This window comes from Viridibacillus sp. FSL H8-0110 (assembly GCF_038003565.1).
GTDB lineage: Bacteria > Bacillota > Bacilli > Bacillales_A > Planococcaceae > Viridibacillus > Viridibacillus arenosi.
Window position 1 is genome coordinate 3,229,603 of the sequence record NZ_JBBOPJ010000001.1, and the last position, 115,343, is coordinate 3,344,945.

The following is a 115,343-nucleotide window of genomic DNA, read 5'->3' on the forward strand; positions in this document are numbered from 1 at the left end:
TACTTTCGATAATTGTTTTTCTAATTCCAAAACAAAAGATAAAAATAACAAACCCCAATATAATCCATCTTAACTGCAGCAACTCATTAATAAGTCTTCTCAAAATGACCATTCTGTCGAATTCCTTTTCTTAAGATATACATAACTCACTATCACAGTTATTAATAAAATCGTAAATGGTACAAATACAGTCCATAATTTTTGTTGCATTATAGAGTACGGGAAAATTGTATATAATGGTGCAAACTTTGAAATACCTAACACCGCAGAGACAAAGCTCATACCTTGATACCATACAAATGGTATCGATAAAGCAACAAATGAATTATTTAAGATCAGGCATAAGATTAAAGGTAAAGTAGCATATAAAACTCCATTGATACCTACCCAGAGGGAGTATATGAATCCATACACAAAAGGCCCGAAAACTAATAATTGATCGAAAGTTACCGTACCATGCAAATTCCCACTAACCCCAACTTTAGAGATAAATGTAACTTGAGGGTTTATATATTGAGCGAACAGGAACGGTAAAAACGCATATAAAAATGAAACCCCAAATGAAAGAAGTGCATTTACCATGATTTTAGCGTTCAAATATGTATTAAAATCTATTCTTATCTTGGTATATGTTAAATAATTATTATTTCTTTCATGAATTATTGTATCCGCAAAAACGAATAATACTAAAATCGGGAAAATCATTGCACCAATACCGTTGAGCAAACGCCCGTAGAGATCGATATTGTCAGTGAAGGAATAGCCATCATGGATTATTAAGTATTGTATCCATACAGGTAAAGTAATAATAAGAAACCAAGTTAGAACCCTATTAAACGTAAATATTTGCTTAAATTCAACCCCTATTTGTTGTTTTAACATCTCTCTCTCCCCTATTTTTCGACTTAAAATAAGTAACACTTCAAATAATGGTAACTTTATAAAATACACCTGTAAACACTAAGTTTCCCTAATTAATAGTATCAACTCCACAAAAAAGATAGATTAATTAGAATTTTTTGTGTAACCTTATTGAACTAACCTGCCCCATTAGTTCAATAAAAAAAAAAGCTGTCTATGCAGCTCTATAATCTTTTGCTAAAGCACCCGTTAGTTGAAAAAGAGCTTAAGGTCTCTACTCTTGATTAAAATGCATTAACTTATCTAAAGGCATATCTGATTCTTTGAAGCCGTATTTCGTTATCATCATTCGTTCTATCGCTTTTTCAGGGTTCTCTTGATAAATCTTAATAATTACTTCACAATGTGACAATGCTAAGTGTTCTGTAAGCATCCGAGCAAATTCCCCGAGTATTTCTCTATGTTCATCTTTAACAGGTTTATCAGAGAAATATGTAGTAGAGACATAGTTTACACGCTGGTCATCTTCTTCATAAATTAAATCTGGAATTTCAAAATCATCTAATGTGGCAGGTCGAAATTCATCTAAAATGGCGAAAGCATAATGTTGGCCCCCAATTTGAACATCCCACACTTCAAAGTCCCTTAATCTAATTTTACGTTCAAAATAATCAATCAAACTTAAGTCTCCTTTCAATTTATTGAACTGCTGATAATCATTCAAGATTATATTTTCTTATTAAACTATTCTGCTCCGTTAGTTCAATAAGAAAAAGGCTCTACTCCTTATTGAAGTAAAGCACCCGTTAGTTGAATTAGAACAGCGACGCTTTTTAAACAATCGCGCCCGATTTCGGTATTATAATATTGTTATCCCTTTGCCCTTTTCGGCCAAATAAAATTGCTTATGGCAATCAAAAAATCGATACCTAACACAAGTGTCCATATTTTCAAAAATCCAGCCAACACTTCTGTTCGAGCTGAATCGTTAATTAAATAGATTAAGGTGAATAAAACCCCGGCACCTATTAGAAAAGCAAGCACATGTTGTCCCCAGCTTTTAAAATAGTGTTTCGCATAATCGATGCCAAATCTCTTAAATGGTTTCGCTCCTTGTTTCATCACATAATATTGAAAACGTATATCAGCCCATTCAATCATACTCCTACCGAATGCGATTGAGATTCCAATATATACAGCAGAAATTGCATGCACTTGGGTAGCAGTCGCACCACGATACAAGTCAATACCCGTGGCAACTAATAAAATTAAATCAATAACAGGTGTTAAAGCTAGGAAAAATAATCCTAATTTATTTCTTTTTAGAATATATCGTGTGAATAGACCTAAAGCGATAATAACCCAAAACCCTATTTCACAAGCAACGATCAGCCACGCAATTACATTCACCTCAAAACCCCCTTGTATAACGCACACAATTATCTGTTTACCTATAACAATTCAACAATACTCTTCAACTAACCTGCCCCGTTAGCTCAGTAAAAAAAGAAATGTCTGAACAGCTCAACGATCTTCTACTATAGCACCCATTAGTTGAAGAAGAAAAAAGAGACGCATATTCAACAATCGCGCCCGATTGTTGAATATCAAGATAGTGATTTCTCCTTTTTACAAGATACTTTTATGATCTCGGAAGAGGAGAAAAACCCCTTTTCATTTGTTTAAATGTCTCATTCATCCTTCCAACTACGTAAAAGTTCTTCGAAAAAGAGTTTCGGCGCAGAGGACTGGTCATCTTGTAGATAACTTTTTGCCACAGCCATAATATTTAACTTCGGAACAATAAATATATATTGTCCGTATAAGCCATTCGCATAGTAATATTCAATTTTGGTGTTACTATTAGTAATTTCACAAGTCCATAGCTGATAACCATATCCAGCTGTTCTGTCTTCTTCTGCTTCAAATTGTTTATATGGTTTTTTTGCCTCGTGGATCCAGTTAGATGAAACCACTTGATTTGATTTACATTGCCCTTCGTTTAGTAATAAAAATCCAAACTTCACCATGTCCTCTAAATTTAATGAAATACTAAAGCCACCCTCGTGAATTCCTTGCGGGTCCTTTACCCATATGTATTTTTTTATCCCTAATGGATGGAATAGAAATTCTTCAGCAAATGAGGCGGTAGAACCTCCAGAAACTTTTTGGATGATCGCGCTTAGTAAATGAGAGTTTCCACTATTATATTCAAAGGTTGAACCTGGTCTATCTATAACTGGTTGTTCTAGTATGAATTTAACCCAGTTTTTTGAACTTTGGAATTTTCCTACTTGTAACCCCGAAGTCATAGTCAGCAAATGAAATAATGTGATTTCCTCCTTCATTGGGTCATTGAACTCTAATATTTCCGGAAAGTAGTTATAAATAGGTTCATGAATGTTTTTTATTAGCCCTTTATCGACCATAATTCCAATTAATATAGACACAATACTCTTTGTAATGGAATAAACCTTTGTCGGATTTTCTACGACTTTTTTATTCTTTAAATATTCAAAGATCCGTGTATTTCCTTTATAAATGACAAAACCTTCAATTTTAATCTTCTTCACTTTCTTCTCTAACTCATTAAAAGATATTTCACTCATACATATAATCCCTCCTCCACTAAATTGCGTCATTAGTTTATGTACATCAGTTTATAATTTAACCTAAATTTTAACATAAATTCATTAATTTTATCAAAGGTGTTATTCAATTAAATAGCCCGATTGTTGAACACAAGTTAAATAACGCTCTTCAACTAACCTGCCCCGTTAGTTCAATAAGAAAAGAAATGCTTCTTCAACAATCGGGCCCGATCGTTGAAAATGATTAAACAGTTCTGTTCCCCGATCCCATAAACCATCTTTTAATATTCTCCCTTACTTATACCTACTTAATATTTCTTCTGGAATATGACAATAATCATTTGGACATCTAGCTAACCTATCTTGATGTTCTTCTGCACTTCTCATATAGTTTATAAGAGGTAATACTTCAACAACTATAAGGTCATAATCATTTCTCTCACTAAGAAACGCCTTCGCCCCTTTTAAGTGTTCAGGCTTTTCACTATATACTCCTGTTCTGTATTTCTCGCCAACATCCTGTCCTTGTTTATTCAAACTGTATGGATCAATGATTTCAAATAAATACCCCATTAATTCCCTGATTGTTACAACTGTCGGATCAAATCCTGTTTTTACACATTCGGCGTATCCATCATACTCACCCTCAAGTGTATGACTTGTTCCATTAGCTCTTCCTGCTTCTGTAAACTTAACTCCAGGTAAAGTTTTTATAAAAGCTTGTACTCCCCATAAACATCCACCTGCAAAATATACTACTTCCATATTGACTCTCCTCTTTGTTTAAAAAATCAAAAAAATTCATTCCTAGTAAATAGAAGGAAAAAACTGTAGTTACTAAGTCTACTACACATTAAATTAATGACAAATTTTATTATTCCACATTATGGCCCGATTGTTGAATACAAGTTAAATAACACTGTTCAACTAATCTGCCCTGTTAGTTGAATAAAAAAAGAGCTGTCTGAACAGCTCAAAGTCCTTCTTCTACTTAATCACCTGTCAGTTGAATATTAGACTTCAAAATATTTAGTTTTTCTTTAAATTAATATTATTTATTATTAAGATAAAAGAAAAGATTATTAAAAGTAAAAATCCAACCAAAGACAATATATCTGCAATTAGAACTAACAAATGTCCAATTACATGTCCTCCATAACCTCCAGGGAACATTCCAAGTTTAGCGTAACCAAGTATAGGACTATTTAATAAAGCAAGTACAGCACTTCCTAAAATACAATAAAGTAATTTCACATTTCTACCCATTGAACCTATCTCCTTTTAATTACCGGTACAATTTATTTTTAAACAAATTCTTTCTTCTACTAAACTACCCCTTAGTTTAAGCACATTTCTTCACAATCTTTATAGTGATTTTAACATAAATATCCAACAAAAAAATCACCTCTAAGAAAAACATAGAGGTGATCAATATCATTTTTGTATAAATCAAAATTAAAACCTTTGAGTATACTTAATCTCACTATGAGTAGGTTTCCCATTCTGTCAGCTAATCTCCTGTTTTCCGAACCCTGTTGGAGATGATCAACTGGTTTTAATTGTCCATCACTTACAAAGTATAATGCATCTTCATATAGATTAACTTCAGCAATCATATCATCTCGAAATTGTTTTTCTCCCAATCGCTACACCTCTAAATTTATTTTTATTTTTATTGAATCTTTCTGAAACTTGTCCCGTATCTTTTTGGATCCAATTACTATTGGTACTGCAATTGGTACTACTTTAATTACTAGTTTCGCCACTAAGGGAGGTAGCGAACCTATTAAAACACTAATCGATATTTGGTATCTTGCTTTTGGAAGATTACAATTATTTTCAGACCAAAAACGTGCAAAGCATGAAGCATTTTTAGAATCTTATATAAATGAATTAGTACAAGAAATATCCGCTATTCTTGAAGAAAATTTAATTGAACCGCCTTTAAGTATTGTGGGCCCTGCTTTAGAAGCTTCACAGTATTATTTCGAGGAAGATAGTCTAAGAAGTATGTTTGCTAAATTAGTTTCCTCTTCAATAGATAGCAGTAAATCAAATTACGCTCATCATTCATTCGTGGAAATAATAAAGAATTTATCATCATTGGATGCGCAAAATATGTCGCTTTTCAAAACAGAAGAATTTCGTCCACTACCTCAAGATTATTCACCGAAGAATCCTGAAGCTACAGCTATTATAAAACCAGGAATAATTCAAATCACCCATTTTGGGATTAATTTCCTTACAACTTGTTTAAAATTTATTTAGAATATCGATGGGTTTTTTTATAATATTTATTGAATTAAAAACTTATCGTCACTTTTTTCTAATTCTAAGCGCATTTTATCTAACAATAATTTTGCGATAACTATGGCTGTAATAGTTGAAATGATTACACTAACTATTACAGTAATCCAATTAATTTCATCCATCATGGCACCAGCTCCTTACCCTGGATATTTAACCGTCCAGCTACTTCAATGGCATAAAATCTGTTGCCTTATCTCTACAAAGCCCTGTATGGCTCATTATTGTGTTTAAATGTGATTCAAATTGTTGGTCGAGTGCTGCCGTATAACCAAAACGTTTAATGATGCCAATAACTATTGCAATATGATTTACTGCTTTTTCAATCTCGCTCATCTTCCAATACCTCCAATCCAATTAGACGCTGTGTCCATTCAGCTATTTTCAACGATAATTTTGCAAATTGTTCATTAGATAACTGTCCGTTTTCAAACTTGCGTTCCATACTTGTGAAATATTCATCTTGTTGGGCAATAATAAATTCGTGCTCTTCATATGTCATATGCTACACTCCTAATAGATTGAATCGTTAAGTTAATTCACATCTATTTTCTCCAATTGACGTTTAGTAATTCCTTTTGTAGCGAGAAGTATTAACACTTAAATGACCACATTTACTTAACTGCGTTTCTCACTCATTCTCCAATCCCTCCAATGTGTTTATAAGATCCATACGCAACTGACATGAAGACGGAACAAAGGTGTATACTTCTCTTTACTGAAGTGCCGGCTGTTGGATAGGACGTTTTTATTATATTATCCTTAGTAACTACAGTAGTCATACTTGAGATACCATGTTTCTTAGGGTTAGGTTAAATAAAGGAGCGAATTACGATGCAAATCAAATTTAAAATTGAAGATGAGGTTTCAATATTAAAAGGTAATAATTATGCAGTTTATTTAGATAGTTACTTAGAAGTTTTCCACTATGATGAAAAAAAGGAAACCTTACTCTTTTCAACAACTATGCATAGTACAATTTTGATTGAATTTAGTAGTGTACTAATAAGACTATATCAGACAGAAAAAAAACAAACTCTCGATCCATTTGGTAATGCATCTGTTTATAGTTTCACAAAGAGTGGAAGAAATTTATATATTATCAATTTTGATGAATTATCGAATGACATTGAATGGGAGTATAAATATGACCTAATTGAATTCATTCAATCTTATACAAAAGAGCTAAAACACTATCTTGATAGTATGGTAGCGGTTGAAAGTGACGTACAAAAGAACTCAAGCTATAAACTATTAGAAGAAAAGTATATATTATTAAAAAACTTTGTTAATTGATATATAGAAAAATCTAAGTAATTCATCATTTGGCAGATACTAGTATTTTTGTATCTGCCATTTGTTTTGCTAAATTTTTAAATTATCATTAGACAAAAATCAACTATCAAATGTGTCACGAATTATACTTTTTCTACATATTCCTTCTTTGCTGTGATGTACATACCGCTCTTTGATACGCATTACCAGTCTTAACAATATCGACAATTGTATACTTCTCATTTACTTTTAAAGAATGTACCTTTTTTGATTTACCGAATACTACTCCGTCATATGCGGTACATGGTTTTTTAATGCTGTACAAACCTTTTCCTTTCTTATAGTATTCTTCAGTGTTGTTTGGCTTACTTACAGGCTTGGAAGCTTTTGCGGTTGTTATTTCTTTCTTTTTGTATCCTAACTCATAAAGTTGATAAAAATTTCGCAAAGAGAAGGTTAATTCAATATGTAGAGCGAAGGAAGTTCGTTGCGCGAGTAGTATGACTTAGTATTAAATACAAAGGAAATATTATTTATTTTTAAACTCACAAAAATTCACATTGAAATAAATAAACTGCTCCAAGTTCAGGTTCAGAAAAGTCAAAAGATGATGGGTCTAAAAAAATCAATGCAACTAGCCAAAAACTAGATGCTCTAGGGTTAAAAGCAGGATTAGGCGAAATCAAAATCTATAAAAATAAAATTCAAGTTGGTATTAACGTAGAAAATACCAGTAATTCTAAAATATCTTTCTACCCAGACCAAGGATCTGCTGTTGTAGGAGATATACAATTAGATGCAAATATGTTTTTAACAGACGGTGATGTCTCTGGTGATATTCAAAGTGGAGTTAAAAAAGAGGCAGTTCTTGAATTCCTGGTACCAGAAGGAAAAGAACTTGATGTAAAAAACATTAAAGAAATCAAACTTAACTTTGGTGATATATATGACGAAAAATCATAAAAAGATGTTTCATTTAAAGTGCCAGTTAAATAATATAAGACTACCCCACTTCCATTTAGTGGGGTTTTACTTAAAAACAAAAAGAACATATGTTCCAAAAAAACGAAGGGAATACATAAATAATAATGTCATTTTCGCTAGATTGAAGATTAGGCCACGGATCTATTCAAATTACATCAGACATTTATTCTCATGTTACAAGAAAGATGGAAAATAAATCGATTGAAAAATTCGATGAATACATGCAAAGAAAATCAGCTAAATAACAGATTGTAAAAATTCCGTGGGCAAACAAATAAACAATGCCCACACAGATAGTTTAAGTGGGCAAATAAAAAACCGTTGAAGCCTAGAGCCTCAACGGTTTTAACTATTAATACATTTTCAAGTATTGGTCACGTTCCCATTGGTGAACTTGTGTGCGGAACATATCAAACTCAATTTCTTTTGCTTCACGGAAGTTTTCATAAATATGAGTTCCTAGTGCTTCTTGAATTACTTTATCTTTCGCTAATGCTTGTAGTGCGTCATCAAGGTTGACTGGTAAGTTACCGATACCAGCTTCCTCACGTTCTTCTGCACTCATCACATAGATGTTACGATCTACTGCTGGTGGTGGTGTTAATTGTTGTTCTATACCATTTAACCCTGATTCTAAAATAACAGCCATAGCTAAGTACGGATTAGCAGCTGGGTCAACTGAGCGAACTTCAATACGAGTTGATAAGCCACGAGAAGCTGGAATACGTACTAGTGGTGAGCGATTTTGTCCTGACCAAGCAATGTAGCATGGTGCTTCGTATCCTGGTACTAAACGTTTGTAAGAATTTACTGTAGGGTTTGTTACTGCTGTAAAACCTTCAACATGTTTTAAAACACCAGCCATAAATTGCATAGCTGTTTCAGACAATTGCATTTCAGCTTGTTCATCAAAGAACATGTTTTGTTTTCCGTTAAATAGAGAAACGTTACAGTGCATACCTGAACCACTTAAACCGAAGATTGGTTTTGGCATGAATGTCGCATGTAAGCCGTGCTTACGAGCAATTGTTTTAACAACCAATTTGAATGTTTGGATGTTATCACATGCAGTAATTGCATCAGCGTATTTGAAGTCAATTTCATGTTGTCCTGGAGCAACTTCGTGGTGAGAAGCTTCGATTTCAAATCCCATTTCTTCAAGTTCTAACACGATATCTCGACGGCAATTTTCACCAAGGTCTGTTGGCGCTAAGTCGAAGTAACCACCGTGGTCATTTAATTCTAATGTAGGTTCGCCTTTTTCATCTAATTTGAATAAGAAGAATTCTGGCTCAGGTCCTAAGTTGAAGCTTGTGAAACCCATTTTTTCCATGCGTCCTAGGATACGACGTAGATTGTTACGTGGGTCACCTGCGAATGGAGTACCATTAGAATTATATACGTCACAGATGAAGCGACATACTGTGCCTTTACCAGTAGTCCATGGGAATACCATGAAAGTACTTAGGTCAGGATATAAGTACATATCTGATTCTTCAATACGAACGAAACCTTCAATAGAAGAACCATCGAACATCATTTTGTTATCTAATGCTTTATCTAATTGACTTACAGGAATTTCAACATTTTTAATCGTCCCTAAAATGTCAGTAAATTGTAAACGGATAAACTTTACTTCTTTTTCAGCTACTAATTTCTTAATATCTTCTTTTGTAAATTTCCCCACTCGATTCACTCTCCATGTAATAAATTTTATATTTTACTCAGTTTCTTATTGAAAGAAACGTGATAAATCCCCTTGACGGATAGATGTTTTTTGAAGACGTTGTGCTTGCTGCATCTCTTCTCTTAGAATGCGGCGTAAATCTGCATCCGTAATGTCTTTTTTACCTAAATTCGCGATTGCTGGTTCATTTTTTAAAGCAAATACTTTTTTGATACCTGCCATATTAATACCCTGCTCCAACAAGTCTTTAATTTCTAGCAATGAATCGACATCATTTAAGGAGAACATCCGACGATTGCCTTCTGTTCTTGCAGGTTCGATTAAATTATGTTCTTCATAATATCGAATCTGACGAGCCGTTAAGTCTGTCAGTTGCATGACTATACTAATTGGAAGTAATGGCATTGATCTTCGTATTTCACGACTCATATCATTCACCTTCCCCTTTACAATTCAAATAATACATCATGTTAGATTTTCTGTCAATAACATGTTATATAAGTTAACACGAACTATTATATAAAGAAAAAAGCTTAGAGCCGTCTGGTTTTCAAAGCTTTTTCATTGTTTTAGTTATGTGTTTTTTCACACTATTTTCAGTAAATTATTTTTTTAATTTTTGTACAGCACTTAAAGCTGCATACTTAACATGTTCATAAGTTAAACCACCTTGAATATACGCAGTGTATGGTGGACGAATTGGTCCATCCGCTGATAGTTCAATGCTTGCACCTTGTACAAATGTTCCAGCTGCCATAATGACATCATCTTCATAACCAGGCATATAGGCTGGTTGAGGTGCAAAATGAGCGTTTATTGGGGAACTCGCTTGAATAGCTTGGCAAAACGCAATCATTTGATCTGCCGTTTTGAATGATACAGATTGGATTAAATCAGTTCTTGATGCCGAATAATGTGGCGAAGTCGTCATGCCAATTGATTCAAGCATTGCAGATGTGAATATCGCACCTTTTAAAGCTTGCGCAACAACATGTGGCGCTAAGAAGAAACCTTGATAAAAGTCTGCTAAAGCATTTAAAGTCGGTCCAGCTTCAGCACCTATTCCTGGGGAAGTCATACGGAATGCACATTGTTCAACTAAATCTGCACGTCCAGCAATGTAGCCACCTATTTTAGCTAAGCCACCACCCGGATTTTTAATCAATGAGCCAGCCATTAAATCTGCTCCAACATCTGTTGGTTCAATTTCTTGAACAAATTCACCGTAACAGTTATCCACGAATATAATAGCTGATGGTTGAATTTCACGAATTGTGTTAATCATGTCAGCGATTTGTTCTACTGTGAAGGAAGGTCGTGATGCGTAGCCTTTTGAACGTTGAATTGCGATTACTTTTGTTTTTTCAGATACTGCTTTTGTTACTGCATCCCAGTTAACATCTTTATCATTCTCTAAGTCAATATGTTGATAGCTAATATTAAAGTCTTTTAATGAACCTGTATCTTTGTCACCACCATCAACAATTGATTGTAACGTGTCGTATGGTTGCCCTGTAATATACATAAGTTCGTCTCCAGGACGCAATACACCAAAGAGGCTTAGAGTAATGGCATGTGTGCCAGATATAATTTGCGGACGAACGATACAAGCTTCTGCACCAAACACTTCTGCATAAACGCGTTCTAAATTGTCGCGTCCCTCATCATCATAGCCATAGCCATTTGATGGGTGTAGATGAAAATCACTTACTTGATGATTACGAAAAGCTGCTAAAACTTTTTGTTGATTGAAGAAAGCCACTTCATCGACGTGATCATGGTACGGTTTAACTTGTGCTTCAATTTCTTTTGCTTTTATTAATAATTCATTACTAATTGTTGTAGAATACGTCATTTTTTCGGCTCCCTTTTTATTTTTCCATTACTATCTTACCAATAACAACTTAAGAGTCAATCACTCAATCAGTAAAACTTGTAATTATCACTGTATTTGGTACAATTCAAGGACGTTATGAGAAAGTTGAGGATCTATTATGGCGTGGGATGTATTAAGTATTGTCGGTACAATTGCCTTTGCTGTATCTGGAGCAATTGTGGCAATGGAAGAAGAATATGATTTGTTTGGTGTTTATTTACTCGGGATTGTGACTGCATTTGGTGGTGGAGCCATTCGAAACTCACTAATAGGTGTTCCTGTCTCTGCTCTTTGGGAACAAGATATGATGTTTCAAATTGCACTTATATCTATTACTATCGTTTTTATTTTCCCGCAAAAGTTATTGGAACATTGGCATAAATGGGGCAATTTCTTTGATGCTATCGGCCTATCAGCATTTGCGATTCAAGGAGCACTTTTTGCTGTAAAGTTAGATTTGCCCGTTAGCGCTGCTATTGTAGCTGCGGTATTAACTGGTTCTGGCGGCGGTATTATCCGGGATGTACTAGCCGGTCGTAAGCCTCTTGTTTTACGCGAGGAAGTATATGCCGTTTGGGCAGCAGTTGCCGGTATAGTTGTTGGCCTAGGCATCTTTAAACAAGATTTATGGTTATACATATTATTCGTTAGTATGACCGCTCTTCGTGTATTATCATACATGAAACATTGGCGATTACCCTTTAAATCATTAGGGGGACAAAATTCAGTCAAATAAAAAAGACGAATCAATTTACGATTCGTCTTTTTTAATACCTTAAAATTCCAACTCACCTTCCCAAGCGAGCATGCCACCTTCCATATTCGTAACATCATATCCTAAACCAGACAGATAAGAGCACGCGCTACCACTACGCCCACCTGCATGACAGATGAAAATATAAGGTTTTGTTTTATCTAATTCATCAATTCTTTCAGGTAGTGAACCAAGTGGTATATGGATAGCCCCTGGGATTATACCATTTGCTACTTCCTCATCTTCACGAACGTCTACTAAGAATAAATCTTCATTTGCGTCAACTTTTTCTAAAAGTTCAGTTGTTGTAATAGTTTTCATCATTATAATCCTCCATTATCAATTAAACATATCAAATATCTCTATAAGTATAGCTAGAAATAAAAAATTCGGCTAGTCTTTATACTAGCCGAATTCATTTTACTCTTCGTTATCTTGTGAGATATTAATGGATTTTGAAGGGGCGAATGTCGAAATGGCATGTTTATAAATCAAATGCTGTTTCCCATCAGATTCCAGTAGTACCGTGAAATTATCATAAGATTTAATAAGACCTTTTAGTTGAAAACCATTTAGCAAAAAAACGGTAACGAAAACCCCATTTTTACGCATTTGATTTAGAAACGCATCTTGTAAGTTAATAGATTTCATGCAAAGCCACTCCCTCTTCTGTTTTAAATAAATCTCCTCAATACCATGTATTCGATTTCATTTACGAAAAACCCTTTATTATTCCAACATTTCTCTGATTATTTTTTCTGTGTCGTCCAAACTATTGAACCATTTAACGTCCATTTTATTACGGAAATAAGTTAATTGACGTTTTGCATATCGTCTTGAATTTTGTTTTAACTGCTCTATCGCATTCTCTAGTGATTGTTTATCATCAAAATATGCGTAAAGCTCCTTATATCCAATAGCTTGTACCGATTGTACACCCCGAATATCCTTTTGCCAAAGTGCTTCTACTTCAGCTAGCAGTCCTTGTTCCATCATTATATCAACACGCTTATTTATTCTTTCATACAACAGCTCACGGTCCATATTTAATCCAATGATAATATGGTTATAAAGTGGTTTATCACCTTGGTTTTGCTCATCAGAAGATTTGGCTACACCACCATGCTGAATCATCTCAAGTGCTCTGATTACTCGACGAGTATTATTTGGATGAATCGTTTCAGCAGTTTTAGGGTCAAGCGCTACTAATTTTGCATGCATTTCCTCAGGTCCAATTTCACTAAGTTCTTTATAATAGGCTTCTCTCGCAGCTTCATCAACTTTTTCATCTGTAAAGCGGTAGTCAAAAAGTACAGCTTGAATATATAGACCAGTGCCGCCAACTATGATGGGGAACTTTCCTTTCGCACGAATAAAGTCTATACGTTCACGCACGAGTTGCTGATATTCAGCAACTGAAAAAGATTCTGAAGGCTCTTTAATACTTAGAAGATGATGTGGTATACCTTCCATTTCAGTTTCTGTTATCTTAGCTGTTCCAATATTCAATTCTTTATAAATCTGCATGGAGTCACCATTTATAATCTCTCCATTTAACCTTTTTGCTAGCTCTATACTTAAAGCAGTTTTGCCTGAAGCTGTAGGGCCAACAATGGCGATTACCTCTAAATCTTGTTGTCTCATTCTTTTTCTAACCACCATATGATTTTGTTATAAACCTCTTGTCGATTTACTTCATTTAAAATTTCATGTCGTTTTCCTTCAAATAGCTGTACGGTAACATTTGTTAAACCACAACTTTGATAGCTTTTTGCCACCTTCCAAATACCTTTACTAAAACTACCAACAGGATCATCCGCTCCACTTATTAAGAGGATAGGTAAATCTTTTCGAATTCTATTTATTTCCTCTTCCTTCGATAAAGTTAAAATACCACCAGTTAAATCAACATAAAACTGATTAGTCGCTAAAAATCCGCAATCTTCATCTGCAATATATTTAGCGACTTCAGTTGAATCAGATGATAACCAATCAAAATCAGTTTGGGTATTTGAAAATGCACGATTGAAATTTCCGAACGACAATTTATCTAATAATGGACTTTCCTTCGTTTTCCCATTTAATTTAGCAAGACTTTTAGCAAGTACATGGCCAGCTTGATGTGTCACACTTGCAGCACCTGTTCCGCAGAAAATTGCTTTGGATAGAGTATCACTGTAAAGCTCTGTATAACGTCGTGCTATAAACGAACCCATGCTATGACCAAATAAAATAACAGGAGGTAAATGTTGATCAACCCGAACGAAGTCAAGCACTTCATGTACATCTAACACAACTCGCTCAAAGCCTTGCTGTTCAGCAAAAAAACCTTTAGGTGACTCGTTTACAGACGCTGTTTGCCCATGACCACGATGATCGTGCATAGAAACAACATAACCATTGCCTATGAGGAATTTTGCAAAATCTTCATATCTTGCACTATGCTCTGCCATACCATGAAGAATGTGAATATGTCCTTTCGTCTCTTCACTAGGGAAATAGACAGTCACCGAAATAAGGTGACCATCTGAGACTTTAACTAAATGTGTATTTTTATTCATAAATTCCCTCTTTAGCAAAATGCGACGCTTCGAATAGAACTTGGTCTAATTCCAAGCGATATTGCTCTTCCTGTGCTGTTGAATAGGACAAGTATTTTTTCATTAATTTTATTACTGCTTCCTTATGATTATAGACACTATCTATATCAAATAATAATCGACTTGAACGGCGAACAAAAAAATCTGTTGGTGTTTGTGCCAATTCGTATTGAATAGCATATAGTAGCTGCGCATGTATAGCAATCGGTAAATCCTCAATTGAATTATTGACTTTCAGCGTATGAATAATGTTGAATATGGCTTGTATATTCGTACCGTATTTAGATACGAGCATATTCGCCTCTTCTTTAGTTAAACCTAATTTCGTTCCTTCATATGTTTTATTTTTTACATAAGGACCAAAATTTATAGGATTTATACCTTTAGATCCTGAAAGGGACAAATGCTCTGTAACACAAGGTCCAGACTTTTTAAATTGTTTTTTTTCTACTATCTTGTCGACTATATTTTCAGCCATTTTACGATAACCTGTTAATTTCCCACCTGCAATTGTCAACAATCCACTCGGAGATTCCCAAATCTCGTCTTTACGAGAAATTTCTGAAGGATCTTTACCCTCTTTGAAAATAAGTGGACGAACTCCAGCCCAGCTCGATTCTACGTCTTTTTGAGTAATTTGGACATCCGGGAAAATATAGTGAATTGTATCTATTAAATAAGTAATATCTTCATCAGTTGCAACTGGATTTATGGGATTTTCCTCGTAAAATGTATCAGTGGTACCGACATACGTTTTTCCATCTCGAGGTATTGCAAAGACCATACGGCCATCAGGTGTATCAAAGTAAACAGATTGTTGAAGTGGGAAACGGGATTGATCAATCACAATATGTACACCTTTAGTGAGACGTAATTGTTTATTATTACTAATTTGATCTTTTTTACGTACTTCATCTACCCACGGTCCTGTAGCATTTACTACTGAATTCGATTGAATTGTCCAAGTGCGAGATGAAATTTGATCGCGAACGACTACTCCTGTAATTTTCTCGTTTTCATAATTAAATTCTTCTGCTTTTACATAATTTAAGCAAACCGCACCAAGTTCAACAGCTTTCTTAATAACCTCAATCGTTAGACGTGCATCATCAGTGCGGTATTCTACATAATATCCCCCACCCAATAATCCTTCTTTTTTGAGTAAAGGTTCTTTTAGTAAAGTCTCTTTAGCATTTAGCATTTTACGTCGTTCTGATTTGTTAACTTGAGCTAATTTATCATACACTTTTAAGCCTAATGAAGTTGAATAAGGTCCAAATGATCCTCCTTTGTAAAATGGAAGTAGCATCCATTGCGGAGTTGTAATATGTACCCCATTCTCATAAACGATGGCACGTTCCTTTCCAACTTCAGCAACAACACCTACTTGTAGTTGTTTTAAATAACGCAAACCACCATGTACTAGCTTAGTTGAGCGACTAGAAGTACCAGCAGCAAAATCCTGCATATCAATTAGGGCAACAGATAATCCTCTAGAAACAGCATCTAGCGCAATTCCTGCACCTGTAATGCCACCACCAATTACCAACACATCAAAAGAATAAGCATCCAGTGTTTCAATAAAACTTTCACGTTGTGCAGATGAAAACATATTATCTTCCTCCTTTATTTCGTAAAAATCACATAACTCGCTTAAACATTTTTTCAATTTCATACGTTTTAAAATGGACGATTACAGGTCTTCCATGTGGGCATGTAAACGGATTGACCATTTTTTTTAAGTCTTGTATTAAGACTTCCATTTGTTGAGTATTTAAGTAGTGATTTGCTTTAATCGAACGTTTACAGCTCATCATTATAGCTGCGTCTTCACGTAATTTTCGTATATCCGTTTTACGTTCACGTAGCACCTGTTCAATTAATTCTTCAATGATTTCCTCTTCAAAATCTTTTGGGAACCAAGCGGGATGTTCTCTAACTACAAATGAGTTTGTGCCAAATTCCTCAAGAATAACACCTACATCTATTAAATAGGCCATATTTTCTCTTAACACTAATGCTTCATCAGCAGAATAATGGAATGTTAGCGGAAATAGTAGTGTTTGTCGTTCATTTGGATCGACCTCTCCTACTTTATCTTTGAAAAACTCATATTTAATTCGTTCTTGTGCAGCATGCTGGTCAATTAAATAAAAACCATCCTCACTTTGTGCGACAATATACGTCCCATGAATTTGACCTACAACTTCAAGTTCAGGAAATGGTTCTTTCGTTTCTTGCTCGTCAACTTCTTCTAGTGGCATTTTATAATCTTCATCGTTTTTAGCTTGCTCTGCAGACAATTCTGATTCCGACAAATCGTGTGTACTATTTACTTGTTCCCATGTTGCTTCCTTTACAAAACCTGAATTGGGTGATGAATTTAAATCATCTTGTGGAAATGGTTCTGAATAAAGAGTTGAACCTTCTTCTTGCTTAGTTTTTTCATTAAATTGAGGCATACTCGTGTTATTATAATTCATCGATTTCCAAAAATTAATTTGCTCCCCGGTTTGCGGAACTTTTTTCTTCTTTTCTGCAATTTCAGGTGCTTGCATTGACTGACGAATTACCTTATGCAAAGTTTTTTCAATTAAGTCCATTAATTCTGCTTCTTTGCTTAAACGAATTTGTTGCTTTGACGGATGTACATTAACATCTGTTAAAAATGGATCGCCTTCAATGTTAATAACTGAAATCGGAAAACGACCAATCGGTAAGAATGTATGATATGCATCAATCATTGCTTTTTGTACAGTAAAATGACGCACCCATCGACCATTAACGAAAATAGACATGTAATTTTTAGATGCTCTTGTAATTTCAGGTATTGTTGCAAACCCTGAAATTTTATAATCTAGTGATTCGCCTTCAAATTGCACCATTTTTTTCGCATTGGCAATACCATAAATTGCCGCTAATACTTGGCGTAAATCACCACGTCCATTCGTTTGTAATAATATATGGTCATGGTGACGTAATTTGAATGCGATATCTGGGTAACAAAGAGCCAATCGATTCATCAAATCAATTGTGTGACCTAATTCAGTTTGAATCGTCTTCATGTATTTCAATCGTGCTGGTGTATTATAAAAAAGTTGGGATACCTTCATATCCGTCCCTTTACGTAATGGCGCTGGTTTTTTGTCAATAACATGACCACCTTCCAGTTGCACTTCAATACCCACTTGCCCGTTTGATGTGACCAGGGTAATTTTTGATACTGAAGCGATACTGGCTAATGCCTCTCCGCGAAAACCTAGTGTACGAATACGGAATAAATCATGTTCATTTTCAATCTTACTTGTAGCATGTCGTTGAAAAGATTTCAGTGCATCAGCTTCGTCCATCCCACTACCATTATCAATTACTTGAATGGAAGTTAGTCCGGCTTCTTCTAAAATTACTTCAATCGAGGTGCTTCCTGCATCAATGGCATTTTCGACTAGTTCTTTCACAACAGATGAAGGTCGCTCGACTACTTCACCTGCTGCGATTTTATTGGACAGAAATTCATCCATTATATGAATATGACCCATCTGTTGCACCTCCTACTTTTTTATTAAAGATTGTTGCAATGCGTAAACAAGTTGCAATGCATCCATCGGCGTTGTGCCAGATACATTTACTGATCGAATTTGCTCAAGTACTTCTTGTTCTAATTTAGAAACAGCTAATTGAATTACTTCTTTCGGCTCTTCTTCTGCAAATAGAGAAAGTTGTGCTGATTCGTCCTTCATAATGTCTACTTGTTCATCTTTAACATTAGGTGTTGATTCTGCTTTTGTAACCGTTGCAGCTGAGACTGCATTAGTTGCCTCAAATTCTTCCAATAAAATGCGCGCTCTAGAAATAATTTCAGCCGGTAATTCTGCTAACTCTGCTACATGAATACCGTAACTTTTATCTGCCGGGCCTTTTTTAACTTTGTGTAAAAAGACCACCTTCCCATCTTGTTCCATTGCTGATACATGGACATTTTGCAAGCGATTTAAGTCATTTTCTAAATCCGTTAATTCATGATAATGAGTAGAGAATAATGTATTAGCGCCTATTTTATTGTGGATAAACTCCATCATAGATTGTGCTAATGCCATACCATCATAAGTTGATGTACCACGACCAATTTCATCAAAGAGCAATAAGCTCTTCTCGGTAGCATTTGTAATGGCATGTTGTGATTCCAACATCTCTACCATAAATGTACTTTGTCCTGCTGCTAAATCATCTGCTGCACCAATACGTGTGAAAATTTGATCCGTTATTGGTAATTCCGCTTCATCTGCTGGTACATAGCAGCCCATTTGTGCAAGAATTGTAATAAGCGCCACTTGTCTCATATACGTACTTTTACCAGACATATTCGGTCCTGTAATTAGCATCATATTTCGATCATCAGTCAATATACAATCATTTGGCACATATAATTGCTGATTCATCATTTTCTCGACAACCGGATGACGACCATTAACAATTTTAAGTGAACGACCTTCATGGAAGACCGGTTTTGTGAAACGATACTTTTCCGTAACAGTTGCAAAACCTACGTAGACATCTAATTCACTGATAGCAGAAGCAAGTCCTTGTAATCTCGGGATATATTGCTTTAATTCTTCACGAATTTGAGTAAATAAAGTATATTCGAGCGCCAAACTTTCTTCTTCAGCATTTAGTATGATAGCTTCTTTTTCCTTTAGTTCATCTGTAATGTAACGCTCTGCATTAGCTAGCGTCTGTTTACGTTCATATCTTTCTAAATCAGCTAAATGGATATACGATTTCGTGATTTCGATGTAATATCCAAACACTCGGTTATAACCAATTTTCAAATTCTTAATTCCTGTTTTTTCACGCTCTTGTTGTTCAAGTGCTGCAATCCAGTCTTTACCGTTGCGAGAGGCATAACGAAGCTCGTCTAATTTCGCATTATAGCCACCGCGGATAACATCGCCCTCTTTAATAGAGATTGGTGGGTGATCTGTAATCGCATGACTTAAATAACTTTCTACATCACTACATAAATCAAGTGCTTTCCCTAAATTTTGTAGATTTGCTTTTGAAGAGTTTAGTAGTTGCTCTTGAATGACAGGCACTTGACGTAATGATTCTCTTAATTGGGCTAAATCACGTCCCCCAACACTTCCAAATGCAACACGCCCTGCTAGGCGTTCTAAGTCATACACTTGTTTGAATAATTCCTGTAATTCTGCTCGAACAAAATATTCTTCCAACAAATCTGTAACGATGCTCAAGCGATTTTCAATATGTTGACGGTTTGCTAACGGTTGATGTAACCACTGTTTTAATTTTCGACCACCCATTGCAGTAACAGTTTCGTCTAGTAACCATAATAGTGTTCCTTTTTGGTCCCCACCACGTAGTGATTGAATGAGTTCTAAATTACGTTTTGAGTTTGTATCTATATTTAGATAATTTTTGTTTTCATTGTATTGGAATGGTTGAATATGAGAAAGTGAGCGCATTTGAGTACGTTCAATATAGTGCAGAAGCTTTCGTCCAGCACCATGCAAATTACTTGGTGCCTCTTCTAAATACTGTGTACTTTTAACTTCATCCATTACCTCTTCTTCAATTGATAAGACAATGGATAATGCTTCTGCCTGTTCAGTCAGCTCTGCAAATAATTGCTCTGAAACAACCATTTCTCGAATACCAAATGATTGGAGTTGTTGTAATAAGACCAGACCATCGCCTTCGACATAAGTAACAGTTGCCTCACCAGTTGATAAATCTAAATAACAAAAAGCATATTCTATAGGGTTTATTTGCTCAGCAGCTGCGATGAAGTGATTTGTTTTTCCATCCAACGCTTTGCCTTCCATAATTGTCCCAGGTGTAATCAACCGAACAACTTCACGTTTTACGACACCTTTTGCTTGTTTGACATCTTCTGTTTGTTCACAAACTGCTACTTTAAAACCTTTTTGAACTAGTGTTTCGATATAATTTTTAGCGGAATGATGAGGGACACCACACATGGGAATGCGTTCTTTCATCCCGGCATCTCGGCTCGTTAATGTAATTTCTAGAATTTGAGAAGCTTTTATAGCATCATCAAAGAACATTTCATAAAAATCACCTAATCTAAAAAATAAAAAAGCATCTTGATAATCTGCTTTCACTTGTAGATATTGTTGAATCATTGGTGTATACGTTGTCATTTTAAAACCTCTCTTGTGTAGCTAAATCTTATTTCTATTATAACAAAATAAGTATTGAAATGCGTTTCATACCTTTTAGAGACTTTACTCAAAAAAAAATAAGCCGGCGTCGCCTCCGGCTTTAAAATGTTTAATGAAATGATGAAGATTCAAATGATGGACCTGATGATGAAGAGCTTGATGAAGAGCTCGATGATGAACTTGATGATGAACTTGACGATGAGCTTGACGATGAGCTTGATGATGAGCTTGATGATGAGCTTTCATCTTCGAAATCCCACTCTTCTTCAAAATCTAATGGATGTACTGAGATACAAATTGTTGTCTCACCTACAACTTCTGCAAGCAATTCCCGCTCAATTGTGACTTGGAATTGCTCACCGCAAGGCGTAATAATAGCTTCTGTACAGTTCGGGTGTTGAATCACCTTGACATGAACCTCTTCTTTACCAGTTGTTTCGTTATCTCTATAATGTAGTTTGATACGGTCTCTATACAGTACCGTCTCAGAATATACTGCTGTTTTTGAATGATTATGATAAGCGTACCAAACATTGACATCAAATTTGCCTGATACTTCTACAAAATTACCATGTTTTTTCGCTGTATGCGTATGGTTGATTACCCAGCACCCTAATATACTTGATGGTTGATTCGGTGGTCTTAAATTTTCACATACTTCTGTTCTTTTTTTACCCTTCGCGACGACCGCCTTTGTGACAATTTGACGCAACTGTTTCAGTGCGATTCCTCCTTTGCTTCTCTTAATTTCATCTTATGCGCCATGTGCCTATTGGGTGATTAGATTAATTTTTAAAAATAAAAAAACTACTGAATAGCCGTTCTTTCTTTGGCTACACAGTAGTCTGTTATTTTTCCGGTACTTTGAATGCTAAACATATAGGGTGACCGTAATATAATCGCGGAATTAATGTTATATCCGCATCTAATACCTTCTGTTTATAAATTCCAGGGTAAAAATCAATTAGATTTTATCCTTTTTCATCAGTAGCGACTACATTAAACGCTCATTAGTAACCGGTAAGGCATTGAAATAGGATACATAGTACGCATTATCAAACTTAGTCCAACTGCTTCGTATGACCCATCGTACTAATTATCTTTAATTTCTTTGGCCATCCGCGTTTATTTTCACTGTACTTAATGTAGAAAATTCGCCACAAAGCCTAATTCACTTACTTAAACTTCCCATCATCCTGTTCTAGACAAGAACCATTCCATACCAAGTAAGTTAAATGAGGAAAGATAATTTGCTTCTCCAACATTGCTTTCAGTTTTATGCTATGAATCTTCTATTCCAAAATAAAGAAAACCCTTATAAAAATCGTTATTTTTTATAAGGGTTTTCGATTATTATATTAAGAACAGCTACCTGGTTTTGAGTTTTGTACTTTTGACCCTGTTTCACCACGTAATACGTCGCCACCAGTTGATTCAACAATTTCATCTGTCACACTATTCGCAATTGTGTTTGATACTAATTGCAATAGATCATTTACATCGCCCTGAGATTGTTTAAATTCTTCAACGATTGGTAAAGAATTAATTTCTTCTTCAATTTTCGCAATTTTATCTTCAATTAAACGAAGTGCTTTTTCTTTACCATAATGTTGGAAGTTTACTGCTTGTTTTTGTAAACTTTTTAGACTAGCGATTTTTTCACGTACCATTTGGTTTTCATTAATTTGTGCTTCTGCACGTTTGAAGAAATCTACTTCTTCCGTGTTAGCTACCATATGGGCAATTTCCATTGCTTTTGCGATGATTTGATCTTTAGTATATATTTCTGCCATTATAATTCCACCTTTTGGTCCGTTACAACTTCGATAAAATCCCCTTGTAATGACCAAGTTTTTGCTTCAGTAACTTGTACTTTAACAATTTGACCAATTACTTCTTTAGGGGCTACAAAGTTTACGAGTTTATTTTTTCTTGTATAACCTGCTAATACATTCGGGTTACGTTTACTTTCCCCTTCTACTAACACTTCAACGATTTGACCGTCATATTGTTTAATTGCTTCTCCACATAGTTGGTTCACTACGTCATTTAAACGTTGTAGACGTTCTTTTTTCACTTCCATTGGTACATTATCCTGCATTTTCGCTGCAGGCGTACCTTCACGTGGTGAATAAATGTAGGTGAATGCCATTTCGAAGCCAACTTCTTTATATAAAGATAGCGTTTCTTCAAATTGCTCGTCTGTTTCATTTGGAAATCCAACGATAATATCAGTTGTTAACGCCACATCTGGAATTGCTTTTCTAATTTTTCGCACAAGTTCTAGATAGCTTTCGCGCGTATATTTACGAGCCATAATCTTCAACATATCACTTGAACCTGATTGCACTGGTAAATGAATGTGCTCAACTAAGTTTCCTTTTTTCGCTAATACTTCGATTAAATAATCATCAAAATCACGTGGGTGACTTGTGGTAAAACGAATACGAGGAATATCAATTGTACGTAATTCATTCATTAAATCGCCAAGACCATACTTTAGATCCTCAAAGTCTTTTCCGTAAGCGTTTACGTTTTGACCAAGTAATGTCACTTCTTTATAGCCTTGTGCAGCTAGTTGGCGTACTTCTTGAATAATATCATCTGGTCGTCGACTACGTTCTTTTCCGCGTGTATAAGGTACGATACAATATGTACAGAATTTATCACAGCCGTACATGATATTAACCCAAGCCTTTGTATTCCCTTTGCGAACTTTCGGAAGGTTTTCAATAACGTCCCCTTCTTTAGACCACACTTCGATAACCATTTCTTTCGACATATAAGCTTCGTTTAAAATGTCTGGTAAACGATGAATATTATGCGTCCCAAAAATCATATCAACTTGGTCATATGTTTTCAAGATTTTCTTAACTACTGCCTCTTCTTGCGACATACAGCCACATACACCAATTAATAAATCAGGATTTTTTTGCTTTAACGGTTTAAAGTGACCAAGTTCACCAAACACTTTGTTCTCAGCATTTTCGCGAATGGCACAAGTATTCATTAAGATGACATTCGCATCATCAACGTTATTTGTTGCTTCATAACCAAGTTGTAGGAAAATACCAGCCATTACTTCTGTATCGTGTTCATTCATTTGGCAACCGTACGTACGAATGTAGAATTTACGACCTTGTCCCATACCCATGTATTTTTCGTCAATCGCGAAGTCTTTATGGTATTGAACTTCTTCCTTACCACGTTTCTTTGCATCTTTTAGAGATGGCGCTGTATATACAGATTGAAAATATTTACTATAGTCCTTCTCGGATTTTTTGTCCGATGGATCTGGATGTTTCACTTGTTGACTAGCAAGTCGTTGTTCTTCGTTCATCAGTAAACTCCTTCCGCTCGTATTCGCACACTCGAATACCCATTTTCTTATTATACTTAATGGAGTATGGTTCCTACAAGAAAAGAACGTTAATTGTCGGTGTTTCGACATATAGCTTGTTTTGTGGGGCGAGGCCGTGTGCTATGTGGAGTCTACTTGGACTTACTTTGGTGCTGTTTGTGCTCTATAGCGCTACTCATGCCTTCATTGGCGTTACTCACTCTCTCTTTAGCGCTACTTACAACCTCTTTGGCGCTACTCACTATCTCTTTGGCGCTACTCACAACCTCTTTAGCGCTACTTACTATCTCTTTAGCGTTACTCACTCGCTCTTTAGCGCTACTCACAACCTCTTTGGCGCTACTCACTCTCTTTTTCAACAATAAAAAAACTAATTCTCTAGTCAGTTAAACGACTCGAGAATTAGTCTCTACATTATTTATTACATAAATTCCTTCATTAGCTCTTGAAGATCTTTTTCTTCAATCATCATATCCTGCTGGTTAAGGGGTTCTTCACTATATCCATTTACTAAGTTTTGATACGAAGGTGTTTCCTCGTCTTGATAAATGATACCTGTTACTAGACCTTCATGCTCCATTACAGTCGCCATAGCTTGGGCACGGTTTGTTGAATCGTAGCCTTCAATGCTCGATAGTTTTGTAATGTTTTCTTTGAACCAGTCATAAGTGTTGATTTTATTGTACGTTACACAAGGGCTGAATACATTAATAAATGCGAAGCCGTTGTGATTCATACCTGCTTCAATGATCGCAGTTAGCTCTTTTAAATCTGTCGAAAAACTTTGTGCTACGAATGTTGCGCCAGCAGATAATGCTACTTCTAATGGTTTTAATGACGGTTCGATTGCGCCACCTGGTGTTGATTTTGTGACAAAACCAGCAGCTGAGCGTGGTGATGTTTGTCCTTTAGTTAAACCATAGATTTGATTATCCATGACGATGTACGTGATATCAACGTTACGACGGATTGAGTGAATTGTATGACCCATACCGATTGCGAAACCGTCACCGTCACCGCCAGAAGCGATTACTTTTAAATCACGGTTAGCCATTTTCAACCCTTGTGCAATTGGTAATGCACGTCCGTGAATACCGTGTAAACCATATGAATTAATGTATCCTGAGATACGACCTGAACAGCCAATTCCTGAAACAACTGCTAGTTCATGCGGTTGGATTTCTAGGTTTGCTGCAGCACGTTGGATTGCAGCTTGCACTGAAAAGTCACCACATCCAGGACACCAGTTAGGTTTAACATTATTTCGAAAGTCCTTAAATGTTACCATCTGTTAGCAACTCCTTCACGCGGCCTAACAATTCTTTTGGCAAGAATGGTGTGCCATCATATTTCACTAAGCTAATAATTTTATCGTGTGCGCCAATATTCATTTTCATTACATTAGCTAATTGACCAGTGGCATTATTCTCAACGACAATTACTTTTTTCGCATTGTCGATCAATTCTTTCATTTCCTCTGCTGGGAATGGGTGAATTAGTCGAATATGTGCGTGGTTTGTTTTGATGCCTTCTTCGTTTAACATCGGTTGAATTTCTTCTATTGCACCTTTAGTCGAGTTAAAGCCAACTAATAGTACATCCGCTTCCTCGTGTGGTGTGTTTTTAAATACAGGCATATTAAAGTTTACGTGATTTAATTTACGGAAACGTTTATCCATTTGCGCTTTACGGTTGCCTGCTGCTTCAGATGGTTTACCTGTCTCATCATGTTCAACACCTGTAACGTGGTGAATACCGTGTTTTTGACCAGGCACGACACGAGTTGACACGCCATCTTCTGTTACTTCATAGCGTTTAAAATATGCTTTATCCTCTGCTTCAGGTAATTCACCAAGTTCTAGCTTACCTCGACGAATTTCGATTTTAGAGTAATCAAATGGTTCAACAGTTTGTTTACCAAGTGATAATTGAAGATCAGATAATAATATAACCGGTATTTGTAATTCTTCCGCAATGTTAAACGCTTGAATTGTATCGTAGAATGCCTCTTCACCAGTACTTGGTGCGATAACAACTTTCGGAATTTCACCATGTGTTCCGTATAGCATTGCCATTAAATCAGATTGTTCTTGTTTTGTTGGTAGGCCTGTTGATGGGCCACCTCGTTGTGTATCTACTATAACAAGTGGTTGTTCTGTCATACCAGAAAGGCCAATTGCTTCCATCATTAATGATAAGCCTGGACCTGCAGATGCTGTAAATGAACGAACGCCACCATAATTTGCGCCGATTGCCATTGTTGCAGCCGCGATCTCATCTTCTGTTTGGATAACAGTACCACCGAATTTAGGCAATTTTTTGATTAAATATTCCATTATTTCTGAAGCTGGAGTGATCGGATATGCTGCCATAATACGAGAGCCTGCAGCTAATGCACCTAGTGCAATAGCTTCATTACCGATCATAAATAGACGGTGTTTACCATCAGCTGGTTCTAATTCGAATTTACCAATATTATCACCAAGCATACCGTTCATTAGTTCGTGTCCTTGTGCGATGGCTGTCATATTTTTTTGGACAACTGTTTCACCTTTACGACCGAAGATTTCATCAACGACACTTTGGAAAACTTCATCTTCTAGATTTAATAATGCAGCAGTTGCACCGATCGCCACCATGTTTTTCATTAAAGTAGTCCCTAATTCAGCGGCTACTTCAGTGAATGGTACAATATAAAGTGTTGCAGGACAATCTTCTGGTTTTACTGGTTTAAATTTAGCGTCTGCTAAAATAACACCTTCTGATGTTAATTCTTTATAATTGACATCGATTGTTTCTTGGTCAAATGCAACCAATATATCTAAATCATCTGGAATCGTGTGTACGACAGATGTGCGTACGTTAATTTTATTGTTCGTATGGCCACCTTTAATACGGGAAGAGAAGTGACGGTATCCATATAAATGGTATCCAAGACGGTTCATAGCCGTAGAGAAAATTTCCCCCGTACTCTCAATACCTTCCCCTTGTTGCCCACCGACTTTCCATGAAAGCTGATGTAACATTTATAACATCTCCTTAATTACAGGTTTTTAGCTTTTTATCCTTCATCAGTTTATCACGAAGACCCGATGTAAACTATTGTTTATAAGCGATTTCTTTGAAATTCAGACCTTTGACGGAAAAGCTCGTTCAATAAGTTGTAATAATAATCACTGACAATACTCACTATGTTAACATATTTTTTTATGTATAGTAAAAAAGCTTGGTGTGCTCACTTCATTTCACAACATGTATTAGTGGTCACCTTAAAATTCCATTTCAAATAAGCAAAATACAAACGCTCATTATTTTCCCCATAAAAAAATACCGGTTTCCCGGTATTTTAGTTTTTTATTTATCTCGTACGCTTTTCTACTAAAAGCTTCATAGCCGTTCGATCTTCACCTGCAATTAAAATATCCGTAAATGCAGGCGAACAAGTCAAGTCCGTTCCACTTGGTGCAACAAATCCTCTTGCAATTGCAACTGCTTTAACAGCTTGATTTAGTGCACCTGCTCCAACTGCTTGCATCTCTGCATAGCCTTGCTCTCTAATGACTGCTACTAATGCGCCAGCTACTGAGTTCGGGTTTGAGCGAGAAGATACTTTCAATGAATCCACAACAATTCCTCCCTTAATTTGAAAAAATGTGGGACATCTCTCTTGTCCATGGATTATTGTATGCAGCGAGTTTTGGGAATAGACTTACAATTATGCTTTGAAAGGATAATCTGCATTAATATATATGCGCTCAAATGATTTCGCTAAGCCCGTTTTATCATCAAGATCAACAAAGAAGCCACTTAGTACTTCTCGGCCTTGTTTTGGTACTTCAAAACGTGTTGGCATATTTGTTTTAAATCGGTAGATTACACTTTCTTTATTCATTCCAAGAACTTCATCATAAGGTCCAGTCATTCCAACGTCAGTAATATACGCTGTACCACCAGGGTAAATGCGTGCATCCGCTGTTTGTACATGTGTATGCGTCCCTACAAGAGTTGATACTCGGCCATCTAAATACCAACCCATTGCAATTTTTTCACTCGTCGTTTCAGCATGGAAATCTACGAAAATAAGTGGAGAAACTTTTTTTGCTTCTTCTATTAATTCGTCTGCTTTAGCAAATGGATCGCCATGTGGTGGTAAGAAAGTACGTCCATGTAAATTGATTACAGATAAAGTATGACCATTTTTTGAAATAGTCGTCATCCCTTTGCCGGGCGCTTCGTCTGAGAAGTTTGCAGGTCTGATTAAAAATTCTGCATCATCAATGAAATCGAAAATTTCTTTTTGATCCCATGTGTGGTTACCCATTGTAATGACATCTACGCCCGTCATTAATAACTCTTGATAAATGGCTCTTGTAATCCCACGTCCAGCAGCGGCGTTCTCCCCGTTCGCAATGACAACATCTGGTGCATATTTTCTCTTTAATCTTGGTAAATATGTTTCAACAGCTGTACGGCCAATTGAGCCGACAATGTCTCCGATAAATAGTACTTTCATTATTGATTCACTCTTTTCCAACAAAAAAGGCTTCTCGACCGAGGTTCTAAGAAGCCTTCTTTATAAAATATTTGAATTTTTCAATTCAGTTTTCTTACTTTACATTTGGCATAAACTTATTTCTTATTCTGAAATTAACTATTTCGCATATTCGACTGCGCGTGTTTCACGAATAACTGTCACTTTAATATGCCCTGGATAATCCAGTTCATCCTCAATACGTTTGCGAATATCACGTGCTAAACGATGTGAAGCTAAATCATCAATTTGATCAGGACGTACGATTATACGTATTTCACGACCTGCTTGAATAGCGAATGATTTCTCAACGCCTTCATATGATTCAGAGATTTCTTCTAGTTTTTCTAGTCGACGAATATAGTTTTCAAGTGTTTCACTTCGTGCACCTGGGCGCGCTGCAGATAAAGCATCAGCAGCAGCCACTAATACAGCAATTACTGAAGTTGGTTCAGTATCACCATGGTGAGAAGCAATACTATTAATAACAACAGGATGCTCTTTGTATTTTGTGGCCAATTCTACGCCTATTTCTACGTGACTTCCTTCTACTTCATGATCAATTGCTTTACCAATATCATGCAGTAACCCTGCACGTTTTGCTAAAAGTACATCTTCGCCTAATTCAGCTGCTAGTAAGCCCGCTAAGTGAGCTACCTCTACAGAGTGTTTCAGGACGTTTTGACCATAGCTTGTACGATATTTCATACGGCCTAAAATTTTCATTAAATCCGGATGTAAATTGTGGATACCCACTTCGAATGTTGTTTGTTCACCTGTTTCACGAATTTGCTCGTCCACTTCACGGCGAGATTTCTCAACCATCTCTTCTATACGAGCTGGATGAATACGGCCGTCTTGTACTAATTTTTCAAGTGCTAGACGTGCTGTTTCTCTACGGATTGGATCGAATCCTGATAAAATAACGGCTTCAGGTGTGTCATCAATAATTAAATCGATACCTGTTAGCGTTTCAAGTGTTCGAATGTTTCGGCCTTCACGTCCAATAATACGACCTTTCATCTCGTCATTTGGTAAAGTGACGACGGAGACAGTCGTTTCTGCAACGTGATCAGCTGCAAAGCGCTGAAGGGCTAGTGATAAAATTTCTCGTGCTTTTTTGTCAGATTCTTCTTTCGCTCGCATTTCAGATTCTTTCGTCATAACTGCTATATCAGTTGATAACTCGTTTTCTACTTGTTTTAGAATAATGACTTTTGCTTCTTCACGAGTTAATGCTGAGATACGTTCGATTTCAGATTGCTGTTTAGCTACGAGATCTTCCACTTTGCTTTCCATCTGTTCAATATGCTGTTGTCTGTCGTTAAGAGCGTCTTCTTTGCGCTCTAAACCTGCTTCCCTCTTATTCAGAGCTTCATCCTTGCGATCAAGATTTTCTTCTCTTTGCAATAACCGGTTTTCTTGTTTCTGAAGCTCAGACCGGCGTTCACGGATGTCGTTTTCTGCTTCAGTTCGAAGTGTGTGAGTTTCATCTTTTGCTTCTAGAAGTGCTTCTTTCTTTAGAGCTTCCGCTTCTCTTTTACCTTCATCTATGATGATCTCTGCGGAACTCTTTGCACCTGTCACTTTTGAATCATTCACTCTTTTATTGACGTAATAGATAACAGCGGCACCGACGATGAGTCCAAGCAAAGCGGAGATGATGTTTCCAGTCATTCGAACACCTCCTCTTGCTGTATTGTTTTCATTTTTAGTCGGCTATACATTAAGTATTTCTATGAGCTCTCAATATACTGCCTATTTCATTTCAATTTTAGAAATTATACAAGTTTAATTGTATAGTTGAAAAAAAACAATGTCAAGGATTCACAGTTATAGTTATAGTCAAAAGGGCCCTTCAATTGACATTGAAAGACCCTCAGAAAATCTTACTCTTCATTTAATAATGATGATAGTTCTGCATCCATTGCTTCGTCTTCTTCATTTTCAACTGTATATGAATCAGTTGCAATCCCAGAAGCTACGCGGATTTTATGTGCAATTTCATTGCTGATTTCAGGGTTTTCTTTTAAGAATTGTTTTGCATTTTCGCGTCCTTGGCCTAAACGCTCTTCTTCATAAGCATACCAAGAACCACTTTTTTGCACGATTTCTTTTTCTACACCGATATCGATGATTTCGCCTTCTTTAGAAATCCCTTCACCATACATAATATCTACTTCAGCTGTTTTGAATGGCGGTGCCACTTTGTTTTTAACGACTTTAATTTTAGTTCTGTTACCTACCATATCATTACCTTGTTTGATTGTTTCTGCGCGACGTACTTCTAAACGTACAGAACTGTAGAATTTTAAAGCGCGTCCACCTGGTGTTGTTTCTGGGTTACCGAACATAACACCAATCTTCTCACGAATTTGGTTAATGAAAATAGCAATTGTATTTGACTTGTTAATAATCCCTGATAATTTACGTAATGCTTGAGACATTAAACGTGCTTGTAGACCAACATGCGAATCACCCATGTCACCTTCGATTTCGGCTTTTGGTACAAGGGCTGCTACAGAATCGATGATAATGATATCGATTGCGCCGCTACGTACAAGAGCTTCAGCGATTTCTAACGCTTGCTCCCCTGTATCTGGCTGTGATAGTAATAATTCATCAATATTAACGCCTAGTTTTTGTGCATAGACAGGATCAAGTGCATGTTCCGCATCAATAAACGCTGCTGTGCCACCGTTAGCTTGTACTTCTGCAATCGCATGAAGTGCTACAGTTGTTTTACCAGAACTCTCTGGTCCATATATTTCAATAACGCGACCTCGTGGATATCCACCTACTCCAAGTACTGTATCAAGTGCTAAAGAGCCACTTGAAGAAGTCATAATTTCGATGTCTGTTTTTTCGCCTAATTTCATAACTGAACCTTTACCAAATTGCTTTTCAATTTGTTTAAGGGCCATGTCTAATGCTGCTTTACGATCGCTCAATCTTGTTCCTCCTTCGAAAACATTATCTCTTTTATATCTGTATCTACTATACTTCTTTTTTGAGAAATACACAAGAAAAAAGCGAACATTTATTCGGAAAAATTTAATCAAAATCGAAATATAAACACCATTTATTGCTCAAAAGCTGATTATAAACCACTTTGAATGGACAAATTTTGTATTTTACGATAACCTTGTTCGGTCAATAATTGAATAATAAAAGCAAAAGTACGCTTCACTGCACGTAAACGATTTGTATTGCGTTGCCCAGTTAAATGTAATTGATACGTTCGAGGTTCATTATCACCGATAACTACAGCTATCCACACAGTGCCGGCTGGTTGATTATCATGCCCTTCAGGACCTGCTGCCCCTGTTAAACCAATCCCTATATCTGTACCGAACTTTTCTTTTACTTTGCTAGCCATAGCCACCGCACATTGGGAGCTTACAACTCCATAATTTTCTAATAAGTCAGCTGGAATTCCTAGTTGCTCACGTTTTGCTTGTTCTGTATAAGTAACAACTCCACCAATTAACGATTGGCTTATACCTGGATTTTCTGCTAACTCAGATTGAAATAGCCCAGCAGTTAAACTTTCTGCTGCAGCGATAGTTAGATCGTTTTCAATAAGAATTTCAGCCGTTTTAGAAGACAGAGAATCATCATTCACACCGTACATAAACTGCCCAACTCTGCGAATTATTTCATCTTTTGTTCCAGCTATTAACTGTTCAGCTTGATCAAGACTATAAGCTTTAGCTGTAATACGTAGAGTTACTTCTCCATCTGATGCTAGAGGCGCGATAGTAGGGTTTGTTTGGTTGTCTAGTAAGTCTTGTACCTTTACCTCTAACTCTGCCTCACCGATGCCGTAGAAGCGTAGTACGTGCGACATAATCTGTGCTCCATCATTTACTCTTGCCGCTAATTTTGGCTTTGCTTCAAATTGAAACATAGGCTCCAACTCTTTCGGTGGTCCTGGTAACAACATATAAATACGGTTATTTTTTTCTAACAACATGCCAGGCGCCATACCATGACGATTTATTAGTACTTCACAATCTTTTAATACGAGCGCCTGTTTACGATTATTATCTGTCATAATACGATTTTGAAGCATGAAGAATTCTTCAATCGATTGCATAGCAAAATTATCTATTTCCAGTACAGTTCCTAGGTGTTGTGCGATTGTTTCCTTTGTTAAATCATCTTTTGTTGGCCCTAAGCCACCAGAGAAAATAATGAGATCTGCACGTGTCTCAGCTACTTCAATCGCCTTTATTAAACGATCTACATTATCTCCAACTACAGTGTGATAATACACATTAATACCTAATTCAGATAATTGACCTGAAATAAAACGCGCATTTGTATTCGTAATTTGACCAAGCAAAAGCTCTGACCCTACTGCAATGATTTCAGCATTCATCTCTAACAATCCCTTCCGTTATTTCATATTATGTATAGTTCGCAAAAGCGAAAAGTTACAAAAGGCGAGGTATATAATGTAGGAGAAAATTCTCCACACTTACATCCTCGCCTACTATAATTCATTTTACCTTTATTTTGAATCTAATAATACACGTCGATTCAAGTAGAAATAATCTGCTCCAGACCAAACAGTAAAGAATAGAGCAACATATAATGCAATGTCAGCAAAAGGAATGCCGAACATAGTAAAGAAAATATTATCTAGCAATAGCGCTGCAATTGCCACAATTTGTGCCCATGTCTTGATTTTTCCTAATTGGTTTGCAGCAACTACCTCTCCACCACCAGCTAAAATTAGTCGTAAGCCAGTTACAGCAAATTCACGGCTGATAATGATAATAACAACCCATGCCGGTGCAGTTCCTAATTCAACAAGCAGGATAAATGCAGCAGAAACTAACAATTTATCCGCTAATGGGTCCAAAAATTTACCCATATTCGTTACTAAATTATATTTACGTGCGTAGTAGCCATCTACCCAATCTGTGATAGAAGCTATGATGAAAATCATCGCACCAACAAAGTGCTCAATAGGCAATTGTGCCCCAAGCACCGTCATTTGCCCCCATCCAAAATCCACTAACATTAAAAGCACGAATACCGGGATTAGCAAAACTCTTGAAACTGTAATTCTATTTGGTATATTCACGATTTCCTCACCCTTCTTTCAAAGAAAATAGCCATCTTTCTCTAGATGACTATTCTTTCTCTGAAAAATTAATGACGATATTTTGAGTACTTCGCTCGCTTGGAGAAGCCGCAAGTTTCAATTTCTCATCATTGACAAAAACATTAGCATTTGCAGCTGCACCTAATCGAATACGAACGCTTTGCTTACCCTTCGCATCAACTTCAACTACATCATTAGCATGGTATACATCTGCTCTATCAGAGATTTCTGTACGATTTTCATCTTGTACACCAACCCATGTATCGCCAGTAACTTCAACACGGATTTTATACTCTTCTGTACCCGTTAAAGTATAATTAGTTGTCTCATTATCGTTCACTAGCGTACCTTTAGAAAGTTTTTGTTTTTCTTCTTCTTTTTTTGTTGTTTTTTCATCGTTCTTATCTTGGTCTTTTGAACCGGCTACTTCATTGTCTTTATTCTTATTATTTGTAGTTGGAGTTTTTGTATCTACAGTTATTGGTGCTTCATTTTTAATATCTGGTGTAGAATTATCGGCTTTATTTTGGAACAATACCCAGATTACTACGATTGCAATTATGATAAATAAAGCAACAACAAGTTTCGGCATTAAGTCCATAAAACCTTTTGATGGTATTTTAGACAAGCTTCTACGCGATTGCGGTTGTTGAATTGTTGCTGTCGTTGTACTTTCAACTGTTTTGTTTGCAGGTACTTCAGATTTATACGTCTCAAGTAATTCATCGGCACTTAAATCAACCGCTTCTGCATACTGTTTAATAAATGCTCGAACATAAAACGTTCCAGGCATTATGCTATAATTTCCCTCTTCAATTGCAGAAAGATAGCGTTTTTGAATTTTCGTAATTTCTTGTAAGTCATCCAGACTATACCCTTTTGACAATCTCGCTTCTTTTAAACGAGCTCCTAATTCTGTCAACTGTAACACCTACCTGTTAAAAATTAAATCCTCCAAAACCACCGAAACCACTCGAATCTTGAAGTAAGCTGTTATGTTTCTCCATGATTTCGTATGTAATTTCTTCATCTGGATGATGTCTTAATTCGATAATATAATCAAAGTCTTCAATTGTATATTCAGAATGTTGCACGAACATATCAGGATGCTCCACTACCTTAATAGATGGCATACTCATCATTTCACGTACAAGTTGTTGATGTTTTTCATCAGAAGATCTCCTTGTGACAATTCCATCCAGAATGAATATATTATTGCTATTAAATTCGTCTCCAAGCAACTTGTTGCGTGCAGTTTGTTTAATCATAGTCGATGATAAAAATAACCATCTCTTATTTGCACAAACACTAGCCGCTACGACTGATTCCGTCTTTCCGACACGAGGCATACCTCGAACTCCAATAAGTTTATGACCGTCCTTTTTAAAAAGTTCTGCCATAAAATCTACTAAAATACCTAGTTCATCACGTACAAAGCGAAACGTCTTTTTTTCATCTGCTTCTCTTTGTATATAACGACCATGTCGGATCGCTAGACGATCACGTGTTGTTGGCTCGCGGAATTTTGTTACACTTATCATTTCCATAGTCGAAACGATATTCTCAAATCGTTCAATCTGTTCGTCCTTTTCAGCTCGTAAAAGCATCCCTCTTCGAACTTGATCGACACCGTTGATTGTTACAATATTCACACGAAGCATACCTAATAAGGAAGCAATATCTCCTAATAAGCCGGGGCGATTGATTTGTATTTCATATTCAAAATACCATTCTCTCACATACAACGATCCCTTCTATTATACGACGCTTAAAACATTTCTAAGTTCCATAATAGCCGATTTTTGTACATATGGAAAGAAAAAAAGGAAAAGAGGGGCTATAACCCCATTTTTCCTATTGTACCTTCCTATTCTGCACTAATTTTACAACACAATTAGCTAGAGATTGCTTCTCATCATCGGTTGCCACCGACCAAAGCTCAGAAAGCACTCTCTCTTGTTCATTTTTTGGATCTACATTATTTGCCAAATACTCACCAATTTGAACTGCGGCTTCTTGAATTACCTTTTGTGACATTCCCGCAGATTCCGCTTTTGCAACATTTTGGCCTAAAAAGCTCGTCCACTTCTGCCAGTTTTCTATGATATCCATATAGAATCCCTCCTTTTCACATTTAGTATGTGTAAAAAAGTTATTTATATGTACCATCCACCATTAATTCGAAGTATTTGGCCAGTAATATAATTGGCACGCCCTGATAACAAGAAGGATACTAAATAACCAACTTCAGCTGATTCTCCAGCCCTTGCTAATGGAATTTCATCAATTAGTTCTTGCTCTTCTTTATCCGTCAAATGCCCATTCATTTTAGTATTAATTAAGCCTGGCGCTACTGCATTAACGAGAATACCATTTCCCGCTGCTTCTTGTGCGTACGATTTCACAAAAGCATGAAGTGCACCTTTCACAGTAGCGTACAAAGCTTCTCCTGATGCCCCTGCTTCGCCCCAAACAGAACCAATCATAATGATATGACTTATTTCGTTTCGGCGTAATTTTGAAGCTAGGAGGCTAATCAATCTAATTGGTGTTTGTACATGGACTTTCCAGAGTGCATCCATTTCATCAACTGAGGTATCCTCTACTAGCTTGTATAAAGCTTGACCACTAGCTACAACAATCGATTGTAGTGAAAATACAGAATGGGTAATCCTTTCTGCAGCAAGAGGATCTGTTAAATCAGCTTGAATCTTCATAAATTCTTGCTTTGGATAGAAAGCTGACAGATTACTTTCAAGCTCGACAGCCACCTCTTCACCATGATTATACTGCAAATATAAAGACCAGCCATCTTTAGCAAGCTGCTCACTTATGGCACGTCCAATTGCACCGGACGCGCCAAGTACTAAGCAAAACTTTTTCATTATTTCTCTTGACCTTCTTTATCATTACTTGTTTTCGCTTTATTTCCTACAGGTAAAATCTTAAATACTGTTTGCTGTGATTCTCCTTGTAGTGAAGCGAAAGCTTGTTGCACGTCTGCTATCGTCAATTCTTCAATGACAGGAACTGCGTCAAATAAATTCATATCATTAAAAGCATATCTTGTGAATTGATTTGCGATAAATTCAATTGAATTTAATGCTCTTAAATAAAAGCCGATTTTACGACGTTTTACTCTCTCTAATTCATCATCACCAAAAGGCCATTTTTCTTGTGTATTTTCTAGTACATTTTGAATAGCTTCAACTAACTCATCTGTTTGATTCGTATCCGAACCAATTAAGGCAAAACCAAAGCCCTTTTCTAATGAGAAGTCATAAGAATATGATTCATCAATCATGCCTTTTTCATATACATTTGTATAAAAGTCCGAAGAACGACCAAATAAAACATCAAGCGCTAATTGGATAGATAGCTCATGCTTTAGCATAGCTTTGCCCGAAAGGCTTGTTTCTTTGGCTTTTAAACCAACAATAACTTTTGGTTTTAAAACATCCATTTCTAACGTGCTACTTTTTACCGCAACATCTGTAGGTTCAGTCACTTCAATTCGCTGAATTGGTGTTGGTTCCTCAAATGTTTTATCTGCTTGATCAGCACGAATAAAATCCATCATTTTCTCTGGTTCAACAGCACCGATGACAAATAGAAGCATATTAGATGGATGATAAAACGTATTATAGCAAGTGTATAAATGATCCGCTGTAATATCATCGATTGACTCAATAGTACCTGCTATATCAATTTTCACTGGATGCTCATGGAACATATTCTCAATCGTTCCAAAGTATAAACGCCAGTCTGGTTGGTCATCATACATCGTAATTTCTTGACCTATAATACCTTTTTCCTTCTCCACGGTTTGCTCCGTGAAGTATGGTTGTTGTACGAAATCAAGTAAAGTTTTCGTACTCTCATATAAATGATCGGTTGCAGAGAATAAATACGCTGTTCGTGTGAAAGATGTGAAAGCATTTGCTGAAGCACCTTTTTCACCGAACTTTTGGAATACATCGCCATCTTCTTTTTCAAACATTTTATGCTCTAAAAAATGTGCAATACCGTCTGGCACTGTAATAGCTTCAGTTTCACCAAGCGGGATGAATGAGCGATCGATGGAACCATATTTTGTAGTAAAAGTGACAAATGTTTTAGAGAAGCCTTTTTTAGGCAAAATATAAACATCTAATCCATTATCTAACTTCTCGTAGTAAAGTGTTTCTTCTAATTGATCGAATTGGATTGTTTTCATTCTGCAGCATCCTCCTTACCCCTTAAGAAATATACTGTTTCTTTTTCTACTTGTTTTGCCATATCAACTACATCTTCCTTTGTTACAGCTAGCCATTTCGCGGCCATATTTTCTACCGAGAACTCTGTTGGCAATTCTTTATATTGATCATATATTTCGATTTGCCCTCTTGCTGAATCAAGTGCTTCTTTTATTTGGTTTGTTAACATCGCTTTTGTTTGAGCTAATTCTAAATCTGTAATGTCGCCTTTTTGAATCGCAACAAGTTGTTCGTCGATTAATGAAATCGCCTTTTTCTCTTTGTTGGCATCAATTCCTGATATGACGAATACTAAGCCATATTGGGCAGAATATGAGCTTGAGCAGTAATAAGCCATACTTTCTTTTTCACGTACATTCATAAATAATTTTGCATGTGGATATCCTCCAAAAATGCCATTAAAAATTTGCATTTTTGGAAAATCGGGGTGCGTGAAAGTGACAGGTGTATGATAGCCGATATGTAATTTACCTTGCTTCATATCTTGCTGTTCACTAACAAACGATTTAGTCGGTTTACTTTCTACGGTTGGACGTGTAGCATAGTCTACTGTACGATCAGCAAATGGTAATGCTTTTTTTAAGCTTTCAACTATTGTTTTTTCATCGATATCCCCAACTACGTAGATATCGATTAAATCATCGGCTAACATCTCTTCGTACGTTTTAACTAGTGACGCTGGCGTAACTTTTTTAACCTCTTCAATTGTGCCGTTAGCTGAGATAGATGCAGGGTGATTTGGGCGCATAATACTCAATAATTTCTGTTGGGCATAGCGCGATTTATCATCAAAAACAGATTGAATTCGCTCAATCACCATTTCTTTTTCACGAGCAACAATATTTTCACGGAATAAACCGTTATCAAAATTCGGTTCAAATAATACCGTATGCATAAGATCGAGTACTTTACCTAAAACTTTACCATTTTTTAAATATTGATCATTAACTGTTTCAACATTTAATAATACAGTATGTTCATCGCCACGTTTAGTAGTATCAAAATACAACACCGTACCGTATAAATCATCTAAATACATACGCATTGCAGCAGAAGACGGATATTTTGCACTGCTATGTTGCAGTACGTTTGTTAATACTGTTCTTTCTGAAGCATCCTCGACAGTTAAAGGTCTTTTAAATTTCACTGAAAAATTGACAGTTTTAAATTGGTCAGTTGTTCTTGTATGAATATTGACACCTTTTGCTACTTGAATTGATTGAAACATGTAGACCCCTCCTATCTCTTTAATATAACAAACCATTACACTCACTATACATGCCTTTTAAATAAAAAAGCAACTTCAGGCAAAGTAAGTATTTAGACTTGATATTAAAGGGTCTTTATTCATAAAGAAAAAGACCGAGCGAATGCCCAGTCCTTCCTTTTGAGTAAAAAATTAACGCTTACCTTTAATATATGGTTGACCAACTGCTTTAGGTGCATTTGCCTTACCAATAAATCCGGCTACAGCAAAGATTGTTAACACATAAGGTAAAATATGCAAGTAAACAGCTGGAATGTCTTGAATATATGGAATTGAGTTTCCTGCTATACTTAGAGATTGCGCAAATCCGAAGAAAATAGCCGCTCCTAAAGCACCAAGTGGATGCCATTTACCAAAGATCATTGCCGCAAGAGCCATGAACCCTTGCCCATTAATTGTTCCGTGACCAAAGTCACCAGAGATTGTTTGAGAATAAATTGCACCACCTATACCACCTAATACACCTGAAAGGATTACGGCGATATAACGCATTTTCGTTACATTTATACCCATTGTATCTGCCGCAGTTGGATGCTCCCCAACAGCACGTAAACGCAAACCGAATGGTGTCTTATAAATAATCACCCAAGCAAGAACCGCAACTGCAATTGCTAGAATTGAAGTACCATAAACATCCTTAAAAAGCATAGGGCCGATTAATGGAATATCCTCTAAAAAAGGAATATTAAAACGCGGGAAACGAACTTTAATCATATCTGTTTGCCCTTTATCATACAACATTTTCACAGAGAATAATGCTATAGCAAGACCAAGTAAATTGATTGCTACCCCTGAAACCGTTTGATCTGCACGGAATGAAATGGCAGCTACTGCATGTAGTATTGAGAAAATACCCGCTACTAGCCCTGCTACTAATAATGCAATCCAAGGTGTCCAAGAACCAAATGTATCAACATACGTTAAGTTAAACACGATTCCAACAAAAGCACCCATAACCATTAAACCTTCTAGTCCAATATTAACCACACCAGAACGTTCTGAGAACACTCCACCGATAGCAGTTAATATAAGAGGCGCTGCATAGAAAATTGCAGTAGGCACTAGGAAATATAACACTTCCAAAAAGCTCATGTTATTTCGCCTCCTTTTTCTTGCTCAATCGTTCAAGGAATACCCTAATGATATAACCCGAAGCTACAAAGAAAATAACTAATGCAATAATAATTGAAACGATTTCTACAGGAATTCCGACGTTCGGCATATTTAAAGACCCGAATTTCAATGCCCCAAATAAAATTGCACCTAATAATACTCCAAATGGTGCATTTGCACCTAGTAAAGCGACTGCGATACCGTCAAAACCGATACCAGTAAAGCCAGCTTGAACTGTAATATTACCAAACGTTCCAAGCGCTTCCATTGCACCTGCAAGTCCTGCAAATGAACCAGAAATAACCATAGCAAGTATGATATTACTTTTAACATTCATCCCTGCATACTCAGAAGCATTTTGGTTAAAACCAACGGCTTTAAGTTCAAAACCGCGTTTCGTTTTCTCTAAAATGAACCACATAATAACAACCATTATTAAAGCGATTACAAAACCGTAATGCATACGGGAGTAGTCTGTTAATGTATCTAAAAAAGTAGAACGTAGTGATGCCGACTCATGAATCATCGGCGTTTTTTCTCCACTATCAGAAAGAGATTGAATCACTGCGTTCGCTACATGTAACGCAATATAGTTCATCATAATTGTGACGATAACCTCATGCACTTGTAATTTCGCCTTTAATATCCCTGGGATAAATGCCCAAAGTGCTCCTGCTACTGCAGCAGCTATTATAGCTAACGGAAGGTGAATAATAGCTGGCAATTCAAAAGCATAACCTACATAAGCAGCTGCTAACCAACCCATTATTAATTGACCTTCAACACCGATATTAAATAAACCCGTGCGGAACGCAAATGCTACCGCTAAACCTGCCAATATATAAGGGGTGATTTGTCGGATAGTACCACCAATCGTAAACATATCCCCAAAAATACCTTCCCAAAGAGCAATATAACCTTGTACAGGATCATACCCACTTACAAGCATCACAATTGCTCCGACAAGTAAGCCTAAAATTACTGAGATCACAGGGACGAGGATATTAGTCAACTTGTTCGACATGTTATTCGTCACCTTCCTTTACTTGTCCGTTGTTTGATTTTCGATCTTGACCCGCCATTAATAAACCTAACTCTTGTTCAGTCGTTTCATTTGGATTTACTGTATCGATAATTTGGCCGTCATATATAACTGCGATTCTATCAGAGACATTCATAACTTCATCTAATTCAAATGAAATTAATAGAACTGCCTTTCCTTTATCACGTTGTTCGATTAAACGTTGGTGAATAAACTCAATTGCACCGACATCTAAACCTCGTGTTGGTAATGCTGCAATTAGTAAATCTGGATTTCGATCCACTTCACGCCCAATAATAGCTTTTTGTTGATTACCACCAGATAACGCTCGAGCTGGTGTAACTTCACCATGACCTGAACGAACATCGTATTCTTTCATTATCTTTTGCGCAAGTTCAGAGATTTTGCTATAATCTATAACTCCAGCTTTTGCGATTGGAGACTGATAGTATGTTTGTAGTGCAATATTGTGTCCGATTGGGAAATCTAATACTAAACCGTGTTTATGACGATCTTGTGGGATATGTCCAACACCAGATTCAGTAATATCACGCGGTTTTAGATTAGTAATGTTTTGATTGTTTAAAGAAACTATGCCTGATTTCACTTTACGAAGCCCAGTAATTGCTTCGATTAATTCGGTCTGCCCGTTACCATCAATACCAGCAATACCGACAATTTCACCACTGCGTATCGAAAGATTTAAACCTTTCACTTTTTCAATATTTCGGTAGTCAGTTACTACTAAGTTTTCAATTTTCAAAATTTCTTCTTTTGGATTAGCCTTAGATTTTTTAGTTTTAAATTCAACTTGGCGTCCAACCATTAACTCGGCTAATTGGTCTGGCGATGTTTCTGAAGTTGTTACAGTTCCAATACCTTGCCCTTTACGGATAACAGTGACCCTATCTGAAACTTCCATAATTTCTTGCAATTTATGAGTGATTAAGATTATAGATTTGCCTTCTGCAATTAAACGTTTCATAATTTGAATCAGTTCTGATATTTCTTGTGGGGTTAATGATGCTGTTGGTTCATCGAAAATGATATTTTCTGCCCCACGGTACAATGTTTTGATAATTTCCACTCGTTGTTGCATACCAACTGAAATATCCTCGATTTTTGCATATGGATCGACATTCAATCCATATTTTTCAGATAGAGCCTGTACTTTTTTGGCTGCATCTTTGATACTAACAATGCCACCTTTAGTAGGTTCACTACCTAAAATAATATTTTCTGTTACCGTAAAGTTTTCAACTAACATGAAGTGTTGATGAACCATTCCAATACCTAGATCATTCGCTACATTCGGATCAGAAATTTTAACTTTCTTTCCATTTACACGAATTTCCCCAGCTTCAGGTTGATAAAGTCCAAAAAGCACGTTCATTAAAGTCGATTTTCCTGCACCGTTTTCTCCAAGCAATGCATGAATTTCGCCTTTTTTCAGCTGAAGGGTGATATTATCATTTGCTACAAAAGATCCGAATTGTTTTCGAATACCCAGCATTTCTATCACATATTCCAATGTGTTCACTCCCTTGGACACTGTAAATTATATTTGTTGTTATTAATAAATTAACATAGGTTAAAAAAATTAATACAGGAAAGATTTTGAAATTTCAAAAATTCAAAACCTTTTATCTATTAATTTATGCAGATAAAAATCATCATAAAGACTAATAGTTAACTAGCCTTTATGATGATGACTTAAATTAAATTATTTCTTTTTTTCTACTTTTTCTGGAACTTTAATTGTACCGTCAGCGATTTGTTTAGCAAAATCATCGATTTTTTTCATAGTTTCATCTGAAATAGCACCGTGTGAATCTGCTAATGCCATACCATTGTCTGATAAACCATATACTAAAGTTTCTCCACCTGGGAATTTACCTTCTTTAGCTTGTTTCGCAACGTCTTGTACCGCAACATCTACACGTTTCATAACAGAAGTTAAAGTAACGTTAGTTTTATCGTTAACTTGACCTTCTTTATATTGGTCAGCATCTACGCCGATTACCCATACATTTGCATTTGGGTCTTTAGCTTTACGTTCTTTTGCTTCAGTAAATACACCATTACCTGTTGCACCAGCAGCGTGGAAAATTACATCTACGCCTGTAGTAAACATACGATTAGCAGTTGTTTTTCCAAGTTCTGCTTTATCAAAAGCACCTGTATATTGAACATCAACTTTAATATCTGGATTTACTGCTTTTACACCTTCAACGAATCCAGCATGGAAGCGGTTAATTACAGGAATATCAATACCACCTACAAAACCGATTTTGTTTGATTTTGTAGCACTAGCTGCAGCTACACCTGCAAGGAAAGCACCTTCTTGCTCTTTAAACAAGATAGAAGCTACGTTTGGAGCATCAACTGTAGCATCAATAATTGAGAAGTTTGTATCAGGTTTTTGGTCAGCAACTTCTTTTACAGCATCAGCCATTAAGTAACCAACACCGAAGATAAGATCAAAGTTACGACGATTCATATTCGTTAAGTTCGTGTTGTACTCAGAAGAAGACGCAGATTGCAAGTAGTCATAGCCACCATCGCCTTTTTTCATACCATTGTCTTTACCGAATTTTTGGATCCCTTCCCAAGCTGATTGGTTGAATGATTTGTCATCCACACCACCAAGGTCAGTAACCATAGCAAGTGAGAAGTTGTCTTCTTTGTCACCTTTAGAAGTGTCATCTTTAGATCCACAAGCACCTAATAAAGTACCCGCAGCTAATACTACTGAAAGTGCTAAGCCAAATTTACGTTTTTTCAATTGGAGTCCCCCCAAAAGTGTTTGATGTTAGCAGGAATGCATACAGTTTTACACACGTTTTCGAACTACATGGAAGCTAAATTTATCAGCTCTAAAATAGTTTTTTGAATATAACACCACTCGATCGTTATCATCGTAGTGGAGCTGTTTTAAGACGAGGAGAGCTGTTTCAGGCTCACACTCTAAAATTGGAGATGCTTGGTTATGATAACCAACCGGATCGATAAATGTGATTGCATACGCGACATGAATATCACCAGATTCCTCTATCGCAGAAAAGATTGAAGAATCTTTACGATTTGAAAAATCATTAGGCAAATACTTTGAAGGTACTTGGTCCACACAATAAACCACGGGCTCTCCGTTCGCAGTACGAACTCTTTCAATTGATATGATAGTTTCATCTTCTTCGCAATGAAAGCGTTTTACATCATCCTCAGAAGCTGGCAACCCGAATGAACTTAAATAGTTTGTTCCGGGTTCCATTCCAGCATTTAGGATCATAGAGGAGATACTTGATAAATGTTCAATTCCTGATGTAAACACAGGTTTTGGATTCACAAATGTTCCCACTCCATGTCGGCGAACAATGATGTTTTCTTCTTCCAACAGTCTAAGTGCCTCACGTAGAGTGGCACGACTGACTCCAAGTTTTTTGGATAATTCGAATTCAGATGGGAGTTTTTCTTTTTCTTTAAAAACTCCTTTTTCAATATCTTCTTTCAAACGATCGATTACTTGGAGATACAAATGCCGACTATCTGTTTTAATCGTCATACATACCACCACCTAGAGAGATCAGACATCTGACGTAAAACATTCCTACTAATTCGTTACTATACCATTATTATTTAGGTAAATAAATAGGTTTTTTTAAAAACTGTGCTAAAACAGTTTTTTTTTTTTTCATCTGTAGTTATTTTAGTATTTTTTTGATAAAGAAAATTTTTCCATCATTATTTTCCGATAAGGACTTGACGTGGCTTGCTTTTTTCAGCAGGTCCTACAACTCCTCTTTCTTCCATCTGATCCATTATACGAGCCGCTCTAGCATACCCCACTTTTAACTTTCTTTGCAAATATGATACCGATGCCGTTTCTTGATCCATTACTAATTGTACTGCCTCTTCATACAAATCATCTGTGTCATCTAAGTTCTTTAAGTCATCCTCTTCTGTCGGTATCATCTCTTCTTGGTATTGTGCCTTTTGTTGACTAATAACAAAATCAACAACATCCTGTACTTCATTATCTGACAGAAAAGCCCCTTGGACTCGAACAGGTTTCGATTGTCCAGCTGGTAAAAATAGCATATCCCCTCTTCCGAGAAGACGTTCCGCTCCACCCATGTCTAAGATAGTACGAGAATCAATTGAAGAAGATACTGCAAAAGCAATTCGAGATGGAATATTTGCTTTTATGACACCCGTAATGACATCGACACTCGGTCTTTGGGTAGCGATAATTAAATGAATACCTGCCGCTCGTGCCATTTGGGCAAGTCTAGTAATGGAGTCTTCTACATCACTTGAGGCAACCATCATTAAATCCGCTAGTTCATCAACAATAACGACAATAAATGGTAATTTGGGATGCTTCTCATCATTTTCACCATTAAACGCATCAACATGTCCATTATAGCCTTCAATATTACGTGTTCCTGTATGTGAAAACAGGTCATAACGGCGCTCCATTTCAGATACAACTTTTTTCAAAGCTTGAGAAGCTTTACGTGCATCCGTAACAACTGGTGCTAACAGATGCGGAATGCCATTATAAACATTTAGCTCAACCATTTTCGGATCAATCATCATGAGTTTCACTTCATGAGGTTTTGCACGCATTAATATACTTACTATGATGCCATTAATACAAACACTCTTACCGCTACCTGTAGAACCAGCTACCAATAAATGTGGCATTTTATTTAACTGGGCCAACTTCGCTTCACCTGTAATATCTCTACCTAATCCAATTAGTAGTTTGGCATTTGGTTGATTATTTTCTTTTGCCTCTAACACTTCACGCAAACTAACAATTGCCACTTCTTTGTTTGGTACTTCGATACCGACAGCTGATTTACCCGGAATAGGTGCTTCGATACGTATATCTTCAGCTGCTAATGCTAATGCTAAATCGTCTTGCAAACCGACAATTTTGCTTACTTTAACCCCTTTATCTGGCAGTACTTCATACTCTGTAACAGCTGGCCCTAAATGGACTTCTGTCACAGTTGCTTTCACACCAAACGATTGAAAAGTTTGTTCAAGCTTTCGTGCATTTGCTTGAATCAATGTGAATTCTCCACTTTGATCAACATGTGGTGGTGCTTTTAATAAAGACATTGCCGGTAATTGGTAATTGACATTTTCAATAACCTCATCACCCGCCATTGGTTGAATCTCTATTTCTTCTTCTGGTTCTATATCCTGTGGTATTACTTCAGGTTCTACAATACGTTGTGTAAAAGCTGAAATAATAGGTTCCTTATGGACAGGAAGCTCTACTTCTGTGGCAGCTTCAAGATTTTCTTCAACTTGTTGCGGCGCTTCATCTTTTACAGATTTACGAGCGCGACGTGATGAAGCTTTTGGCGCCTCTTGACTTTGTGGAGTTCTTCTGGCTTGCTTCGCTCTTTTCGCTTGTGTACGACGTTCTCTCCATTTCGTTTGCCATTCAGGCGTCTTTTGCAATAAGTATGGAACTAATGCCTTACCAGTTAATAAAATCATCCCGATAAATAGCATTAACCAACTAGCAATAGACGCTCCTGCAGAGTCAAATAAAATAAAGAAACATGCAAATAATAAAGCGCCGACCATCCCACCACCAAGTGATTGACTACGTTCTTCTATACCACCGCTCGTTATGAGTATTCGCCATGTTTCTTTCAACACCGAATTACTTCCAATTCCATTTCCATTTAGTAATTGCTCAAACAGTGCAATATGACTAAATAAAGTTAGGCTCCCTAGTATAAATGCACAACCTAGAATTGTTCTGTTCTTCATATTCGGGATGGTTCTACGAATCATTAAAATAAGGGCACTAAGAATAAGCATGAATGATACAGCAATTGACCAATTACCAAATAAAAACAAAGCAGCTGTTTGAAAGAATCGTCCAACTAAGCCATATTCAAAGAATGTAATGATAGCAATCCCTACCAATAGGAGGCCAATGATTTCATACATAAGAGGATGCATCGTTAATTTTTGTTCTGGCTTTTTAGGTTTTGTCTCTTTTTTCTTTTTTGTAGCCAATTTTCTTACCTGCCTTTCTCTTTTAAAGGAAAAAAGGATTTCCCACCACAAATCGGCTAGGAAATCCTTTGTATCCGCTACGCATTAATATTCCATAATAATCGGGATGATCATTGGGCGGCGCTTCGTTTTTTGGAATAAGTAAGAATTTAGCGTGTCACGGATTTCTTGTTTAATGTTTGTCCATTCATACGTACCTTTATTCACATACTTTTCGACAACATTCTTTACTAGTGCTGCAGACTCTTCCATTAGTTCTTCTGACTCACGAACATATACGAATCCTCTAGATAAAATTTCTGGACCGGAAGCGATTTTCTTATGTTGACGGTCAATAGTAACAACAACGATAAAGATACCATCTTGACTTAATAATTTACGATCACGTAGAACGATGTTACCTACATCACCAACGCCAATACCATCTATTAAAACATTACCAGCAGTTACACGGCCACTCATACGCATTTTACCGTTTTTATATTCTACAATATCACCTTTATCAGCGATGAAAATTTGCGCTTTCGATAAACCTGTTTCTTGCGCAAGTTTAGAGTGCGCTATTAACATACGATATTCCCCTTGAATAGGAATAAAGTACTTTGGTTTCATAAGGTTAAGCATTAATTTAAGGTCTTCTTGCGAACCATGACCAGATACATGTACCTTTTTATCAGCAGACATTACTTTAGCGCCTGCTTTGGCTAGGCTATTCATTGTTTCAGCAATTTGTACTTCCATACCTGGAGAAGGTGTGAATGTAATTAATACAGTATCAGTAGGTTTAATACGAATATCACGGTGATGCTTACGAATGATTTTCTCAAGACCTTCTAAAGGCTCTCCTTGATTACCTGTTACAATTGCAACAATTTCATTTTCAGGGTAATCATTGATTTTACTTACTGGAATAATTCTTTCTGGATCAACAGAAAGATAGCCTAAACGCATACCTACTTCAAACACATTTTCTAGACTACGTCCTACAACAGCAATTTTACGATTTGATGCTGCCGCTTGGTCAAATACTTGTTGAATACGGATGAAGTTTGATGCATAAAGTGCTACAAGGATTCTTCCTTCTGCACGATGGAATGTTTTCGATAATCTTTCACGGATAATTGATTCTGAGATTGTATATCCTGGGCGTTCTGCTTCTGTTGAATCAGACATTAAGATGAATACACCCTCTTCACCAAGACCAGCCATTTTAGCGATATCGGGCTTGTACTTTCCTTGTGCTGATTGGTCAAATTTAAATTCGCCAGTGTGTACGATTGCACCTTCAGATGTATGGAACGCAACGCCAAGTGAATCTGGAATACTGTGCGTTGTATGGAAAAATGTCACATACGTCGTTTGGAAATTCATACGACTTTTGCTTGTCACTTCAAAGAACTTCACTTGTTGTGGAGCGGGCAATTCTTTTAAATGTTCTTTTGCTAAAGCAATTGTAAGTTTTGAACCATAAACTGGTGCATTGACTTTTTGTAATAAGTACGCAATTGAGCCAATTGCATCTTCATGACCATGTGTCAAGAAGATTCCTTTTACTCTTGTTTTGTTTTCTTCTAAATATGAAATGTCTGGAATAACAAAATCAATTCCTAGCATCTCATCCTCTGGGAACATTAATCCACTATCGACTACAAATAGCTCGTCATCAATTTCAACGACATACATTGCTTTGCCGATTTCACTAACCCCACCTAGAGGTATTACTCGTATTACTTCATTTTTTGTTTTAACCACTTGTTTTCCTCCTAAAAATAATCCCGAACAGCATCCACTTGTTTTTATTATATCGGTAGTAGACCGTTTTCACAAACAAAAAAAGAATGGGTTTTATCACCCATTCCATTTTTTTATTGGAACTGTTTTTGTTTCGCTAAATAATGTTCCCAAACTATATCAAAATGTGCTTTTTCTTGTTCAGTCAATTCCACTAATGGCAACCTAACCGTTTCAGATGAAATATTCAATTTACTAAGAGCATATTTAACGGCAGTAGGATTCGGAGTTGCAAACAAGGCACGAATTAAAGGTAGTAATGCTTGATGTATAAACGCTGCGTCTCCATGGCGCCCCTCTTTAAAAGCTTTGATCATTTTCTGCATATCTTCGCCAACAACATGTGCTGCTACAGAAATGATACCTGAACCTCCAACTGCTAAAAGTGGTAAAGTTAAACCATCATCACCCGAGTATACTTTGAATCCCTTAGGTGCACCAGATAGAATTTCTGTCATTTGATCAAGACTACCACTTGCTTCTTTCACAATATGGATGTTTGGTATTTTACTTAATTCTAGGATCGTTTCAGGTAATAGATTTACTATTGAACGTCCTGGTATATTGTAAAGCATAATCGGTAACGTTGTTTCTTTAGCAATTGCGGCAAAGTGTGCATACATACCACGTTGGCTAGGCTTATTATAATATGGTGTCACCAGCATAACGCCATCAACACCTGCTTCTTCAGCTTCTTTTGTCGCTCGAATCGATTCAGCCGTATTATTACTTCCTGTACCAGCAATTACTGGCACTCGTTTACGTACAGTTTCGACAACAAATTGGATAAGATGCATTTTCTCTTCGTGTGTTAATGTTGGTGATTCGCCAGTTGTACCACAAACAACAATTGAATCAGTACCTGTTGCGATTAGATGTTCTACTACCTTTGCCACAATTTCATAATGGATAGAGCCATCTTCGTGAAATGGAGTAATCAACGCTGTTGCTACATTCCCTATGTTCATACGTGACGCCCCCTTAGATTATACCTTCATCAATCAAAGCTTCTGCGATTTGGATAGAATTAAGTGCCGCACCCTTTAATAGGTTGTCAGCAACAATCCATAAATGGAAGCCATTATCCTTCGCTAAATCTTTGCGAATACGGCCTACAAATACTTCATCTTCGCCTTCTGCATAGATTGGCATTGGATAACCTTGCGCTGTAATATCGTCAACTAGTTTGATGCCAGAAGCATTTTCAAGCACCTTCTTTACATCTTCTACTGACACATTATCTTTTTCTACTTCAATATAAACAGATTCAGAGTGTCCTGATACAACTGGAACACGAACACAAGTTGCTGCGACTGGAAGCTCTGGCATATGCATAATTTTCTTCGTTTCATTTATCATTTTCATCTCTTCATATGTGAAGCCATTTTCAGTGAAGACATCAATTTGAGGAATAACATTTCTAGCAATTGGATAATGTTTTTTATCGCTTTTAACTGGTAATACATTCGCTTCCACGTCTTTACCTTTTTCCCACTCACCACTTTGTATTTTAAGCTCTTCAATGGCATTTATACCTGAACCAGATACTGCTTGATATGTAGATACGATTACATTTGATAAGCCAAATGCTTTTTTTATTGGTTCTAATGCTGCGACCATTTGAATTGTTGAACAGTTTGGATTAGCAATAATCCCTTTGTGTTTAGCTAAATCACCAGGGTTTACTTCAGGTACAACAAGCGGTACTTCTGGATCCATTCGAAAAGCGCTTGTGTTATCAATTGCAACAGCACCACGTCTTGCAGCTTCTGGTGCTAACACTTTTGATACAGCACCACCTGCACTGAATAGCGCAATATCTACACCTTCAAATGCTTCAGGTGTTGCTTCCTCAATCGTGTATGACTGACCATTAAATGTAATATCTTTTCCAGCAGATTTTTTGGAAGCTAGTAATTTAATCTTACCAATCGGAAACTTACGCTTAGCAAGCTGCTCCATCATTTTCGTCCCTACTGCTCCTGTAGCTCCTACGACAGCTACTGTATATTGCTTAGTCATCATACATCTCTCCTCAACTCATCATTGATATTGGCGCTATTGTATCATAATTTTTCATAATTGTGTATAAAAATTAAATTATTTAGTATATTGAATCAATAATGGCTGTAATTGTTTCTTTTCTAAAGCATTTTTAATCGTTTCATTTATTTTTGTAAAATCAGAAATTAACGAATTTGGCTTTTTATATGGATCATCTTGGCCAAATGGTATAAAGAAAATGTTCTTTGTATTTAAAAGTTTCATGAGATTCATACCATTTAATCCTAAGGCATCATTGGTAGAAACACCGATGACAACTGGACTGCCGTTACGTAGTGTCGCCTTTGCTGCCATTAAAACTGGCGATTCCGTTGCAGCATTTGCAAATTTACTTAGTGAGTTCCCAGTCATCGGTGCAATCACCATACAATCTAGGGGATTTCTCGGTCCAAGCGGCTCTGCCTCAGCCATTGTCTTAATCACTTCATGACCTGCAACTTCCTCTATTTTTGCAATCCACTCTTCTCCTGTACCAAATCTGGTTGCTGCATGCAATACTGAGTGAGTAATAATGGGCACTACTGTCGCGCCTTCATCTTTAAGAAATTTGATTTTCGGTACAACTTCTTCATACGTACAATGTGATGCAGTTATGCCAAAGCCGATGCGCTTTCCATCAAGCATGATGTTCCTCCTTATACTTTGCATTATGCAGTTCTATCGTTTGAATTAGTAAATCTGCAGCATCTATGGGGAAAAATTTCCCGGGCAATGCTGGTAATTGAATATAGTCAAAATCGGGTTGTTCTTCAAACGCCAGACATCCTGGAGCTGATGCTAAATCAAACACTGTAGTAGATGATTGTAACTTCTCACTAAAGGCTACTGTAAGCCATTTTACTGGAATTGTGTTAATGACGTAATCTGATTTACCTTCCAATGCCTCAGGTGCCAAAACAGAAGCTTTATAGCCAAAAGCTTCCGCCTCATATATTTGAGTTGCAGAGCGTGCCATAACATGAATTGAAGCACCTAGGTCTCTACATAATGCAGCAGTCATCTTTGCAACTCTTCCAAATCCTGTAATTATTAGGTGTTGCCCATTCATTGATCTTTGTTCATGATCGTAGAATGATCTGAGCATACCTTCAGCGGTGAGCTTTGCATTTTGCCATATAAATTGTTCATCTTCTAGGTAGTTAACAGTTTGTGAAGTAGACAACTGTTGTTTAAAGTCTGGTGTAGTTCTTCCAACAAACAGCTTTGCATTCTCTGCCACACTTAGAAAACTATTCATATCTGCTGACCATTTAGGTGGGTGAATAGGTAAAACAATGCGATTCGGTTGAAGCTTTTTGCTCAACATTACGAGCTCTTCATTCCACTCATCTGTATATTTGTACACAACAGTTCGATGAGGCTTTGAAAGTTGTACGGCAAGCTTTTTAAAACGTGCGTCCGTTCCTATGAGTAGCCATCTTTCATCCGTCATTCTATTAACCCCGAATTCATTGGCTTTACTTGATTAAATAGAATTCGATCTTCTCCGATGAGAACTATTTCATCCCACGGGATATATTCCTGCATTTTCGGTGATTTTGCTTTAAATGGAATTCGATGCCCTTTATGAATCATTTCAAAACCAAAAATTTGACCTGTTTTTGGGTCAAGTAAACACTCTGTCTCAGCCAAAATACCAAAACGTATACCATCATTCATTTGAATTAATTCTTTCTCAGCTAACTCTGATAAGAGCATGCTTCCCCTCCTTTTCGCATGTATATTATGTATATGCTTTTTCCTGGTTTTTAGTGATTTTTTGCATCAAAGGAAAAAAGATCAAAAGAAAAAGCTAAGGGCATTAGTTGCTTCCCTTAGCTGGTGTAATGATGGAGCTTGCAAATGGTTGTTTTAAATGGTCTTCAATAATTTGATTTACTGATTGTACCGTTACTTGTTGTAATTCAGCTAGTGCTTTTTCAATCGTGCGATCATAACCAAATACAAGTTCATTTTTAGCATTGCGACTCATAAAATCATATGCTGTTTCTAATCCGAGTAGCAGATTACTTTCAAGTTGTTCTTTAGCAAATAATAATTCTTTTTCAGTAATACCTTCTCGGCATATCGTGTCGATAGAACGAGTAATTGTTTGCTGCAACAAAGGTAGTTGATGTGGTGAAGTTCCAGCATAAATCACAAATGCACCAGCATCTTGATACGCAGAATAATAGGAGTAGACGGAATAAGCAAGTGCTTTTTCCTCTCTTACTTCTTGAAATAAACGAGAAGACATAGAATCTCCCAGTACACTATTTAATACAACTAAGCTTAATAGATTAGGTGCTTGCATACTTAACCCCGGATAGCCTAATGCCAAATGTGACTGTTCTACTTGACTCGTCTTTTCGATTTTCGCTGGAACAAATGTTGGTGAAGTAAAAATTGTAGGCTTATATGATGTTGTTGTTGGGAATTGATTGAATAATTTCTCAATCGTTTGAATTAACTTTGGTGTCAAATGACCCGCAATTGAAATTACTACTTGTTCGGGACGATAATGCTTGTGCATATATGCCAGAAGATTTTCACGATTAAACGTTTGTAAAGTTTCTGTTGTTCCTAGTATAGGCGAACCTAATGCACTATTTGGGAACATTGCCTGCCATAACCTTTCATCTACATCATCATCAGGTGCATCTTCAGTCATTGCAATTTCTTCTAATATCACTTGTCTTTCCTTTTCAATATCATCAGGACTAAATTTGGAATGAAAGAACATATCAGACAGCATTTCAATTGCTTTTTCTGCATGATGATCAAGAACAACTGCATAGTAACATGTATTTTCTTTTGATGTGAAGGCATTTAGTTGCCCACCAATACGATCAAATTCTTCAGCTATTTCTTTTGCAGAACGTTTAGCTGTTCCTTTAAATAACATATGCTCAATGAAATGTGTCATTCCATTTTCATGCGGTTGTTCATATCGTGATCCAACATTTACCCAAATACCCATTGCTACTGAACGTACATGCGGTATATCTTCCGCAACGATGCGTACTCCATTAGCACAAATATGTTTTGTAACCAAATAGTTTCCTCCTTATAATACAAGCAAAAGAGGTCGCCGTTTTGCTGGAAACGGACGACCTCAATAATTTAAACATTATGATGTTTAGTAACTTAAGTTGTACGCGAGGAGTATCGACTTGTAATACCCTATATCGTAAACCTCAGTTTACTTTTGCTCTTCACGTTCTTTTTCTTCTTTTAATACTACTTTACGAGAAAGGTTTACGCGACCTTGGTTGTCGATTTCGATGACTTTTACAAGTAGTTCATCTTCTAGTTTTAGAACATCTTCTACGGCTTTAGTGCGCTCTTCTTGAATTTCAGAAATGTGTAGTAAACCGTCTTTACCTGGGAAGATTTGAACAAATGCACCGAATTTTTCGATACGTTTTACTTTACCCATGTAATATTCGCCTACAACTGCTTCACGTACGATATTTTCAATGATTTCTTTTGCACGTGCGTTCATTGCTTCATCAACAGAAGAGATGTAAATTGTACCGTCTTGTTCAGTATCAATTTTCACGCCAGTTTCTTCGATGATTTTATTGATTTGTTTACCGCCAGGTCCGATAACATCACGAATTTTATCTGGGTTAATTTTAACCATGATAATTTTCGGAGCATATTTAGAAAGATGATCACGTCTTTCTGGCATAGTTGCAAGCATAGACTCTAGTATATGCATACGACCAATTTTCGCTTGAGTTAAAGCTTCTTCTAAAATTTGATTTGATAATCCATCAATTTTAATATCCATTTGAAGTGCAGTAACACCTTTTGCAGTACCCGCTACTTTGAAGTCCATATCACCCAGGTGATCTTCCATTCCTTGAATATCAGTTAAGATTGAATAATGTTCATCTTTTTTAATAAGACCCATTGCAATACCTGCAACTGGTGCTTTAAGAGGAACACCTGCATCCATCATCGCTAAAGTTGAAGCACAAATACTTGCTTGTGAAGTAGATCCATTAGATTCTAATACTTCTGATACGCAACGGATTGTGTAAGGGAAGTCTTTTTCGTTTGGAATAACTGCTTCTAAAGCACGTTCACCTAACGCACCATGGCCGATTTCACGACGGCCTGGTCCACGAATAGGTCCAGTTTCTCCTACTGAGAATTGAGGGAAGTTATAATGATGCATAAAGCGTTTAGACTCTTCAACACCTAAACCATCGATAATTTGAACATCACCTAGTGCTCCTAAAGTACAAACTGAAAGTGCTTGAGTTTGTCCACGTGTAAACAAGCCAGATCCATGTGCTCTTGGAAGTAAACTTACTTCTGAAGATAATGGACGAATTTCATCTAATTTACGACCATCAGGACGAATTTTATCTTCTGTGATTAAACGGCGAACTTCTTCTTTCACCATTTTATCTAGAATTTCGCCAACTTGTTTTAAAGTTGCTTCATCCGCTTCAGCTTCTTCGTATTTTGCAACAACTTCAGCTTTTACAGCATTAATTGCTTCTTCACGAGCATGCTTTTCATAAGTTTGGATAGCAGCAACCATTTTAGTTCCGAATTCCGCATTGATTTCAGCGTATAATTCTTCATTTATTCCGTGTAATATTACTTCCATTTTTTCTTTGCCGACTTCAGCAGCAATTGTTTCTTGGAAAGCAATTATTTTTTTGATTTCTTCATGTCCAAACATAATAGCTTCTAACATTTTTTCTTCAGGAACTTCTAAAGCACCTGCTTCAACCATGTTAATCGCATCTTTTGTACCAGCAACAATTAAATTAATTGTTGAATTTTCCCATTGTGCAACTGTTGGGTTTACGATGAATTCACCGTCAACAAGCCCAACTTGGACACCTGCGATTGGTCCGTCAAATGGAATATCAGAAACCATCAAAGCAAGTGATGATCCGAGCATAGCTGCCATTTCTGAAGGGCAATCTTGATCTGCTGACATAACCATAGAGATTACTTGTACTTCATTACGGAAGCCATCAGGGAATAATGGACGGATTGGACGGTCGATTAAGCGAGATGTTAATACCGCTTTTTCAGAAGGACGTCCTTCACGTTTGATAAACCCACCAGGGATCTTACCAACTGCATATAATTTTTCTTCATAGTTAACTGTTAATGGGAAGAAGTCTAATGGTTTTGGGTGTTTTGAAGCAGTTGCATTTGATAGTACAACCGTTTCTCCATAACGTACTAATACCGACCCATTAGCTTGCTTTGCGAGCTGACCTACTTCGATTTGTAAAGGTCGTCCGGCCCATTCATAGGTATAAACCTTTTTTTCGTTCATTTATTTGAACTCCTCTCTCAAAGAAAACATCTATTCATGTATTTATGTAGTACTATTAGTTTATCAAAAAAGGGAGGCTTATGCGAAACATTTCAATTCTTTATATTCAAATTGTCGTAGGAGGTTAGTTTATTGAAGCATAAAGAAAAAGCGGGACAAGCCCGCTTTCACAAAATTGCATGTTATCGACGTAAGCCGAGTTTAGTAATGATTTCACGGTAGCGTGGTACGTCATTTTCACGTAAATATTTTAATAAGTTACGACGACGTCCAACCATTTTGAATAAACCGCGACGAGAATGGTGGTCTTTTTTATGAGTACGTAAGTGCTCATTTAAGTTGTTAATCTCTTCCGTAAGGATAGCGATTTGAACTTCTGGTGAACCAGTATCACTTTCGTGTACACGGAATTCAGAAATAATTTCGTTTTTGCGTTCTTGTGTTAGTGCCATCCTATTCACCTCCTAAATTGAAATATCCCCAAATGCTGAGCAAACGTTGGTGATTCGAAAGCCAAGCAATGGTTCAGTGGTTGCAAATGAAATACTTCATTTAGAGCAACTCACTTATGAAATAGTAACATAAGCGCCTAATAGAATCAACTATTATCTAACGTTCACGTAAATATTTCATTGCAGTTGCCTTATCTATTTCGATTTGTCTTTTCAGCGCGTCGATTCCATCAAACTTTTGTTCTGATCTTAAATGCTTATACCAATCTATTTGTACTTCTTCAGCATAAATATTTTTGTTGAAGTCCATAATATGTACTTCTATTGATAAACTTTTTTCATCTGGGTTTTTGAATGTTGGTTTATATCCCACGTTACAAACACCATCGAACCATTCATTTTGTACTCGCATTCTTACAGCATAAACACCATTAGCCGGTATGAACGTACCTTCATGCGCTTGAATATTCGCAGTTGGAAAACCAATCTGACGTCCTCGTTTATCACCATGTACGACAATCCCTGGAATTTGGTATGGTCTTCCTAGAAGAATATGAACAGCTTCCATTTCACCCACTTGTAACAACTTACGAATTCTAGTCGAGCTAATTTTCTCGTCTTCCTGAACTTGCTTATTAATTATAGTAACATCGAAGTCTTCATTGCTGAGTGACTTCATTTCTTCCATCGTTCCTTTTCCAAATGCACCAAATGTAAAATCGAAGCCTGCTGTCACATGTTTTACATTTAATTTACGAATAAATACATCTACAAATTTACTAGGACTAAGCTTAGCGAAATCCGAAGTGAAGCGTACGACGAATACCGTATCAACTCCCATACTTTCAAGGATATCTAGCTTTTGCTTTATTGGTGTAATATAAAAAACTTGTTCTTTACTTTGGCCTAATACAATCGAAGGGTGAGGATCAAACGTCATAACAGCCGTTTTCAAGTTTTTCTCGTGTGCTTGCTTTTTCGCATGCTCAATCACCGCTTGATGACCTCGATGTACTCCATCAAAAAAGCCGATTGCAAGCGAATAGGGTCCTTCAATATCTGGATGACTAATTTGGTGAGGGTACATTAATTGAATAACTTTCATCATAAAGACTGCCTCCTAATCAACAGCTGGGAACATTTTTTCTGGCTTCATAAGCCCATCTTTTGTTGGATGCTTAATATAAATAGCAACCGCTCTCCCATTTTCTACAAATACTATTTTATCATGTTCTTCTAGAGATGAGTGCATAGGAAGTACTTGTCCATTTGTAATTTGCTTATGATTCTCTTCATCAATTTGGAAAGTTGGATAATTAGTTAATGCTTGCTCAATTGGCATTATTACTTTATCCAATTCCTCCGCCTCAGCAATTTCACGTAATTCAGAAATTGTGACACAATCTTCCTTCTTAAAATTTCCAGAAGCTGTACGAACTAGTGAAGCCATATGCGCAGGGTACCCTAACTCTTCACCTATTTGTACAGCTAAAGTGCGAATATATGTCCCTTTGCTACATGCAATGCGAACTGGGAAAGTGATAGTAGCTCCCTCATAGACCAATTCATCATCTAGTAGTTCTAAGCTATAAATCATAACATTACGAGATGGACGTTCTATAATCTGACCTTGGCGTGCGTATTCATATAATTTCCGTCCATTTACTTTCACAGCTGAATACATCGGTGGTGTTTGTGAAATTTCTCCAGTAAGGTTAGCAAGTACCTGTAATAATTGTTCACGAGAAATGGTTTTGATACTACTATCTTCTGCCACTATTTCCCCTTCAGCATCTTCAGTTGTAGTAGATGTGCCAATTGAAATAACAGCCTCATACGTTTTACCTGCGTCTGTCAGATATTCTGCTAGACGTGTTGCATTGCCAATACAAATCGGCAAAACACCTTCTACACCCGGATCAAGTGTACCTGTATGCCCTACTTTTTTCGTTTGCAATATTTTGCGTAATTTAAATACGCAATCGTGAGAAGTCATTCCCCGTTCTTTCCATAGAGGAAGAATGCCATGTTGCATTCGTGTCAACTCCTTTTTAGTATAAATAATTTTATTTTAAAGACAGAAAAAGCCTGCAAATAATAAGGTTTGCAGGCTTGTTTCAATTATTGATCTTTTGATTCATGTAGTTGACGTAAAAGCGTGTCAATTTTATTACCATATTCAGCCGATGAGTCAAATTCAAAGGATAATTCTGGTGTAATTCTTAAACGAATACGTTGACCAATTTCAGAACGAATAAAGCCTTTTGCTTTTTCAAGTCCTTTTAATGTGTCCTGACGCTCTCTCTCAGTACCTAAGCTAGTAATATAAATTGTTGCTTGTTGTAAGTCACCTGTTACTTCAACATCTGTTACAGTAACAAATCCGACGCGAGGGTCTTTTAGTTTACGAACGATAATATCGCCGAGTTCCTTTTTCATTTGTTCTGCAACACGGTTCGCGCGCATACTCATAATCGTTTCACCTCAATTTTTATAAGTACTCTCTTTGTATGTTTAGTCGTTCCCATTCGGGATTTGATTCTAGAAGTTGAAGAGCACGAGTGAGCTCACGATCTGCTGCATCCTTAGAAGAAGCAACAGTAACAATCGCGAGCAATGCTCTTTGCCAAACATCTTGATGATCAATTTCTGCAATGGAAACATTGTACCGCTGTTTTGTACGGGTAATCATACTTTGCAAGACAGCACGTTTTTCTTTTAACGAATGGGCCGCAGGGATGAAGAATTCACACTCTGCGTAGACAATCATTTGCGGACAATTTCTTCCATGATGAATGCTTCAATTACATCTTCTGTTTTAATGTCATTGAAGTTTTTCACTGTAAATCCACATTCATAACCTTTAGCTACTTCTTTTGCATCATCTTTGAAACGTTTTAAAGAGTCTAATTCGCCTTCGAAAATAACGATACCCTCACGGATAACACGAACACCACTATCGCGCGTAATCTTACCTTCAAGTACATATCCACCAGCAATTGTGCCGACTTTAGATACTTTGAATGTTTCACGAACTTCTGCTGAACCAATTATTTTTTCTTGGAATTCAGGATCTAATAATCCTTTCATTGCAGCTTCGATTTCTTCAATTACTTTATAAATAACACGGTGTAGACGGATATCTACTCCTTCAGCTTCAGCTGCACGTTTCGCATTAGTATCTGGACGTACGTTGAAACCAATGACAATTGCATTTGATGCGGCTGCTAATGAAATATCAGATTCTGTAATTGCACCAGCACCCGTGTGGATGATACGCACATTTACACCTTCTACATCAATTTTCATTAACGAAGCTGCCATTGCTTCTACTGTACCTTGAACGTCAGCTTTAACGATTAAGTTTAACTCTTTCATTTCGCCTTGGCTCATTTGTTCAAATAAATTATCAAGAGTTACTCGTTGTTTTTCAGAGCGTTGTGCTTGAATAGCAGTCGTTGCACGTGCTTCCCCTACTTGACGAGCTGTTTTTTCATCTTCGAATACTACAAAACGGTCGCCAGCTTGAGGAACTTCACTTAATCCAGTAATTTCAACTGGTGTAGAAGGACCTGCAGTTTTTACGCGACGTCCAATATCATTAACCATTGCACGAACACGTCCGTAAGCGTGGCCAACTACAATTGGATCTCCTATGTTAAGAGTACCATTTTGTACTAATAAAGTAGCAACAGATCCGCGACCTTTATCTAGTTGTGCTTCGATTACAGTACCAATAGCTTTACGTTTTGGATCAGCTGTTAATTCGCCTACTTCTGAAACTAACAATACCATTTCAAGTAATGAATCAATGCCATCTCCTTTTAATGCTGAGATAGGAACAAAGATCGTTTCGCCGCCCCAAGCTTCTGGTACTAGACCATGCTCAGTAAGCTCTTGCATTACGCGATCAGGGTTAGCTGTTGGTTTATCCATTTTGTTTACAGCAACAATAATTGGAACTTCTGCAGCTTTTGCATGGTTGATTGCTTCAACTGTTTGAGGCATTACACCATCATCAGCAGCAACTACTAAAATTGTTAAGTCAGTAATTCTTGCACCACGCGCACGCATTGTTGTGAACGCTGCGTGTCCAGGTGTATCTAGGAATGTAATTTTTTTGTCGTTTACGACTACTTGGTAAGCACCAATATGTTGTGTAATACCGCCAGCTTCTCCAGCAGTTACTTTTGTGTTACGAATTGAATCTAGTAATGTTGTTTTACCATGGTCAACGTGACCCATAATTGTTACAACTGGTGGACGTTCTGCTATGTTATTTGTATTTACTTCTTCTTGGTCACCCTCAAAGTAAGTTTCTAGGTCTGTTACGTCGATACGAATTTCTTCCTCAACTTCCACACCATAATCAGCACAGATTAGTTCGATCGCATCTTGTTCAAGCTCTTGGTTAATTGTCGCCATAACGCCAAGCATGAATAATTTTTTGATGATTTCAGATGGTTCACGGCCTAATTTTTTCGCTAATTCGCCTACAGATAATGATTCGAAGAAAGTGATTTTTTCTGGTAATTCTTTTTTCACTGCAGGTACAACTGGTTGTGGTCTTTGTTTACGACGTTGCCCACCATTAATACCTGGTTTTTTTCTTTGATTAAAGTTACGGTTTCCACCTTGTTGGTTGGATTGACCACCAGGTCCGCGATTTGTGTTACGGTTTTGGCTTGAATTTGAATTCGAGCCAGTTCTTGTGTTCGAATTCGTATTTGGTTTATTGTTTGAACCTGTATTTGGTCTTGAGTTTGTGTTCGTATTTGAATTCGAATTTGGTCTTGAACTTGTGTTTGTGTTTGGTCTTGAACCTGTGTTTGTGTTTGGTCTTGAATTAGTATTTGGTCTTGAATTTGAGTTAGAACGATTGTTTGAATTTGAGTTTGAGTTGTTTTTTGAAGTGGAATTGTTATTCATAGTACTTCCTTGATTAGTATTTTGTTTTGGTTGAGCAGCGCTAGTTTGTGGTGCTTTTTCGTCTTTTCTAGCGTTCGGACGATTCCCTTGTTGTCCTCTGTTTTGGTGCTCAGTTTTTTTTGGTCCTTGAGATGATTGTGCGTTAATTTTCATTTTAAATACACCATCTAATTTGCTAACTGCATCTTTTTCTAACGTAGACATATGGTTTGTGACGTTTATTTGTAGCTTTGTAAGCTGATCAATAACTTCTTTACTTGACTTATTTACTTGTTTCGCATATTCATGGACGCGTAATTTTGTCATGTATTCACCCCCGGTTAGATTTCGTTGAGAAGCTCGGACAGTTTTTTCGCAAAACCGTCATCCACGATGGCTAATGAGACCCGTGCGTCTTTCCCCGTGGCATGTCCGAGATCATATCTAGTCCCGAACTCCTGCAACTCAACGTTGAAAGAATGACATTTATCTTGCATTTTTTTGCGCGTATTGGCAGATGCATCTGTTGCTAAAATAACAAGCTTCGCACCATTATTGCGCACTTCTTTAATAACTTGTTCTTCGCCTGAAACGATTTTACGAGCCCTGGCAGCCAATCCAAGTAAATTTAAAATAGATTGCTGTGGCGTCATGTTAACGTCTCCTTGCGAATGACTTTTAAAAGGTCTTCATATACTTGTTCAGGAATTTCCACTTCTAACTGATGTTTCAGTACATTTTTCTTTTTCGCTTCTGCAACAGCTGTTTCGGATTTCGAAACATATGCACCGCGACCTGATTTCTTGCCTGTAACATCAACGGAAACTTCGCCTTCTTTAGAACGAACAACCCGGATCATTTCTTTTTTAGGAAACATTTCACCAGTTGCTACACATTTTCTTAAAGGAATTTTTCTGTTTATCGACATAAGAACACACCTTCCTTTTAGCGTAAGAACTATTGGCCATAATGGTTCTATTAGAAGACTTTGCATATGACCAAATGCTATTACTTATTCTTCGTCGTCTTTATATAAATCAACCTCAACGTCATAATCTACATCTTCTTCGTCTTGAGCTTCCTCATAAACAACAGTTGATGATTGAGTTGGGTAGATTCCTAATTCTCTTGCATCTGTTTCACTCTTAATATCAATCTTCCAGCCAGTCAATTTAGCAGCAAGGCGCGCATTTTGACCGCGTTTACCAATAGCTAAAGATAATTGATAGTCAGGAACAACTACTGTAGTTGACTTTTCTTCTTCATCAACTTGCACATCAAGAACTTTTGAAGGACTTAGTGCGTTTGCAACGAATACTACAGGATCTTCTGACCATTCAACGATATCGATTTTCTCACCGTTTAGTTCGTTAACAATTGTTTGTACACGGGCACCTTTAGTACCTACGCATGAACCTACAGGATCCACTTCTTCATTATGTGCAAAGACAGAAATTTTAGAGCGATCGCCAGCTTCACGAGCTATTGATTTAATTTCTACTGTACCTTGGAAGATTTCAGGAACTTCTAATTCAAATAAACGACGAAGTAAACCTGGGTGAGTACGTGATACGTATACTTGTGGCCCACGAGAAGTACGTTCTACTTTCGTGATATACACTTTGATACGATCGTGAGGCGCATAAGACTCGCCTTGAATTTGTTCATTTTGTGGTAATACCGCTTCGACTTTACCTAAACCAACGTAAATATTACGTGGGTCTAAACGCTCTACAATACCATTTACGATATCATCTTCGCGATCCACATATTCTTCATAGACAATGCCACGTTCTGCTTCACGGAATCGTTGAGTAACGATTTGTTTCGCTGTAGTTGCAGCGATACGTCCGAAATTACGTGGTGTTTCTTCCTGTTCCACGATATCACCAATCTCATAGGCAGGGTTGATAACTTGCGCATCTTCTACAGAGATTTGTAAGCGATCGTCTTCTACTACCTCTACTACATCTTTTCTTGAATACAAGTGCATTGTACCGCGGTCAAGGTTTAAATCAACACGCACGTTTTGCGCTTGGTTGTAATTCTTTTTATATGCATTAATAAGTGCCGCCTCGATTGCTTCAATAATGATATCACGAGAGATACCTTTTGCTTCAAGTGCATTTAACGCACCAACCAATTCTTTACTCATTGTCTATTTCACTCCTACTATTAACTTTCTGCGGAAAAATCGATTGCTAATCGAGCTAATGCTATTTTATCTTTATCGATAACGACCTTAATTTTTCTTGTTTTAATCTTAACGTCAAGTTCTACACCTGCGTCTGAATAAGATTTTAAATAACCTTCAAATACTTTCATACCGTTAATGGCTTCATATGATTTAATATGCACGAATTGACCGATAGCCTTTTCAAAATCAGCTTCTTTTTTTAATGGTCGTTCTGCTCCTGGAGATGACACTTCAAGGAAATAATTTTGTTCAATTGGATCAGATTCATCCAATTTTAAACTTAATAATTCACTTACTTGAGCACATTGTTCAATGTCAATGCTTCCTTCAGGAGTATCAATGTAAACGCGCAAAAACCAATCGCGACCCTCTTTAACGAATTCAACTTCGACTAATTCAAGGTTTAACCCTTCTACTATAGGCGTTGCAAGTTGTTCCACTGCTGAGATAACTTTGCTCATACAATCCTCCTGACTCACTTCATGTTGTCATAACAACAGAAAAGAGCGGGAAATCCCACTCTTTTGCTGGTGTTCTATCAACAAATTAATTAAATAAATGATAGCACAGTATAGCCCGAAATGCAAATAAACCCTAGAACAGAGAGAGTTGGTTAGCATCTGGCATACCTTCTAAACAACCAAGTTTATCCATATATTCGATCAATGTTTTTGATACACGTCCACGTTGTTGCAAATCCTCTTTTGATAAGAACTCGCCATCTTCTCGAGCTTTAACAATAGCAAACGCTACGTTGTTACCAAGACCTGGAATTGCATTGAAAGGAGGGATTAAACTATCCCCATCAATCACAAATTCCGTTGCTTTAGAACGATACAAATCTACCTTTTGGAAATGATAACCACGTTCGCACATTTCTAAAGAAAGCTCAAGGACAGTTAGCAAACTTTTTTCCTTCGTAGAAGCTTCTAACCCTTTTGCATCAATTTCATCAATTTTTGACTTAATCATTTGTGAACCATTCACCATCGCGATAAGATCGAAGTCTGAAGCACGCACACTAAAGTATGCACAATAATAAAGAATTGGTAAATGTACTTTAAAATATGCAATACGCACTGCCATTAATACATATGCAGCAGCATGGGCTTTTGGGAACATGTATTTAATTTTCTTACATGAATCAATGTACCACCCAGGCACTTTATTAGCTTTCATTTCTGCTTCAAATTCTTCTGATAAACCTTTCCCTTTACGCACTGACTCCATAATTTTAAAGGCCAATGACGGCTCCAACCCTTGATAGATTAGATACACCATAATATCATCACGACAGCCTATAACTTCAGATAATACACATGTACCATTTTGGATTAATTCACTAGCATTCCCTAACCAAACATCAGTACCGTGAGATAGTCCAGAAATTTGGACAAGCTCTGAAAATGTCGACGGTTTCGTTTCTTCTAACATTTGACGAACAAATCGTGTACCAAACTCAGGAATACCCAAAGTACCTGTTTTACAGTTGATTTGCTCAGCTGTAACACCTAATGACTCTGGTCCATTGAAAATTTGCATAACCTCTACGTCATCAGTAGGAATTGTTTTGGGATCAATTCCTGATAAATCTTGTAGCATACGAATAACTGTCGGATCATCATGTCCAAGTATGTCTAGTTTTAATACGTTATCATGGATTGAGTGGAAGTCGAAATGGGTTGTTTTCCATTCAGAATCCTGTGCATCTGCTGGAAACTGAATCGGCGAAAAATCGTAAATATCCATATAATCAGGTACTACGATAATACCGCCTGGATGTTGCCCTGTTGTTCGTTTAACACCCGTACACCCTTGTACAAGTCTGTCTACTTCTGCACCACGGAAATTTAAGTTATTGTCACTTGCATAACCTTTTACATATCCATATGCAGTTTTCTCTGCGACCGTACCAATTGTTCCCGCGCGATACACATACTCTTCGCCAAATAATACTTTCGTATAGTTGTGGGCTTGTGGTTGATATTCACCACTAAAGTTAAGGTCGATATCTGGAACTTTATCTCCTTTAAATCCAAGGAAAGTTTCGAATGGAATGTCGTGACCATCTTTTTGATAGGGCGTACCACATTCAGAACAATCCTTATTCGGGAGGTCAAAGCCTGACCCAACAGAACCGTCATCAAAAAATTCTGCATGCTGGCAATTTGGACATACATAGTGTGGAGGTAAAGGATTTACTTCGGTAATTTCCATCATTGTTGCAACAAGTGACGAACCTACCGACCCCCTCGAACCTACCAAGTAACCATCATTTAATGATTTCTTCACAAGTTTATGTGAAATTAAATATATAACAGCAAATCCATGGCCAATAATCGATTTTAATTCTTTCTCAAGACGTGCTTCTACAACCTCAGGTAAGTTGGGTCCGTAAATAGAATGAGCCATATCATAACTCATATTACGTACTTCTTCGTCTGCACCCTCAATTTTAGGTGTATAAAGATCATCTTTTACCGGTTTCACATCGCCAATCATATTAGCAATTTTCTGAGGGTTCGTTACAACAATCTCTTTTGCAATATCGTCACCTAAAAAAGCAAATGCATCTAGCATTTCATTAGTAGTGCGGAAATGCACTTTTGGTAATGTATGACGATTCAATGGGTTTGCCCCACCTTGTGAACGGATTAAAATTTGACGGAATATAGCATCATTTTCATTTAAATAATGAACATTGCCTGTTGCCACAACAGGCTTATCTAATTTTTTTCCTAACTTGACAATTTTACGGATTATATCTTCTAAGTTCCATTCATCACGTACAAGTTCACTATCAATCAAATGTGAATATACAGCCTTTGGATGTACTTCTAGATAATCGTAGAATTTTGCAACTTGTTCTGCTTCTTCCATTGATTTTTGCATAACAGTTGTGAAAACTTCACCTTTATCGCAAGCTGAACCGATAATTAATCCTTCTCGGTACTTCGTTAACATTGAACGTGTAAGACGCGGTACACGGTAAAAAGTTTGCGTATGTGAAAAGCTAATAAGTTTAAAGAGATTCTTCAGACCGACATTATCAGTTGCTAAAATTGTACAGTGTGTAGGTCGAGCTCGTTTGTATGAGTCGCCTCCACCGATATTTTTGTTGAAATCATCGTGATATTTAATACCTTTTTCATCTGCTTCTTTTAAGAGATGTAAAAGTAGAAATCCTGTAGCTTCCGTATCATAAATTGCACGGTGATGTTGTGTTAATTCTATATTGAACTTTTTACATAAAGAATTTAATCTGTGATTCTTCATTTCTGGGTGTAAGAAACGTGCAAGCTCCAATGTATCAATAACCGGATGATTCTTCTCATCAATTCCTGCTTTTTTATAAGCTTCATATAAGAAACCTATATCAAATGAAGCATTGTGAGCAACAACAATTCCATCACCAATAAAATCATGGAATTTCTTTATCATATCCACAACTTCTGGTGCATTTCTAACCATATCATCTGTAATACCTGTTAGTTCGATCGTTGTTGCAGAAAGAGGATGATGAGGATTTGCAAAACTCTCGAATTTATCGACAACTTCACCATTAACGATTCTAACTGCAGCAAGCTCGATAATCGTGTCGTATGCAGCTGATAATCCAGTTGTTTCTACGTCAAAGACAACAAATGTATCCGTTTCAAGGAGGCGATGCTGTTCATCATATGCAATAGGTACACCGTCATCTACTAGATTGGCTTCTAATCCGTATAAAATTTTTATACCGTGCTTCTTACCCGCATTATAGGCATCTGGGAATGATTGAGCAACAGCATGATCTGTAATTGCAATTGCCGGATGTCCCCATTTAGCTGCTTGAGCAACAAGATCACCAACAGATGTAACGGCGTCCATTTGACTCATTGGAGTATGAAGATGTAGTTCGACACGCTTTTCACCTTCTGGAGCAGTATCTTTACGTAAGATAGGCTTTATTTCCATAATATCTTGTGCCATAACAATTAGATCACGAACAAATGTATCATTTTGAACGGAGCCTCGTGCCTTCACCCACATACCCTTTTTAGCCTGTTGCATAAGTGCAGCATCCTCTTTATCTCGTGAGAACATTTTAACTAAAATGGAATCAGTATAGTCGGTAATTTTCAAAGTCAGTAGCGATCGACCACTACGTAACTCTTTTACTTCTGCATCGAAAACAAATCCTTCAATCGTGATACGTCGTTCTTCATCTTGAATTTGTTGAATTTCCATCATTGCCTCATCTGGCTTTATAGGAATCCCCAGTTGGAATGGTCGGTCTGATACGTCTACACCACTTGGATTATCGTTGCGTTCTTTTTCACGCTTTTGCATATCTTCGACGGCTTTTTTTGCAAAAGCTTCCTCTTCTATACGGCGTTGTTCTAAAAATGCAAGTTGCGCTTCTGCTAATGCTTCAGTTGATTCATTAAGTTGAAAATCAATTGGCATATGCGGGAATCCATAGGTTTCATAAGCGTCCGCTATGATCTCTGTGTACTTTTTCTTAAGAGTCATCATTTCTAGCTCTTGTTGACAAGTGATCATCATTTTCTGACCATTCCATTCAGGCAGTTGTTTCACTAAACCTTCTCGCAATGGCGGGGATAGTTCATCTATGTCTTCAATCACTTTTAGCCAATAATCTGTTACTAATTCCTTTGAAATTGTTTGTTGCGGAGCTTTAATATCCAATTCAATTTGAGCAATTTGCGAAAATGCCTTTGTTAAGCGTGTTTCAAATTCGCGATACACACCAAATGGTAGAATCGCAGGTAATTTGAGAGAAAATCGCCAAACGCGTTCTTTTTTGTGTACGGTCATTCTAGCTAATTCAGCAGCATTAAAATAAGGCATATATACGTCTTCTGTTAAATCAATTTGTTGGAGCAGTAGTTGAAATTTCAACTTTGCGTCTTGCTCGTTTGTCATTATCCCACCTACCTTCTGTAAAAAAAGAAAAGAAGTACATTAAAGTACTTCCCCCTTTTGACTCATTCAACATTACTCAGCGTGAAAAAAGTTATTCAAACGATCGACTAACTCTTCTTTAGCCCATTCGAAAGTTTCGCCAGACTGTCTAAATTTCACTTCTAAAATACCTTCTGAAGCTTTTTTACCAATTGTAACACGTACTGGTAAACCGATTAAATCTGCATCTGCGAATTTAACTCCTGCACGCTCTTTACGATCATCATAAAGCACATCATAGCGATATGATTGTAACAATTTGTACGTTTCTTCAGTTAAGTTCTTTTGTGCCTCATCTTTTTCATTCACTGAAATCAAGTGAATATCATAAGGAGCAATTTGTTTTGGCCAAACAAAGCCATAGCTATCTTGGAATTGTTCTGCAACTGCAGCTACCAGGCGAGACACACCGATACCATAACAACCCATGATAAATGATTGAGCTCGTCCATTCTCATCCAGGAAAGTTGCTTTCATAGAGTCACTGTATGTTGTACCTAGTTTGAATACATGCCCAACTTCAATACCCTCAGCAAATTTAATTGTGCCCTTTCCGTCTGGAGATGGGTCGCCAATTTGAATAAAGCGTAAATCTTCAAAACGATCAATTGCAAAGTCACGGCCTGGATTTACATTAATATAGTGGAAACCGTCTTCATTTGCACCACATACACCGTTACGGATAGATTTGATTGCATTATCCGCAACCACTTTTACATTAATAGGAAGTTTTATAGGTCCTAAAGAACCAACATGACTACCTAGTAAATCAAAGATAACTTTGTCATCTGCTAACTCAACAGATTGTGCATCCAGTGCGTTTTTTAATTTAATATCGTTGATTTCATGATCTCCACGAGCTAATACAACAACTAGTTCGTCATCTACATTAAATACTAATGATTTAATACAAGATTCAGGTGATACTTTTAAGAATTCAACAATCTCATCGATTGACTTCTGGTCAGGTGTAGAAACTTTTTCAAGTTCTTTCATATCTTCATTTGAATGACTATACTCTACGTTTACTTCAGCCATTTCAATATTTGCAGCAAAACTTGATTCATCAGAGAACGCAATTGTATCTTCTCCAATTTCAGATAACACCATAAATTCGTGTGTATCTTTACCGCCTATTGAACCTGAATCTGCGATAACTGCACGGAAGTTTAAGCCAAGTCGAGTGAAAATATTCGTATAAGCTTTTACCATATCATTATATGTTTCATCTAAACTTTCACGTGTAGCATGGAATGAATATGCATCTTTCATAACAAATTCACGACCACGTAATAAACCAAAACGAGGGCGCTTTTCATCACGGAATTTATTTTGAATTTGATAAAGTGTTAATGGTAATTTTTTGTAAGATTTTACTTCATCACGCACTAAAGAAGTAATAACTTCTTCGTGTGTAGCTCCTAATGCAAAATCACGGTTATGACGGTCTTTTAAACGCATTAACTCTGGACCATATGCTTCCCAACGTCCTGTTTCTTGCCAAAGCTCAGCTTGCTGTAAAGCAGGCATTAACAATTCGACAGCATCGATTGCTTCCATTTCCTCGCGAACAATTTGCTCTATTTTTTTAAGTACTTTTGTAGCTAGTGGTAAGTATGAATAGACACCACTTGTATTTTGACGAATAAAACCTGCACGTAATAATAGCTGATGAGACTTAACGTCAGCATCAGCAGGTATTTCACGTAAGGTTGGGATAAATGTTTTGCTTTGTTTCATAAAAACCACACCTTTTGCGTTATTTATAATTATTTATTAAAAGAAAAATCTTTGAATATCGTTCCAAGTAACGACAATCATTAAAATCATTAACAACATAATACCAACAAAATGCACCATGCCTTCTTTTTGACGATCAACCGGTTTGCCACGTATAGCTTCAAAACCGAAGAATAATAGGCGTCCACCATCTAAAGCTGGTAGAGGTAATAAATTCATGATTCCTAGGTTGATACTTAAAATAGCTGCCCAGTTCATGACATTTGTCCACCCGTATTTAGCTACCTCTTCAGTTGCTTTGTATATACCAACAGGACCAGATAATGCATCTAGTGTAAATTTACCAGTTACAAGCATACCTAATAGTTCAAAGATTTTCATTGTCCATGTATACGTTTGCTCCACACCATACGAGAATGCTTTTAGTGGATTTTTTTCCATCGGACTTGAATATTGTACACCTATTTGTCCCATTTTTTGTTCATTTACTACAACTTCTTTTGGTGTTAGTGTAATTTGCGCTTTTTCTTCACCACGTTGTACATCCAAGGTCATTTCTTTTTTCGGGCTATTTTGAATAGCTTCAGATAATTCTTGCCAACTGTCAATCGCTTTGCCATTAATAGCCGTAACGACATCCCCTTTAGCGATACCCGCCGCTTGAGCTGGACTACCTTTTACTACATCAGCAATAACAGGCTCATTTGTTGGAATTCCCTGAACTAGTCCAATAACAATGAATATTATGCATGAAAGGATAAAGTTAAATAATGGCCCTGCAAAAATCGTCATTGCACGTTTACCTAATGATTTTGAATTAAACTGACGATCATAAGGAGCAATAATTGTTTCCGTGCCATTTTCATTAATAACTGCATCACGCGCTACATCATAACGCACAAGTTTTTCATCTTCGTCATAGCCTTCAATCCACAATTCCTTTTGTAGATCCGCCTTTTCAACTTCCAAAAATAACATGTCCGGTAGTTGCTTATTTTGATTTAAAACAATTTTTTCGATTTCATCTTTGTCATTCAGTTGCATACCGATTCTATAACCAGGTTGTAATTCGATATTGTCCATATCGTCTCCAGCCATTCGTACATAACCACCAAGCGGAAGTAATCGAATAGTATACAATGTTTCACCTTTTGTAATCCCTAAAATTTTAGGACCAAAGCCGATTGCAAATTCTCTAACTAAAATACCTGAACGTTTCGCAAAAATAAAGTGACCGAGCTCATGAAAAAATACAATTGAGCCGAACACTACTATGAATGCAATGATTGATTGCATGGAATCCCACCTTCTTCAGCTTGAAAAAATATCATTCAATCCTGTAGTTATTTTATCATGCTTTGAACTGATTTTCTCGTTTCTTTGTCTACGTGTAAAATAGTTTCTAAATCAGGTTGTAAAATGTTCACGTGTTTGTCCATAATTTTTTCAATAAGATCTTCAATTTCCAAGAATTTAATCTTTTCTTGCAAAAATGCTCCAACAGCTGCTTCATTTGCCGCATTCATGGCTGTAAGAATTGTCCCTCCCATTCGACCTGCTTTATATGCGAAATCAAGGCAGCGGAAACGTTGTAAATCTACATTTTCAAAATGTAATTGAGATATTTTCGCCAAATCAAGACGTTCTGCGGTTGAACGTGGTAAACGCTCAGGATAACTAAGAGCATATTGAATTGGTGTTCGCATATCAGGTGTACCTAGTTGAGCCATAATACTAGTATCATGATATTCAACCATTGAGTGAATAATACTTTCTCTATGTATTAACACGTCAATATTATCATAATCCACATCATATAACACTGCCGCTTCAATGACTTCAAGTCCTTTATTCATCAATGTTGCTGAATCAATTGTAATTTTGGCTCCCATTGACCAGTTCGGATGATTTAACGCCTCTTTTATAGTTACGTTTTTTAAATCTTCACGCGTTTGATCGCGGAAACTACCACCAGAAGCAGTTAATATTAAACGCGAAATGTCTTTTCGGTTCTCGCCGTGCATCGATTGCCATAAAGCTGAATGTTCACTATCTACTGGTAAAATTGCCACACCATGTTTTTTAGCTTCAGACATTACTATATGACCAGCAGTAACTAATGTTTCTTTATTAGCAATGGCAATATTCTTCTTAGCTTTAATCGCAGCTAATGTTGGTTCTAATCCAACACTACCTAATACTGCGTTGACCAACACATCAGCTTCAGGGCAAGTAGCTACGTCTAGTAAGCCTTGTGCACCAAAAACAAAATCAGTTTTCGGAAACTCTTTTTGCAATGCAACTGCATCTTCAGCCAATTGCACTGATACGATAAGAGGTTTAAATTCCTTTACAATTTCACGTGTTTTTTCGATATTTTTCCCTGCAGAGAAGGCTACAAGTTGAAACGAATCTTTATGGTCCTTCACAATATCTAACGTTTGAATACCAATAGATCCTGTTGCGCCTAGTAAACTAATTGATTTCATCAAAATATTCTCCTTCTTCATCCAACAAAGTGCAAGAAATGCAACAATGGTAATACAAATAATAAACTATCAAAACGGTCTAAAATACCGCCATGTCCAGGTAATATTTTACCGGAGTCCTTTACATCATAATGACGTTTAATCGCTGATTCTACTAAATCGCCCAATTGACCGAAAATAGAAGCAATAACCGTTACAATAATTAAAGTGACATATGTTGTTTCAATACCAACAATCAGTTGGAATAGTATTGCAAAGACAATAGCGGTAACAATCCCGCCTACAAATCCTTCAATTGTCTTATTTGGTGAAATTTCTGGCCACAATTTGTTTTTTCCAAGCTTGCGCCCTACAAAATAAGCACCTGAGTCAGTTGTCCACACGATAACCAAGGCATAGATAACATATTCTAACCCTTCCATTCGTGTTTCAATCAAATAATGGAAACCCATACCTACATAAAGCACACTAATAATAACAAACCCTACTTCATCATAGGTGAACTTGTTTTTAATTAGCACTGTATAAATTAGTAATAGAATAGCACCTAAAAATAGAAATTCCATTTTCGAATAAGATGTTACTTCTAAAACTTTTGCCTCCCAATCATTTGGCATTAGCAAAATAAACATTGTTAGTAATGTTAGAATGCCTTGTACTGAAAATAGCGATATACCCTTCATTCGTAAAATTTCATACAGACCAACTGCTGCCATCGCATATACTAATAACGAAAATGGAAGTCCTCCCAAAACAACAAATGGTATAAATAACGCAGCAGCAATGACGCCTGTGATAATACGCTGTTTCACGTTTTATTCCCCTTTCAATCCTCCGTATCGACGATTACGTTTTTGATAATCGTTCACCGCATCTAAAAGTGAATGTTCGTCAAAATCCGGCCAGAGCGTGTCAGTAAAACAAAATTCAGTATATGCTAGCTGCCAAAGCATAAAATTACTCAAACGAATCTCTCCGCTTGTACGAATTAATAAATCAGGTTCTGGTAACTCACTAGTCATTAAATGCGTTGAAATACTATCTTCTGTAATATCTTCCAATGCAATTTCACCATCTTGAGCTTTCTGAACTAATTGTTGTACCGCTGATACTATCTCAGAACGGCTACCATAATTTAGTGCAAAATTTAATACCATCCCTGTATTTTTTTCCGTATCTTTCATCGCTTTTTTTACAGCATTTTGTGTATGTTCAGGAAGAGAGTCCATTTCTCCAATCATAGCGATTCGAATATTCAGTTCCATGAGTTCGGGTAAAAATGAAGTTAAAAATTCCTCAGGTAAGCGCATTAAAAATTCTACTTCCATTTTAGGTCGCTTCCAATTTTCAGTTGAGAAAGCATACAAAGTAAGAGCCTTCACGCCAATCGCATTTGCAGCCCTTGTAATTTTACGAACATTTTTCATACCTTCATGGTGACCAGCTACACGTGGCATTGCACGTTTTTTTGCCCAACGACCGTTACCATCCATAATAATAGCAATGTGTTTGGGCACAATTTCTCCAGTCATATCTGAAATTCGTTCCTGTAAATTTCGATTTTGTTTATCTGATTTTCTCCATACGAGTTTATTCAACATTTAGAATCCTCCACTAGCTTACAAATCGGAACGTATACTTCATCTATCATATCAAAAATAAGAATTCTTTTCCTTAATCTTGTTTAAAAAAAAGACGTCCCCTTAGTTAGGACGTCTTTTAGAAAACAAGGTTCTTGAAATTAAACTGCCATTATTTCTTTCTCTTTTTCTTTAGCAAGTTCATCAACTTTTACAATGCTTTCGTCTGTAGCCTTTTGGACATCATCAGCATAGCCGCGTAAATCGTCTTCTGTAATATCGCCATTTTTTTCGAGCTTTTTGAAATCCTCATTTGCATCACGACGCACGTTACGAATTGCAACTTTAGCATCTTCAGCAGACTTTTTAACAACTTTAACAAGTTCTTTACGGCGCTCTTCAGTTAATGCAGGGATTGCTAAACGAATTACATTCCCATCATTAGTTGGTGTAATACCAATATCTGATTTCATTAGTGCTTTTTCGATATCACCTAGAACTGTTTTGTCATATGGTTGAATTACTAAAAGACGAGCTTCAGGAACAGATATACCTGCTAATTGATTAATTAGTGTTGGTGCACCGTAATATTCAACTGAAATTCGGTCTAATAGTGAAGCGTTCGCACGTCCAGCACGAATTGAAGCTAGTTCGCGAGAATACGCGTTGATTGTTTTTGTCATTTTCTCATTCGCTTGAGTCATCACTTCTTTAGGCATTACGAATTCCTCCTAACAACTGTGCCAATAGTTTCACCCTGAACGGCACGTTTAATATTTCCATTCTCCATTATTGAGAATACTATGAGCGGGATATCATTGTCCATACAAAGTGTTGAAGCAGTAGAATCCATTACCTGCAAACCTTGTTGAATAACTTCTAAGTATGTCAAATTATCATATTTTACTGCATCTGCATTTGTTTTTGGATCAGCTGAATATACGCCATCTACATTGTTTTTCGCCATTAATATTACATCGGCGTTAATCTCAGCTGCACGTAATGCAGCTGTTGTATCTGTCGAGAAGTAAGGATTACCTGTACCAGCCGCAAAAATAACTACGCGTTTTTTCTCTAAATGGCGTACTGCTTTACGACGAATATAAGGTTCCGCTACTTGTGTCATAACTATTGAAGATTGCACGCGTGTTTCAACACCAAGGTTTTCTAATGAATCTTGTAATGCTAAAGCGTTCATCACAGTAGCTAACATACCCATATAGTCCGCATTTGCACGTTCCATACCCATTTCGCTACCGATCTTACCTCTCCAAATATTACCGCCGCCAACAACAAGGGCAACTTCTACTCCTAGGTCCACAACTTCTTTAATTTGTTCTGCTACTGATTTTACGATATTAGGAACAAGTCCGAAGCCTTGATCCCCTGCTAAAGCCTCACCGCTTAATTTGATGACGACTCTTTTGTATTGTGGCACACTCATTGGAAACCTCCGTCATACTTTTTTCTTGAAAAATAGGGAACACGAAAAGCTGTGCTCCCTAGTCTGATATATTAAATGTGTAATAATTAGTTACCTTTAACTTGGTTCATTACTTCTTCAGCAAAGTTGTCTTCGCGTTTTTCAATACCTTCGCCCACTTCATAGCGTACGAATGATTTTAAAGTACCGCCAGCAGCTTTAACGAAATCGCCAACTTTTTGGTCTGGGTTTTTAACGAATGGTTGGTCAAGAACACAGATTTCTTCGAAGTATTTACGTAGACGGCCTTCAACCATTTTAGCTACGATATTTTCTGGTTTACCTTCGTTAAGAGCTTGTTCAGTTAATACTTTACGCTCGTGATCGATTTCTTCTTGAGAAATTTGGTCATGAGTAATGTATTTAGGATTTAAAGCTGCAACGTGCATAGCTACGTCTTTAGCGACTGAAGAATCAGTTGTTCCTTCAACTACAGTTAATACGCCGATACGACCGCCCATGTGTAGGTATGGTCCGAATGAGTCAGCGTCAGTTTTTGTAGCGATTTCAAAACGACGAAGAGTGATTTTTTCACCAATTTTAGCAATCGCATTTGAAATGTGATCCGCTACTGTTAAACCGTTTTCCATAGTAGATTCTAAAGCCACTTCAACTGAAGCAGGTTTAGTAGCTAGAAGGTAAGCTGCTAATTCTTTTACAAGAACTTGGAAGCCTTCGTTTTTAGCTACGAAGTCAGTTTCAGCATTTACTTCAACTAGTACAGCTTCGTTTCCTTCTTCTAAAATGAAAGTTGTACCTTCAGCTGCAATACGATCTGCTTTTTTAGCTGCAGAAGAAAGACCTTTTTCACGTAGGAAGTCGATTGCTGCGTCCATATCTCCGTCTACTTGTACTAATGCTTTTTTACAATCCATCATACCGGCACCAGTTTTTTCGCGTAATTCTTTTACCATTTGTGCAGTTACTGCCATTGTTAGTTCCTCCTTGTGTAATCATGTTATGAATTTTTTTGTTTTCTCAAAAAAAGGCGATAAGAGGGTTTAGCCGCTTATCACCTGTTTCTTACTTGTGAATTACTCTGCTGCAGCTTCAGTAGCTGGAGCTTCTTCTTCACCTTGTTTAGACTCAATTAAAGCGTCTGCCATTTTTGCAGTTAATAATTTAACAGCGCGAATTGCATCGTCATTTGCAGGAATAACGTAGTCGATTTCATCTGGATCACAGTTAGTATCAACAATACCTACAAGAGGGATGTTTAGTTTGCGTGCTTCAGCAACAGCAATACGTTCTTTACGTGGATCTACAACGAACATAACATCAGGAATACCTTGCATGTCGCGGATACCGCCTAAGAATTTAACTAAACGTTCGTGTTGTTTTTTAAGTTGAACAACTTCTTTTTTAGGAAGAACTTCGAAAGTACCGTCTTCTTCCATTTTTTCGATTTGTTTCATACGAGCAACACGTTTTTGGATAGTACCGAAGTTAGTTAAAGTACCACCTAACCAACGTTGGTTAATATAGTAGTTACCAGAACGCTCTGCTTCTTCTTTGATAGCTTCTTGTGCTTGTTTTTTCGTACCAACGAAAAGCACTTTACCACCATCAGCACCAACTTGGCGCATGAAGTCATAAGCTTCCTCTAATTTTTTAACAGTTTTTTGTAAATCGATAATGTAGATACCGTTACGCTCAACAAAAATGTATTTCTTCATTTTTGGGTTCCAACGGCGAGTTTGGTGACCGAAATGTACACCAGCCTCAAGTAATTGTTTCATAGAAATTACTGACATGTGTGTTTCCTCCTGAAAATGGTTTTTTTGTCCTCCGTATTCGTCATTTGTAAGAGTAACTCTATTAAAAGAGCACCTGCTCCATACATCAGAATACGTGTGTATTGTAACACCACTTGCTACTATATCACACAATACTTACAACTGCAACAAATTTAGTGTTTAAACTTTAGTATCAGTTCAATTTCAGTTTTACCTTTTTGTAAAGATTTTGCAATTTCTTCGATTGATCGACCTTGAGAATATAGTTCTCGAACTTGATCCTCTACCGAAATTTCTATGCCTGCTACGGTCTCTTTTTCCGTTTGAAGAACTGCTTCAAACGTTTGGTGTTTTTTTTGTGGTTGAGTTTGGTTCTGTTTATAAGCTTTTGCTGCAACATTTTTTGATGCACTAATTGTTGATAGTAAAAAAGCTTCTTCGCTTTTTTGCTTTTGTTCCCTTTCAGGTACAACTGGAACTTCTTTTTCTTCCAACAATTGTACCACCGGCTCATTGTTAGTTGTTTTATTTATTATATTAATGTTGGAAAGCTCTTCGATTAATCGATTGTTTTCATCACGCATTTCAGCCAAATATGCACCAACAGCATTATCCATGTCATCTTTTAAACGCTCTTGTTTTACTTCAATATCTTTAAAACGAGAAAGCTTAGTATATAGCATGATAATTAAAAAGAAGCTGATGATTTGCGCCATGAATAAAAAGACAAGTATTGCAACTACCATTGTTGCTCCTAACCGCTATAATCCACAAATTGTCCTTTATATGGATGTTTAGCTTTTTCTTTCACTTCTTCTGAGTCATGCTTTTTCTTACTATTCTTGCCACTACCTGATTGATTATTCGCAGATGGATCTTCATCTTTAATCTCATCGGTACTTTCCGATTCCAATACAGAAGTGCGATTGCGCTCAATTTGGCGTTGCAAAGCTGCATTGGCCAAGTCTTGGTTCGTGTTTACTTGTTGTTGTGCTTGGTCAGCCATTTTACCCGCTTCAAATGTTTTTGGAATAGCTATTTGAAGCTCGACACCTTTTAAGCTCATACAACATGCCTCCATTTATGCATTTTGCATTTCAGATGATAATAGATTCCGCAATTTAAATAATGCTTTTGAATGGATTTGTGAAATACGTGAAGTTGAAAGCTCTAGCATTTCTCCAATTTCAGTGAGTGTCATTTCTTCTGTATAAAACAGACTTAATACAAGTTGCTCTTTCTCATTTAACTTCAATATATTGTCCGCAAGATCCCCGAGTAATTCCATTTTCACAACTTCTTGTTCAGGTGTTTTCACAGTATCATCACGAATAATAAATGATTTACCTTCATGATCATCCTGTTCTGAAGACTGCTCGTCCATTGATAATACATTTGAAATAAAGTGTTCTTGCATTGTTTGATAGATATCATCAACAGGCACATCTAAAGTAGCAGCAATTTCCTCTGGTGTTACATGACGCATTAAACGTTGTTCTAACGACTCAATTTGTGCATCTAATTTTTTTGCTTTTTCACGAGCAGAACGTGGAAGCCAATCTTCTTTTCTAAGACCATCAATAATAGCACCACGAACGCGAAATGATGCATATGTATCAAATTTCAAATCACGAGTTGGATCAAATTTATTTAATGCATCGAAGAGTCCCATCATTCCAAGGCTTGTTAATTCATCCCTTGACACATTTTTAGGTAAGCCAGTACTAATACGCTGTACGTGATAGGATACTAATGGGATATACTTTCGTATTAGCAAGTCTCCTGCACGAGGATCTCGTTCAGCAGTCCAGCTACTCCAAAGCTTCTGCTCTTCATTAACAGTTGGTTGCATCGCCGAATCCTCCCATTTAGTAAAGTACAATTTGTAAATCTATTATATCAATCTATTTCTGTATAAAATCCTCTAATTCCAAGCAAATCATGATCATTTGATGTCTTCTAACATCATGGATTGAACTACTTTTGCTACTTCTTCAGCATTTTCTTCAATGTTATTATTCGTTTGACCAGTCTGTTGCTCTTTTACTTGTTCATTGTTCATTGCAAGTTCACCCTCAGCATGAGTCTCTTCTGATAGTGGTGAAAAAAAGACAAATGCAATGACAAAACGTACTAAAAACGCAATTAAAAATACGACTAACGCAACAATAAATGAACTTGATAATATCGTCGTTGGCGTCTTAAATGATTGGAATGTTATGAAAAAATAAATTGAAAATCCAATCAGAGAAGCCCAACAATTCCATAAAATAGAACCAACCATTATATATCTTTCACTCCTTGATTTACTGTTCGAATATTTAATTTGGTCGTTTGTAAATCAAACTCTATCGTTCGACCACTACTACCACCAGTATCTTCCGCAATTAGAGGAATGGACAGTTTCTTTAATTGCAACTTCACAGCCTCTACATTGCGTGGTCCAATTCTCATAGAATCTCTACTCGATGTAAATTGGAACATCTGCGCCCCTCCAGCTATTTTTGCTTTTAGCTTAAAAAGTTGGATCCCCTCTTGTTTCAGTTGATTTACCATGGCAGGAATACCTGTATCGGCAAATTTCGCCACATTGATCGAGTCTGTTCTACCGAGTTGTGAATCTGGAAGCATCACATGAATTAACCCTGCTATCCCTTTTGATTCATCATATAACACTACACCTACACATGAACCTAATCCAGATGTTCGGATTGTGTTAGGCGCTTTTGCTACGTCCATTTGAGCTATTCCTACTTTGACTACACTAGGGCTATCTATCATATTAAGAAACTCCTAATGCTCTAAAAATAGATTCAAAGGAGTCGGGATCAGGTAACAAGAAGAAATGTCCTCTTACAGTCTCTGTATCTCCCATATTTTCTTCATAAATCGTAGTATCAATGACGATAACATGATCGCTCACTTGAGATACTTCAATTAATCCAAAACTGATAATAGCACCAAACATATCAATACTTAACGCAGGTGGAGTTGGATAAATTTTCAAACCAGTGAAATCCGAGAGCGCTGATAAGTATGAGCCCGATAAAATATTTCCGAGCTCTTGCATTGCAGAAAAACCTAATTCGGAAACAGGTGTTTTACGGAAATCAAAGCCTTCATCTCGTATTAATTTTTGTATGAAGTGATTAGCTTGTTCAATCGGTAGAATAAAGAACATTCCACCTTTAGCATCTCCTTCAATTCTCAAATAGATGCCAGCGACTACTTGTTCCGCACCGCCACCTCTTTCCATCATTTCATTAAATGACACCATTTCAACTTTCGGTACACGCATATCTATTTTTGTATTCAATAAAGATGAAAGAGCAGTAGCAGCATGCGCTGCTCCAATGTTACCAATCTCTTTCAAAACATCTAAATGTAATGACGTGATTTTATCTTGAAATGTCATAGGTTCATACCTTTCTTTACTTTAACGTATTTAGTACTTTATCTAAATGAAGCAAAATAAGAAGGCGCTTACCGACTTTCGCAACACCTGAAATGAATTCTTCTTCTAATGAACCAACCACTTCAGGTTGCGGTTCAATTGATTCCTTTGGTATATCCATTACATCATTAGCTGCATCAACAATAAATCCTACTTCCATTTCATCCAATGAAATAATGATGATTCTAGTACTTTCATTATCTGAAGAAGTATCCAAGTCAAAACGTTCGCGTAAATCAATGATTGGCGTTACTACACCTCGTAAGTTGATAACACCTTTCACGTATCTCGGTGTTTTTGGAACACGTGTAATATGCATTGTTTTTTCAATTCCTTGAACTTGACTAACAGGAATTGCGTACTCTTTATCTGCCAATTGAAAAACAATTACTTTCAAACTTTCTATATCGAGCGTATTTACCATCATTTACACCTCTTTCAATCATTTCATTATTTAATAAGCGCGTTACAGTCTACGATTAATGCAACTTTTCCGTTACCAAGAATTGTTGCACCAGAAATAGCAAAGACATTTGTTAAATAATTTCCTAAAGCTTTCAGAACAATTTCTTGTTGTCCAATAAATGAATCAACAACTAGTCCAGCCATTTTCTCACCTTTACGGACGATGACCACTGAATGGAACTCTTCATCTATTGCTTCATTACGTGGTACTTCAAAGATTTCCTCTAAAAATACAAGAGGCACAACTTTTCCGCGGAAATCAATTACTTTTTGATTGTGTGCATTCATAATATCCGAAGAGCGAATAATTGATGTTTCAATAATTGAAGATAAAGGAATTGCATAAATCTCTTTTTCAATTTCCACAAGCATTACAGAAATAATAGATAATGTTAACGGTAGTTGAATTGAGAACAATGAACCTTTACCCTCAGTCGATTCGATTGTAATATTCCCACCTAAAGATTCTATTGTGGATTTAACTACATCTAGTCCTACACCACGACCGGATACGTCTGAAATAACGTCTGCCGTTGAGAACCCGGATGATAAAATTAATTCATTTACTTGATTGTCTGTCATTGATGCTGCAACTTCTGGCGTTACGACACCTTTAGAGATTGCTTTAGACAATACTTTTTCACGGTTAATACCTGCGCCGTCATCCTCTAATTCGATGAAGACATGGTTACCGCTATGGTAAGCACGCAGAACGATTGTACCTTCTTCTGGTTTTCCTTTAGCACGACGTACTTCAGGGCTCTCAACACCATGATCTAAGCCATTGCGAATTAAGTGAACAAGTGGATCACCGATTTCATCAATAACAGTACGATCTAATTCTGTTTCAGCTCCGATAATTTCTAGATTTACTTTTTTGTTTAATTCACGCGTTAACTGTCGCACCATTTTAGGGAAACGATTAAATACTGTTTCAACTGGCACCATTCGCATTGTTAAAATGATATTTTGTAAGTCCCCAGAAATTCGGGACATTCTTTCAACTGTTTCATTTAGTTCGCTATGATTTAATTCTGACGCGATTGATTGTAAACGCCCACGATCAATTACTAACTCTTCAAACAGATTCATTAAAATATCAAGTCGTTCAATATTCACACGAATTGTTTTACTAGTTGCGTGACCACCACCATTTTTTACAGGTGTCTTTTTAGCAGCAGGTGCATCGACAGATTCTTTCTTGGCAACCTGTTGTTGTGGTTGTTCTACAACGGCTTGTTCAATTTGTGGAGTTTCTACCGTTCCTAGCATTGCTTGATTTAAGACTTGGAAATCAACTAGCTGTACAATGACACGATCTACTTCAGATACTTTTAACAATTTCTTTTCAATATCTTCAGCTGGCTCTTTTGTTATAAAGGCAATATAGAAGTCATTATCAAATTGCTCTTCTTCAAGCTTTTCAACAGAAGGAGATGATTTGATAACATCACCCAATTTTTCAAGTAATTCAAACACCATATATACGCGTGCTGCTTTTAATAAACAATCTTCACGTAGATGAACTGAAATTTCATAAGTGTTAAAGTCTTGTTCTTGTGATTGTTGTATAACCGTTAATTCAAAGTCATCGTATTCAAGTAACACTGCGGGTTCAACATTTGTAGTTGCTGCCACTTCGTTATTTGAAATTGTATTCGTAAATACTTCACCTAATTCAATTTTCTTTAGAGATTCTACTGTTGCACTTACATCCTTTTTCCCATCTCCACCACTTGCAATATCGTTAACCATTTCTTCAAGATGGTCTACTGACTCAAAGACAACATCCAAAATTTCTGGTGTAACCTTAATCTTTTCGTTACGAATAGCATCTAAAACATTTTCCATTTTATGAGTTAAATCAGCTAAATCTTCGAAGCCCATTGTCGCTGACATACCTTTTAATGTATGAGCATTACGGAAAATATCATTCACAATTGCTAAATCATCTGGGTTTTTCTCTAATTCTAGTAGACTTTCACTACAAGACTGAAGATGCTCTTTACTTTCATCAATAAACACTTCTAAATATTGATTCGTATCCATAGAATGGCCCCCTTTAAGGCAAATATTTCATTATCGTATCTGCAATATCATCTACATCCGCTACTTCATCAACTAATCCAGTTTCAAAAGCAGCTTTAGGCATGCCATACACAATACATGTATTAGCAGATTCAGTAATGGCTATAACTTTTCCTGTATTCTTTAATTGAATTAAACCCTTCGTTCCATCGGCACCCATTCCCGTCATAATAACGGCTATTTTATCAATTTCATGAAATTGACAAGTATCTTCAAAAAGTACGTCAACAGAAGGTCTATGCCCTCCACGAGGAGGCTCTTGAGCATCTAGTGTGATGCCATAAGACATACCTATTTTGCGAAGTTTCATATGATAGCCACCAGGAGCTATGTAAGCAACTCCATTTTGCAAAATGTCACCATTTTCAGCTTCTTTTACAGTAATATCAGCCAGTTGATCTAATCGATTGGATAATGACTTTGTAAAACCAGCAGGCATATGTTGAACTATTAGGATGGGAGCTTTGATGGTTGCCGGTATTTTAGTAATGACTTCTTGTAAAGCTCTTGGACCTCCAGTTGAAGTACCAATAAGTATCAGTTTCTTAGTATGAGCTGACCATTCTTTTTTGACTTGTGTTGCAGCTGTTTCAGCCATTCTTATCTGTTGCTGAACTCTCGGTACATTTCGTGATAAAAGACCAGAACCACTCAATTCTCCAGTTAATTTAGTTGTATTTGATTGGACAATCGTTTGCCGAAGTTTTGAAACTTGTACATTTGCAGCATGTTCAACTTTATACACAAGATCATTTTTGATTTTATGTAAATCAAGCGAAATTGTACCACTAGGTTTAGCAATAAAATCAACAGCACCATTTGCCATTGCTTCTAAGGTCGAATCCGCACCCCGTTCTGTCGTACTTGATAGCATAACAACCGGTACTGGTGACTCTGCCATGATTCTTTTAAGAGCTTCTAAACCATTCATTTCTGGCATTTCAACATCCATAGTCACAACATCAGGCTTAAGGCTTTTAATCTTGCGCAATGCATCATTACCGTTACGAGCCGTGCCTATAACTTGTATTTTAGTATTATCCGTAAAAAAATCTGATATGAGCTTCCTCATAAAAGCAGAATCATCAACGATGAGTAACTTTTTCGGTTGAGAAATGTTCAACTAATCACGACCTTTCGAAAAAATACTCTTCAATTTAGACAAAAACTTATTCGTCTGAGCCGGTGCATGTACTTCCTCAATGCAATCTTTCATATAACGATAAGTTATATCTCGTAACGTTTTCGTAATTGGCGCATTTGGAAATAAAATCGAAAAAGGAACTTGTTTACGAACAGCCTGTCTTACAAGTGGGTCTTCAGGTAAAGACCCTAACACAGTGACTTCTTTTGACAAAAATCGTGACATAGCATGGCTTAAACGTCTAAGGGCATCAGGACCTTCTTCTTGATCCATTGTACGATTACAAAGAAGATAGAATTTTTTCTCTGGGTCTTTAAAGTGAATATATTTCATCATTGAATAAGCATCTGTAATTGATGTTGGCTCAGTTGTAGAAATGACAATAATATCTTCAACAGCGACTAACAAATCTAAAGACCAATTAGTTGCTCCTGCTCCCATATCGAACACTATGTAATCAAATGACTTTTGCAACGCTTCAAATGCTTCAATCAAACGATTAAACATTTTATCAGACCATTCCATTAGCCCAACCATACCCGTACCACCGGAAATATATTGCAAACCATTTGGCCCCTCAAAAATAACCTCTTGTAATGAACACTCCCCCTGTAAATAGTCCTTCAAACTTTTCCTAGCACTTTCACCTAAAAGAATATGAATATTGCCCATCCCGATATCCATATCAACAATGACAACTTTTTTACCATAAGAGGCTAAAGTATTAGAAAAATTCGTGGTGAAATTGCTTTTTCCAACGCCACCTTTACCACTGACAACCGCAATAGATTTCCCTATTAATCCTTGGCTACGCATCATATACATTCTTAAAGATTCTGCTTGATCTCTCATTTCCTATCTCCTTGAAAGAACAATTCAACTACACTTTCTAAAGAAGCCTCCTCAATATCCTCTGGTACTTCTTGACCAGTCGTATAGTAAGCAAGTCCTTTATTATATTTAACCATTAAATTAATCATTGAGCCAATAGAATTTGTTTCATCAAGCTTAGTAAATATTAGTTTAGTAATAGGAAATGCCAAAAATTGTTGAATTATCGTTTCCATGTCTCGCTCTTTTGATGTCATTGATAGGACTAAAAAGCTTTCCATGTTTTGTTCGAAATCGATTAATTTTTGTAAATCTTCTACGTACTTCACTTCTTTGTAGTTACGCCCAGCGGTATCTATAAAGATTAAATCTAGATGATCAAATTTTTCTAGCGCATGTTCATAGTCTTGTTTGTTGTAAACAATCTCTACAGGTGCTTGTAATAAATTCGCATACGTTTTCAATTGTTCAATCGCAGCAATTCTATACGTATCAGTCGTAATGAAACCTATTTTTTGTTTCTTCTCAAGTACGGCTCTAGCAGCCATTTTGGCAATTGTTGTCGTTTTACCAACTCCAGTTGGTCCTAAAACGTTTATATATTTTTTCTCATAAGAAATGCCACCGAAAGGAAGTTGTTCAATACTAGCTATTAGAGATTCTTTTGCAAGTTTGAAAAGCTCCTCTTGCAATAAATCTCCTTTACTATTTTTTATAATTGCAAAAAGCTCATCACCAATACATGTGACAAGCTCTTGATTTAGCTCCTGTTTCTCTAGTTGTTCAATCAGAGGTAAGAGTTCATCTGGATACTTGGCCCCTACAGAGTGTCGTTGCATTGATTGCATAAGTAATTTTAGATCAGCTATATCTTTTTTGATTTCTTCAGAATTTTGATCTGAATGAATACTTTTTTCAATCAAAGGCTGAACTGGAGCTAGAAGAGGCGCAGACTCTCTTACTTCTGCGCGATCTAGCCCTGCTACCACTTCAATACTTTTCTTTTTGAATAATCCTAAAAAACCCTTTGAATAAACTACTTTTGAATTGACAATGACTGCATCATCACCAAAATCAGCACGAACTTTTTTCATTGCGGCTGGCATTGACGGTGCTACATACTTTTTCATTTTCATTCAACATTCACCACCCCAACACTTTGGATCTCAATTGATGCTTCCAGTTCATTATACGAAAGAATTGGAATTTGAGGGAAATATCTCTCTGTCAATTGTCGTAGGTACATTCGAACAGCTGGTGAGCATAAGATCACCGGAGATTGTTCAAAGAATGCAATACGTTCTATTTCTCTTGCAATAGATTCTAATATCGCTTGAGAATCTTGTGGATCCATCGCTAAATAGTTTCCGTGATCCGTTTGTTGAATACTATCTGCAATCATTTTTTCCACTTTAGCAGCTACAGTTAATACTTTTAATTCTGGCTGACTGCCTGCATGCTGAGCAGTAATTTGACGAGCAAGTGCTTGGCGGACATACTCAGTAAGAACATCTACATCTGATGTTAGCTTTGCATAATCTGCTAATGTCTCGAAAATAATTGGTAAATTGCGAACTGAAACATTTTCTTCCAATAATTTTGCCAATACTTTTTGAATTTCACCAATTGATAATGGCGTTGGTGTTAACTCTTCAACTAAAATTGGTGCTGATTCTCTTAAATGATCGATTAATTGTTTTGTTTCTTGGCGACCAAGTAAGTCTGAAGCGTTTGCACGAATAATTTCAGTCAAATGAGTAGAAACAACACTAGGCGGATCTACTACTGTATACCCAAGCATTTCGGCTTCCTCTTTCACTTGCTCAGTAATCCATTTTGCAGGTAAACCAAATGAGGGCTCTACTGTATCGATTCCTTCAATGGAGTCATCATCTCCAGGACTCATTGCTAAGTAGTGATCTAATAATAGTTCACCTTGCGCAAGTTCGTTCCCTTTTATTTTGATACGATATTCATTCGGTTGTAATTGAATATTATCGCGAATACGAACAACCGGAATGACAATCCCTAACTCAAGCGCAAGTTGTCGTCGAATCATTACAACACGATCTAATAAATCCCCACCCTGGGCTGCATCTACTAATGGTATTAATCCATATCCGAATTCAAATTCAATTGGATCAACATTCAATAAATTAATGACATTTTCTGGACTTTTCAGATTATCAGAAGCCACTTCTTCTTCAATTTCTTGTAACTCTTCAATTTCTTCTTGTTTTTGATGACTTATACGATAGGCGACGAATGCAAGTAGCCCAGCCAATGGCACTGTATAAATTAATTCAATTGGAGTTACAATCCCTAACAGAAAGATTGTACCTGCTGCAATATACAACAACTTCGGATTAGCAAGTAATTGCCCCGTAATATCTGTACTTAAATTACCGTCAGAAGCTGCGCGGGTTACTACAATACCAGTTGCTGTAGAAATTAATAATGCTGGAATTTGTGATACTAAACCGTCACCTACTGTTAAAGTAGAGAACAAATGCACTGCTTCAGAAAACTCTAAATCCATTTGCACAACGCCGATAATCATTCCTACAAGCAGGTTAATGATGACGATAATAATACCTGCAATGGCGTCCCCTTTTACAAATTTTGTGGCACCGTCCATAGCTCCGTAGAAATCGGCCTCATTACTTACTTTTTCACGTCTTTGACGAGCATCTGTTTCAGAAATTAATCCTGCATTTAAATCTGCATCAATCGCCATTTGCTTACCTGGCATCGCATCCAATGTAAAACGGGCTGCAACTTCAGAAACACGCTCAGACCCTTTCGTAATAACGATAAACTGAATGATTATCAAAATTACGAACACGACTAAACCGACAAGAATATTGCCACCTACAACAAAGGTACCAAATGTTTCAACTACGTTCCCAGCTTCACCACCACTTAAAATTGCTCGGGTTGTTGAAACATTTAATCCTAAGCGAAACAATGTAAGTAATAAAAGTAATGATGGGAAAATTGAAAATTGAAGTGCCTCTTGCATGTTCATAGCTGTTAATAAAACTAATAACGCTAGCGATATATTAATAATAATGAGAAAGCTTAACATCCACGGAGGTAGAGGGATAATGAGCATCGCTACAATTAAAATAACTGCCGATAATACCCCTATGTCGCGAATTTTCATACTTGTCCCTCCTGCTTAAAACTTTAAATTTTGCGTTTAATACGGTATACATAAGCTAAAACTTCCGCAACCGCTTTGAAAAACTCGTCTGGGATGCGGCCCCCAACTTCCACTTGATCGTACATTGCTCTAGCCAATGGTCTATTTTCCACCATCTCAACATCATTTTCTTTGGCAATCAATTTAATCTTTTGTGCGATAAAGTCGGTCCCTTTAGCTACAACTTTTGGCGCATCCATACTTTCATCATCATACTGCAGCGCGATTGCATAATGGGTTGGGTTGGTTATAACCACGTCCGCTTTAGGTACTTCCGACATCATACGACGCATGGCCATTTCACGTTGACGTTGTTTAATTTTTGATTTTATGAGAGGGTCACCCTCGGTATTTTTATATTCATCTTTAATATCCTGCTTGGACATTTTTAAGTTTTTTTCATAATCAAACTTCTGGTAGAAATAATCCAAGATTGCCACACAAAATAATGTAAGTGAAGCTGCAATCCCCATTATTACTGTTAATTTTCCAACAGTTATTAAAGTGACCCACGGAGATTTAAAAGACAAACTTAGTACATCATCTATATTCATGAGAAGAATAACTGTTGTAACTGATCCGATAAAGGTTATTTTTAAAACTGATTTTAATAACTCAATAATAGCCCTCATTGAGAACATCCGTTTTAAGCCTTTAATTGGATCAATCTTCTTTAAATCAAATTTTAATGACTCTGTTGTAAAAAGTAATCCAAATTGAAAGAAGTTTCCCGCGAGACTAGCAATTACCGCAATCACCATAATAGGTAACAAGACAAATGCCATCTCAATCATGACTTCTTTATAGACTTCCATAACTGAGCTAATCGAAATGGATTCAACTAACAAGTATCGACTAAATGTTTGTTTAAAAAATGCCATGACGCTATCTCGCATAGAGGCGGCGCCAAATAATAAAAATAAAAAAACAGATAGGAGGACAATTGCACTTGTGACATCCTGACTTTTTAATACTTGACCTTTTTTTCGGGCATCTAATCGTTTCTTTGGCGTTGCTTTTTCAGTTTTTTCTCCCGCAAAAAATTGTAAGTCAAGACGAATATATTGCATCTTATCCACCACCTATTAGAACCATAAAATCACGCATACTAACAATCATAATATTAAATAACTTTTGAATAACTGCTACCATTACCCCCATCATTGCTACAAGAACTAGAAAACTCACACCAATTTTAATTGGGAAACCAACCACAAAAATGTTCAACTGTGGAACTGTTCTAGCTGTTATCCCTAAAGCAATATCAACTAAGAATAACGTAGCAACAATTGGGATAGCCATTTGAAAGGCAATACCAAACACTGTAGCAAACATTTTAATAATAAATTCAGTGGAATTTTCCGATCCAAAGGATGGCCACATTTCACCAATTGGCAAGTATTCATAACTATAATAAATACCATCTAGTAGTAAATGATGCCCATTGATACCTAGCAATACTAACAATGCCAATGTATTAAAGAATTGTCCTAAGAGAGGACTTTGTGCCCCTGTCTGTGGATCTATAATATTCGCAATAGCAAAACCCATTTGGAAGTCTATAAAACTTCCTGCTATTTGGATAGCTGACATAATCATATAAGCAATTAAGCCGATAATTAAACCAACCATGGCTTCTTTCATAACTAATAATATGTATTCCCCGTTTACTTCCATAGGAGTAACGTCAATTGTGTAGTACATCATCCATGCAATTACTGCCGCTAATGTAAGTCGCATTTTCGACGGGATTGTTTTATAAGAAAACAAGGGTACCGTTATAAAAAATGCCGAGATTCGCACAAGAATGAGAAGGAACACAGTTACTTTAGGTACTAGTTCTTCCATTCGATCACCCTACATATCGCAGTAAATTTTCAAAAATATCTGTTGCATACGAAGTCACTTGCGTAAGCATCCAAGGTCCAAAAAACACAATACCGACTAAAACAGCGATAATTTTTGGCACAAAGGCAAGCGTTTGCTCTTGAATTTGTGTCGTTGCTTGGAAAATACTGACCGCCAAACCAGTAATTAAAGCGATTAGTAATAAAGGCCCTGAAGTAAGTAGGACAACCATGATCGCACGTTCTGCAACTGAAATGACCATTTCACCTGTCATATTGATTCATCCCCTAAAAGCTTTGCAGCAATGATTTCATTACAAGATACCAGCCATCTACAAGTACAAATAATAGGATTTTAAATGGTAGTGAAATCATAACTGGCGGTAACATCATCATCCCCATAGACATTAATACACTTGCGACAATCATATCGATTACAAGGAATGGTATGAAAATCATGAAACCAATTTGAAAAGCAGTTTTAATCTCACTTAACGCAAAAGCAGGTACTAAAGTAGTTAATGAAATATCCTGAATCGTTTCAGGACGTTCTGCACCAGAATATTTTAAAAATAAATCTAAATCCTTCTGTCTTGTATGCTGACTCATAAAGTCTTTGAATGGCCCACTCGCTTTGTCGTAAGCTTCATCCAGTGTGATTTTCTCATCAAAAAGAGGCTGTAATGCTTCTTTATTCACTTCTTGGAATGTTGGTGCCATGATAAAGAATGTTAAAAAAAGTGCCAATCCAACTATTACTTGGTTTGGAGGCATTTGTTGTGTAGCTAGAGCTGTACGTACGAACGATAGGACTATAACAATCCTCGTAAAGGATGTCATTAGTATTAATATACTTGGTGCTAATGATAGGACCGTTAGCATTAACATCAGTTTTACAGAAGTAGAAACATTGGATGGATTACTGTCTGAGAAATAATTAACTAAATCACTCATTCTTTATCGCTCTCCTTTTGCTTCCACTCATTCAAATCCTTACTACGATCAGATTTTATTTTTGAGATTTTTTGTTGAAAAAGATCTTTGAATTCTTCATTTGGTTTTTCATCTACTTTCGATGAAGGTCGTACTTTTTCTTTTAAACTAGTAAAAAGGTCTGCAATATATGGAACTTGATTTGCAAATTCCTGTTTATCGTTATATAAGGTCATTAGACGCTCTTTTTCGACTTCGTTTGAGATTTCCTTAAGAATATGTACATCTTCACCTACGCCAACTAAATAGAGCGAATCTCCTACTTTTAAGAGCTGCACCGATTTCTGTTGGCCTAAAGATAATCCACCTAAATTTTGCATCAATTGATTATGTTGATATTTTTGGTTGCGACTATTTACGAATTTTAACATTCCGTACAATAGGGCTACTACAAAGATAAGAGCTAGGACCATTTTAATATAATCCCATGGAGACAAGCCGACAGCTGTCGATTGTGTGTTTTTATCGACAGCTGTAGTTGAATCCTCTTTGCATACATCTTTATCTTTGTTATAGCAATCATCCACCATACCACCCTTCTCAGCAAAGGCTGGTGTCGGGTTTAGCATAGGATTAATAAATGTAATTGTTAATAATGATGCACACAACATCAGTTTCAATAAGGCTTTATAAAACATTCTGATCAACCTAACGCTTTTTGGATCGCTTCGATAACACGGTCAGCTTGGAAAGGTTTTACGATAAAGTCTTTTGCACCTGCTTGGATTGCATCGATTACCATTGCTTGTTGTCCCATTGCTGAGCACATAATAACAATTGCACTTGGATCTTTTTCTTTAATAGATTTTAATGCGGCAATTCCATCCATCTCAGGCATAGTAATATCCATTGTTACTAAATCTGGTTTTAATTCGCTGTATTTCTCAATAGCTTGAGCACCATCTCCAGCTTCCCCCACAACTTCAAAACCATTTTTTGTTAAAATATCCTTGATCATCATGCGCATGAAAGCTGCGTCATCCACAATTAAAATCCTTTTAGACATGTCTAACTCCTCCAATAACTATCTATCTTAGATTGTTTAAGCGATCCGCTTTACTCAAAATATCTGTAATACGAACACCGAAGTTTTCGTCTATTACAACTACTTCTCCTTTAGCAATGAGACGGCTATTTACTAGAATATCAACCGGTTCCCCAGCAAGTTTATCAAGTTCAATAATAGATCCACTTGCTAGTTCTAATATCTCTTTTACGGAACGCTTCGTACGTCCTAATTCAACAGTAACTTGCAGTGGTATGTCAAGTAGCATATTCAAATTTCTAGCTTCTGCTTGCTTCAATGATGCATTTTCAAAGCTAGCAAATTGCGCTTGTTGTACATTTGCTGGCTGTTGTGTATACATTGGTCTTTCAGGCATTGCATACGATTGTTGATATTGTTGTTCTTGCATTGGAGCAGGTTGGGCTACTGGTACCTGTTGTACAGGAGGTGCTTGAACTGGTGCTGCCTGTGGTGTTGGTGTTGGCGCAGGCGCAACCATAGTTGAAGCAATTTCTTCAGTATCTTGATTCAGTAATTGGTTAACCAACTTCTTACTAAATCCAAGAGGTAGTAGTTGCATAATATCTGAATCTATTAAAGTACCAATTTTCAAGCGGAATGAAACTTTAACAAGTAAATCTTCTTCCGGAATATTATCTCTACCTTCATTTTTTGAAATATTCATCAAATCGATTGATGGCGGTGAAATGTCCACTTTTTTATTAAAGATCGTAGACATAGATGTTGCAGCAGAACCCATCATTTGATTCATTGCTTCCTGTACAGCACTTAAATGAATCTCACCAAGTTCATCTGCAGGGCTAGCACCATCTCCACCTAACATTAAATCAGCTATAATTGCTGCATCCGATTGTTTGATGACTAATAAGTTCATACCCACAAGGCCCGTCGTATATTCTACTTGAACCGCTACATATGGATGAGGAAACTCTTCCTCCAAATTATCACGATTAATCATACTGATTGTTGGTGTTGTAATATCAACTTTTTGGCCAAGTAACGATGATAACGCCGTTGCAGAACTACCAAAGGAAATATTACCGATTTCACCTAGTGCATCTTGAGATAATGCATCTAAATATTCCTCTACTTTGTATTCAATTTGAGAAGACTTCTTATTTTCTAGTTCTGGAGATTCGCCTCTTAATAGGGCTTCAATTTCTTCTTGTGATAACATTTCATCACTCATCAACTTCGTCTCCTCCTTTCAAAGACTCTAAAACTTGAACAGCCATTCGTTTTTTCAGTTTCCCTGGTTGAACAGTAAATTTAGGTATATCGCCAACTTTTAATGTAAGTGGTTGGCTAATTTTCTGATCCAGTTGAATAACATCACCTTGTAACAATAGAAGGAAGTCTTCAATTGTTATTTCAGCATTACCAAGCTCTGCTATTACTGGTAAATTAGATTGTTTCACACTATTTTCAAGAATCGCTGTTTGTTCTGGTGAAACTTCTTTTTTGTTAGATTGCATCCAGTAACGAACCGATAGATTCGGTACAATCGGCTCTAATACGACATGAGGGATACAAATATTAATCATGCCACTTGTTTCTCCAATGATTGAGTTGAATGAAATAACAACAACCGTTTCATTTGGAGAAATCATTTGTAAGAACTGTGGATTCACTTCAAGCTCAGATAAAGCTGGATCAATATCAGCTATGTTTGCCCATGCTTCACGCAAGTTATCGAACGAACGTTCAAATAAATTTGTCATAATTTTTGTTTCAATTTCAGTTAAGTTATCGACGTTACTATGACTTGCTCCAGTTCCACCCATTAAACGATCTAACATTGAATACGCAATATTAGGATTAATCTCCATTAGGATATTGCCATCTAAAGGTGGTACTTCGAAAACATTTATGAGTGTCATATTCGGAATTGAACGAATGAACTCTTCAAATGGAATCTGATCCACAGATGCTACAGTTATTTGCACGTACGTCCTAAGCTGAGCTGAGAAAAACGTCGTTAAAAGACGTGCAAAGTTTTCATGTATTCGGGTCAAACTTCGGATTTGATCTTTTGAAAAACGTAGAGCTCGTTTAAAGTCATAAACTTTAACTTTTCTAGCCTCTTCATCTTTCTTAATATCATCAGCCGTCATCTCACCCGTTGATAACGCTGATAAAAGCGCATCAATTTCGGACTGGGATAACACATCTCCTGCCATTTTCCCACCTCCATTTCAAAATAATTGACCTTACTGAATGATGTAGGAAGTAATGTAAACTTCTTGTACCTTACCGTCTTGCATCAGTTCATTAAATCTTGTTTTTAACGTTGTTTGTAGCATTTTCTTTCCTTTTTTTCCTTCTAAATCACCTTTTGTCATCTCTGACATTTCTTCAATCACAATACTCTTCACCTGGAAATCACGTTTACCGATTTCTTCAGCAGCTTTTTTGCTATCAGTTTGGATTTTTAGTGAAATTTTAACAAAATTTGTTCCGGCAAGGTTTGTTGTCAATTCTGGAACATCTACAGAAGCTTCGATGATATCATCGATACTTGGCTCTTTGGCACTTCCTTTGTTCAACTGATTGACAGTTACCAATGCAATAACACCAAGCAGTGTAATTGAAACTAAGATAATCAACATAATGGTTAAAAGTTTGTTATTCTTCATCTTCTTCACCTCTTAAGTGCGGGTTTGATAGGAGCTGAACACTGTGATAAAAAGCAATCATACGATTACTCACTTCTTTCTCAGTTTCTAATACAACATATTTTCGTCCGGTCGTTAACGTAATCGTCGTATCAGGAAACTCCTCGACCGATTCTATGTATAAAGCATTTAATGAGAATGGTTTACCATTTAATTTAGTTACTGTAATCATAGGAAATAAGGGCCGAGTCATGAGAGCCGACCCAGCCCCCTCCTTTTAATGAAAAAATTTTAGCTAAAACTTATCGTTTTAAGTTAACAAGCTCTTGTAAAATTTCATCTGATGTAGTGATAATACGTGTATTCGCCTGGAAACCACGTTGCGCTACGATCATATCAGTGAATTCTTCTGATAGATCTACGTTGGACATTTCGAGAGCACCAGAAGCGATTACACCAATACCCTTTAGACCAGCTGTGCCTACTGTAGGTGCCCCTGAGTTTGAAGTTTCATTATAATAATTAGAACCTTCCTTAGATAAACCTCCAGCATTTGGGAACTTAGCTAATTCTAATTGACCTGCTTTTTGCAATACACCTGCTTCATCAACATAATCTACAGACCCATCTTTACCGACAGACATACTTTGAGCAGTTGTAGGAATATTTATTACTCCAGCAGTTCCTTTTAAATACTTACCTTCAGCATTAACTAGGTCTCCATTTTTATCCATATAAAAGTTCCCAGCACGTGTATACTTTAAGTTTTTCCCATCCTTATCCATAACAACAAAGAATCCATCACCAGAAATCGCTAAATCTAACACTCGGTTAGTGGTTTGCAATGAACCACCTTCATGCATTGTATCTATTGCAGCAATTTGAGAACCTAAGCCAATTTGTTTTGGGTTTGTACCTCCAGTAGTAGCAGTCGGCGCTGAAGCACCTGCGCTTGTCTGTGAGAATACATCTTTAAACACGACGCGACCTTTTTTGAACCCGTAGGTATTAACATTGGCGATATTGTTACCGATTACATCTAATTTTGTTTGGAAATTTTTAAGACCACTGATGCCTGAATACATTGAACGTAGCATAACTTAATTTTCTCCCTTCGATTTTAGAGTGTACTGCTTCTGTCATTTGGCAGTACTAAGGCACCCTTAAAAGGTCCTGCCTTATGTCAGCACAATTGTGCCGTCGATATTGGTGAATAATTGATCTTTTGCTTCATTACGATCCATTGCTGTTATTACTGTGGCGTTTTTCGCACTAACTATGAGCGCTGCCTGATCAGTTAAAACAAGTGAATCATTCACACCTTTTGAGCGTGCTTCGAATACTTTTTCAGTAATTCTTTGCCATTGCTTTTCATCAATATGAATATCTCGTTCGTTCAGACGAACTGAAGCGTGCTTACTTATCTTTAACTGTTGGCTACTTGTTGCTTTTTCTAACTCTTGACTAAAGGATTGTTTGCTTGTAGAAACATTCGGTCTTGCAATTGACTGTTGTCTTAAAGTTGGTTGAAGTTGTTGTATATGTTGCTGAAATCTAATTTTATCCACCATATATTTTATTTCCCTTGAGCAATGGACACGATTTGATCAGCTGTTACTTCATCACCGTTACTAAGTATATATTTGATTTGTCCATCTTTTTTTGAAACGGATTGGACGGTTGCTTCATTAGTTACTTCATTTGGAGATTCTTCAGATTCTTCATTATCATCTTTATCCTCAGTCACTTTGTATGTAATATTTTTCCCAATTAACATACTCGCTTCTACTAGGGACCCCCCGGTACTGCCTGTACTTCCATTAATCACTTCTGAAATATTTGATGGTGTTAATTCTTTACCGTCTGCTAATACAAAGATAACTCCCTCACCATTGTATTTAACTCGAACTACAGTACCAGTTCCTTCATTAACAATCGGTTTACCATCTTCACCTTTTTTATCTGTTACTTCATGCCATTTCACATCTTTGCCGATGAATGAATTAAATTCAATTAACTGCGATTGTTGTTGTAATTGCGTTAAATTCTCTAGTGCTGTTGTCATATTCGTCATTTGTTCAAGAGATGAAAATTGAGCCATTTGTGCGATAAATTCTTTATCATCCATTGGGTTTGTTGGATCTTGGTTTTGTAATTGTGTAATTAGCAATTGCAAGAATGCGTCTTTACCTAAAGCAGAGTTACCTGTTTGTCTTTGGTTAGATGGTTTATTGGCAACATTGTAATCATCTAAAATACTCTTTTTATCTGGAATTTTCGTTGTATCTGCCATAATCCTACACCTCCATTTCCATTAAATAGTCGCTAAATGTTAGTTCTTCATCTTGCTCGTCTTTATTTTTAGCGTCTTGGTCCTGTGCTTGTTGCTTAAATGATTGATTGAATTGATTCTGGCCTTTTTCTTGACGATTTGCATCACTTAAGGCTTGTGTGACATCAATACGATCAAGTTGTATATTTTGGTTAACTAAACCTTGTTTTAAAGTATTTAACTGACTATCTAGCATTTCTTTACCAAGTGCTGTTGAGGCTAACAATCTAGCTGTCATAACACCATCTTTTTGTACTAGTTCCACACGAATCGTCCCTAAATTTTCTGGGTACAGTTTAATCAAAAGCTTCGTCATTCCTTGTGCATTTGAAGTTTGACTACGATTCATAATTGCTTGGAACTCTTTGACAAACGTTTCAGCCTGAGAAGCCTTGTTTGTTGGTAATGTTAATGTCACAGTCGTGTTAGCTGTACCTTTTGTTTCTGTCAAAGTTGTTGTTACACTTTCATTGGCACTGGCATCGGTTAAATTAAGCATTAATGGTTGTACATCTTTAGATTTTATGAGTGGAAGTTGACTGCTCGATGCTTGATTTAGAAGCTGTTCTACTTTTGTAGATAAAGCAGACATCCATTCTTTCACTTGAAATACTTGTAATTCCTGATTTAAGACTAAATCTGTTTTAGGTACTGCAAGCTCAACTAATTTTAAAAATTTCAGTACATCTGAAGCCTGATTTTGAGAAACTGTTGCACCCTTTTCTCCACTAATAGAAGCCATCAAATTCTGCATAAATGCAAAGGCATTTTGATCGATACCGGCAAGTAAATCCCAAACATCTTTTGCCTGTGTATCATCACCTGTTAACTTTTGAATCGCAGCTTGTAAATCTTCAACGTTTACTCCTAACAACTCGCCTAATTTATCTAATGAAATACTTTCAGTACTTAGAGTAGCTTCATCGATTGCACTGTTCAGCAATTTATTTAAATCAGTTAGAGAAGTTACACCAAGGATGTTTGACATATCTTCTATAGTGATTGCTTGTTCTTGATCTCCAGCAGTATTGCTTTTTAGCACTTGTCCAAGTAAACCTTCTAGACCTCTTGATAGATCGATAGATAATCTATTTGAGCTAAATGTGGATTCCTTTATGGACTGATTATTCAACTTATCTATATTACTTTGATTACTATTACTATTTGTTGTAGATGAAGTTGGCGGTTCAGTCTTATTAGAAGATAACAAGTAATCCGAAAATCCAGTATTAGTTGAGCTATCAGTTGAATTTTTTGATTGACTACTTGCTTTGGGTGCTTCTATTTGTATCGAATCTATATTCATGATTTCACCTCCTTCCGACTAATAGAATTTTTATTTAGCTAACAATACCGTATATCGTGCAGCGTCTTTTGCTGGCATCTTCTCTAATACTTTCGCCAACGTTTCAGGTTTTAAGCTAGCTAGTATTTTAATTGCTTCCGAATCACTCATATTTATGATGACTGGAGCTGCTGCTTTTGGTGTCATTTTTTCAAAGGTTGACACTATACTGCTAAATTCTTTTTGTGTTTCTACTTTTCCCTTTTCAAGCTTATCGATTTCAGCTATTAGTCGATCTTGTTCAATAACTAGCTTAGATTTTTCGTTTTTCGAGTCTTCTATTTGACCTTGTAATTGCGCAATTTGGGCTTCTTTTTCTTTAATTTGAGCTTTTAGCTCCACAGTTTGTTTAGCATTTTCTTTTGCATCATTTTCATTTAACACTTTTTCGTTAGTACTTTGGGCTGTACCACTTGTCCATTCTTTTGCTTTTTCAAAAACATTTACGTTTAATAAATGCGCAATGATCAGGAGAACGGCAGTTGTAAATAGTAATGGTATAATCACCCAATAAAAAAGCCTTTGAAGCGTACTAGGTGCTTTTATTTCCGAAGCTTTTGTATGCTCCAAATTTTTTTTCGCCATGCCATCACCTGATTTCTTTGTTGTAATATGCGACTGATGATAGTTCATCTAGTCGAATTGCTTCAAGTCTTTCTTGTTCTTCTTTAAAAGTTTCAAGATCTTTTTCTTTCATCTTTTCATACTTCCGAAACTCTAACGACTTTTCCAGCAGTTTCTGTTCATGCCACTCCATTTTAGAGCGAGCTTGAATAACCTTTTGCTGTACATCCACTATTGTCTTTTCAAGACTATCAATAAATCTTGAATAATGATGAATTTCATCGATACTAGAACCAGTAGACATTCGTTGTTGTTGAAAACCAATTAGATCTTCTTTTTTCTTTAGCAGATTATAAAGTTTGGTAGCTACTTCTTCAAAAACTCTGACAGATTCTTTATAAGCAATTTCTGTTTCATTTTTTTCTTGCTCTCTCACTGTCATTACTTTTTCAAAGCGATATGTATATGCGCTCATTTACAGCCCACCACCATTCGATAAACTGATTAGTTCATTCACACTCTGCTGCATACTAACATTATCTAAATATCCTTGTTTCAAAAATGCTGTAATTAGAGGCTCATAATGAATGGCTTGATCAATTTCTTTGGAAGTTCCTCGCTTATAGGCACCTATATTTATCAAGTCTTCTGATTTGTTATACGTATAGTACAGTTCTCGCAACCGTTCTGCAGCTTGTACATGTTCTTTAGAGACAATATGATTCATCAAACGGCTGACACTTTTTAAAACGTTAATAGCCGGATATTGCCCTTTATTTGCCAATGTACGATCAAGCACGATATGTCCATCTAAAATACCTCGTACTGTATCTGCGATTGGTTCATTCATGTCATCCCCGTCTACTAATACCGTATAGAAAGCTGTTATAGAACCATGTTCATTTGTACCTGTTCGTTCTAATAACTTTGGCAAAATAGAGAATACAGAAGGTGTATAACCTCTCGTAGCAGGTGGTTCACCAACCGCCAAACCAATTTCACGTTGAGCCATAGCAACACGAGTGACAGAATCCATCATGAGCATGACATTTAGTCCTCTATTTCTGAAGTACTCTGCAATTGCTGTAGCTGTAAATGCCCCTTTAATACGCATCAGAGCAGGTTGATCAGATGTAGCAGCGACAACGATTGAGCGCTTCAAGCCTTCAGGGCCAAGATCTCGTTCGATGAATTCACGAACCTCACGACCACGTTCTCCAATAAGTGCGATAACATTTAAATCTGCTTCTGTATTTCGCGCTATCATTCCTAGGAGGGTACTTTTACCAACACCTGAACCGGCGAATATACCAACACGCTGGCCATTACCAACCGTTAACATGCCATCTATTGCTTTTACACCCACTTCAAGGGTTTCATTTATAGGTGGTCTAGTTAAAGGGTTTGGTGGGTCTTCCTCTGTCTGAACAGTAGCAAGGCCTTTTGGTAAGTTGTGTCCATCAATAGGTAATCCCATTGAGTCCAATACTTTACCAATAAGTTCAGGCCCTACTTTTACTTCTAAAGGTGACCCTGTTCCCTCAACTAAACATCCTATCGAAATCTCTCTAATTGATGTAAACGGCATGAGTACAACGATTTCATCTTTAAAACCGACAACTTCAGCTAAAATCTCTGTAGGTCCATTTTTTGAAGATTGCACATGAATTTTACATACATCACCAACAGAGCTTTCAGGACCTTGCGATTCAATCATTAGACCAACTACACGAGTTATTCGACCATACTTTTTAAATGTTTGTACTGATGGAATATGCTCAACCAACTGCGACGCTTTCATCATTTCTGATCCACGCTTTCTAATATTTCTATTAGTTTCAATCGTAATTCATTAAGCTGTTCATCGATACTCACGACAATTCTTCCGTGATTTGTTTCGATATAACCATCCGTATCATTTAGTTCTTCATTTACGAAAATCATGAATGGGACATCCACTGGGAAGATGGAAGCTAATTCGTCTCGATGACTTGATACGAGCTTATGATAAGTAAGTGATACATACAGCTTAATTTCTTTCATCTCTCTTGCCTCTTTTAAACCTCGACGGACCACATTCAAAAACAGCTCTCCATTTTCTTCTAAGGCTGTCCCTAAAATGCGAGTCGCAGCATTCATAGCCAGTTCTAAAATGACTCTTTCTTGACTTTCTAGATATTGTTGAGCATTTTCTTGTGAACTGATAGTAGTTTCATTAGCTATTTGAACTGCTTCTGACATATTGTCTTCAGCTTTTAAGCGTCCTTCTTCTAAGCCTTGCTGAAAACCTTCATCGTAAGCTTGTTGTTGAAGAATAAGCTTATCTTGTTCCCATTGCTCTTTAGCAAAATCAAGTACCTGCTGTTGTTCTTCGCACTGTGCGAAGAATTTTTGTTGTTGAATAGTAATCTCGGACTGCGCTTCAGCAATAATACGTTCTCTTTCAGCTATTACATCTTCTAAGGAATAATCCTCAACGACTTCTTGCTGATCTTCGGGCAATCTTAACTCGCGTATTTCAATTGTTCTAATTTTCTCTTTGGATGATAGAGTATCATCGAATCGAATGATTCTAGACAATGACGTCATCTCCTCCACCACGAGCGATAATGATTTCACCTGCGTCCTCTAAGCGTCGTGTTACTGCAACGATTCTCATTTGTGCATCTTCAACATCTCTCAGGCGAACAGGTCCCATTACTTCCATCTCTTCTCTAAATGTTTCAGCCATACGTTGGGACATATTTTTGAAAATAATTTCTTTTACTTCTTCGCTTGAAATCTTCATTGCAAGGAGTAAATCTTCATTTTCACAATCGCGTATAACACGTTGAATTGAGCGGTTATCCAGTGTAACAATATCTTCGAAGACAAACATACGTTTTTTGATTTCTTCTGCTAGTTCTGGATCTTGAATTTCAAGTGCATCCAGAATTGTTTTTTCTGTTTGTCTATCAACACCATTAAGGACTTCTACAACTGCATCAACGCCACCAGTTTCGGTGTAATCTTGCGTCACAGTTGATGACAATTTGCGTTCTAATACTGATTCAATTTCACTAATAACTTCGGGCGATGTTGAATCCATCATTGCGATACGTTTCGCTATATCAGCTTGTACCTCTTGAGGTAAAGATGAAAGTATAATACCCGCTTGCTGTGGCTCTAAATATGAAAGTATTAGCGCAATTGTTTGCGGATGTTCATTTTGAATAAAGTTGAAAATTTGAGCAGGATCTGTGCGTCTCGCAAAATCAAAAGGTCTTACTTGTAGAGAAGATGTTAATCGATTGATAATTGTTTGAGCCTGATCCGATCCAAGAGCCTTTTCTAATACAGTTTTCGCATAACCAATTCCACCTTGAGAAATGTAGTCTTGTGCGAGTGCAATATTATGGAACTCTTCGATGATTTCTTCTTTTATCTCTGGTTCAACTTTTTTAACTCCTGAAATTTCTAACGTTAAACGTTCTATTTCCTCTTCGCTTAAGTGTTTATATACCGCAGCGGACACTTCTGGTCCTAGTGATATTAACAGGAGTGCTGCTTTTTGTTTACCAGATAAACCTTTTTCTTTCCTTGACACAGCTTTTCCCCCCATTAATCTTCAGTTATCCATGTACGTAATAATTTCGCGAAATCATCTGGCTTGTCTTTTGCCATCTTCTCAAGCTGTTTACGTCGTACGGTTGATTCTGTTTCTTTTTCTGTAGAGATATCTTCTACTTCAACTATTTCCTCTTGATCTTCTAGAATCATATTTTCTTCTGTCGCGTTTTGTTTTCTAGAACGTAAAATAAAGAATGCTAGTAAAATAATAGCAGCTACTAAAATACCGCCAATCACATATACCCACCATGGAATTTTACTTGTCTCAGTTGAAGCTAATTGTGCTTTACCATTCAATTGTTGAACAGTAACATTTATTTTTTGATCGATTTGAGCATCAGTTAATTGTCCAGCTTCATTTTTATCAATTGAAGTACGGACGATTGATGCAAGCATACTTTGAATATCCTGTTGTACATTTGTTGGTAATGTCGTTGCGTCGTTAGCAGTTGGTGGTTCTACCATTACTTGAATACCTAAGTCACGAATACGATACGGACTTTCTACAATCTGACGTTTAATACGATTCACTTCATTATTAATCGTCTCTTCAGTTTTCTCGTAATCTCCATCTCCAGTTGACCCAGACTGATAGTTTGTAAAATTATCAGTTGCATTTTCAGCTTCTGGTGTACCCGAAGCTGCTGCTCCAGTACCTGTAAATGTTTCACTAATACGCTGTGCACTGATTTGGATACCAGCCATATTCTCTTTATCTACTGGTTCAACTAAATTTTCTTCACGTTGTTCTTGGGTAAAATCAATATCAGTAGTCACTACAACGGCTACTTTATCTGCTCCCATTAAAGTACCTAACATTGTTTGCACTTGGCGTTGCAAATCACGTTCAATTTGCTTTTTAAGTGTCAATTGTTGATTGACATCCGCTCCACTAGCTCCCGCTGTTGCAGTATTAGTAGACTGTAAATCGTAATATTCAAAGTATTGATTTGTAATTACAATATTTTCGGGTGTTAGGTTCGGAACACTTTTAGATGCCAAATTATAAAGTGTTTGAATTTGCGTTTCAGTAAATTGATAGCCTGGTTCCGTATTCAAAACTATCGATGCACTAGCTGGTTGCTGTGTATCACTTACGAATACACCCTCTTCAGGTAAAGTGATCATTACTTTGGCGTCTTTTACACCTTTAATACCTTTAATTAAATTAGCTAGTTCTGTTTGTGTAGAAGCTAATTTTAGAACGCTAAATTCATTATCTGTCATACCAAATCCAGCGTTTTGAGAGAAAAATGAGTAATCTATTTTACCAGATTGAGGAAAACCTTCCGATGCTAATTGTACTAATAGTGGATCGACTTGATTTTCTGGAACTAAGATAGATGTTCCACCTGGTGCAATTTTATATTTTGTTCCTTGAGCATCAAGGGTTTCTTTTATTTTCCCTACTTCAGCAGTCGATAAGTCTGAATAAAGTGGCGCATACGTAACTCGAGTTGCAAAGTATGTAATAACAGCTGCCAAAATAATAATTCCAAGAAGGGAACCTATTAACGTACCTTTTTGTGCTTTCGTACGACTTCCCCAAAACCTCGTGGAGTCGGTTTTGATTTTTGTCAGTCTTTCATTCATTTTAAGCCTCCGGTTATAGTGAATGTTCTAATACGTGGTTAAATCCGCACTAACCGTTCGAATTAAACTGTCATTCGCATAATTTCTTGATACGCCTCTACTACTTTATTACGTACTTGTAATGCTGTATTCAATGTTATACTCGCTTTTTGAGAAGTAATCATAACGTCATGAAGTTCAACATTATCACCGTTTATCAACTTAGTTGTCATATTATCTGAAGCGACTTGACTGTCGTTTACAGATTGAATAGCATCTTTTAACATTGTTCCAAAACTCTCTTTTGATTCTGTAGGCATCGTTTCAGCAACTCTTTGTGTCATAGTTGGTTGAACTGGTTGCATTACAGATACTTGTGATACTGGCAATTAACCCATCCTCCTTTATTGAAATTATTTACCTATTTCTAGAGCTTTTGTTAGCATCGATTTATTTGCATTAAAAACCGTTACGTTCGCTTCGTATGATCGTGTAGCAGATATTAGGTTTACCATTTCTTTTAAAGGATCAACATTTGAAGTTTGCACATAACCTTCATCATTAGCATCTGGATGTGTTGGATCATAAATAAGTTTGAATGGTGTTTCAGTATCATTATTTATCCCTGTCACTTTGACACCATTGCCAACTCCTTGTTTACTTGTTGAACCCATTGCCGTATTTAAATAATTAGAAAATTGTCCTTCTTTCGAAGTTAACGTTACTGTTTTACGACGATACGGAACCCATTCACCATTTTCCATTGTCGCTCGTGTAGTATCGACATTTGCCATATTAGACGAAATGACATCCATTCTTAGACGCTGAGCAGTAAGTGCTGAGCCAGTCGTGTTCATACTATGGAAGATAGACAAAATTAGTTACCCCCTTTAATGACAGTTTGTAATGTATTTAATTTACCGTTAATACGGTCAACCAAGGCATTATAGAAAATTGTGTTCTCCGCCAAACTTGCTTGTTCTTTATCCATATCTACACCATTACCATTTTCTCGGTAGCGAAGATTAGAATAACTATAAACACCTGGTGTCGAATTCTTAGTAGTAAAATCAAAATGTCTTTGATCTGTTCTGTTTGCTTGAATATATGTATTTTGTGCCTCAGTTAACATTTTTTTAAAACTAACGTCTTTCGCCTTATAGTTTGGTGTGTCATTATTCGCTATATTTTGAGCGATTGTTTTATTCTTCACCGTAGCATAAGCGAGGCCGTTTTCCAAATTACTTATCGTTCCACTAAATAAATCCAAATATTTCACCCCAATTCGATATAAACTACCAAATTTCAATTTTATTTTTACTATCTAATTGTATTAGAGATGTATCCTAGTGTCTATCCGTATTAGGTTCTTTTTGATAGGTACAAAAACCCATTTTTATCACTTTACTCCCCTTTTCTTTCAAAACTTCTAAACCCCTTATCCTATAAGGGGTAAAGGTATTATTCACTATAACAATAGTGTTAATAAACTTAATCCTTTATTTTATCCACTTCTTAAGCGGCTATTGAGTTTATAGGTATTTCTTAGCCATTCAATATTATTAGAAAGTTAAATCCTCCTAATAACACCAATTCGACACATATTCATTTGATATTTTTTGTACAATTTTCTAATAATTTAACTTGATATTACTATAACAGACTTCACATATAATAATAGTTCTTTACTAATTTATTCTAAAAATAACTACCTTTTCATTACTTTCCATCCTTTTTAAAAGGTAAAATGGTAACTATATATTATATAATCATTTCATACAAAAGAATTATGTTTTTTCAGCATATTCAATTGATTTTGTAAATCCACCATTTTAATCGACAATATTTTTGAATTCCCTTTGTCTTTTAATGATTTTTCAAATATAGATCAATAATTCGCTAGGTACAATTATTGATTTAGTGGTATAAAAAAACTATCCCAAAGTCTTCCATAGACTTTGGGATAGTTAGGTCGGAATTATTAGCGCATTTTGATTTCTGCTAATGCATTTAGGAATTTATCGTTTAATACTTTAATATACGTACCTTTCATACCTAGTGAGCGTGATTCAATTACACCAGCTGATTCTAGTTTACGTAAAGCATTAACGATAACTGAACGTGTAATACCTACTCGGTCAGCAATTTTAGAAGCGACTAGTAATCCTTCGCTGCCATCTAGTTCTTCGAAGATATGCTCAATAGCTTCTAATTCACTGTATGATAATGAGTTGATCGCCATTTGTACGACTGCTTTGCTACGAGCTTCCTCTTCTATTTCTTCAGCTTTTTCACGAAGAATTTCCATACCTACTACTGTTGCACCGTATTCAGCAAGGATTAAATCGTCATCCTCAAAAGTACCTGCTAGACGTGCTAAAATTAATGTTCCTAGGCGTTCGCCACCACCAATAATCGGTACAATTGTAGTTAGACCTGATTTGAAAAGCTCTTTGTTTTCAAACGGGAATGCACTATGTTCATCATGGACATCAAGATTAGGAGCAGTTTCAGAGAAATCATATAAATTTTGAGTATATTCTTCAGGGAAACGACGCTCTTCAAACATTTTATTAATGCGCTCGTTTTCAATTTGTTGAGTAATTGAAATACCTAATAATTTACCTTTACGACTTACAATGTATACGTTACTTTCGATGACTGTTCCTAATGTGTCAGCCATTTCTTTAAAGTTAACTGGTTTCCCAGCAGATGCTTGAAGCATTGAGTTAATTTTTCTTGTTTTAGCTAATAAATTCATTTTTATTTAGCCTCCTGTAATATTTTCTGCGTAGTTTATTTAATTTTCATAATTTTATAAATTTTCATATAACAACCTAGATTATAAACTATAAAATAAATTGAGACAAATCTTTGTTCTTAGCAATTTCTCCAAGTTTTTGATCTACGTATGACGGTGTAATATCGATGTGAGCTGGAGCGATATCTGCTGCTTCAAATGACAACTCTTCTAAAAGACGTTCCAAAATCGTATGCAGGCGGCGTGCCCCGATATTATCTGTTTCTTGGTTAACGAATGTTGCAATTTCCGCAATACGGTCAATCGCTTCTTCTGTAAACTCAATTTCAACACCTTCAGTATTTAGTAATGCCTTATACTGAAGAATTAACGAATGGTCTGGCTCTTTTAAAATACGTACGAAGTCTTCCTTCGTCAGCTTTTCTAATTCAACGCGAATTGGGAAGCGCCCTTGTAGCTCAGGGATTAAATCTGATGGCTTAGACATATGGAATGCACCTGCAGCAATGAATAGCATATAATCTGTTTTGACAGGACCATACTTCGTATTAACAGTCGAACCTTCAACAATTGGTAAAATATCACGTTGAACGCCTTCTCTTGATACATTAGCAGAACCAGAATTGCCATTCTTGTTTGCAATTTTGTCAATTTCATCGATAAAGATGATACCCGTTTGCTCAGCACGCGTAATTGCTTCTTGAGAAACCTCATCAGAGTCAATTAAATTATTAGCTTCTTCTATTATAAGTATACGTCTAGCATCTTTTACTTGTAGACGACGTTTCTTCTTTTGCTTTGGCATTAAGCTTGATAACATATCACCCATGTTACTACCACCCATATCCATACCCGCTCCAGGAAACCCACCAAACATAGATGGTGCTTGTTCCGTCACTTCTACAGATATCCACTCATCTTCAAGCTTACCTGCTTTTAAATCTTCTGCAATTTGCGAACGTTTTAAACGTATTTCTGTATCATCTGTAGTTGTTTCTTCTTCCTTCTCGGAATTTTGTCCGAAAAACATTTCGAAGGGATTTGAAGTTGATTGCTTTTTACGCATACTTGGTACAAGTAATTTCACAATTTGTTCATTAGCTAGTGTTTCAGCTTGGTCCTTCACTTCTTCATATTTTTCTTCTTTCACGAGTCGATTAGCTACTTCTACTAAGTCACGTACCATCGATTCCACATCACGACCTACATAACCCACTTCAGTAAATTTTGTCGCTTCTATTTTTATGAAAGGCGCTTTTGCTAAACGTGCGATACGTCTAGCAATCTCCGTTTTACCAACTCCAGTTGGTCCAATCATTAAGATGTTTTTAGGGATGACTTCATTTTTCATCTCTTCATCTAAAAGTTGACGACGATGACGATTACGAAGCGCAACAGCTACCGCGCGTTTAGCATCACGTTGTCCAACGATATAACGATCTAAATACTCGGTCATTTGTCTAGGCGTTTGTTGTTGTGTCATAGTTACAGTGCCTCCACGATAATATTATGGTTCGTAAATACACAAATATCTGCCGCAATTTCAAGCGATGCTTTTGCAATTTCTTCTGCCGATAATGTTTCACCAGAGTATTGCTTCAACGCTCGACCAGCTGATAAAGCATAGTTACCTCCCGAGCCAATTGCTAAGATGCCGTCATCAGGTTCAATGACTTCACCAGAACCAGAAACAAGTAGTAGTGTTTCACTATTCATCACAAGTAACATTGCTTCTAATTTTTGCAACATTTTATCTCCGCGCCACTGCTTAGCTACTTCGACTGAAGCACGTTGAAGGTTGCCATCAAACTCCATAAGTTTCCCTTCAAACATTTCAAACAATGTAAACGCGTCAGCAACAGAACCAGCAAACCCCGCTAATACTTTACCGTTATAAAGACGACGCACTTTCTTAGCTGTGTGTTTCATCACGACTGCATTACCAAGTGTCACCTGTCCGTCACCTGCCATCGCGCTCTGCCCTTTATGTTGTACTGCAAAAATTGTGGTTGCATGCATTTCAACCATAATAACCCTCCTCCCAATTGTTACGCTCTTGGATGAGCATTCATATATGTGTTTCTTAGATGTTCTTTTGTCACATGCGTATAAACTTGCGTAGAAGATAAATTTGCGTGTCCGAGTAATTCTTGCACGGTACGTAAATCTGCTCCATTGTTTAATAAATGCGTGGCAAAGGTGTGTCTTAACATATGAGGATAAATATTAGAATGTAATTCTGCATTTTTCATCATATCATTTAATATATAACGAATACCTCTTGCGGTAAGGGCTCCACCTCGCATATTGACAAATAGTTGAGGGTTTTGAAGGCCTTTCATAAGTTTAGGACGTGAATTTGCTAGGTATTGTTGCAATGCCTCCGAAGCAAAATGTCCAAATGGTACATAACGTTCTTTTCTCCCTTTTCCCATCACACGTAAAATGCATATCGAAAAATCAACATCTTTCATTTCAATAGATGTCAATTCACTAACCCGAATACCTGTAGCATACAACAATTCAAGAATGGCTGTATCTCGTAACGACTTCGGATCTTCCCCTTCGTTTGCCTGAAACAATCTGGCAAGCTCTTCTTCATAAAAAAAGCGCGGTAATCTATCTTCTTTTTTCGGATGATAAAGGGCTTGAAAGCCGGCATCATCCAATCCATATTCTTTATTCAAAAAACGAAAAAAAGAACGGATTGAGGAAATCTTCCTTGAGATAGTTGTTCTCGCTTTTTTTTCTTCGTACAATTTTGTTACGTAAAGTCGTGCGTGAATATATTCAACATCAGCTAAATCTACTACGCCTTCTACTTTTAAGAAAGATAAAAATTCATGTAAATCAGATTGATATTCTCGCACTGTTAATGGTGAAAAATTTTTTTCTAATTGAATGTAAATAACAAATTGCTCAAGTGCTTGTTCAGATCGTATGTTCATTTGAACACCTCGTTAATAAAAGTTCCAAATTTAACCATCTAACTCTAAGCATTTTTATAAAGCAAAAACGAGTACTAATCTAGAGCTAATGTTAATCCTAGTTGTTTAAGGCACATATGAGTATAACACACTCATGTGAATTGTTCGACACTTCAGTTCATAAGTCAAAATAAAGTTTTTAAAGAAAAGTTTATTCATGTCTTTTAGATAACTTTGTTACACTTAAATGTATTATTCTAACTATCGAATTACCACTATTTGTATCTTATTTTCAATTATGAGAAATTATCTTCATTTATAAACAAAAAAGCCTCTAAAATTGTAACAATTTTAAAGGCTTAAAACAATTAGATATTTGTTGTATTTTTAAAATTTTGAATAGCAGCCAATGCGCGCTCTGCGTGTTTTTCTCCGCGTTCTTGCTTCGATTTAATTTTTTCACCCAGTTTAGGGAATAAACCAAAGTTCACATTCATTGGTTGGAAGTGTTTTGAATCCGCTTCTGTTATATAACGCGCCATACTTCCTAAAGCCGTTTCTGCTGGGAAGATTAACAAGTCTTTCTCCATTGCAAGATGTGCAGCATTAATACCTGCAATTAGACCACTACCTGCTGACTCAACATAACCCTCTACACCTGTCATTTGGCCGGCAAAGAAAATGTTTGGACGACTTTTTAGTTGATAAGTTGGTGCTAATGCTTTAGGAGAATTGATAAAAGTATTTCGATGCATAACACCATAACGAACGATTTCCACATTTTCCAAACCAGGAATCATACTAAATACTTCTTTTTGTGCTCCCCATTTTAAATGTGTTTGGAAACCTACTAAGTTATAAAGCGTACCTGCAGCGTCATCTTGGCGTAGTTGTACAACTGCATGGGGACGTTTACCTGTTCTAGGATCTTCTAAGCCTACTGGTTTCATAGGACCAAATAGCATAGTTTTCGGACCGCGTGCAGCCATTACTTCAATCGGCATACAACCTTCAAAGTACTTTTCTTTTTCAAACTCTTTTAATGGTGCAACTTCAGCGTTAATTAAGGCTTCTTGGAAACGGTTGAATTCCTCTTCAGTCATTGGGCAATTTAAGTATGCTGCTTCACCTTTATCATAACGAGATTTTAAATATACTTTATCCATATCAATGCTGTCTTTTTCTATTATCGGCGCAGCTGCATCATAGAAATAAAGATATTCTTCTCCTGTTAAAGCTTGAATTTGTTCTGCTAATGCTTTTGAAGTTAATGGACCTGTAGCAATAACTGTTATACCCTCTTCAGGAATTTCAGTTACTTCTTCATTAATTACTTCAATAAGTGGATGATTTTTGACTTTTTCTGTTACATAGCCAGCGAATTCGTGGCGATCTACCGCTAGCGCTCCACCGGCAGGAACTGAACTACGATCTGCTGCTTCTATAATAACCGAATCTAACATACGCATTTCTTCTTTAATAACGCCAACAGCATTTGTTAAGTTATTGGCACGTAGTGAGTTACTACATACTAATTCTGCAAATTTATCTGTGTGGTGAGCAGGCGTTTGTTTTACTGGACGCATTTCATATAAACGAACTTGAATGCCTCTTTTCGCAATTTGCCAAGCTGCTTCACTACCTGCTAGTCCTGCACCGATTACATTTACGATTGTTGTCATGCTAATATATACCTCTTTCTTTTACTCATCATTGTGATGCTGTTTCTTTATAGTCACATTTCGTACACTGAATTTGCACGCCTTTTTTCAGTTTCTTCTCAACTAATAATTCACTACATTTTGGACATGGTCTGTTAATTGGTTTATCCCATGATACAAACTCACAGTCAGGATAACGATTACAACCATAGAAAATGCGTTTTGTTTTACTCTTACGTTCTACTATTTCGCCCTCTTTACATGTTGGGCATGTTACGCCGATTGCTTTAACAATTGCTTTAGTATTACGACAATCAGGGAAGTTGCTACATGCCATGAATTTACCATAGCGACCAAGTTTGAATACCATTGGTGAACCACAATGTTCGCAATCTTCACCAGCAGGTTCATCTTTAATTTCAACTTTTTCCATTGCCACTTCAGCGTGTTGTACATGTTTTTCAAAATCTTGATAGAACTCATCGATGATACTCACCCATTTTGTATTACCTTCTTCAATACTATCTAAATCGTGCTCCATTTTTGCAGTGAACTCGATATTAATAATATCTGGGAAAAATTCTAAAACTAATGAGTGAACAATTTCACCTAATTCTGTAGGTACAAAACGTTTATTATCTAATGTGACATACCCACGCTTCTGAATTGTATCTAATGTTGGAGCGTAAGTTGACGGTCGACCTATCCCTATTTCTTCCATCGTTTTAACAAGTCGCGCCTCTGAGAAGCGAGGTGGCGGCTGTGTGAAATGTTGTTTTGGTTCAATATTCAAGGATTTTACAATGTCGCCTTTTTCCATTGGTGGCAATAGCTTATCCTTTTCTTCTTTTTGGTCATCTGACCCTTCAATATAAAGCTTCATGAAACCTGGGAATTTCACTTGAGAACCTGTAGCTCTAAAGAATACATCACCATTTTGTAAGTCTGCTGTTACTGTATCTAATACAGCTGATGCCATTTGGCTCGCTATAAAGCGTTCCCAGATTAGACGATAAAGACGAAGTTGGTCTCTAGATAAAACAGCTTTTAACTGATCAGGAGTACGCAACGTGCTTGTTGGACGAATTGCTTCATGTGCATCTTGCGCCTTTTCAGATTTTTTTGCTTGTTGATCAAGGGGCGTTGTATATTCGTTACCGTATGTTGATTGCACGTATTCAAATGCTTCTTTTTTCGCCGTTTCAGATATACGTGTCGAATCGGTACGCATATACGTAATTAAACCAACCGTGCCTTCTTTTCCAACATCTATACCTTCGTATAATTGCTGTGCAAGCATCATTGTTTTTTTCGCCCGGAAGTTTAATTTACGAGCGGCTTCTTGTTGTAGGGATGATGTTGTAAAAGATGGAGCCGCATTACGCTTACGCTCACGTTTAACTACTTTTGCAACTTCAAAATCTTCGCCCTTCATTAGCTTCAAGACATCTTTTACTTGTGCTTCATTAGACAATTTGATTTTCTCTTTACTATTTCCATAATAAATAGCATCAAATTGCTTGTTACCTTTTTCAAAGTTACCTTCGATTGTCCAATATTCTTCAGGCTGGAAGTTTTTAATTTCGTTTTCACGGTCGATAATCATACGTAGTGCAACTGATTGCACTCGACCAGCAGATAAACCTTTTTTGACTTTCTTCCATAGAAGAGGACTAATGTTATACCCTACAAGACGGTCTAGAATACGACGTGCTTGTTGAGCATCAACTAAATCCATATCAATAGGACGTGGATGCTTAAATGACTCTTTAATAGCATCTTTCGTGATTTCGTTAAATAATACACGACAGTCCGATTTTATATCAATGTTAAGAGCTGTTGCTAAATGCCAAGCAATTGCTTCTCCTTCACGATCTGGATCGGCCGCGAGATAGATTTTCTTGGCTTTTTTAGCTGCGGATTTTAAATCTTGTAAAACAGGACCTTTACCACGAATGGTAATGTATCTTGGTTCAAAATTATTTTCCGTATCAATTCCCATTGTACTTCTAGGTAAATCACGTACGTGACCAATTGATGCTTTTACTTTATATTTTTTCCCTAAATATCGCTCGATTGTTTTTGCTTTTGCGGGCGATTCTACTATTACTAAATAATCCGACATGTGAGTTCCCCCTTATAGAGGTGATGTTTCATTTTCTTTAGTTTCACTTGTTAAAATTGAATAAGTGCATGAAAATATTGTTAAAAACCTTACCATTCAACTATAACTTTTTTTCTTAGCGTTTACAAAAGAATACCTGTTGCAAAATGTATAACAGAAAAGAAATTTTTGCAAGTTATATTTCATCGTCAAATAAAATATCTTT

General features: G+C 36.6%; 118 protein-coding genes (2 of these 118 only partly in view). 4 read left to right on the plus strand and 114 right to left on the minus strand.

What is annotated here, in order from left to right; translation table 11 throughout:
* The 8 genes from MHH98_RS16210 to MHH98_RS16245 all read right to left on the minus strand — a co-directional run.
* Positions 1 to 112, minus strand: the 5' portion of a protein-coding gene (locus MHH98_RS16210) for a hypothetical protein (RefSeq protein WP_340713258.1). Its footprint begins 1,358 nt before the window's first position; only the first 112 of its 1,470 coding nucleotides appear in the window; its start codon is at positions 110 to 112; its stop codon lies off the left edge, out of view.
* Positions 100 to 882: an ABC transporter permease gene (locus MHH98_RS16215; RefSeq protein WP_340713259.1), complete on the minus strand. Its 783-nt coding sequence runs from the start codon at positions 880 to 882 to the stop codon at positions 100 to 102. Before MHH98_RS16215 ends, MHH98_RS16210 begins: the two co-directional genes overlap by 13 nt.
* Before the next feature lie 253 nt (positions 883 to 1,135).
* Entirely contained in the window at positions 1,136 to 1,540 is a 405-nt protein-coding gene (locus tag MHH98_RS16220; RefSeq protein WP_340713260.1) for a hypothetical protein, read from the minus strand.
* A gap of 191 nt (positions 1,541 to 1,731) precedes the next feature.
* The gene (locus MHH98_RS16225) at positions 1,732 to 2,271 is read right to left on the minus strand and encodes a hypothetical protein (protein WP_053418064.1); all 540 of its coding nucleotides are present in this window, start codon (positions 2,269 to 2,271) and stop codon (positions 1,732 to 1,734) included.
* A 281-nt stretch (positions 2,272 to 2,552) separates the two neighbouring features.
* Positions 2,553 to 3,470 carry a serine hydrolase domain-containing protein gene (locus tag MHH98_RS16230; protein WP_051448688.1) on the minus strand — a complete coding sequence of 306 codons (918 nt, stop codon included), beginning with the start codon at positions 3,468 to 3,470 and terminating at the stop codon, positions 2,553 to 2,555.
* Positions 3,471 to 3,746: 276 nt separating this feature from the next.
* Positions 3,747 to 4,217 (minus strand): peptide-methionine (S)-S-oxide reductase, encoded by a 471-nt coding sequence (locus tag MHH98_RS16235; RefSeq protein WP_038184388.1) that lies wholly within the window; start codon positions 4,215 to 4,217, stop codon positions 3,747 to 3,749.
* Between the two features lie 264 nt (positions 4,218 to 4,481).
* Positions 4,482 to 4,718, minus strand: a complete 237-nt coding sequence (locus tag MHH98_RS16240; protein WP_038184385.1) for a hypothetical protein — start codon at positions 4,716 to 4,718, stop codon at positions 4,482 to 4,484.
* 110 nt (positions 4,719 to 4,828) lie between these two features.
* A complete protein-coding gene (locus tag MHH98_RS16245) occupies positions 4,829 to 5,095 on the minus strand; it encodes a hypothetical protein (RefSeq protein ID WP_038184382.1) in 267 nt (88 codons plus the stop codon).
* Between the two features lie 64 nt (positions 5,096 to 5,159).
* Here MHH98_RS16245 and MHH98_RS16250 point away from each other — a divergent pair, with 64 nt between their 5' ends.
* Positions 5,160 to 5,720 carry an Abi-alpha family protein gene (locus MHH98_RS16250; RefSeq protein ID WP_162148711.1) on the plus strand — a complete coding sequence of 187 codons (561 nt, stop codon included), beginning with the start codon at positions 5,160 to 5,162 and terminating at the stop codon, positions 5,718 to 5,720.
* 26 nt (positions 5,721 to 5,746) lie between these two features.
* Here the strand turns inward: MHH98_RS16250 and MHH98_RS16255 are convergent, their stop codons facing one another.
* The 3 genes from MHH98_RS16255 to MHH98_RS16265 are packed head-to-tail and all read right to left on the minus strand — an operon-like array spanning position 5,747 to position 6,261.
* Positions 5,747 to 5,887 carry a hypothetical protein gene (locus MHH98_RS16255; RefSeq protein ID WP_155981181.1) on the minus strand — a complete coding sequence of 47 codons (141 nt, stop codon included), beginning with the start codon at positions 5,885 to 5,887 and terminating at the stop codon, positions 5,747 to 5,749.
* 37 nt (positions 5,888 to 5,924) lie between these two features.
* Positions 5,925 to 6,095, minus strand: a complete 171-nt coding sequence (locus tag MHH98_RS16260) for a hypothetical protein (RefSeq protein ID WP_340713262.1) — start codon at positions 6,093 to 6,095, stop codon at positions 5,925 to 5,927.
* Positions 6,082 to 6,261, minus strand: coding sequence for a hypothetical protein (locus tag MHH98_RS16265; RefSeq protein WP_038184378.1), 180 nt, complete (start codon positions 6,259 to 6,261; stop codon positions 6,082 to 6,084). Before MHH98_RS16265 ends, MHH98_RS16260 begins: the two co-directional genes overlap by 14 nt.
* A gap of 332 nt (positions 6,262 to 6,593) precedes the next feature.
* Here MHH98_RS16265 and MHH98_RS16270 point away from each other — a divergent pair, with 332 nt between their 5' ends.
* Together MHH98_RS16270 and MHH98_RS16275 are read left to right on the plus strand one after the other, a co-directional pair.
* Positions 6,594 to 7,055 (plus strand): hypothetical protein, encoded by a 462-nt coding sequence (locus MHH98_RS16270; protein ID WP_038184376.1) that lies wholly within the window; start codon positions 6,594 to 6,596, stop codon positions 7,053 to 7,055.
* A 783-nt stretch (positions 7,056 to 7,838) separates the two neighbouring features.
* Positions 7,839 to 7,997 (plus strand): hypothetical protein, encoded by a 159-nt coding sequence (locus MHH98_RS16275; protein ID WP_340713264.1) that lies wholly within the window; start codon positions 7,839 to 7,841, stop codon positions 7,995 to 7,997.
* Between the two features lie 373 nt (positions 7,998 to 8,370).
* Here the strand turns inward: MHH98_RS16275 and glnA are convergent, their stop codons facing one another.
* The 3 genes from glnA to MHH98_RS16290 form a co-directional block, all read right to left on the minus strand.
* Positions 8,371 to 9,705, minus strand: coding sequence for a type I glutamate--ammonia ligase (gene glnA / locus MHH98_RS16280; RefSeq protein ID WP_038184368.1), 1,335 nt, complete (start codon positions 9,703 to 9,705; stop codon positions 8,371 to 8,373).
* A gap of 45 nt (positions 9,706 to 9,750) precedes the next feature.
* On the minus strand, positions 9,751 to 10,134 hold the full coding sequence (locus MHH98_RS16285) for a MerR family transcriptional regulator (RefSeq protein ID WP_038184365.1): 384 nt from the start codon (positions 10,132 to 10,134) through the stop codon (positions 9,751 to 9,753).
* Between the two features lie 175 nt (positions 10,135 to 10,309).
* Positions 10,310 to 11,560 carry a methionine gamma-lyase family protein gene (locus tag MHH98_RS16290; RefSeq protein WP_038184362.1) on the minus strand — a complete coding sequence of 417 codons (1,251 nt, stop codon included), beginning with the start codon at positions 11,558 to 11,560 and terminating at the stop codon, positions 10,310 to 10,312.
* 139 nt (positions 11,561 to 11,699) lie between these two features.
* Here MHH98_RS16290 and MHH98_RS16295 point away from each other — a divergent pair, with 139 nt between their 5' ends.
* On the plus strand, positions 11,700 to 12,317 hold the full coding sequence (locus MHH98_RS16295; RefSeq protein WP_038184358.1) for a trimeric intracellular cation channel family protein: 618 nt from the start codon (positions 11,700 to 11,702) through the stop codon (positions 12,315 to 12,317).
* Positions 12,318 to 12,356: 39 nt separating this feature from the next.
* Here the strand turns inward: MHH98_RS16295 and MHH98_RS16300 are convergent, their stop codons facing one another.
* The 100 genes from MHH98_RS16300 to dprA form a co-directional block, all read right to left on the minus strand.
* Positions 12,357 to 12,656: a rhodanese-like domain-containing protein gene (locus MHH98_RS16300; protein ID WP_038184461.1), complete on the minus strand. Its 300-nt coding sequence runs from the start codon at positions 12,654 to 12,656 to the stop codon at positions 12,357 to 12,359.
* A 99-nt stretch (positions 12,657 to 12,755) separates the two neighbouring features.
* Positions 12,756 to 12,986, minus strand: a complete 231-nt coding sequence (gene hfq, locus MHH98_RS16305; RefSeq protein WP_038184348.1) for an RNA chaperone Hfq — start codon at positions 12,984 to 12,986, stop codon at positions 12,756 to 12,758.
* A gap of 78 nt (positions 12,987 to 13,064) precedes the next feature.
* A complete protein-coding gene (miaA, locus tag MHH98_RS16310) occupies positions 13,065 to 13,979 on the minus strand; it encodes a tRNA (adenosine(37)-N6)-dimethylallyltransferase MiaA (protein WP_083669607.1) in 915 nt (304 codons plus the stop codon).
* The gene (locus MHH98_RS16315) at positions 13,976 to 14,896 is read right to left on the minus strand and encodes an alpha/beta hydrolase (RefSeq protein WP_340713266.1); all 921 of its coding nucleotides are present in this window, start codon (positions 14,894 to 14,896) and stop codon (positions 13,976 to 13,978) included. Before MHH98_RS16315 ends, miaA begins: the two co-directional genes overlap by 4 nt.
* The gene (locus MHH98_RS16320) at positions 14,889 to 16,547 is read right to left on the minus strand and encodes a glycerol-3-phosphate dehydrogenase/oxidase (RefSeq protein ID WP_076065409.1); all 1,659 of its coding nucleotides are present in this window, start codon (positions 16,545 to 16,547) and stop codon (positions 14,889 to 14,891) included. Before MHH98_RS16320 ends, MHH98_RS16315 begins: the two co-directional genes overlap by 8 nt.
* Before the next feature lie 28 nt (positions 16,548 to 16,575).
* Positions 16,576 to 18,474, minus strand: a complete 1,899-nt coding sequence (gene mutL / locus MHH98_RS16325) for a DNA mismatch repair endonuclease MutL (RefSeq protein ID WP_076065410.1) — start codon at positions 18,472 to 18,474, stop codon at positions 16,576 to 16,578.
* Positions 18,475 to 18,486: 12 nt separating this feature from the next.
* Positions 18,487 to 21,117: a DNA mismatch repair protein MutS gene (gene mutS, locus MHH98_RS16330; protein ID WP_076033991.1), complete on the minus strand. Its 2,631-nt coding sequence runs from the start codon at positions 21,115 to 21,117 to the stop codon at positions 18,487 to 18,489.
* A gap of 130 nt (positions 21,118 to 21,247) precedes the next feature.
* Entirely contained in the window at positions 21,248 to 21,859 is a 612-nt protein-coding gene (gene cotE / locus MHH98_RS16335; RefSeq protein ID WP_340713554.1) for an outer spore coat protein CotE, read from the minus strand.
* Positions 21,860 to 22,496: 637 nt separating this feature from the next.
* Positions 22,497 to 22,931 carry a RicAFT regulatory complex protein RicA family protein gene (locus tag MHH98_RS16340; RefSeq protein WP_038184323.1) on the minus strand — a complete coding sequence of 145 codons (435 nt, stop codon included), beginning with the start codon at positions 22,929 to 22,931 and terminating at the stop codon, positions 22,497 to 22,499.
* Entirely contained in the window at positions 22,931 to 24,478 is a 1,548-nt protein-coding gene (gene miaB / locus MHH98_RS16345; RefSeq protein ID WP_076033993.1) for a tRNA (N6-isopentenyl adenosine(37)-C2)-methylthiotransferase MiaB, read from the minus strand. Before miaB ends, MHH98_RS16340 begins: the two co-directional genes overlap by 1 nt.
* Positions 24,479 to 24,920: 442 nt before the next feature.
* Positions 24,921 to 25,787, minus strand: a complete 867-nt coding sequence (locus tag MHH98_RS16350; RefSeq protein WP_038184318.1) for a 2-oxoacid:ferredoxin oxidoreductase subunit beta — start codon at positions 25,785 to 25,787, stop codon at positions 24,921 to 24,923.
* Positions 25,774 to 27,525, minus strand: a complete 1,752-nt coding sequence (locus MHH98_RS16355) for a 2-oxoacid:acceptor oxidoreductase subunit alpha (RefSeq protein WP_038184316.1) — start codon at positions 27,523 to 27,525, stop codon at positions 25,774 to 25,776. The genes MHH98_RS16350 and MHH98_RS16355 overlap by 14 nt, the downstream gene beginning before the upstream one ends.
* Positions 27,526 to 27,857: 332 nt before the next feature.
* Positions 27,858 to 28,124 (minus strand): stage V sporulation protein S, encoded by a 267-nt coding sequence (locus MHH98_RS16360; protein WP_038184313.1) that lies wholly within the window; start codon positions 28,122 to 28,124, stop codon positions 27,858 to 27,860.
* A 90-nt stretch (positions 28,125 to 28,214) separates the two neighbouring features.
* Positions 28,215 to 29,012 carry a TIGR00282 family metallophosphoesterase gene (locus MHH98_RS16365; RefSeq protein ID WP_038184310.1) on the minus strand — a complete coding sequence of 266 codons (798 nt, stop codon included), beginning with the start codon at positions 29,010 to 29,012 and terminating at the stop codon, positions 28,215 to 28,217.
* A 138-nt stretch (positions 29,013 to 29,150) separates the two neighbouring features.
* Positions 29,151 to 30,707, minus strand: coding sequence for a ribonuclease Y (gene rny / locus MHH98_RS16370; RefSeq protein ID WP_076033994.1), 1,557 nt, complete (start codon positions 30,705 to 30,707; stop codon positions 29,151 to 29,153).
* 212 nt (positions 30,708 to 30,919) lie between these two features.
* Complete coding sequence (gene recA, locus MHH98_RS16375) at positions 30,920 to 31,981, minus strand: recombinase RecA (protein ID WP_038184305.1); 1,062 nt, start codon at positions 31,979 to 31,981, stop codon at positions 30,920 to 30,922.
* A gap of 149 nt (positions 31,982 to 32,130) precedes the next feature.
* Complete coding sequence (locus MHH98_RS16380) at positions 32,131 to 33,414, minus strand: competence/damage-inducible protein A (RefSeq protein WP_340713269.1); 1,284 nt, start codon at positions 33,412 to 33,414, stop codon at positions 32,131 to 32,133.
* Positions 33,415 to 33,546: 132 nt separating this feature from the next.
* Positions 33,547 to 34,125: a CDP-diacylglycerol--glycerol-3-phosphate 3-phosphatidyltransferase gene (pgsA, locus tag MHH98_RS16385; RefSeq protein ID WP_038184299.1), complete on the minus strand. Its 579-nt coding sequence runs from the start codon at positions 34,123 to 34,125 to the stop codon at positions 33,547 to 33,549.
* Positions 34,126 to 34,174: 49 nt separating this feature from the next.
* On the minus strand, positions 34,175 to 35,077 hold the full coding sequence (locus MHH98_RS16390; RefSeq protein ID WP_051448685.1) for a helix-turn-helix domain-containing protein: 903 nt from the start codon (positions 35,075 to 35,077) through the stop codon (positions 34,175 to 34,177).
* A 7-nt stretch (positions 35,078 to 35,084) separates the two neighbouring features.
* A complete protein-coding gene (locus MHH98_RS16395; RefSeq protein WP_038184458.1) occupies positions 35,085 to 35,885 on the minus strand; it encodes a DUF3388 domain-containing protein in 801 nt (266 codons plus the stop codon).
* A gap of 115 nt (positions 35,886 to 36,000) precedes the next feature.
* Entirely contained in the window at positions 36,001 to 36,258 is a 258-nt protein-coding gene (locus MHH98_RS16400; RefSeq protein ID WP_038184292.1) for a DUF3243 domain-containing protein, read from the minus strand.
* A 44-nt stretch (positions 36,259 to 36,302) separates the two neighbouring features.
* Positions 36,303 to 37,031, minus strand: coding sequence for an elongation factor P 5-aminopentanone reductase (gene ymfI / locus MHH98_RS16405; RefSeq protein ID WP_076033996.1), 729 nt, complete (start codon positions 37,029 to 37,031; stop codon positions 36,303 to 36,305).
* Positions 37,031 to 38,362 carry an EF-P 5-aminopentanol modification-associated protein YfmH gene (gene yfmH / locus MHH98_RS16410; protein ID WP_076033997.1) on the minus strand — a complete coding sequence of 444 codons (1,332 nt, stop codon included), beginning with the start codon at positions 38,360 to 38,362 and terminating at the stop codon, positions 37,031 to 37,033. The genes ymfI and yfmH overlap by 1 nt, the downstream gene beginning before the upstream one ends.
* Complete coding sequence (yfmF, locus tag MHH98_RS16415) at positions 38,359 to 39,630, minus strand: EF-P 5-aminopentanol modification-associated protein YfmF (protein WP_340713271.1); 1,272 nt, start codon at positions 39,628 to 39,630, stop codon at positions 38,359 to 38,361. Before yfmF ends, yfmH begins: the two co-directional genes overlap by 4 nt.
* 171 nt (positions 39,631 to 39,801) lie before the next feature.
* Positions 39,802 to 40,761 (minus strand): ABC transporter permease, encoded by a 960-nt coding sequence (locus tag MHH98_RS16420; RefSeq protein WP_038184281.1) that lies wholly within the window; start codon positions 40,759 to 40,761, stop codon positions 39,802 to 39,804.
* Position 40,762: 1 nt separating this feature from the next.
* On the minus strand, positions 40,763 to 41,806 hold the full coding sequence (locus tag MHH98_RS16425; protein ID WP_038184278.1) for an ABC transporter permease: 1,044 nt from the start codon (positions 41,804 to 41,806) through the stop codon (positions 40,763 to 40,765).
* Position 41,807: 1 nt separating this feature from the next.
* Entirely contained in the window at positions 41,808 to 43,355 is a 1,548-nt protein-coding gene (locus tag MHH98_RS16430; RefSeq protein WP_038184275.1) for an ABC transporter ATP-binding protein, read from the minus strand.
* Between the two features lie 192 nt (positions 43,356 to 43,547).
* Positions 43,548 to 44,609 carry a BMP family lipoprotein gene (locus MHH98_RS16435; RefSeq protein ID WP_038184271.1) on the minus strand — a complete coding sequence of 354 codons (1,062 nt, stop codon included), beginning with the start codon at positions 44,607 to 44,609 and terminating at the stop codon, positions 43,548 to 43,550.
* A 48-nt stretch (positions 44,610 to 44,657) separates the two neighbouring features.
* Positions 44,658 to 45,386 carry a GntR family transcriptional regulator gene (locus tag MHH98_RS16440; RefSeq protein ID WP_038184268.1) on the minus strand — a complete coding sequence of 243 codons (729 nt, stop codon included), beginning with the start codon at positions 45,384 to 45,386 and terminating at the stop codon, positions 44,658 to 44,660.
* Positions 45,387 to 45,565: 179 nt separating this feature from the next.
* Complete coding sequence (locus MHH98_RS16445) at positions 45,566 to 47,815, minus strand: FtsK/SpoIIIE family DNA translocase (RefSeq protein ID WP_340713555.1); 2,250 nt, start codon at positions 47,813 to 47,815, stop codon at positions 45,566 to 45,568.
* A 141-nt stretch (positions 47,816 to 47,956) separates the two neighbouring features.
* Positions 47,957 to 49,624 (minus strand): ribonuclease J, encoded by a 1,668-nt coding sequence (locus MHH98_RS16450; protein ID WP_038184264.1) that lies wholly within the window; start codon positions 49,622 to 49,624, stop codon positions 47,957 to 47,959.
* 113 nt (positions 49,625 to 49,737) lie between these two features.
* Positions 49,738 to 50,631 carry a 4-hydroxy-tetrahydrodipicolinate synthase gene (gene dapA / locus MHH98_RS16455; protein WP_340713272.1) on the minus strand — a complete coding sequence of 298 codons (894 nt, stop codon included), beginning with the start codon at positions 50,629 to 50,631 and terminating at the stop codon, positions 49,738 to 49,740.
* A 13-nt stretch (positions 50,632 to 50,644) separates the two neighbouring features.
* The gene (locus MHH98_RS16460) at positions 50,645 to 51,685 is read right to left on the minus strand and encodes an aspartate-semialdehyde dehydrogenase (protein ID WP_076034000.1); all 1,041 of its coding nucleotides are present in this window, start codon (positions 51,683 to 51,685) and stop codon (positions 50,645 to 50,647) included.
* A 78-nt stretch (positions 51,686 to 51,763) separates the two neighbouring features.
* A complete protein-coding gene (locus tag MHH98_RS16465; protein WP_038184255.1) occupies positions 51,764 to 52,351 on the minus strand; it encodes a dipicolinate synthase subunit B in 588 nt (195 codons plus the stop codon).
* Positions 52,344 to 53,159 carry an NAD(P)-dependent oxidoreductase gene (locus MHH98_RS16470; protein ID WP_038184252.1) on the minus strand — a complete coding sequence of 272 codons (816 nt, stop codon included), beginning with the start codon at positions 53,157 to 53,159 and terminating at the stop codon, positions 52,344 to 52,346. Before MHH98_RS16470 ends, MHH98_RS16465 begins: the two co-directional genes overlap by 8 nt.
* On the minus strand, positions 53,156 to 53,425 hold the full coding sequence (locus tag MHH98_RS16475) for a YlmC/YmxH family sporulation protein (RefSeq protein ID WP_340713273.1): 270 nt from the start codon (positions 53,423 to 53,425) through the stop codon (positions 53,156 to 53,158). Before MHH98_RS16475 ends, MHH98_RS16470 begins: the two co-directional genes overlap by 4 nt.
* Before the next feature lie 103 nt (positions 53,426 to 53,528).
* On the minus strand, positions 53,529 to 54,761 hold the full coding sequence (locus tag MHH98_RS16480) for a M16 family metallopeptidase (protein ID WP_340713274.1): 1,233 nt from the start codon (positions 54,759 to 54,761) through the stop codon (positions 53,529 to 53,531).
* Positions 54,762 to 54,908: 147 nt separating this feature from the next.
* Positions 54,909 to 57,020 (minus strand): polyribonucleotide nucleotidyltransferase, encoded by a 2,112-nt coding sequence (pnp, locus tag MHH98_RS16485; RefSeq protein WP_038184243.1) that lies wholly within the window; start codon positions 57,018 to 57,020, stop codon positions 54,909 to 54,911.
* 182 nt (positions 57,021 to 57,202) lie between these two features.
* Complete coding sequence (gene rpsO, locus MHH98_RS16490; protein ID WP_038184240.1) at positions 57,203 to 57,472, minus strand: 30S ribosomal protein S15; 270 nt, start codon at positions 57,470 to 57,472, stop codon at positions 57,203 to 57,205.
* A 157-nt stretch (positions 57,473 to 57,629) separates the two neighbouring features.
* Entirely contained in the window at positions 57,630 to 58,577 is a 948-nt protein-coding gene (ribF, locus tag MHH98_RS16495; protein ID WP_076065504.1) for a riboflavin biosynthesis protein RibF, read from the minus strand.
* 15 nt (positions 58,578 to 58,592) lie between these two features.
* Positions 58,593 to 59,507: a tRNA pseudouridine(55) synthase TruB gene (gene truB, locus MHH98_RS16500; RefSeq protein ID WP_076034001.1), complete on the minus strand. Its 915-nt coding sequence runs from the start codon at positions 59,505 to 59,507 to the stop codon at positions 58,593 to 58,595.
* Between the two features lie 86 nt (positions 59,508 to 59,593).
* Positions 59,594 to 59,944, minus strand: coding sequence for a 30S ribosome-binding factor RbfA (gene rbfA, locus MHH98_RS16505; RefSeq protein ID WP_038184234.1), 351 nt, complete (start codon positions 59,942 to 59,944; stop codon positions 59,594 to 59,596).
* 19 nt (positions 59,945 to 59,963) lie between these two features.
* Positions 59,964 to 60,242 (minus strand): DUF503 domain-containing protein, encoded by a 279-nt coding sequence (locus MHH98_RS16510; RefSeq protein ID WP_038184231.1) that lies wholly within the window; start codon positions 60,240 to 60,242, stop codon positions 59,964 to 59,966.
* Positions 60,239 to 62,707 (minus strand): translation initiation factor IF-2, encoded by a 2,469-nt coding sequence (gene infB / locus MHH98_RS16515; protein ID WP_038184228.1) that lies wholly within the window; start codon positions 62,705 to 62,707, stop codon positions 60,239 to 60,241. Before infB ends, MHH98_RS16510 begins: the two co-directional genes overlap by 4 nt.
* A gap of 14 nt (positions 62,708 to 62,721) precedes the next feature.
* Entirely contained in the window at positions 62,722 to 63,033 is a 312-nt protein-coding gene (locus MHH98_RS16520; RefSeq protein WP_038184225.1) for a YlxQ family RNA-binding protein, read from the minus strand.
* Positions 63,030 to 63,308 (minus strand): RNase P modulator RnpM, encoded by a 279-nt coding sequence (rnpM, locus tag MHH98_RS16525; protein WP_038184222.1) that lies wholly within the window; start codon positions 63,306 to 63,308, stop codon positions 63,030 to 63,032. Before rnpM ends, MHH98_RS16520 begins: the two co-directional genes overlap by 4 nt.
* Before the next feature lie 84 nt (positions 63,309 to 63,392).
* The gene (gene nusA, locus MHH98_RS16530; RefSeq protein ID WP_038184218.1) at positions 63,393 to 64,535 is read right to left on the minus strand and encodes a transcription termination factor NusA; all 1,143 of its coding nucleotides are present in this window, start codon (positions 64,533 to 64,535) and stop codon (positions 63,393 to 63,395) included.
* A 20-nt stretch (positions 64,536 to 64,555) separates the two neighbouring features.
* Positions 64,556 to 65,038, minus strand: coding sequence for a ribosome maturation factor RimP (gene rimP, locus MHH98_RS16535; RefSeq protein WP_038184215.1), 483 nt, complete (start codon positions 65,036 to 65,038; stop codon positions 64,556 to 64,558).
* A gap of 133 nt (positions 65,039 to 65,171) precedes the next feature.
* Positions 65,172 to 69,506 carry a PolC-type DNA polymerase III gene (locus MHH98_RS16540; protein ID WP_076065414.1) on the minus strand — a complete coding sequence of 1,445 codons (4,335 nt, stop codon included), beginning with the start codon at positions 69,504 to 69,506 and terminating at the stop codon, positions 65,172 to 65,174.
* Positions 69,507 to 69,578: 72 nt separating this feature from the next.
* Positions 69,579 to 71,285, minus strand: coding sequence for a proline--tRNA ligase (locus MHH98_RS16545; protein WP_076034003.1), 1,707 nt, complete (start codon positions 71,283 to 71,285; stop codon positions 69,579 to 69,581).
* A gap of 36 nt (positions 71,286 to 71,321) precedes the next feature.
* Positions 71,322 to 72,581 carry an RIP metalloprotease RseP gene (rseP, locus tag MHH98_RS16550; protein ID WP_038184205.1) on the minus strand — a complete coding sequence of 420 codons (1,260 nt, stop codon included), beginning with the start codon at positions 72,579 to 72,581 and terminating at the stop codon, positions 71,322 to 71,324.
* Between the two features lie 47 nt (positions 72,582 to 72,628).
* Positions 72,629 to 73,774, minus strand: a complete 1,146-nt coding sequence (locus MHH98_RS16555; RefSeq protein ID WP_340713277.1) for a 1-deoxy-D-xylulose-5-phosphate reductoisomerase — start codon at positions 73,772 to 73,774, stop codon at positions 72,629 to 72,631.
* Positions 73,775 to 73,791: 17 nt separating this feature from the next.
* On the minus strand, positions 73,792 to 74,586 hold the full coding sequence (locus tag MHH98_RS16560; protein WP_038184199.1) for a phosphatidate cytidylyltransferase: 795 nt from the start codon (positions 74,584 to 74,586) through the stop codon (positions 73,792 to 73,794).
* A 3-nt stretch (positions 74,587 to 74,589) separates the two neighbouring features.
* Positions 74,590 to 75,375, minus strand: coding sequence for an isoprenyl transferase (locus MHH98_RS16565; RefSeq protein ID WP_038184196.1), 786 nt, complete (start codon positions 75,373 to 75,375; stop codon positions 74,590 to 74,592).
* 140 nt (positions 75,376 to 75,515) lie between these two features.
* Positions 75,516 to 76,073 (minus strand): ribosome recycling factor, encoded by a 558-nt coding sequence (gene frr / locus MHH98_RS16570; RefSeq protein WP_038184193.1) that lies wholly within the window; start codon positions 76,071 to 76,073, stop codon positions 75,516 to 75,518.
* Positions 76,073 to 76,798 carry a UMP kinase gene (gene pyrH, locus MHH98_RS16575; RefSeq protein WP_038184190.1) on the minus strand — a complete coding sequence of 242 codons (726 nt, stop codon included), beginning with the start codon at positions 76,796 to 76,798 and terminating at the stop codon, positions 76,073 to 76,075. Before pyrH ends, frr begins: the two co-directional genes overlap by 1 nt.
* Positions 76,799 to 76,884: 86 nt before the next feature.
* Positions 76,885 to 77,769, minus strand: a complete 885-nt coding sequence (gene tsf, locus MHH98_RS16580) for a translation elongation factor Ts (RefSeq protein ID WP_038184187.1) — start codon at positions 77,767 to 77,769, stop codon at positions 76,885 to 76,887.
* Positions 77,770 to 77,871: 102 nt separating this feature from the next.
* On the minus strand, positions 77,872 to 78,591 hold the full coding sequence (gene rpsB / locus MHH98_RS16585; protein WP_038184184.1) for a 30S ribosomal protein S2: 720 nt from the start codon (positions 78,589 to 78,591) through the stop codon (positions 77,872 to 77,874).
* Between the two features lie 155 nt (positions 78,592 to 78,746).
* A complete protein-coding gene (locus tag MHH98_RS16590; protein ID WP_038184181.1) occupies positions 78,747 to 79,319 on the minus strand; it encodes a hypothetical protein in 573 nt (190 codons plus the stop codon).
* An 8-nt stretch (positions 79,320 to 79,327) separates the two neighbouring features.
* Positions 79,328 to 79,639 (minus strand): hypothetical protein, encoded by a 312-nt coding sequence (locus MHH98_RS16595; protein ID WP_038184179.1) that lies wholly within the window; start codon positions 79,637 to 79,639, stop codon positions 79,328 to 79,330.
* 15 nt (positions 79,640 to 79,654) lie between these two features.
* Positions 79,655 to 80,425: a FliA/WhiG family RNA polymerase sigma factor gene (locus MHH98_RS16600; protein ID WP_038184175.1), complete on the minus strand. Its 771-nt coding sequence runs from the start codon at positions 80,423 to 80,425 to the stop codon at positions 79,655 to 79,657.
* Positions 80,426 to 80,518: 93 nt separating this feature from the next.
* Complete coding sequence (locus tag MHH98_RS16605) at positions 80,519 to 80,857, minus strand: hypothetical protein (protein WP_038184173.1); 339 nt, start codon at positions 80,855 to 80,857, stop codon at positions 80,519 to 80,521.
* Entirely contained in the window at positions 80,857 to 81,354 is a 498-nt protein-coding gene (locus MHH98_RS16610; RefSeq protein WP_038184171.1) for a chemotaxis protein CheD, read from the minus strand. The genes MHH98_RS16605 and MHH98_RS16610 overlap by 1 nt, the downstream gene beginning before the upstream one ends.
* Before the next feature lies 1 nt (position 81,355).
* Positions 81,356 to 81,988, minus strand: coding sequence for a chemotaxis protein CheC (locus MHH98_RS16615; RefSeq protein WP_038184169.1), 633 nt, complete (start codon positions 81,986 to 81,988; stop codon positions 81,356 to 81,358).
* Between the two features lie 16 nt (positions 81,989 to 82,004).
* Entirely contained in the window at positions 82,005 to 82,451 is a 447-nt protein-coding gene (locus MHH98_RS16620; RefSeq protein ID WP_038184167.1) for a chemotaxis protein CheW, read from the minus strand.
* Between the two features lie 26 nt (positions 82,452 to 82,477).
* A complete protein-coding gene (locus MHH98_RS16625; protein WP_038184165.1) occupies positions 82,478 to 84,541 on the minus strand; it encodes a chemotaxis protein CheA in 2,064 nt (687 codons plus the stop codon).
* Between the two features lie 13 nt (positions 84,542 to 84,554).
* On the minus strand, positions 84,555 to 85,652 hold the full coding sequence (locus MHH98_RS16630; protein ID WP_235175723.1) for a protein-glutamate methylesterase/protein-glutamine glutaminase: 1,098 nt from the start codon (positions 85,650 to 85,652) through the stop codon (positions 84,555 to 84,557).
* Between the two features lie 51 nt (positions 85,653 to 85,703).
* Complete coding sequence (locus tag MHH98_RS16635) at positions 85,704 to 86,576, minus strand: MinD/ParA family protein (protein WP_038184160.1); 873 nt, start codon at positions 86,574 to 86,576, stop codon at positions 85,704 to 85,706.
* Complete coding sequence (flhF, locus tag MHH98_RS16640) at positions 86,573 to 87,691, minus strand: flagellar biosynthesis protein FlhF (RefSeq protein ID WP_340713279.1); 1,119 nt, start codon at positions 87,689 to 87,691, stop codon at positions 86,573 to 86,575. Before flhF ends, MHH98_RS16635 begins: the two co-directional genes overlap by 4 nt.
* On the minus strand, positions 87,688 to 89,721 hold the full coding sequence (flhA, locus tag MHH98_RS16645; RefSeq protein ID WP_038184144.1) for a flagellar biosynthesis protein FlhA: 2,034 nt from the start codon (positions 89,719 to 89,721) through the stop codon (positions 87,688 to 87,690). The genes flhF and flhA overlap by 4 nt, the downstream gene beginning before the upstream one ends.
* 23 nt (positions 89,722 to 89,744) lie before the next feature.
* A complete protein-coding gene (gene flhB, locus MHH98_RS16650; RefSeq protein ID WP_038184141.1) occupies positions 89,745 to 90,830 on the minus strand; it encodes a flagellar biosynthesis protein FlhB in 1,086 nt (361 codons plus the stop codon).
* 1 nt (position 90,831) lies between these two features.
* A complete protein-coding gene (gene fliR / locus MHH98_RS16655) occupies positions 90,832 to 91,608 on the minus strand; it encodes a flagellar biosynthetic protein FliR (RefSeq protein WP_038184138.1) in 777 nt (258 codons plus the stop codon).
* Between the two features lie 4 nt (positions 91,609 to 91,612).
* A complete protein-coding gene (fliQ, locus tag MHH98_RS16660) occupies positions 91,613 to 91,882 on the minus strand; it encodes a flagellar biosynthesis protein FliQ (RefSeq protein ID WP_038184135.1) in 270 nt (89 codons plus the stop codon).
* 13 nt (positions 91,883 to 91,895) lie between these two features.
* The gene (gene fliP, locus MHH98_RS16665) at positions 91,896 to 92,561 is read right to left on the minus strand and encodes a flagellar type III secretion system pore protein FliP (protein WP_038184132.1); all 666 of its coding nucleotides are present in this window, start codon (positions 92,559 to 92,561) and stop codon (positions 91,896 to 91,898) included.
* On the minus strand, positions 92,558 to 93,238 hold the full coding sequence (locus MHH98_RS16670) for a flagellar biosynthetic protein FliO (protein WP_038184129.1): 681 nt from the start codon (positions 93,236 to 93,238) through the stop codon (positions 92,558 to 92,560). The genes fliP and MHH98_RS16670 overlap by 4 nt, the downstream gene beginning before the upstream one ends.
* 5 nt (positions 93,239 to 93,243) lie before the next feature.
* Positions 93,244 to 93,606 carry a response regulator gene (locus tag MHH98_RS16675; RefSeq protein ID WP_038184126.1) on the minus strand — a complete coding sequence of 121 codons (363 nt, stop codon included), beginning with the start codon at positions 93,604 to 93,606 and terminating at the stop codon, positions 93,244 to 93,246.
* A gap of 22 nt (positions 93,607 to 93,628) precedes the next feature.
* A complete protein-coding gene (fliY, locus tag MHH98_RS16680) occupies positions 93,629 to 94,816 on the minus strand; it encodes a flagellar motor switch phosphatase FliY (protein ID WP_076065418.1) in 1,188 nt (395 codons plus the stop codon).
* Complete coding sequence (gene fliM / locus MHH98_RS16685) at positions 94,809 to 95,807, minus strand: flagellar motor switch protein FliM (RefSeq protein WP_038184120.1); 999 nt, start codon at positions 95,805 to 95,807, stop codon at positions 94,809 to 94,811. The genes fliY and fliM overlap by 8 nt, the downstream gene beginning before the upstream one ends.
* 30 nt (positions 95,808 to 95,837) lie before the next feature.
* Positions 95,838 to 96,263 (minus strand): flagellar basal body-associated protein FliL, encoded by a 426-nt coding sequence (fliL, locus tag MHH98_RS16690; protein ID WP_076034010.1) that lies wholly within the window; start codon positions 96,261 to 96,263, stop codon positions 95,838 to 95,840.
* Positions 96,253 to 96,474 carry a flagellar FlbD family protein gene (locus MHH98_RS16695; protein WP_076034177.1) on the minus strand — a complete coding sequence of 74 codons (222 nt, stop codon included), beginning with the start codon at positions 96,472 to 96,474 and terminating at the stop codon, positions 96,253 to 96,255. The genes fliL and MHH98_RS16695 overlap by 11 nt, the downstream gene beginning before the upstream one ends.
* Positions 96,475 to 96,544: 70 nt before the next feature.
* The gene (gene flgG, locus MHH98_RS16700; RefSeq protein ID WP_038184115.1) at positions 96,545 to 97,339 is read right to left on the minus strand and encodes a flagellar basal body rod protein FlgG; all 795 of its coding nucleotides are present in this window, start codon (positions 97,337 to 97,339) and stop codon (positions 96,545 to 96,547) included.
* Positions 97,340 to 97,420: 81 nt separating this feature from the next.
* On the minus strand, positions 97,421 to 97,810 hold the full coding sequence (locus MHH98_RS16705) for a TIGR02530 family flagellar biosynthesis protein (RefSeq protein ID WP_038184448.1): 390 nt from the start codon (positions 97,808 to 97,810) through the stop codon (positions 97,421 to 97,423).
* 8 nt (positions 97,811 to 97,818) lie between these two features.
* Positions 97,819 to 98,535 carry a flagellar hook assembly protein FlgD gene (flgD, locus tag MHH98_RS16710; RefSeq protein WP_076065419.1) on the minus strand — a complete coding sequence of 239 codons (717 nt, stop codon included), beginning with the start codon at positions 98,533 to 98,535 and terminating at the stop codon, positions 97,819 to 97,821.
* 4 nt (positions 98,536 to 98,539) lie between these two features.
* Complete coding sequence (locus MHH98_RS16715) at positions 98,540 to 99,880, minus strand: flagellar hook-length control protein FliK (RefSeq protein ID WP_076065420.1); 1,341 nt, start codon at positions 99,878 to 99,880, stop codon at positions 98,540 to 98,542.
* Between the two features lie 30 nt (positions 99,881 to 99,910).
* Entirely contained in the window at positions 99,911 to 100,552 is a 642-nt protein-coding gene (locus MHH98_RS16720; RefSeq protein ID WP_340711554.1) for a MotE family protein, read from the minus strand.
* Positions 100,509 to 100,958 carry a flagellar export protein FliJ gene (gene fliJ / locus MHH98_RS16725; RefSeq protein ID WP_038184109.1) on the minus strand — a complete coding sequence of 150 codons (450 nt, stop codon included), beginning with the start codon at positions 100,956 to 100,958 and terminating at the stop codon, positions 100,509 to 100,511. The genes MHH98_RS16720 and fliJ overlap by 44 nt, the downstream gene beginning before the upstream one ends.
* Positions 100,959 to 102,284, minus strand: coding sequence for a flagellar protein export ATPase FliI (gene fliI, locus MHH98_RS16730; protein WP_076034178.1), 1,326 nt, complete (start codon positions 102,282 to 102,284; stop codon positions 100,959 to 100,961).
* Complete coding sequence (fliH, locus tag MHH98_RS16735; RefSeq protein ID WP_210402663.1) at positions 102,284 to 103,072, minus strand: flagellar assembly protein FliH; 789 nt, start codon at positions 103,070 to 103,072, stop codon at positions 102,284 to 102,286. The genes fliI and fliH overlap by 1 nt, the downstream gene beginning before the upstream one ends.
* Positions 103,056 to 104,069: a flagellar motor switch protein FliG gene (gene fliG / locus MHH98_RS16740; protein ID WP_038184093.1), complete on the minus strand. Its 1,014-nt coding sequence runs from the start codon at positions 104,067 to 104,069 to the stop codon at positions 103,056 to 103,058. Before fliG ends, fliH begins: the two co-directional genes overlap by 17 nt.
* Positions 104,070 to 104,083: 14 nt before the next feature.
* On the minus strand, positions 104,084 to 105,685 hold the full coding sequence (fliF, locus tag MHH98_RS16745; RefSeq protein WP_038184091.1) for a flagellar basal-body MS-ring/collar protein FliF: 1,602 nt from the start codon (positions 105,683 to 105,685) through the stop codon (positions 104,084 to 104,086).
* Between the two features lie 62 nt (positions 105,686 to 105,747).
* Complete coding sequence (gene fliE, locus MHH98_RS16750; RefSeq protein ID WP_412104686.1) at positions 105,748 to 106,053, minus strand: flagellar hook-basal body complex protein FliE; 306 nt, start codon at positions 106,051 to 106,053, stop codon at positions 105,748 to 105,750.
* Between the two features lie 24 nt (positions 106,054 to 106,077).
* Positions 106,078 to 106,539: a flagellar basal body rod protein FlgC gene (gene flgC, locus MHH98_RS16755; RefSeq protein ID WP_038184088.1), complete on the minus strand. Its 462-nt coding sequence runs from the start codon at positions 106,537 to 106,539 to the stop codon at positions 106,078 to 106,080.
* Between the two features lie 2 nt (positions 106,540 to 106,541).
* Positions 106,542 to 106,934 (minus strand): flagellar basal body rod protein FlgB, encoded by a 393-nt coding sequence (flgB, locus tag MHH98_RS16760; protein WP_076065423.1) that lies wholly within the window; start codon positions 106,932 to 106,934, stop codon positions 106,542 to 106,544.
* 711 nt (positions 106,935 to 107,645) lie between these two features.
* The gene (gene codY, locus MHH98_RS16765; protein ID WP_038184082.1) at positions 107,646 to 108,425 is read right to left on the minus strand and encodes a GTP-sensing pleiotropic transcriptional regulator CodY; all 780 of its coding nucleotides are present in this window, start codon (positions 108,423 to 108,425) and stop codon (positions 107,646 to 107,648) included.
* An 88-nt stretch (positions 108,426 to 108,513) separates the two neighbouring features.
* Complete coding sequence (hslU, locus tag MHH98_RS16770; RefSeq protein WP_038184069.1) at positions 108,514 to 109,908, minus strand: ATP-dependent protease ATPase subunit HslU; 1,395 nt, start codon at positions 109,906 to 109,908, stop codon at positions 108,514 to 108,516.
* 2 nt (positions 109,909 to 109,910) lie between these two features.
* Positions 109,911 to 110,453, minus strand: coding sequence for an ATP-dependent protease subunit HslV (gene hslV / locus MHH98_RS16775; protein ID WP_038184066.1), 543 nt, complete (start codon positions 110,451 to 110,453; stop codon positions 109,911 to 109,913).
* A 20-nt stretch (positions 110,454 to 110,473) separates the two neighbouring features.
* A complete protein-coding gene (gene xerC / locus MHH98_RS16780) occupies positions 110,474 to 111,373 on the minus strand; it encodes a tyrosine recombinase XerC (protein WP_038184063.1) in 900 nt (299 codons plus the stop codon).
* Between the two features lie 347 nt (positions 111,374 to 111,720).
* Positions 111,721 to 113,034: an FADH(2)-oxidizing methylenetetrahydrofolate--tRNA-(uracil(54)-C(5))-methyltransferase TrmFO gene (gene trmFO, locus MHH98_RS16785; RefSeq protein ID WP_038184061.1), complete on the minus strand. Its 1,314-nt coding sequence runs from the start codon at positions 113,032 to 113,034 to the stop codon at positions 111,721 to 111,723.
* A gap of 28 nt (positions 113,035 to 113,062) precedes the next feature.
* Complete coding sequence (gene topA / locus MHH98_RS16790) at positions 113,063 to 115,138, minus strand: type I DNA topoisomerase (RefSeq protein ID WP_038184057.1); 2,076 nt, start codon at positions 115,136 to 115,138, stop codon at positions 113,063 to 113,065.
* A 188-nt stretch (positions 115,139 to 115,326) separates the two neighbouring features.
* Positions 115,327 to 115,343, minus strand: partial view of a DNA-processing protein DprA gene (gene dprA / locus MHH98_RS16795; RefSeq protein ID WP_038184055.1) — the 3' end only. Its footprint extends 874 nt past the window's final position; the window shows 17 of its 891 coding nt (coding positions 875-891); the start codon falls outside the window, past its right edge; its stop codon occupies positions 115,327 to 115,329.

Excerpts from the sequence above, each read along its gene's own strand:
- MHH98_RS16215 (WP_340713259.1), bottom strand. The coding sequence starts at position 882 with ATGTTAAAACAACAAATAGGGGTTGAATTTAAGCAAATATTTACGTTT.
- MHH98_RS16230 (WP_051448688.1), bottom strand. The coding sequence starts at position 3,470 with ATGAGTGAAATATCTTTTAATGAGTTAGAGAAGAAAGTGAAGAAGATT.
- MHH98_RS16235 (WP_038184388.1), bottom strand. The coding sequence starts at position 4,217 with ATGGAAGTAGTATATTTTGCAGGTGGATGTTTATGGGGAGTACAAGCT.
- MHH98_RS16240 (WP_038184385.1), bottom strand. The coding sequence starts at position 4,718 with ATGGGTAGAAATGTGAAATTACTTTATTGTATTTTAGGAAGTGCTGTA.
- MHH98_RS16255 (WP_155981181.1), bottom strand. The coding sequence starts at position 5,887 with ATGATGGATGAAATTAATTGGATTACTGTAATAGTTAGTGTAATCATT.
- MHH98_RS16260 (WP_340713262.1), bottom strand. The coding sequence starts at position 6,095 with ATGAGCGAGATTGAAAAAGCAGTAAATCATATTGCAATAGTTATTGGC.
- MHH98_RS16265 (WP_038184378.1), bottom strand. The coding sequence starts at position 6,261 with ATGACATATGAAGAGCACGAATTTATTATTGCCCAACAAGATGAATAT.
- MHH98_RS16270 (WP_038184376.1), top strand. The coding sequence starts at position 6,594 with ATGCAAATCAAATTTAAAATTGAAGATGAGGTTTCAATATTAAAAGGT.
- MHH98_RS16275 (WP_340713264.1), top strand. The coding sequence starts at position 7,839 with ATGTTTTTAACAGACGGTGATGTCTCTGGTGATATTCAAAGTGGAGTT.
- MHH98_RS16285 (WP_038184365.1), bottom strand. The coding sequence starts at position 10,134 with ATGAGTCGTGAAATACGAAGATCAATGCCATTACTTCCAATTAGTATA.
- MHH98_RS16290 (WP_038184362.1), bottom strand. The coding sequence starts at position 11,560 with ATGACGTATTCTACAACAATTAGTAATGAATTATTAATAAAAGCAAAA.
- MHH98_RS16295 (WP_038184358.1), top strand. The coding sequence starts at position 11,700 with ATGGCGTGGGATGTATTAAGTATTGTCGGTACAATTGCCTTTGCTGTA.
- MHH98_RS16300 (WP_038184461.1), bottom strand. The coding sequence starts at position 12,656 with ATGAAAACTATTACAACAACTGAACTTTTAGAAAAAGTTGACGCAAAT.
- hfq (WP_038184348.1), bottom strand. The coding sequence starts at position 12,986 with ATGAAATCTATTAACTTACAAGATGCGTTTCTAAATCAAATGCGTAAA.
- miaA (WP_083669607.1), bottom strand. The coding sequence starts at position 13,979 with ATGAGACAACAAGATTTAGAGGTAATCGCCATTGTTGGCCCTACAGCT.
- MHH98_RS16315 (WP_340713266.1), bottom strand. The coding sequence starts at position 14,896 with ATGAATAAAAATACACATTTAGTTAAAGTCTCAGATGGTCACCTTATT.
- MHH98_RS16320 (WP_076065409.1), bottom strand. The coding sequence starts at position 16,547 with ATGTTTTCATCTGCACAACGTGAAAGTTTTATTGAAACACTGGATGCT.
- mutL (WP_076065410.1), bottom strand. The coding sequence starts at position 18,474 with ATGGGTCATATTCATATAATGGATGAATTTCTGTCCAATAAAATCGCA.
- mutS (WP_076033991.1), bottom strand. The coding sequence starts at position 21,117 with ATGACAACGTATACACCAATGATTCAACAATATCTACAAGTGAAAGCA.
- MHH98_RS16340 (WP_038184323.1), bottom strand. The coding sequence starts at position 22,931 with ATGGCAGAAATATATACTAAAGATCAAATCATCGCAAAAGCAATGGAA.
- miaB (WP_076033993.1), bottom strand. The coding sequence starts at position 24,478 with ATGAACGAAGAACAACGACTTGCTAGTCAACAAGTGAAACATCCAGAT.
- MHH98_RS16350 (WP_038184318.1), bottom strand. The coding sequence starts at position 25,787 with ATGGTAACATTTAAGGACTTTCGAAATAATGTTAAACCTAACTGGTGT.
- MHH98_RS16355 (WP_038184316.1), bottom strand. The coding sequence starts at position 27,525 with ATGTTACATCAGCTTTCATGGAAAGTCGGTGGGCAACAAGGGGAAGGT.
- MHH98_RS16365 (WP_038184310.1), bottom strand. The coding sequence starts at position 29,012 with ATGAAAGTACTATTTATCGGAGACATTGTCGGCTCAATTGGCCGTACA.
- rny (WP_076033994.1), bottom strand. The coding sequence starts at position 30,707 with ATGACTGGAAACATCATCTCCGCTTTGCTTGGACTCATCGTCGGTGCC.
- MHH98_RS16380 (WP_340713269.1), bottom strand. The coding sequence starts at position 33,414 with ATGAATGCTGAAATCATTGCAGTAGGGTCAGAGCTTTTGCTTGGTCAA.
- MHH98_RS16400 (WP_038184292.1), bottom strand. The coding sequence starts at position 36,258 with ATGGATATCATAGAAAACTGGCAGAAGTGGACGAGCTTTTTAGGCCAA.
- ymfI (WP_076033996.1), bottom strand. The coding sequence starts at position 37,031 with ATGAAAAAGTTTTGCTTAGTACTTGGCGCGTCCGGTGCAATTGGACGT.
- yfmH (WP_076033997.1), bottom strand. The coding sequence starts at position 38,362 with ATGAAAACAATCCAATTCGATCAATTAGAAGAAACACTTTACTACGAG.
- yfmF (WP_340713271.1), bottom strand. The coding sequence starts at position 39,630 with ATGTTTCAATCAATTCAAGTAGCAAAAGGTGTCAATATTCATACAAGA.
- MHH98_RS16420 (WP_038184281.1), bottom strand. The coding sequence starts at position 40,761 with ATGAGCTTTTTGGAAGTGTTATATTTCCTAGTGCCTACTGCAATTTTC.
- MHH98_RS16425 (WP_038184278.1), bottom strand. The coding sequence starts at position 41,806 with ATGTCGAACAAGTTGACTAATATCCTCGTCCCTGTGATCTCAGTAATT.
- MHH98_RS16440 (WP_038184268.1), bottom strand. The coding sequence starts at position 45,386 with ATGACGATTAAAACAGATAGTCGGCATTTGTATCTCCAAGTAATCGAT.
- MHH98_RS16445 (WP_340713555.1), bottom strand. The coding sequence starts at position 47,815 with ATGCATCCTCTTATGTATGAAATCATTGGCCTCCTATTGGTAGGGATT.
- dapA (WP_340713272.1), bottom strand. The coding sequence starts at position 50,631 with ATGAACATAGGGAATGTAGCAACAGCGTTGATTACTCCATTTCACGAA.
- MHH98_RS16460 (WP_076034000.1), bottom strand. The coding sequence starts at position 51,685 with ATGACTAAGCAATATACAGTAGCTGTCGTAGGAGCTACAGGAGCAGTA.
- MHH98_RS16465 (WP_038184255.1), bottom strand. The coding sequence starts at position 52,351 with ATGCTTGATGGAAAGCGCATCGGCTTTGGCATAACTGCATCACATTGT.
- MHH98_RS16470 (WP_038184252.1), bottom strand. The coding sequence starts at position 53,159 with ATGACGGATGAAAGATGGCTACTCATAGGAACGGACGCACGTTTTAAA.
- MHH98_RS16475 (WP_340713273.1), bottom strand. The coding sequence starts at position 53,425 with ATGCTCTTATCAGAGTTAGCTGAGAAAGAATTAATTCAAATGAATGAT.
- pnp (WP_038184243.1), bottom strand. The coding sequence starts at position 57,020 with ATGAACGAAAAAAAGGTTTATACCTATGAATGGGCCGGACGACCTTTA.
- rpsO (WP_038184240.1), bottom strand. The coding sequence starts at position 57,472 with ATGGCACTAACACAAGAACGCAAAAACGAAATTATTTCTGAATTCCGT.
- ribF (WP_076065504.1), bottom strand. The coding sequence starts at position 58,577 with ATGAAAGTTATTCAATTAATGTACCCTCACCAAATTAGTCATCCAGAT.
- truB (WP_076034001.1), bottom strand. The coding sequence starts at position 59,507 with ATGCAACATGGCATTCTTCCTCTATGGAAAGAACGGGGAATGACTTCT.
- rbfA (WP_038184234.1), bottom strand. The coding sequence starts at position 59,944 with ATGAGTATGCGCGCGAACCGTGTTGCAGAACAAATGAAAAAGGAACTC.
- MHH98_RS16510 (WP_038184231.1), bottom strand. The coding sequence starts at position 60,242 with ATGATTGTCTACGCAGAGTGTGAATTCTTCATCCCTGCGGCCCATTCG.
- infB (WP_038184228.1), bottom strand. The coding sequence starts at position 62,707 with ATGACAAAATTACGCGTCCATGAATATGCGAAACAAGTAAATAAGTCA.
- MHH98_RS16520 (WP_038184225.1), bottom strand. The coding sequence starts at position 63,033 with ATGACGCCACAGCAATCTATTTTAAATTTACTTGGATTGGCTGCCAGG.
- rnpM (WP_038184222.1), bottom strand. The coding sequence starts at position 63,308 with ATGTCGATAAACAGAAAAATTCCTTTAAGAAAATGTGTAGCAACTGGT.
- nusA (WP_038184218.1), bottom strand. The coding sequence starts at position 64,535 with ATGAGTAAAGAATTGGTTGGTGCGTTAAATGCACTTGAAGCAAAAGGT.
- rimP (WP_038184215.1), bottom strand. The coding sequence starts at position 65,038 with ATGAGCAAAGTTATCTCAGCAGTGGAACAACTTGCAACGCCTATAGTA.
- MHH98_RS16540 (WP_076065414.1), bottom strand. The coding sequence starts at position 69,506 with ATGACAAACGAGCAAGACGCAAAGTTGAAATTTCAACTACTGCTCCAA.
- MHH98_RS16545 (WP_076034003.1), bottom strand. The coding sequence starts at position 71,285 with ATGAAACAAAGCAAAACATTTATCCCAACCTTACGTGAAATACCTGCT.
- rseP (WP_038184205.1), bottom strand. The coding sequence starts at position 72,581 with ATGCAATCAATCATTGCATTCATAGTAGTGTTCGGCTCAATTGTATTT.
- MHH98_RS16555 (WP_340713277.1), bottom strand. The coding sequence starts at position 73,774 with ATGAAATCAATTAGTTTACTAGGCGCAACAGGATCTATTGGTATTCAA.
- MHH98_RS16565 (WP_038184196.1), bottom strand. The coding sequence starts at position 75,375 with ATGTTGAATAAACTCGTATGGAGAAAATCAGATAAACAAAATCGAAAT.
- frr (WP_038184193.1), bottom strand. The coding sequence starts at position 76,073 with ATGCCTAAAGAAGTGATGACTCAAGCGAATGAGAAAATGACAAAAACA.
- pyrH (WP_038184190.1), bottom strand. The coding sequence starts at position 76,798 with ATGAGTGTGCCACAATACAAAAGAGTCGTCATCAAATTAAGCGGTGAG.
- tsf (WP_038184187.1), bottom strand. The coding sequence starts at position 77,769 with ATGGCAGTAACTGCACAAATGGTAAAAGAATTACGCGAAAAAACTGGT.
- rpsB (WP_038184184.1), bottom strand. The coding sequence starts at position 78,591 with ATGTCAGTAATTTCTATGAAACAATTACTTGAGGCTGGTGTACATTTC.
- MHH98_RS16590 (WP_038184181.1), bottom strand. The coding sequence starts at position 79,319 with ATGGTAGTTGCAATACTTGTCTTTTTATTCATGGCGCAAATCATCAGC.
- MHH98_RS16595 (WP_038184179.1), bottom strand. The coding sequence starts at position 79,639 with ATGAGCTTAAAAGGTGTCGAGCTTCAAATAGCTATTCCAAAAACATTT.
- MHH98_RS16600 (WP_038184175.1), bottom strand. The coding sequence starts at position 80,425 with ATGCAACCAACTGTTAATGAAGAGCAGAAGCTTTGGAGTAGCTGGACT.
- MHH98_RS16605 (WP_038184173.1), bottom strand. The coding sequence starts at position 80,857 with ATGGTTGGTTCTATTTTATGGAATTGTTGGGCTTCTCTGATTGGATTT.
- MHH98_RS16610 (WP_038184171.1), bottom strand. The coding sequence starts at position 81,354 with ATGATAGATAGCCCTAGTGTAGTCAAAGTAGGAATAGCTCAAATGGAC.
- MHH98_RS16615 (WP_038184169.1), bottom strand. The coding sequence starts at position 81,988 with ATGACATTTCAAGATAAAATCACGTCATTACATTTAGATGTTTTGAAA.
- MHH98_RS16620 (WP_038184167.1), bottom strand. The coding sequence starts at position 82,451 with ATGGTAAATACGCTCGATATAGAAAGTTTGAAAGTAATTGTTTTTCAA.
- MHH98_RS16625 (WP_038184165.1), bottom strand. The coding sequence starts at position 84,541 with ATGGATACGAATCAATATTTAGAAGTGTTTATTGATGAAAGTAAAGAG.
- MHH98_RS16630 (WP_235175723.1), bottom strand. The coding sequence starts at position 85,652 with ATGAGGAAGCTCATATCAGATTTTTTTACGGATAATACTAAAATACAA.
- MHH98_RS16635 (WP_038184160.1), bottom strand. The coding sequence starts at position 86,576 with ATGAGAGATCAAGCAGAATCTTTAAGAATGTATATGATGCGTAGCCAA.
- flhF (WP_340713279.1), bottom strand. The coding sequence starts at position 87,691 with ATGAAAATGAAAAAGTATGTAGCACCGTCAATGCCAGCCGCAATGAAA.
- flhA (WP_038184144.1), bottom strand. The coding sequence starts at position 89,721 with ATGAAAATTCGCGACATAGGGGTATTATCGGCAGTTATTTTAATTGTA.
- flhB (WP_038184141.1), bottom strand. The coding sequence starts at position 90,830 with ATGCAATATATTCGTCTTGACTTACAATTTTTTGCGGGAGAAAAAACT.
- fliR (WP_038184138.1), bottom strand. The coding sequence starts at position 91,608 with ATGGAAGAACTAGTACCTAAAGTAACTGTGTTCCTTCTCATTCTTGTG.
- fliQ (WP_038184135.1), bottom strand. The coding sequence starts at position 91,882 with ATGACAGGTGAAATGGTCATTTCAGTTGCAGAACGTGCGATCATGGTT.
- fliP (WP_038184132.1), bottom strand. The coding sequence starts at position 92,561 with ATGAGTGATTTAGTTAATTATTTCTCAGACAGTAATCCATCCAATGTT.
- MHH98_RS16670 (WP_038184129.1), bottom strand. The coding sequence starts at position 93,238 with ATGTTTTATAAAGCCTTATTGAAACTGATGTTGTGTGCATCATTATTA.
- MHH98_RS16675 (WP_038184126.1), bottom strand. The coding sequence starts at position 93,606 with ATGTCTAAAAGGATTTTAATTGTGGATGACGCAGCTTTCATGCGCATG.
- fliY (WP_076065418.1), bottom strand. The coding sequence starts at position 94,816 with ATGAGTGATGAAATGTTATCACAAGAAGAAATTGAAGCCCTATTAAGA.
- fliM (WP_038184120.1), bottom strand. The coding sequence starts at position 95,807 with ATGGCAGGAGATGTGTTATCCCAGTCCGAAATTGATGCGCTTTTATCA.
- fliL (WP_076034010.1), bottom strand. The coding sequence starts at position 96,263 with ATGAAGAATAACAAACTTTTAACCATTATGTTGATTATCTTAGTTTCA.
- MHH98_RS16695 (WP_076034177.1), bottom strand. The coding sequence starts at position 96,474 with ATGATTACAGTAACTAAATTAAATGGTAAACCATTCTCATTAAATGCT.
- flgG (WP_038184115.1), bottom strand. The coding sequence starts at position 97,339 with ATGCTACGTTCAATGTATTCAGGCATCAGTGGTCTTAAAAATTTCCAA.
- flgD (WP_076065419.1), bottom strand. The coding sequence starts at position 98,535 with ATGGCAGATACAACGAAAATTCCAGATAAAAAGAGTATTTTAGATGAT.
- MHH98_RS16715 (WP_076065420.1), bottom strand. The coding sequence starts at position 99,880 with ATGAATATAGATTCGATACAAATAGAAGCACCCAAAGCAAGTAGTCAA.
- MHH98_RS16720 (WP_340711554.1), bottom strand. The coding sequence starts at position 100,552 with ATGAACTATCATCAGTCGCATATTACAACAAAGAAATCAGGTGATGGC.
- fliJ (WP_038184109.1), bottom strand. The coding sequence starts at position 100,958 with ATGAGCGCATATACATATCGCTTTGAAAAAGTAATGACAGTGAGAGAG.
- fliI (WP_076034178.1), bottom strand. The coding sequence starts at position 102,284 with ATGAAAGCGTCGCAGTTGGTTGAGCATATTCCATCAGTACAAACATTT.
- fliH (WP_210402663.1), bottom strand. The coding sequence starts at position 103,072 with ATGACGTCATTGTCTAGAATCATTCGATTCGATGATACTCTATCATCC.
- fliF (WP_038184091.1), bottom strand. The coding sequence starts at position 105,685 with ATGAATGAAAGACTGACAAAAATCAAAACCGACTCCACGAGGTTTTGG.
- codY (WP_038184082.1), bottom strand. The coding sequence starts at position 108,425 with ATGAATTTATTAGCTAAAACAAGAAAAATTAACTCAATGCTTCAAGCA.
- hslU (WP_038184069.1), bottom strand. The coding sequence starts at position 109,908 with ATGACACAACAACAAACGCCTAGACAAATGACCGAGTATTTAGATCGT.
- hslV (WP_038184066.1), bottom strand. The coding sequence starts at position 110,453 with ATGGTTGAAATGCATGCAACCACAATTTTTGCAGTACAACATAAAGGG.
- xerC (WP_038184063.1), bottom strand. The coding sequence starts at position 111,373 with ATGAACATACGATCTGAACAAGCACTTGAGCAATTTGTTATTTACATT.
- trmFO (WP_038184061.1), bottom strand. The coding sequence starts at position 113,034 with ATGACAACAATCGTAAATGTAATCGGTGCAGGACTAGCAGGTAGTGAA.
- topA (WP_038184057.1), bottom strand. The coding sequence starts at position 115,138 with ATGTCGGATTATTTAGTAATAGTAGAATCGCCCGCAAAAGCAAAAACA.